The organism is Chryseobacterium lathyri, from assembly GCF_003290185.1.
Taxonomy (GTDB): Bacteria; Bacteroidota; Bacteroidia; order Flavobacteriales; family Weeksellaceae; genus Chryseobacterium; species Chryseobacterium lathyri.
In genome coordinates this window covers 115,344-230,686 of sequence record NZ_QNFY01000009.1, presented here as the reverse complement: position 1 = coordinate 230,686, position 115,343 = coordinate 115,344, and the positions used below count along the sequence as shown (strand labels likewise).

Below are 115,343 nucleotides of genomic sequence, written 5' to 3'. Positions count from 1 at the left end.
TTCCGCTTTCATTCTGTGGCGCGTGAGGGTAGAGGGTTTCATTATGGAGAAGATCTCCTTTTTCATCAATGCAGACTACTTTACAGCCGCTTTTGTATCCCGGATCAATGGCTAAAATTCTTTTTTCGCCTAAAGGAGGGGCAAGAAGAAGCTGGCTCAGGTTTTCAGAAAATATTTCAATCGCTTTTTTGTCTGCCTTTTCTTTAGCCTCCTGTAAAGCTTCGTTAGAAATGGCAGGCTCTAAAAGTCTTTTGTAGCTGTCTTTAATGGCCAGGGCAATCTGATCCGAACTTTCATTATTGGATTTGATGATGGCTTTTTCGATAAAATCAATGGCCTCTTCTTTATCAATACCTGTATTAAGTTTTACAAAACCTTCAGCTTCAGCTCTGAGCATTGCCAAAAGCCTGTGAGAAGGTGTTCTGTTAAGATTTTCTTCCCATTCAAAATACTGTGAGAATTTCTGTGCATCCTCTTCATCTTTTTTAGCCTTCACCACTTTAGAAGTAATCATTGCTTTGCGCTGGAAAAGGCGGCGAAGGTTTTTACGGACATACATATTTTCATTGATCCATTCCGCCATGATATCCCTTGCGCCCTGAAGCGCTTCTTCTTCCGATGGAACCTCAGTGTTCAGGTATTTAGAGGCAAGAAACTGCAGGTCATTGCTTTTCTGACTCATAATAATTTTGGCTAAAGGCTCAAGTCCTTTCTCCTTGGCAGTATCTGCTTTTGTTTTTCTGCGCTTTTTGAAGGGCAAATACAAATCTTCCAGCTCCAGAATATCGAAGCTTTCCTCAATTCTCTGTTTCAATTCTGCTGTCAGGGCATTCTGCTCTTCAATTGATTTTAAAATGCTTTCTTTTCGCTTTACAATTTCTTCAAACTGTTTGCTGATCTTTGAGATCTGTTCGATCTGAACTTCATCCAGGTTTCCGGTTTTATCCTTTCTGTAGCGGGAAATGAATGGAATTGTGCAGTCTTCGGCCAGTAATTGTAGGGTATTGTTGATGCTTTTTTCGGATATATTAAGCTGTTGCTGTATAAATGTTACGGTCGTCATTATTTTGTTTTCGGAAGGCTAAAATAAGGCTTTAGAATGAAAAAAAGGCGAGTTGCCCCACCTTAAATGTTTATTCTTCGTTAAAGAAAATGAACTGGCCAAAATTTAATTGACAATAGCGATTGCCATCCCGTCATATTCTTTTGCACCGACGGTTTGCATAATAGTAGCGGTAACTTTTGGGTTGTTGGCCAGCATTTGATTAAGCCGCTGCACTCCTTTCACTTTTTCATCGGTGGTATTTTCATCCAGGACTTTGCCTTCCCGGATGACATTGTCACAAATAATAATCGTTCCCGGATGTGAAAGCTGCAACGCTAATTCAAAATATTCGGTATAGGGAGGTTTGTCAGCATCAATGAAAATAAAATCAAAAGCTTCTTCGCCTTTGGAAATAAGTTCATTTAATATATCCATCGCTTTGCCGGTTCGCAGATCTATTTTATCTGAATACCCGGCTTTTGCAATATTCTGGCTGGCAACACGGGCATGATGAGGATCAAATTCTACCGTAATTATTTTACCATCTGCAGGAATTGCCCTGGCCATCCAGATCGTGCTGTAGGCTCCTAAAGTACCCAATTCCAGAACTCGTTTGGCTTTACAGCTAAGCAGCATCAACTGCAAAAACTTGCCCTGAGTGGGCGTCACACTGATTTGGGGGATAGAAGCATCATCCAAAGACTGAATAGTTTCCTGAAGAACACTGTCTTCCGGAGCAAACAAATTACCGATGTACTGATCTACTTTTTCAAATAACTGTTGATTCATATTTTTTGATTGATTTAATGATGAGTAATTTCTCTATCAACTCTTTCGATATAGTTCACTGACAAACCTGAGCCGGCTCGAAATTGTAATCTCTTTGTGAGTTATCATGAGAGTTTTACCTGTACAAAGTTAATGAATTTTAAAATCCTGAATCGGTTGTTTCACCTTCATATGCTAGCTGTGAATAGTAAAATCTGAAATTTTTAATTTCTTGATGTATGTTAAGATAATAATTGATATGGTTTTTCTATTTTTGAAAAATTGAAATTTAAGATTTAATTAAATTTTTAAACAAATAAACAATATGAAAAAACTTAGTGTAATTGCATTGGTAGGAATAGGATTACTTGCAGCATCGTGTACAAAAGAAAAATCAGCAGATACTGCAGCAACTGCGACAGAGCAGAAAGTAGCAGAAAGTAAAGGTGAAGTTTTAGCAGTTGATGTTGCTACTTCTGTGGTAAACTGGAAAGCTTTCCACAAAGGAGGTATGGCTCCTCGTTGGGGAACACTTAACGTAAAATCAGGAGATTTAAGCGTTGAAGGAGGTCAACTGACTGCTGGGAACTTCGTAATCGATATGAACTCTATTAAAGTAGATCCTGCTTCAGTAACAGAAAAAGATAAAAAACCAGGAGATCTTGAAGTTCACCTGAAAAACCCTGATTTCTTTGATACAGCAAAGAATCCTACTTCAGATTTCAAAATTACAAGTGTTACAGATCTGAAAGAAGCACCTAAAGATGCTGTTGCAGGAGCAAACAAAACAGTAAGCGGAAACCTTACTTTATCTGGAAAAACAATGAACGTAACTTTCCCTGCTAAAGTAGATGTTGCTGAAGGTTCAGCTTCTGTTCAGGCTAAATTTACAGTAAACAGAGCAGATTGGGGAATTAAATTCGGTACTTCAGAAGCAGATCCGGCAGAATGGATGATCAGCAAAGACATCGAAATCGCTGTTGATGTAAAAGCTAAAAAATAATTTGTTAGATACAAATACTCAGGGCTGCTTTCTTAGGAAGGCAGCTTTTTTTATGGTGAATGATGTTACTGGAAGCCACCGCTTAATTCACTACTTTTGCCCTATGATTATGATATACATTCTGTTGGTAATAAATCTTTTTACTTTCATTATTTTCGGCTGGGACAAAAGGCTTTCAATCAAACATAAAAGAAGAATTCCGGAGAGTACACTGTTGGGAGTGACTTTTGTAGGAGGAACTTTAGGATCGGTTTTAGGGATGCTTATTTTCAGACATAAAATTTCGAAAAAGTCTTTTTTATTGAAATTTGCACTTGTGGTTTTGGTTCAGGCCGGGCTTATTTACTGGCTTTGGAATACTGGCCAGATCCAAAATCCTATCTGATGTAAAATATGAACAGTAGAGCCTGAGGTGATAAATTACAAAACACCTCGATTGAGGTGCTTTGTATTAAACAATAAGTTGTACGTTACCCTGAATAATATAGCCAAGATTGGGTTCGTTAAATCCTGTTATTTTAATCACTAGGAATCCATTTTCGTTTTCAATAGAGGTTACCTGCGAATTCCCAACGTCTTTTGCTGACAGGTTTTTACCAAAGATATCACCAAATAGGTTGCTACGTAGATATGATACTTGACAAAGATCATGTATTCCTGAAGTATTTTATTATTTTGATTTATATTACCGTTCCTGTGCTGTCTTTCCACGTCGAATCCAGACCATCGTACCAAATTGGCTTTCTGTAATTATTATCGTAAAAGAATTGTGCATGCTTTAAGTTTTTGTTTGGACGTACAAATCCATGATCAAAAGAACTGGCTGTCAAAGCTGCTTTGTTTATTGTTTTAAAATCATTTCCATTTCTATAAAAAGAACCGGAAAAGTTGTTTTCAGGCGAGCTGGTATAAGTAGGGTCTTTTACAATGATGGCGTTAGGATAAGAAATGAAATTGCTATCCCAGTTTAAGCTGTCAATACTGGAAACATATGCAGCGTATGGAACAGAGCTTCCACTTGCCACTAAAAACTTGTTGCCGATCACAGATGTTCTTCCCATTGTTTCAGCTACGTAAATATTTGCTCCCTCATCATTAACGGCAATATGATCGCCACAGTTATTGAAGGTATTGTTAAATATTTCCCAATCATAGCAATTACTCCCTTGATATATAACATTTTTATTGATGCCATTAATTACACTTGAGGCAACTGTAATTCTATTGGAATTAATCCCTTTAACAAAATGACTGGTATAATCATTTGCCGTTGAATACAGGCCTTTGCCTAAAACATTGATACCATTCAGAATAATTTCGTCAGCTTTGTCTACATACACGAGTCCGTTTATTGAGTTACCGGCAGCATGAACGAAGAATGAATTGCTGATCTGAACCTGTTGAACTCTTTTAACATCATTACCCCTGATTCGAATAGCATACGCTTCGGTTTGGCCGCTGTCCACTTCACCAATATATAAATTAGTGATAGACGTGTTTTGATGACCTGTATTGGTATTCAAAGGTTCGATATCCAGGCATGAGATCTTTCCGGAATTACACCATACATTGACTAATCTGTTACCTCCGGCAACCAGTCTTAAAGGAATATCTCCGGCAGCGAATTCAGAATTGGAAATACTACTGTCCGAATATATTTGAGCACCAATTTTATTATCCCGGAAATAACAGTTTTCTATTCTTAACATGCCTTTTTCAGAATATAAACCATATTCAGAGAAATTTTTTACCACAACTCTGTCCAGAATTAATCCTCCGCCATCAGTAAAATCCATGGCAATAGTTCCGGATGTGATAGCATGATCATCATGTTTTCCGTTAAAAATAAGATTTGAAATTTTGAAAGTATTTAGCCCTTCCACACCTTTAAAAAGTGTATTTGAAGTTTTCGTTGTAAGAATGGTGCTGTTTTTATCCCATATATCACTTCCGCTTCCTGAAATGCTGAGTCCTGAAAATTCCATTGGAATTTCAATCGTAGAATTGATGATATATTGACCACGGTCGAATCTTACCGAATGAGAAGATTTAATGGCTTTTTTTATCGCTTCTGTGTCATCTGTTTCACCATCGCCCTTAGCTCCAAACCACTTTACATTTACCGTGTCATCAACCAACACTCTTCTGTAATACTTATTATCAATTTTTTTGTAGATAATCCCATCGCAATCATCCGTGGTAATCTCAGGAAGTGGAGTATTCGGGTCGTTATCGTCATCATAGTACTTATGTACAGCTTCTTCAAAAACTGTCCATTCATTGGTAAACTGGTCATTTAATTCAATTGTTGCCATTTTTTTGTTTTTTGATGTTAATAAATTGTGTTTCCTGCAGGAAATCTACTGAAGCAAAGATAAATGCAGCCTGCGACAGAACTTGACGTATATTATTTTACCCGATTTTTTAAAAGATTTTGCATAGATTTCTCATTATGAATTTGTTAATTAATCTATATTCTTGCTCATTATTCATTAAAAAACACTATTTTTGCACCCGTAAAAATCATTCATGCAAAACATTAGAAATATTGCGATTATCGCACACGTTGACCACGGGAAGACGACTTTGGTTGACAAGATTATTCATGCTACAAACATTTTCAGAGAAAATCAGGAAAGTGGAGAATTAATAATGGATAATAACGACCTTGAAAGAGAAAGAGGTATTACCATTCTATCTAAAAATATTTCTGTTACTTATAAAGACGTTAAAATTAACGTAATCGATACTCCCGGTCACGCCGATTTCGGTGGGGAAGTAGAGAGAGTTTTAAAAATGGCGGATGGAGTTATTTTGTTGGTGGATGCCTTTGAAGGGCCGATGCCTCAAACAAGATTCGTACTTCAGAAAGCATTGGAATTAGGACTTAGACCATTAGTGGTAATCAATAAAGTAGATAAGCCAAACTGTCGTCCTGAAGAAGTTCACGACCAGGTATTTGATTTATTCTTCAACCTTGAGGCTACTGAAGAACAGCTTGATTTCCCAACATTCTACGGTTCTTCCAAGCAAGGTTGGTTCAACACTTCATTAGAGCAGACAGAAGATATTTTCCCATTATTGGATGGTATCCTGCAATATGTTCCTGAACCTAAAGTAGAGGAAGGAAACTTACAGATGCAGATCGTTTCTCTTGACTTTTCTTCTTTCTTAGGAAGAATTGCAATCGGGAAAGTGATCAGAGGTGAGATCAAAGAATCTCAGTGGATCGGACTTGCTCAGGCAGACGGTAAAGTTTTAAAAGGAAAAGTAAAAGAACTTTATGTTTTTGAAGGATTAGGAAAGAAAAAAGTTTCAGAAGTAAAAGCAGGAGATATTTGTGCTGTTGTAGGTTTTGATGCTTTCCAGATCGGTGATTCATTCGTAGATCTTGAAAATCCGGAACCATTGCCAAGAACTGCAATTGATGAGCCTACATTGAACATGACGTTCTCTATCAACAACTCACCTTTCTTTGGTAAAGACGGTAAATATGTAACTTCTAACCACCTGAAAGAAAGATTAACAAAAGAATTAGAGAAAAACTTAGCATTAAGAGTTGAACAAACTGATGATGCAAACACTTTCTTGGTATTTGGTAGAGGTATTCTTCACTTGTCAGTTTTAATTGAAACAATGAGAAGAGAAGGTTACGAAATGACGATTGGTCAGCCACAGGTTATCCTTAGAGAAATCGATGGAGAAAAATGTGAGCCTTACGAATCTTTGGTAGTTGATGTTCCGGAAGAATTTGCTTCAAGAGTAATCGACTTGGCTACTCAGAGAAAAGGTGACCTTCACATTATGGAAACTAAAGGAGAAATGCAGCATATGGAATTCGAAATTCCTTCAAGAGGTTTGATCGGATTGCGTTCTCAGATGTTGACTGCTACTGCTGGTGAAGCTATTATGGCGCACCGTTTCACAGAATATAAGCCTTTCAAAGGTGCTATTCCTGGAAGAAACAATGGAGTACTGATCAGCAAAACTCAAGGTCCTGCTACAGAATATTCTATCGCTAAATTACAGGACAGAGGTAAGTTCTTCGTGGATCCGGGTGAGGAAATCTATGCAGGTATGATCATCGGTGAACAAAACAAGCCTGGAGATTTGGTAGTAAACATTGTAGAAGCAAAACAGCTGAACAATATGAGAGCTTCTGGAAAAGATAAAGATACTGGTGTTGCACCGAAAATTTTATTCTCACTGGAAGAATGTATGGAATACATCCAGGGTGATGAAGCGATTGAGGTAACTCCAAACTTCATCAGAATGAGAAAGAAAATCCTTTCCGAAGAAGAAAGAAAAAGAATGGACAGATCAGCGAAAGCATAAGAAATTCTTATATAAACTAGAAAAGCCTCGAATTTTTCGGGGCTTTTTTATTACACTATGTCTTAAAATGTTTATTTTGGCATAATAATCTCTTAGAAGAAATAAATTTAAAGTAGTTTGCAAACGATGAGAATGAATATCATAAAGCTTACTGTTTTAGCCGGAGTTTTTGCGTCATATACCAGTTGCTCCGTCCAGAACAATACAATAAAAGAAGCACCAACAAAAAATACAGCAAAGCCTAACAACAATACCATAAAGCCTAAAGATCCGGTTACGGGAGTAAAACCTGTAACAGCAGTGCCTCCGTCTGATGAGAACTTCAGAACCGCTCTCCCGGAGGTTAAAAGAGAATTCCGCGGAGCCTGGATCGCAAGTGTAGCCAATATCAACTGGCCCTCAAGGAATAATTTAACGGTTGATCAGCAGAAAGCAGAAGCCATAAGCATGCTCGATATGCTGAAAGATAACAATTTCAATGCAGCAATCTTCCAGATCAGACCTTCTGCCGATGCGTTGTATACAAGTAGTATAGAGCCATGGTCATACTTTCTGACCGGAGAAACAGGAGTGGCTCCTTATCCCAATTATGATCCTCTTCAGTTCTGGATTGAGGAGGCACACAAAAGAGGCTTGGAACTGCATGTCTGGCTAAATCCTTACCGTGCCCACCATTCGAACGGAGGTGCTGTAAACAGCCTGTCTATGGTGAATAAGCTTTCTGATATTGTGGTAAGACTAAAGAACGGAATGTATTGGTTCGATCCTGCCAATCCCAAAACACAGGGACATGTTTCCAATGTTGTAAAAGATATTGTGAAAAGATATGACATTGATGCCATCCATTTTGATGATTATTTCTATCCTTATGCCACCTATAACAGGGGTGCGGACTTTCCAGATAACGCATCGTGGAATGAGTACCAGAGAAACGGCGGAACCTTATCCAGAGCAGACTGGAGAAGGGATAATGTCAATAAATTTGTTGAGAGAATTTACAAAGAGATTCATGCAGAGAAAGATCATGTAAGATTCGGGATCAGTCCGTTTGGAATCTGGAAACCCGGATATCCTGCAGGAATTGTGGGTTCTTCTCAATATGACGAATTATATGCTGATGCCAAATTATGGCTGAATAAAGGCTGGGTAGATTATTTCTCTCCGCAGCTGTACTGGCCGATCGATGCCAAAGGTCAGGGCTTTGAAGCATTATTAGACTGGTGGAAATCCGAGAATACAATGAACCGCCATCTTTGGCCGGGTCTTAATACTGTTGAGATCAAAGTATCCGACCGACCAACAGAAATTAAAAATCAGATTGAAATTTCCAGACAGGTTTTAAAGAATGATGCCGGAGAAATTCATTGGAGTATCGCAGGATTAACGAGAAATGTAAACATGATGCCAACTCTGAAAAACGGACCGTACAGCGAAAAAGCTTTAGTTCCGAAAACACCTTGGATAAAAGCAGTCCCATTACAGACCCCAACTTTATTTACAGCAGATAACGGCAGTTTTGTACAGGCCAGCTGGAGTACAAAAAATATCGGAAACGTTTTCCAATGGATTCTTTTCACCCAATACAACGGAGTCTGGGAAACGGAAATCCTTACATTGGACACTCTTTCGAGGGATATACCAAAATCCAAAGGCGGCAGAAAGCTGAATGCAGTTGCAGTAAAAGCAGTTGACAGACTTGGTAATGAAAGCGACTATATGGCAAGGAAAATTAAATAAAAGGCTAATGTGAAGAAAATAAAGAAAACCAGTTCAGAAAAGAACTGGTTTTTATTTTAGAATAACTATAAATTATTAGCTTAAATGAATGGAGATCAGTTCTATGTAAATGAAATTTAAAGTAAATGATTAAAAATAAACTCTGGACGGAACCATTTTTGCATTAATATTTCCATAATCACCAAAAATATATCATTATGAATACCAACAGACTTTCCCCGACCATTGAAAAGGCATTGAGTGATCAGATGAACAAAGAAATTCATGCATCACACGTTTTTCTGTCTTACGGGATCTGGGCAGATGATAAAGGATATCAGGGAATTGCCAATTTCCTTTACAGACATGCGCAGGAAGAAAGAAATCATTCTATCAAGTTTATGGAATATGTGCTGAACAGAGGCGGGAAACCAAAAGTAGACGCTATTCCGGCTCCGCCTGCCGATCCGGAATCTTTAACAGCCTGTTTTGACGGAGTCTTTAAACATGAAGTAGACAATACTACAGCAATTTACAGAATTGTAGATCTCGCATTGGAAGAAAAAGACTGGGCTACATGGAATTTTATGCAATGGTTTGTACAGGAACAGATAGAAGAAGAAACACTGGCCGCCAACCTGATAGATAAATTGAAAATTGCAGGCGGTGACCGCGCTACCGATGAGTCTTTATTTACTTTAGATAAAACATTGCAGGAGACACCGAATGATGTCCCTCTGGCTCAGGAAGCCACGGGAAACAATCCATAAAAAACAATTAATTGACAAAAATTATTAAAAATCTGCCTAAATTCTGGCAGATTTTTTTATTATGAAACTCCCTTTAAAATCACTATCTTTGCAGGCTGAAAGTTGGGTGGTCGGAATATGAATTTAAACATCAGACTTCCAACCTGAACTTATTGAATATTAAACTTTGAATTTTACAATATGAAATGTGGAATTGTAGGCCTTCCGAATGTAGGCAAATCAACTCTCTTTAACTGCTTAAGCAACGCTAAAGCTCAATCTGCGAACTATCCTTTCTGTACGATAGAACCGAACCTTGGTACGGTATCTGTACCGGATCAGAGGCTTTTTGAACTTGAAAAAATAGTTAATCCAGAAAGAGTATTGCCGGCTGTAGTTGAAATTGTTGACATTGCAGGTCTTGTAAAAGGAGCGAGCAAAGGAGAAGGGCTGGGAAACCAGTTTCTTGCCAACATCCGCGAGTGTGAAGCCATTATCCATGTTTTAAGATGCTTTGATAATGGTAATATTATCCACGTTGAAGGTTCTGTAGACCCAATGAGAGATAAAGAAATTATCGACATCGAATTACAGCTTAAAGACCTTGAAACAGTTGGAAAAGCTGTTGAAAAAGCTAAAAAGTTTATCAAATCCGGAAAAAAAGATGATATCCTTGTTTATGAAACACTTCAAAACCTGGAAAAATTCATCGAAGACGGGAAAAATGCAAGAGAGTTTCCGGTCAATGATTTGACGCAGCCAATCATCGACGATATCCAGCTTTTAACCAAAAAGCCTGTGTTATATGTGTGCAACGTAGACGAAAATTCTATCAAAAACGGTAACGAATGGATAGAAAAGATTGATGCGATGGCTAAAAACGAGGGTGCAGAGACCGTTGTTTTAGCAGCACAGATTGAGGCAGATATCAATGAACTGGAAACATTTGAAGAAAGAGAGATCTTCCTTGAAGAATTAGGACTTGAAGAGCCTGGAGTAAACCGTCTGATCAGAAAAGCTTACGATTTATTAAAACTTCAGACCTATTTTACAGCGGGTGTAAAAGAAGTAAGAGCATGGACAATAGGACAGGGATGGACAGCTCCACAGGCTGCCGGAGTGATCCACACAGACTTCGAAAAAGGTTTTATCCGTGCAGAAGTAATCAAGTATAATGATTATATCACTTATGGTTCAGAGGTGAAAATTAAAGAAGCCGGAAAACTTTCTGTTGAAGGTAAAGAATATATCGTTCAGGATGGTGACATCATGCACTTTAGATTCAACGTATAAGAATATATTAAAGTTAGTTATAATAGAAAACGCTTCGGGGATCATCTCTGAAGCGTTTTTTCTTAATAAATAAGTTGAATAAGATTAAAAAAAGCCGTTCAATACTGAACGGCTTTAATTTTTACTAAGGCTCTATTCCGGGTCTGCATTGCAGCTGTGCACAGCCTATTGATATTTTACTGCAGGCTCCGGTCATGGGATCAATGCAGTCCATTAATCCGCCGGTAATACTTCTTAAATGCTTTTTGTTCAGTTTTTTTCCTTTCTGTAAATCTTGATTTTTCATTGTTTTAATTTTTAGTGAGTTAGTTTGAAAACTAAGGTAAGAAAAATATGTATATGTATATCACTTCATGAAGAAAAAAGTAATTTTTTTTTTTCATTTTTCAAATCATGCTAACTTTGTATATTTGAATTTTACAAAAAGTCAGTTATGGAAAAAATCACTCATTCATCCCTTGAAGATTTCTATAAAGAAATGGCCGCCAAACTGGGAAAAGATCTTGAAAGTATTTTTCCGAAAGGACTTCATAAAGATATAGGACATTTCAATGTATTCGATATCAGGCAGACTATCGAAAGAGCGCGAACTACTTCGGAAATGCCTTACAACAGAAGAAAATATTACAAAATAAGCCTGATCAGAGGACAGAATAGGGCAGAATATGCAGACAAAATCATAGCTATCAAAAAGAATGCTTTATTATTTGCTACCCCTAAAGTTCCGTATCACTGGATTCCGGAAGATCCCGACCAGTCGGGAAGCTTCTGCGTATTTACAGAAGATTTCTTCATCAAAGCGCAATCCCGGTTTTCATTGGAAGACCTGCCGATTTTTCAGCCGGGGAATATTCCGTTGTTCGAGATTGATGATGATCTGGCAGACGAAATAGAAACTCTGTTCACAAAAATAAAACAGGAAATAGTTTCCGATTATATTTTCAAATATGACCTGATCAGGAATTATGTACTGGAGCTCATTCATTACGGACAAAAGCTGCAGCCTGCTGCAAAGCTTTCTGCCTCAAATGATGCCTCATTACGTGTAGTGTTGTTATTTATAGAACTTCTGGAAAGACAGTTCCCGATAGAATCTTCAGACCAGAGATTACAGCTTAAAACAGCAAAAGACTATGCTGACAGACTAGCGGTTCATGTGAATTACTTAAATAAAAAATTAAAAGAAAGCACTGGAAAAACAACCACCGAATTTATTGCCGACCGTATGATTCAGGAAGCTAAAATTCTTTTAAGACAAACCAAATGGAATGTTTCTGAGATTTCTTATGCGCTGGGTTTTGAGGAAATAGCTCATTTTTCCAACTTTTTCAAAAGAAAGACTTCATTTACCCCAATGCAGTTTCGAACATGATTTGAATTTTGCAAATTTCAGATTGATTCAGGCAAACGTTTCTTCCGCAGAATTTTCCAACTTTGTATCATTAAATAATAAAATAAATAATATAAAACAATGAATACAAAAACAAAAATCGCATTAATCACGGGCGGAAGCCGTGGCCTTGGAAAAAATGCCGCTCTTAAGATTGCCCAAAAAGGCTTGGATGTTATTATTACTTATAAAAATAGCAGTGAGGAAGCTGAAGCTGTGGTTAAAGAAATAAAAGCATTGGGACAAAACGCTGTGGCTTATCAGCTGGATACCAGAGATGTAAAAAGCTTTGATGCATTTGTGAAAAACATTACAGATCATCTGAAAACTGAAACAGGCAGCCCAAATATCGATTTCCTGATCAATAATGCGGGAACAGCTTTATATGCTCCCATCATGGAAACTACAGAAGAACAGCTTGACGACATCGTAAATGTTCATTTTAAAGGAGTTTTCTTTCTGACACAGAAAATGCTTCCTTTTGTTAATGACGGGGGCGGAATTATTAATATTTCATCAGGACTGGCAAGATTTGCTTTGCCGGGGTCCTCTGTTTACGGTTCTATGAAGGCTGGTGTAGAAATGCTGACAAAATATATGGCAAAAGAACTGGGATCCCGTAAAATCAAAGCAAACGTTATAGCGCCGGGAGCTATTGAAACAGACTTTGGAGGCGGAAGAACAAGAGACGATCAGCAGGTAAATTCAATGATTTCTAGTATTACTGCATTGGGAAGAGCCGGACTTCCGGATGACATCGGAGGGGTAGTGGCATTCTTGTGCACCGAAGATGCAGGCTGGATCAACGGACAGAGAATAGAAGCTTCCGGCGGAATGTTTTTATAAAATATCATTGCAAGGCATTCTTTAAAATTAAAAATAAAACCAGATCTGAAAATGAACTGGTTTATTTTTTTGTAAACAGGATACACAGATTACCGATCCCGTTCTTTTATCTTTTATCTATTTGCCTTTTTACTTACCTTTAGTATCTGCAAAGTTCAAGGTATGATAAAAGAGTTTTTTGATCAATTCCCATATATTCTTGTAGGACTTGAAGTTCTTTATCTTGTTGGGATTATTTTTCTGGCCGGTAAAATTATTATGGATACTAAGAATACGGGCAAAACCCTGGCTTATCTTATGCTGATCATCTTTCTTCCGGTTATAGGAATTATCATCTACTTTGTATTTGGAGTTAACTACCGGAAAAATAAGTTCTATAGTTTTAAAATAGCACGGAACGAACAGATCTATCAGGGTGTAAGTGCTTATATCCGGAAAACACATTATAAAACATTAAAAAATCATACCGAAGAAATAGGACAGTTTTTAACAACAGTCAATTATCTTTATAATGCTTCCTATTCTCCGCTTTCACCGGGAAACCATGCGGAAATACTGATCAATGGGGAAGGTAAATTTGAAAAAGTTTTTAAGGTCATTGAAAAGGCGGTCCATCATATTCATCTGGAATATTATATCTATGATAATGACGGAATAGGGAACAGGCTTGCTGATCTGCTGATCAAAAAGGCAGAAGAGGGTGTTGTTGTCCGTTTCCTCTATGATGATATGGGGAGCGGGAAAATAGGGCGTAAGCTTTTGAGAAGACTAAAGGAAGGAGGCGTTCAGCTATCTCCTGTTAATAAAATTACATTCAGGCTGCTGGCCAACAGGGTCAATTACAGGGACCACAGAAAGATCATTATTGTAGATGGCGCAGAAGTTTTTACAGGCGGAATCAATGTTTCCGATAAATATATTAATCCTAATCCCATACAATACTGGAGAGATGTTCACCTTTATATAAAAGGAGAGGCTGCTTTCTACTTTCAGTTTTTATTCCTCAGCAACTGGATCTTTGCAACAGAAAAGATACCTGAAATCTCTAAGCTTTATTTTGATTATAAGAACAAAGAAGAAGGAAATTCGCTTATTCAGACGGCGGCCAGCGGTCCGGATACCAAGCCTTCCATCATGCTCAGTACAGCTTCTGCGGTACTTTCTGCCAGAAAAAGAATATATATTGTTACTCCATACTTTATTCCGGTAGAAACCGTATTAAATGCCATCAAACAGGCAGCTCTTTCCGGAGTTGATGTAAGGCTCATGGTTCCTAAATCCGGGGATTCCATGGTTGTGAATGCTGCGGCATATTCTTATTACGAAGAGCTTCTGGAAAATAATGTGAGGATTTTCTTTTACAAAAAAGGCTTTATCCACGCTAAAACAATGATCGTTGATGATAACTTTTCTTCCGTGGGGACAGCCAATATGGATGTAAGAAGCCAGGAACTGAATTTTGAGGTCAATGCATTGGTTTTTAATGAAGAAATCAATGATAAGCTTCAGAACCTTTTTCATGAAGACATGAATGACTGTGAAGAAATCTCTCTCGAATCATGGAGGAAAAGACCAAAAACCAAAGTATTCTTTGAACATCTGGCCAGGTTACTTTCTCCGCTTATATAAAGATTTAAAGCCTGGAAAGATTTTCTATGGCTTTTTCTAATGTTTCCTGCTTTTTTGCGAAACATAACCGGATCACATGGTCATTCCTTTTATTTTTATAGAATGACGAAAAAGGAACACTTGCCACTTTATGAGTGATAGTAAGCTCGCTCGCGAAATCAAAATCATTTTTATCCGATATTTTATCATACTTCAATGCCTGGAAATAAGTTCCTTCACAATCCAGCAATTCAAAAGAAGTTCCGGCCAGTCCTTTTCTTAAAAAGTCTCTTTTTTCCTGAAAGAACTGCCCCAAATTATTGTAATGAGCTTCATTTTTCATGTAAGCTGCCAGCGCCAACTGAATAGGAGTGTTAACAGAGAAGACATTGAACTGGTGGATTTTTCTGAATTCATCTGTCAGCGCTTTTGGAGCAGCACAATAACCGATTTTCCAGCCCGTAACATGAAACAGCTTTCCAAATGAAGCTACCAGAAGAGTTCTTTCCTTTAGTTCCGGATATTTGGCGAGGCTCAGATGCTGTTTTCCGTCAAAAACAATATTTTCATAGACTTCATCACTTAAAATAAGGATGGAAGTTCCTTTTACAATGGCAATCAGTTCCTGAATATCCTGCGCTGTTAAAATCTTCCCCGACGGATTATTGGGATTGTTCAGGATGATCATTTTGGTTTTATCGCTGACCAGGTTTCGTACTGCTGTCCAGTCGATCGCATAATCCGGGGCTTTCATTTCAAATCGTTTTACAACTCCGCCGAACAGTTCTACAGTAGGTTCATAGCAATCGTAGGCCGGTTCAAAAATGATCACTTCATCATCTTTTTTAACAAAAGTGGCTACTGCAGTGAAAATAGCCTGAGTTCCCCCCGCAGTTACTGTAATCTCTGAGTCTGGATGGTATATAGCCTGATGGCTGTTTTCAATTTTTCTGGCAATTTCTTCCTTTAAAGTAATCATTCCACCCATTGGAGCATATTGGTTAAACCCTTTTTTAATGAAATAATCTACATGATCCAGCAGCTCAGGATCCGGCATAAAATCCGGAAACCCCTGTGAAAGGTTGATTGCCTCATTTTCGTTTGCGAGCTGTGTCATTTGGCTGAAAATGGTAGTTCCTACATTGGAAAGCTTGGATAATGGAAGTTGTATCATTAAAGGATTTTTTACTTACTTCGAATTTAATTCATTTTTTGTAATCAGAAGCAGAAATTCCATAAAAAAGACTGTCCCATGCAAGGACAGTCTTTGAAGTTATATCATTTTATAAGACTTTATTTTGAAATCAGCAGTTTCTGTGAACTTGTGATATGTTCAGATTTCACTTCAACGATGTAAGCACCCTGTACCAGCTTCTCCGTATTCAGGGTAAGGGTCTGGGGACCGCTGTTGAGGATTTCAGATTTTTCAAGCAATACTTTCCCTGAAAAATCCATCAGTCTTACCGATACCAGTTCTCTTTTAGGAAGGTTGGTCTGTAGGTTCACATGGCTTTTAGCAGGATTAGGAACCATGATAATTCCTTTTTGTTCCTCTGCCTGAAGTTCTGTTTTAGCAATGCTCTCAAGATCGGAAAGTGGAGATTTCAATGCAATTGCTCCGCCTTCTTTTGTTGGTACAGTGTCTCTTTTTGAGTAGCAGAATGTAAAACATCTTGTACATATGATCATTTTATCTTTCTTTTCAGTAACGCAGATCGTATACGTTCCGGGAGTAGTATACGTATGGCTTAGAGTAGATATAATGTAAGGTGAAGAAGTTCCGTCACCCCATGCCACGGTATAAGTACTTCCCGGATTGTTAGGCGTAGAAACCAGAACAGGATTCGTAAGGGTTAAGTTAGCGGTAGCCGTATTGGTTACGGTGCTGAATGAAGTGTCAAGTTTAAAATCCGCAGTACATCCGTCACATGATTTCACACAGATATTATCGTACCATACTCTTTCGCTTGGGCTTGAGGTATAATCCGGAGATATCATAACAGCCGTGGAGTTATTCATAATGTTATTAAAATCAGCAGTCGTTACTGCTGAGCCCAGCGTCCATGTTCCATCCGAATTGCTTGGAAGGGTAGTGCCTGTACCATTAGCGATCGGTGCACGCACACGAACCCATCCGCTTCCCGGAGTTACGGTGACATTGGCTACAAAAGTGATATACTGATTGCCGGACATGATGTAGATGGTAGGATGAATAGGAGCACCATAGCCGCCATCTTTTTCAAGATAGAAATCAAAATAAAGACACTGGCCTAAAAATCTTTGCCCTAGATTTTTAAAATCAGAAGGATTGATATACCATGATCCGCCTGATTTATCATCAAGAATAATATACTGGGAACCATCCAGCGTATTCGGGGTACCGGCAGAAACGCCTACATTTCCGTTGGGATAAGGAGCAGGGGTCCAAAGTCCGGGAGGGTTATTGGGGTCATTAAAATCTGAACATGGTGCCTGGGCATTCACCATAAGACATCCTAAAAGAAGATAAATAGTTAAAAAATACATTCTTACCATAATATTATATTGATTTTATACATCAAAAACCAACAAAAACTTTAAGAATTAATAGTTATTTTGGATATAGGTTAAAATTAAAATAGTTTTTAAAATCTCTTTAATGTGAATTAATAAGTGAATACATTTTTCTAATAAGTGAAGCCTTGCTGCTATTAATTGTAATTAAAAAAAGGAAAGCTGAGATTACTCAGGTCTTTTCTGCAGCAAGCCAGTTATATTTGTTAGAACAGAGCCCAAAACCACTCTAATACCATGAAAATTATAAAAACTGCAATACCGGAAGGATCTGTTTTATTCAAAGAAGAAAATTTTTTTGATTATGCAGACAGTTTTAAAGGAGAATTGAATACTAAACGAACTATCAGTACGAACGAAATAGGCAGGGCCTTTTTCGCCAGTACACCTCAGTGGGGGAAGAACATGTTTGCTTTCAGAAACAGCATTGTTAAAATGTTCGGACTGAAAACCGGAACAGATAAGAGTAAATCGTTATCACCTGATGATTTTAAACTTGAAGTGGGAGATCAGATAGGAATTTTCAAAATATTCGATAAGACGGATCACGAAATTATCATAGGTGAGAATGATAAGCACCTTGATTTCAGGGTTTCAATTTTTTATGATAATGCACAACACAGCACAGAAAATAGTTTTTTAACAATTTCAACTACCGTGAAATACCACAACCGGATGGGAATGGTGTATTTCATTCCCGTGCGTCCTTTCCACCAATTGATTGTTCCGGTAATGCTGAAAAAAATGATTGCAAAACTGGAAGGCAGATAACAAAACGGAAATATATTCCGGCTGCAGTTTTTAATCTAAATTCTCAATCTTGTTTAAAAAATCATTCTTTTTACGCACAGAAACATCCAGGACAGAATGGTCTGCCATCACTACCTGCCCGCCTTTCCCTTTAATGTATTCTTTAAGGTGAAAAAGATTAATCAGATGTTTATGATGGATCCTGAAAAAATTATATTTTGTAAGATGTTCCTCAAATTCATGCAGTGTTTTGGAAACAATGACCTTCGTTTTATCCGTAAGATAAAAGGTGGTATAGCTGGAATCTGCCTCACAACGGATAATATCGCTGATATTGGTCAATTTGAAGCCCTGAAGGGTAGGAAGACTGATCTTGTTCTCGCTGGAAGAAATACCCGGCTGGCTTTTACTTTTTTTAATGGTTTCCAGCACTTTATTGACAGCAATGATAAAGTCTATTTTTTTAATGGGTTTAAGTAAATAATCTGCCGCACCGTTTTTAATAGCCTGAATGGCAAAATTTTCAAATGCGGTAATGAAAATGATCCGGGAGTCTATTTCTCTGAACTTTGAAAGCAGGTCAAAAGCAGTACCGTCTTGCAGCTGCACATCCAGAAAAAGAATATCCGGGGAATTTTTAGTAAGATAAATATAAGCTTCCTCTACGCTTGATGCCTGAAATACCGTCTGGATCTCAGGAAATTCATTCTTCAGTAGAAGAGCGATATAATCTCTTCCGTCCTGTTCATCATCAATGATGCATGCCTGTATTTTGGTTTTCATAAGGTTTTATATAAAGTTTAATCTGCGTTCCCGGTCTTTGCTCTTTTTCGGAGAGATCATAAATTTCCAGTATAATATGAGTCTCAAAAAGTTGCCTGAATGTTTCAATCCTTTTCTGGGATAATCTTACCCCGAAAGAATCAGGGCTGGTTTTCCTTTTGGTGTTAATGCCCGTACCGTTATCTTCTATGGTGACACAAATTGATGTTCCGGTATGCTCAAAAGACACCCGTATATTTCCTTTTCTGTCCTTTAAACCTGCAATTCCGTGTTTTATGGCGTTTTCCACAAAAGGCTGAATCAGCAAGGAAGGAAGCACCCAGCTTTCGTTGATGTTTTCAGATAAAGTAATTTTATAGTCGAACAGATCTTTTAACCTAAGTTTTTCCATATCCAGATATAATGAAAGATAATCTGCTTCATCTTTGATAGACATGAAGGTTTTTTCTGAATAATGCAGGGTCTTTCGGATCATTTGAGCAAATATCTCAAGATAATTTTCTGTTTCTTTATAATCTTCTTTATACAGAAGATATTGGATAGAATTGAGGCAGTTATAAATGAAATGAGGATTAATTTGAGCCTTTATCGCCTGCAGTTCCAGTTCAGCAATTTTTTTTTCATAGTATAACGTTTCCAGTTTTTTATTTCTTTTCTTCTGAAAATAAAAGGTGATAAGGATAAACAGGCCAGCAACACCCAGACTGATGATCATCAGCTTGAACCACCAGGTCTGCCAGAATTGCGGAAGAATCTCAAATTGCAGATTCGTTGAGGCATAAGACTGTTTTCCATTGTAGCCGATCCCCAAGATCTTAAATGTATAATTACCCGGAGGAAGAGAAGAAAAAATGATCTTCTGGGAAGTGCCCGTTTGCCAGCCATTGCTGAGTCCCTCGATTTTGTACCGGTAACTTATCTTTCCCTGGGAAATAAAATCCGGAAAACTTACATTGAAGGTAACGTCATTGTCAGGAGTCTGGCCCGTTAACGGCTGTCTGATATCAAAAATTTCCCTGCCGCCAATGATAATGGAATTGATGATTACTTTTTTGTTGATAAATTTCTTCTGGCTCATTAGATTTTTAACAGAAAGAATTCCCAGCCCTTTTGAAGTTCCCACATAGATGGTATCACCGGAAATAATACATCCGGATACTGAATTTGATGGCAGGCCGTCTGTCTGTGTGAAGTTATTGATGCTGATACCAGTTCCTTTAAGCTCAATCCTGCTGAGTCCATAATTAGTACTTGCCCAAAATACATTGTTGTTTTCTACTTCAATTTTTTTGATCTGGCCTGTAATCAATCCAATTTTTTCCGTAATCTTTCTGAGGACTTTAGAATGATCAAAAATAATGATCCCGTTAACGTTGGTAGCTCCGATATATAGATTGTCACCGAACTTTTTAAGATCTGTAAAGTAATATCCCTGGAGAAATAGTTTTTTCTTTTTAGAAATAGTATTCACTTTATAAAGATCCTTAAAGTTCCCGGCAAACAAGCTATCCCGGGCATAGGGAAGAGCTGTATACATTCTTTCTTTGCTGAGTATTTCAGTATAACTGCCTGTTTTATAATTATAGGCAACAAGTCCGTCTGATGTGCATAATATAATAGATCCTGGTGTATAGGGCACAATATTTTTTAAAAGATAATCCTTTAAAATTTTTTTTCCCCTCGCCTGGATATCATACTGAAAAAGGCTTCTTGTAAGCCCGAATATCACTGTGTTTCCCTCAGAAAATATAGATTTGTGTTCTATTTTAATGTTTTTTTCAAAAACAAGGTCTGTTACATGCCCATTATGGTAAATGCCACTTTTAGCTTCGTTATAGCCCAGGAAAATACCATGGCTGTTTTTGGCAATGGCCTTTATATTGGATGAATTATTTTTGATCGGAAAATGGACATAATTTTTAAAAAACTGGTCAGCAATGAAAAAGATGCCATTATTCCGAGTAGAAAACCAGGTATTGTTGTCTTTATCCACTAAAATATCGTTGAGGATGTAGTTTTCCATCATTCTGACAGGGTCGGAAAGCCTGCTGTTATCAAATAGAGGTTGTTTGAAATAAAGAGCTCCGCCCTCTTCAGGACACAGCCAGAGCCGGTAATTACGATCTATGACGAGCCGGTGAATATTTTCCTTTGCGGTATAGCTTTTAAGTTTTTTGAAGTAAATTTTGTTGTAAAGCTGGTAAACCTCTACCGTTCTTTTGTTTCTGAAAACAAAAATGTCACCCTTCCTTAATGTGACCGTGTTTTTCTTAAGAGAAATATTGCAGATTGTTTTCTTTTTTGTGATGATATTATAAGCCTGAATGTTTTCCGTTTTTTCCTGATTGAACAGATACAGCATTTGATCAGCAATATTCAGACCGAAAGCATAATAAGGATCTGTCAGGCTGCTTTTGATTGCCAAAGGAATCCTGCTCACCCTTTCATTCCCATATACGTAGATATTGTCAGGATTATAGGTAGAAAACAGGTAAAGAGACTCACCATCAACATAATAGTCGGGATTAACGGTGAACTGCATTTTTTGTAATTCGCTGTTAGAATCCGAGTTGATAATTCTGCCGTTTTTCAAATAAGCAAAATCATTCAGAAAAGGGGCAATAAAAATTTCCCCGTTGGATAAAGGGATACATGACAGGGCTTCGATGTTTTTTAAGCCCTGCTTATTGTTAAAATGTTTAAATTCCTTTCCGTCAAACCGGAACAATCCGTTATCACTTCCTATCCATAAAAACCCGGTTTTATCCTGACTGAGCGAGTAGGTATACGAATTGTTCAGACCATCTCCATCATTATAATTGATCATTCCGGGAATCTGGGCAAATAATAATGATGATGATAATATAAAAGAGAATAGATGAAAAAGTATAATTTTTTTCACTAGATATTGAATAATACGGTAAATATATGATTTGATTAATAATAATACAATATTTAAGGTTAAATACTGAAAAAAAACGAATCGAAAAATTCGTATAATTTTGTACAATTTCGTACTTTTGTGTGTTTGCTGAAATCATATATGTCACAAGAAATAAATCCAATCTACTCCGAAGATAATATCAGAACCCTCGACTGGCAGGAACACATCCGTCTGCGCCCCGGAATGTACATCGGGAAGCTAGGAGACGGCTCCTCTGCGGACGACGGCATTTACATTCTGCTCAAAGAAATTCTGGACAACTCTATTGATGAGTTCAGAATGAAATCTGGGAAAAGAATTGAAATAAAAGTGGACGACGGTAAAGTCAGCATCCGTGACTTTGGCCGTGGAATCCCACTGGGAAAGGTCGTAGATGCCGTTTCCAAAATGAATACAGGAGGAAAATACGATAGTAAAGCCTTCAAGAAATCTGTAGGATTGAACGGGGTCGGTACCAAAGCTGTTAATGCCCTTTCAGAGTATTTCCGCGTAAGGTCTTTCCGTGAAGGAAAAATGAAGATGGCGGAATTTTCCAGGGGACTGATTACTGAAAACCATGAAGAAAAAGATACTTCGGACCGAAACGGAACGGAAATATCCTTTATTCCTGATGGTGAGATCTTCCTTCATTTCAAATACAGGAAAGAATATATAGAAAAAATGCTGCGCAACTATGCGTACCTGAACCCCGGTTTGAAGATTATTTTCAACGGTGAGACCTATTATTCTGAAAACGGACTTAAAGATCTTTTGGAAGAAGAGATGGAAAACGAAATTCTGTATTCCATTATTCACCTGAAAGATACCGATATAGAACTGGCTATTACGCATTCTGACAAATCACAGACAGAAACCTATTTTTCTTTCGTGAACGGACAGAATACCACGCAGGGAGGAACGCACCTTAATGCTTTCCGTGAAGCATATGTAAAGACGATCCGTGAATTTTTCAATAAAAACTTTGATGCTTCAGATATCAGAAAATCTATCATTGCAGCCATTTCTATCAACGTAGAAGAACCTGTATTCGAATCCCAGACGAAAACAAAGCTGGGATCCAGTGATATGGGACCCAACGGACCTACCGTAAGGACTTTTATCATTGATTTTCTGAAGAGCAAACTCGATAATTTCCTTCATAAGAACCCTGAAATTGCCGAAGCGATCCAAAGAAAGATTCTTATTTCCGAAAGAGAAAGAAAAGAACTTTCAGGAATCCAGAAGCTGGCAAGAGAAAGAGCCAAAAAAGTATCCCTTCACAATAAGAAGCTCCGTGACTGCAGACAGCATTATAACGACCAGAAGAATGAAAGAAAAGGAGAGACCCAGATTTTCATTACCGAGGGAGATTCCGCATCCGGATCTATCACCAAATCAAGAGACGTTGAGACCCAGGCCGTATTCTCTCTGAAAGGAAAACCTTTGAACTGCTACGGACTGACTAAAAAAGTAGTATACGAGAATGAAGAGTTTAACCTTCTTCAGGCTGCTCTGAATATTGAAGAAAGTCTCGAAGATCTGAGATACAATCAGGTAATTATATCTACCGATGCCGACGTGGATGGTATGCATATCCGTCTTCTGATGATTACATTTTTCCTTCAGTTTTTCCCTGATCTGATTAAAAATGGACATCTTTATATTCTTCAGACCCCATTGTTCAGGGTGAGAAATAAAAAAGAGACAAGATACTGCTACACCGAAATGGAAAGAATAAAAGCTTTGAACGAACTTGGGAAAAACCCTGAAATTACCCGATTTAAAGGACTTGGAGAGATTTCACCCGATGAGTTCAAACATTTTATCGGAAAAGATATCCGTCTGGAGCCTGTAGTAATAGGCAAAGACCAGACAATAGATCAGCTGCTTGAATTTTATATGGGTAAAAATACACCGGACAGGCAGGTGTTTATTCTTGAAAATCTTGTAGTGGAAGATCCGGATATTGATAAAAAAGAAACCTTGGATGAAGTAGCAAACTAAAAATTAAACCAATAAACACAAATATCACAAATGAGACTCAGCAACCGCAACAAAGCTTCGGTTTACAATTTTGTACATACATTACTGATAATGATGGCCATATTTGGAATTGCAGCATTTTTGTTAAATGAATACAGGTTTCATGCTGTAGGAAAAGAAAGTTATATTCTTCTTATTGTTCCAGTCATACTAATGGTGATTTTTCACCTGAACGGCAGACAAATATTTGAATATGACAGTGATGGAGAAGCACTGAATTTTAAGAACAGAAATATCATTCCTTTTTTGGACAGACCTCTTCATGATGAATTTCCAAAATATAAATTGATAACATACGAGATCGTCAGTATTTTTTTTATTAAAAGACTATACGTGACCATCTCAAGCAAGAACAATGGCTCTACCATCCTCAAATATGAAATATCTTATTTGAGTAGAAAAGAAGTAAATGATTTAAAACTCTCTCTGAATAAAGTAGTACAAATTAATAAAGAGAAAAACGATTAAAAACAGATGACGACAGAAGAAAACTCGCACGAAGGTGAGAGCTTGAAAAAAGTCTCAGGACTTTATAAAGACTGGTTTCTGGACTATGCTTCCTATGTAATTCTGGATAGAGCGATTCCTTCCGTTTATGATGGGCTTAAGCCTGTTCAGAGAAGGATCATGCACTCTATGCGGGAACTGGAGGACGGCCGTTACAATAAAGTAGCCAATATCGTAGGAAATACCATGAAATATCATCCTCACGGAGATGCTTCCATTACGGATGCCATGGTACAGATTGGCCAGAAAGAACTTCTGATAGATACTCAGGGAAACTGGGGGAATATCTATACCGGAGACTCAGCAGCAGCGGCAAGATATATCGAGGCCAGGCTGACCCCTTTCGCACTGGAAGTGGTCTTTAACCCTAAGACTACAGAATGGGCAAAATCCTATGACGGCAGAAATAATGAGCCTATTGATCTTCCCGTAAAATTCCCCCTATTGCTTGCACAAGGAGTAGAAGGAATTGGGGTAGGACTTTCTACAAAAATTCTTCCCCATAATTTCAATGAGCTTATCAATGCATCTGTTGCTCATTTAAAAGGAAAGAAATTTGAACTGTTTCCTGACTTTATGACCGCCGGTTACCTTGATGTTTCCGAATATAATGACGGACACAGGGGCGGTAAGGTAAGAGCCAGAGCCAGAATTACCCAGACCGATAAGCATACGCTGGTAATTTCGGAACTTCCTTTCTCAAAAAATACAGGCGACCTGATAGACTCTATCCTGAAGGCCAATGAAAAAGGAAAGATCAAGATCAAAAAGATTGAAGATAATACCTCTGATACGGTAGAGATCCTTGTTCATCTTCACAATGATGTGTCACCGGACAAAACCATAGATGCGCTCTATGCATTTACAGACTGCCAGGTAACCATCTCTCCGAATGCGTGCGTAATCGTAGGAGATAAACCGATGTTCATGAATGTTTCCGATATCCTGAAAATGAATACGGAACATACAGTTTCATTGCTTAAGAAAGAGCTTGAAATTGAACTTCACGAGCTTCAGGAAAGCTGGCATTTCTCTTCACTGGAAAGAATCTTTATTGAAAACAGGATTTATCATGATATTGAAGAGGTAAAGACCTGGGAAGATGTTATTGCAACCATTGATAAAGGATTAAAGCCTCACACAAAGCACCTTTTAAGAGCGGTAACTGAGGAAGATATTTTAAAACTGACGGAGATCAGAATTAAGAGAATTTCAAGATTTGATTTAGATAAATTTAAAGAAAATATAGCTGCTCTAGAGGGCAAAATAGAACAGGTAAAACATCACCTTGCCAACCTGATTGCTTATGCCATTGAGTACTATTTAAATATTCAGAAAAAATACGGAAAAGATAAGCAGAGAAAAACAGAGCTTAGGATTTTTGATACTATTGATGCCACAAAAGTAGCAGTGGCCAATGAAAAGTTCTATGCCAATTTTGAAGAAGGATTTATCGGTACCTCACTGAAAAAAGACCAGTATCTGTTTGACTGCTCTGATATTGACGATATCATCATATTCAGAAAAGACGGAACGATGAAGGTTGTAAAGGTGGATGCCAAAACATTCGTAGGAAAAGATATCCTGCATGTTGCCATATGGAAGAAGAACGATAAAAGAACAGTCTATAATATGATCTACCGTGAAGGCAGAGACGGACCTTATTATATGAAACGTTTTTCTGTAACGGCGGTGACCAGAAACACAGATTATCCGCTGGCTTCTGATAAAAAAGGTTCCGAAACCCTGTATTTCTCGGCTAATCCTAATGGGGAAGCGGAAACAGTAACCGTCCTTTTAAAGCCGAATCCAAGAATCAGGAAAAATAAAATGGAAATTGATTTCTCTGAACTTGCTATCAAAGGAAGAGATTCTAAAGGAAACCTGGTGACCAAATATTCTGTGAAAAAGGTGGATTTGAAGGAAGAAGGCGTTTCTACACTGGCTCCCAGAAAAATCTGGTTTGATGATACGGTAAGAAGACTGAATGCCGATGCGAGAGGGACTCTTTTAGGTAGTTTTAAAGGAGATGATAAAATTCTGACAATCAATACCAATGGTGAGGTGAAGCTGGTGTCTTTCGACCTTGGAAACCGTTTCGATGATGAATATCTGGTGCTGGAAAAATGGAAGCCGCAACAGCCGGTAACCTGCATTTACTACGACGGAGAAAAGGAAATGTATTTTATCAAAAGATTCCTTCTGGAAAATACAGCCAATATACAGACCTTTATGCCTTCTGAACACCCGAAATCATTTATTGAAAACGTAATTGTAGCAGACGGTGCTTTAGCAGAAATCATTTTTGCTAAGGATAAAGGCAAAGACCGTGACCCGGAAACCATACCTATTGACGAGTTCATTGCTGTAAAAGGAATCAAGGCAATTGGAAACCAGTTTACGAAATTTAAAGTAAAAACAATCAATATCACGATTCCTGAACCTGTAGAAGAAGAACCGGAAGTATATGAAGAACCCGAAACAGGAGACGGTATTGTAGATGATGACCGGACTGTCATCGGGGATCTGTTTGAAGGCGGTGAACCAGAAAATTAAGAATTAAAATTATGAATATTCTCATCTTATTTATTATAATTACGGCCATTATCAGTTTTGTTGCCTTCAACAATCCGGGGATCACTGAGAAATATAAATTCAGTGTAGGAGCTATTCTGGGCAGAAAAGAATACATCCGTCTGCTTTCATCTGGGTTTCTGCATGCTGATATCATGCACTTGGTATTTAATATGATGACGCTGTATTTCTTTGGACCGATTATCATTCAGACTTTCGGAAATCTCGGTTTCACAATTGTATATCTGGGGTCCATATTGCTGGGAAATTTTCTCTCGCTTTACATTTACCAAAAACAGCCGTGGTATTCCGCGGTAGGTGCAAGTGGAGGTGTTTCAGGGATATTATTTGCATCTATAGCTATGATGCCTGATATCGGTATCTATATCTTTTTTATTCCGATTCCGGTTAAAGGCTATATTTTCGGACTGCTGTACTTCGGATATTCTGTATATATGATGATGAACCCTAGACAGCATGATAATATCGGGCATGCTGCACATCTTGGAGGCGCATTTTTCGGATTGGTTTATGCAGTGGCTGTAGCTCCGGATGCTGCTATGCATAATGCTCTGTATCTGGGAATCATGTCACTACCGCTGATCTATCTGGGCTATGAAATTTTCGTCAGGAAAAGAATAGGATAAAAAGATTTATCTTTAATCAAAATATCAGGACCAATGAACACATCAGAATTAAACCGTTTCATCGTTGTATTAATCTATGGTTCACTGGTCTTGCTTTCTTTACTGAAACTGTCCAATCCGTTACGGGTAAACAGAAAGGCCAACTTCTGGTTTGGGATATTTCTTTTTTTATGGTCAAGTTTTTGGCTGGATGAGGTTCTTACCCTAGTGAATAATGTTCCGGTAGAGGTACATTCCATCATTTCCGTTCAGATGATCCAGTTTCTGACGCCCATTATGTTCTATTTCAGTGTGTTATTTTACACCAATCCTGCATTTAAATTTAAAATTTCAGACCTGAAATACCTTATTCTGCCTGTTGTTTTTTGGATCAATATTCTGTTACAGCGTTTTGGTGGATTTGATGATCATACTGTTTTTAATTTTGTTTTTATCGGCTTAATCCTTGTACAGGCCTTATTCTATACCGGTCTTTCGTATTTCACTATCCGGAAGCACAAAAAAAGGATCCAGCAGTTTTCTGCGAATACAGAAGGTATCAACCTGAACTGGCTCGAATATATTACTGTCATTATTTTCATTATTAATATTGCTTACATAGTTTATAATTTATCCTATGATTCCACTGCCCTGAATTTTTTCATTAACGGAGCTTTTCTGCTGGTTATTTATTTTGTAGGGTATTATTCCTTAAAGCAGAAAGAGATTTATCCCCTGGAAGAAAAGCAGCGTGATGAATTGATTTCTATTGATGAAAATCCCGAGAGAGAAGAAGTAAAGAAAAAGCTGCTCCCCGATGAAGAACTGCTGAAGATCAAAAGTCAGCTGGAAGAAATCATGGATAAGCAAAAGCCCTATCTGGACAGCGAGCTGAACTTGATCAGGCTTTCCGAACTATTGTCTATTTCTACACACCATCTGTCTTATGTGATTAATACCGGATTTAAGAAGAACTTTTTTCAGTACGTGAATGAATACAGAATTGAGTATGCCAAAAAACTTCTCAAAGACCCTCAGAGCAAACTGTCAATTTTAGGGATCGCCTACGAATCCGGATTCAATTCCAAAACTTCTTTCAATACCACTTTTAAAAAGCTGACGGATCAGACTCCTTCCGAGTATAAAAATGGTTCAGGTTTATAAGTTTTAACGTTCTTTTTTAATTAATTAATTGTTTTTCAATGTGTTATATAGATTTATTTTTAATTTAAAAATAGGTTCACTCAGATAACCCTGAACATTCAAAGATACTTTTCCGGATAGCTTTGTATCATAAAATTGTTTTATGGATACCAAAGAATCATATGCTGTAGTAACGGGAGCGAGCCAGGGACTTGGAAAAGCATTTGCAGAAAACCTAGCCAGTAAGAATATCAATGTCATTTTGGTAAGCCTTCCGGGGCAACATTTAAAAGAATTGTCTCGACGGCTTGAAGAAACCTATCGGATCAGGGCAGAGTATTATGAAGTAGACCTTTCGGTGAATGAAAATGTCATGAAGCTTACAGAATGGCTGAACCGGTCTTTTGAAATTCATATCCTGATCAATAATGCGGGGCTTGGAGGCACGAAGAAATTTGTAGATGCTTCGCCGTCTTATATCAATACCATTTTACAGGTGAATGTAACAGCAACCTCACTAATCACCCATCAGCTGTTACCTAATCTGTTAAGACAGCCTAAAGCCTATATTCTGAATGTATCAAGTATGGCTGCTTTTTCACCCATAGGTTTCAAAACGGTATATCCGGCTTCCAAAACCTTTATCCATTCATTTTCAAGAGGACTTCATGAAGAGCTGAAGGACACTAATGTCTTTGTAAGCGTTGTGAATCCCGGAGCGATGAAAACCAATATTGATGTCTGCAAAAGAATTGAAAAGCAAGGTGTTTTAGGAAAGCTTACCCTCCTGGACCCGAACAAAGTGGCAGCTTACTGCATCAGGCAACTTTTCAAAAAAGATTCCGTTATTATGGTGAATCCCATAAGCTGGCTGATTATGAAGATCCTGCCGATATGGATTAAGCTGCCTCTGATGACCAGTGCCATTAAAAAAGAAATAGAAGCATGAAAAAAGTTTTCGTGACCGGAGCCACAGGGCTTCTGGGAACTAATACCATTATTAAATTATTACAATATGATTATTCTGTTACTGCTCTGGTGCGCAAGAAAAGCAGCTGGATGGGCGAAGAAAATGAAAATCTCAGGCTCATAGAAGGAGACCTGTTCTCGGATATTTCAGAGCATCTGCAGGATGTGGGTACTGTTATTCATATTGCGGCGGAAACCAGTCAGGACCTGTTGCGTTATGAAGATTATAAAAAGACGAATTATGATGCTGTAGTTCATCTGTTTGCTCAAACTGTATCAGTGGGAGTAGAAAAATTCCTGTTCGTAAGTACGGCCAATACATTAGGATATGGAAATTCTGTTGGCTGGGGAAATGAAGAAGCTCCTCAGCTGTATCCTTTTACCCGTTCCTATTATGCCAAAAGCAAACTGGAAACAGAGAATTACCTTTTGCAGCAGAGAAAGGAAACCAACGTAGTTATTGTAAACCCTACCTTTATGATCGGGGCCTACGACCGCAAGCCGAGTTCGGGGAAAATTATCTTTTGGGCCTGGAAAAAGAAGCTTGTTTTCTATCCAAAAGGCGGAAAAAACTTTGTACATGCAGAAGACGTGGCGGAAGGAATTATAAAAGCCACTGAAAATGGTAAAAATGGCGAAAAATACCTGCTGGCCAATGAAAACCTGACTTACAAAGAATTTTTTGGAAAAGTAAATGCCATAACAGGACAGGCTCCCGTTATGATCCCAATACCAAACCCAGGACTTGCCATACTCGGAATAATAGGAGACATACTGAGAAAACTGAAAATAAAAACCAGCCTGAGTTCTCCTAATATGAAAGCTTTAAGAATTAATAATTATTACTCCAACCGGAAATCTTCAGAGGAATTGGGGATCCGGTATCAACCTGTTGATAAGGCGGTTGAAGATGCGATCTGCTTTTTTGAAAAAGAAAAGCGAGGAAGCTAAGATTGGCGCACAGATATAAATAGCTAGAATACTAGAATATATAAGTCCTGTTCATCCATCCGCTTCATCAGATCAACTTGTTGATCGCATCTTTGCTTTCTTTAATAAACACTAACAATGGTAAACCTTTGCGTTAAAATATTCCCACAGACCCATGTTGTTTTTAGATTTATAAAAGAGCAGATGGATATTTTTTAAAATAATTGTCAGTTTCCCAGCCTTTCCAAAGCATTTTCAAGTGTTTCAGAGAAGTTAATATGTTTTGTTTTATTGCTTTCGAAAATGAAATCCCTGATGCTTTTGCTTTGATACTTTTCAAAATCCCCTACAATGGCAAGGCTCATGCGGTAATTAGAGAATTTTTGTAGAATATCTCCTGCTATTTTTGTTTTCAGATCAAAGAATTCAGGGGTGAGATTCTCCTCATAGATAATCAGCTTATCGAAACCCTGATAATAAATATTTCCAAGAAGATCCAGTCCGTCCTGAGCAGACCGGATAATGATGTCAGCAGAAACAATTTCGGCTATTTTAATTTCATTGACAGAGTGTGCGATAATTTCCATGATTCAATTTTTATTTTTTTCCAGCAATAAAGCGGTCATTTCCAGATAAATCTTTGATCAGTTGGGCTTCAGAAAAATATCCGGTATACAATTCAAAGGTTTCAGGACCAAGTTTCTGATTGATTTCCAAAAATAAAAAACCATTGTCTTTCAGGTATTGTTGAGCATCTTCTGCGATTTTCCTGTAGAAGATTAATGCATCCTTCACAGGAGAGAAGAGTGCCATTTTGGGTTCAAATTCCTTGACAGAATCAGCGATCTCAATTTCTTCTTCAATTCCTATATAAGGAGGATTGGAAATAATAATATCATAGCTTTCCGTTAATTCAAAATTCAGATAATCTGCATGAATAAAGTTGATTTCCAGCTGATGATGTTCTGCATTTCGCTTAGCCGTTTTCAAGGCTTTTTCCGATAAATCAATGGATGTAATTTTCGCTCCGGGAAAATGTTTTTTTAAAACCAATGGAATTATACCGCTTCCGGTTCCGATATCCAGAATCTTTAAACCCTGAACATTTAATTCTGAACTTTGAATGGTATGAATTGCCATCTCAAGCAGCTCCTCCGTTTCAGGACGCGGAATAAGGACATGTTCATCCACGAAAAACAACATTCCGTAAAATTCTGTTTCCCCAAGGATCTGTTGATAGGGTCTTCCGGTTTTTAGATCAGAAATAACCTGAACAAGCTTTTTTTCATCATCAATAAGAAGTTCTTGATGAGAAAGTCTTCTTTGCTGAAACGAGTCAAAGCCTGTAATTTTCTGTATAAAAACACTGCATAAAAAAGCACTTTCCGAATCGTTATAAAGTTCGGAAAGCTCAGTTTTAAAATATTTTTTGAATGCTGATATTGTCATTTATCTTGTGAAAACCAGTTTAGTGTCCGTAGATTTTTCCTCATCGATCAGATAGCCTTCATAGTTGAATGCTTTTACATCATCCAGGGTTTTGGCGTTAGTTTCCGCACAGAACCTTACCATAAGACCTCTTGCATGCTTGGTATAAACAACAATAGTTTTCAGTTTTCCGTCTTTTAATTCATAGAAATCAAAATCGATGATCTTATGATTTAATTTTTTCCTGTCAATCACTTTCCCGTACTCATTGCTGGCCAGATGAAGAAGAATTTCACCCTTTTTCATCTCGGAGTTCAGCTGTTCCGTGATCTTTTCTCTCCAGAATTCATATAGGTTTTTGTATTGATCGAATTCAAAATGACGTCCCATTTCCAGCCGGTATAGCATTACTTTATCGGAAGGCTTCAGCAGACCATATAATCCGGAAAGCATCCTGTAATTTTTCTGTAAATAGTCAACAGCATTTTTGTCCAGGGTTTTTGCATCCAGTCCTCTGTAAACCTCTCCTGTAAAAGCAAATAGGGCAGGAGCAGATTCTTTTGCCGTTGGCTTCGCCTTCCATTTCTGGTTTCTTTCCCAGTTCTCATCGGCCAGCTTAGGTGATATTTCCATTAATTCCGAAAGATATTTCGGAGATTTGTGCTTCAAATAAGACTGGATGAATGCAGCTTCTTCGATGAATTTTGGAGTGGTTGATCTTAATAAGTCAGTTGAATTCTCAACGTTCATCAGTTTCGCTGGAGAAGTTATAATTTTCATAATGTTTAGAGTACAGATAAATGTTTAGTATCAATTAAATTCATGATCATCACAGACACAAAGTCGTACATAAAATGACAGATGATTAGAATTTTAATGTTCGAATATTGTTTATAAAACATAGCAAAAACGGTTCCGATAAAGAAAGGTACAACTACCTGTCCGATTGTTCCATAAGTGCTGTGCAAAATTCCAAATAATAGGGCGGAAATGAAAATACCACAATATTGATTATTGTATATTCTTTCAATTCTTGGCTGAATATATCCTCTCATAAGAAGTTCTTCTACCACTCCGGCAGTAAGGCATATAAAGATCATCAGCAGATAATTATTTTTAAAAGCAGAAGAGATCTGAACCATTTTGCTGCTCATGCCTTCCTGAGTCAAAAGCTGGATAATTATACCAATAACGGAAGTTCCTATAAGACAGGTAAAATATAAACGGATTACTGACTTTGTATAGAATGACACAGTATAATTCTTTTCTTTCTGTAGCAGGAAAGGATTTTTTTCTACAAAAAAATTATAAAGAAAAACAAAAAAAAGAACCATCCAAAGAACAATCCTTGTATAAAAAAAATTAACGGATGTAATTCCTTTTATACCTGTAATTAAGTAAATAAGCGGCAATGCATAAAGCATTACTGCAGCAAGAAGCACAAAGGTAAAAAGAATTCCCAGTGCGTATTTACCATACAAACTCATAATCCAAATGATCGGTTGACTGCTTCTGATTAAATGATTCCTTTTCCCTGGCGGATGATTTCCGGTTCTCCCGAAGTAAGATCCACAATGGTAGAGGCTATATTATCACCATATCCGGAATCGATTACAATATCCACCAGATGGTCATACTTTTCTGCAATTAGCTCAGGATCTGTGGAATATTCAATAATCTCGTCGTCATCTTTTATAGACGTTGAAGCAATTGGATGGCCCAATTTTTCCACAATAAGCTGTGGAATCGGATGATCGGGAACACGGATACCAATGGTTTTATGATTTTTATAGGCCAAAGGAAGGCTCTTGTTGGCATCCAGGATAAAGGTAAATGGTCCTGGAAGATGGCTTTTCAGAAATCTGAAGACTGAAGTATCAATAGGTCTTGTAAAATCTGAAAGGTGGCTCAGGTCATTACATATAATTGAGAACTGAGACTTTTCCAGCTTGACTTTTTTAAGCTGGGCCAGCTTTTCCATGGCTTTTATATCAAAAATATTACATCCCAAAGCATAGATCGTGTCAGAAGGATAGATAATAAGCCCGCCGTTTTGTAATGTTTTAATCACCTCATTCACAAGATTTTCCTGAGGGTTATCAGGGTAAATTTTCAGTATTTTTGCCATAAAACAAAGATACAAATAATAAAATAGTTTTCATAAAAGTCCTTTATTTAAAAGAAAAATTAGGATTTTCAAAAAATAGCCGTATCTTTGCACTCACAATATCGCGGGATGGAGCAGTAGGTAGCTCGTCGGGCTCATAACCCGAAGGTCATCGGTTCGAGTCCGGTTCCCGCTACTAAGAAAGTACTTTCGGTAAGTACTCTAAAAATATACCGCGGGATGGAGCAGTAGGTAGCTCGTCGGGCTCATAACCCGAAGGTCATCGGTTCGAGTCCGGTTCCCGCTACTAAGTTAAGTGCTTTCGGTAAGCACTCTAAAGATACACCGCGGGATGGAGCAGTAGGTAGCTCGTCGGGCTCATAACCCGAAGGTCATCGGTTCGAGTCCGGTTCCCGCTACTAAATTAAATAGAAACCTGTATAACCGCAAGTTATACAGGTTTTTTGTGTTATATAGTATATACAAGAATCAACTAAGCTGTAATAGATGCTTCTTTTATCTAATAGGAGGCTGAGTTTCCCATTCAAAAGTTTTTTCTACTCCTAATCTTACGCTTACTGTTTTACTTATACTACCAGGAACTGTTGACTGATTTGATGAATAAACCTTATCTTTCAACTTAACAAAGTCTTCCATATTTATTTTTCTAAACTCAGGAAATTTTGGATTAAAATCAATATTGGTTGCATCATAAAGATCAACTTTGACAGCTTTCCATAAATCATAATTTTTATCATCTACTCTCACATCAAGAATTGCTCCAGGCAGTCCAAAGAATTTGAAAGGACCAACAGAATAAGGAATTTCTTCAGTAAAATATGCTGTTATGGGTGAGCCTCTAAAAATTGAGGTTGCCTTAAAACATTTGTAGCCTAGAATTTTCTTTGTGGTCTCTTTATCAATTAACCATTTAATTTGTGGAACTTTATCATATACAAAATAATCGCCTACATTATCTAATTGTGTTGTAAAGAAAAAATTTCTTTCTTCTGTAGATAGGTTTGAAATGTAATACTGATCCATCCCTTTTTTCTTTTTATCAAAGGCGGGATTTGTCCACATTATATTACCGTCCTGTTTAGATAAAACATTTTTGCCATCTGTGTAAAGGTCTTCATACACATTTGCTACCGTGGACCTAACATTTAAATATTGTATATGTAACTGCTTTTGTGCAACTAAATATCCAAAAATAGTAAGAGAAAAAAGAAAAAGAAACTTTTTCATAATTTTAATTTAGATCAGTACTTGCCCCAGTAGCAGCTTTTTCAACTCTATATCCTTGACTTTGCAAATTGGAAATAACTCCGTCTTGATATGATTGGCAAGCCGATAGAGTAGGTTGATCACTGGTAAACCATTTTTGATCTGTAGGCTCCCCTGCAGCATTAAAATAAGTTACCATTACTCCACATAATTGAAATACAACTTCAGCACTTCCTTTAGTCTCGATTTTGTTTTCAACTGTTTCTTTAGCTCCCATAAGGCCAGCAACTCCGAAAGCTGCTAATAAAATAATTTTTCTCATAATTGTCTAATTTTTAAATTGTTATTTTTTTGGGATTGCAATCTGAAGACAAGTATACAATTTAATTTTTATTCACAGTTATGAGAATCTATATTTTTTTTAACTTTTATATTATGTAAAATAGAATTCTTTTATGGCTTAACTAAATAGTTTTTTTTAACAAAAAGTTAAGTTACTAAAATAAGTTTTGTGCTAGAATAACAACAAGAAAATAAAGTATTCAGATTTTAATCCAGGAAAGTAGTTTGGTTTTTTATACGATCGGTCATCTTTTTAGTGGTTTCATTTCCGTTTTCGTCAAATATTCTCATATTTCCATTGTAGATGGATGGGTTTTCCTGATAGGTTTTTCGTGCTTCCAAGAATTGATTTTTAGATTTTGTCTTGACATTGGTTATATAATGTAAGGGTTCTATTATTTCTTCGGATTTCTTAATATCCGTGGCGTAAATTTCAATGGTTCTGTTTTTATTGTATACTTCCAGTACCAGACCGGATAAGCCTTTGAATCTGAAAGGTCCGTCAGGAATTGCTATTTCGTCCGTAAACCAGGCAAAAAAAGTATCGCCGGTATCAGTTGTGGTTTTTGCGAGCTGGCTTTTAAAACCTTTTATTTCTTTTTTATCATTCAGTATTTCCCATTTCAGCAGAGGTTCCTCGTAAGTGAAAATATATCTGCCAACAGGCATGGATACTATTAAATTTTCTCTGTTCTTGTAAACACTGCTTACCGACTTGGGATATTTGGGAATGGCTCCGTAATTTGTATTGATTGTACCTGTAGTTTTGGTTTCATTAGAATTTCTATTGTAAAAAGCTTTAGCTTCCCGGCTGTAATAGGACGATTCCAGACTATTGCACAATAAAGTGGAGGAATAAATATTAATCTGGCTTTTATTGATGCTGTCCTGAATGATTTTAGTCTCATAATTCACTTCAATCACAGCTGTTTGACCATACATTGAAATAAAACCTAAAACGAGAAATCCAAATGTTTTAATTTTCATGACTGTACATTCTAATAATACAATGGTATTAAAAAAATGTGACGTATCATTACAGGATTCCCGAATTTCTATATATTTTTTATGGATGCAGGCAATTTTCCTTTATTTTCCATTGTTTGTATTTTTCCTTCATGCAGTGTCCACATGGCCGGTAATTATTTTCTAATGCTTCTTTTTCAGATTTAAAAAAGACCCTGTTTTCCTGTTTCATCTTTTTACCAGAGGAGCAGTGGAGTAGCCCGTAAATTTTTAGTTTGCGGTTCCCTCCGAATTTAATTTTCCCGCTTCTGATCTGGCTCCTTAAGGCATTGGGTGAGAGTTCAATATGCTGTTTCATTTGTTAACTGACGGCATCATGAAAAATAATTCCCAATGTACAGCGGTTACCTTCTTTTATCTCACTTACACCATGCTTCATATTTACTCTGTAATATCCTTTAGTTCCTTTTTCAGGTTTAAAATGGGTGGTGAAAATCAACATGTCGCCTTTCTTTGGATTAATAACTATGGCTTTGGACTGTGCTCTGGGAATCTGCTGGGTAAGTACAAACTCTCCGCCTGTGAAATCTTTTTCAGGTTCACTCAACATCAAAACGAGCTGAATTGGAAAGTATATATCTCCATAAAGGTCCTGATGTAGAGTGTTAAAACCTCCTTTCCCGTATTTTAAGATTAATGGAGTCGCTTTCCGCTGGCCGTTATCATAACATTGTTGCAGTAAGGTTGTGTGATCCAATGGAAAATCAATATCTATCTTCAATGCCTTAAACCATGCATTAGCAACAGGAACAAGATGCGGATATATATTTGTTCTTATGGCTTGAATAAGATCAGGCAGCGGATAATTGAAGTATTTATATTCGCCCAGCCCAAACCGGTGACGGGCCATTACAACTGTTTTACGATATAAAGTCGGGTTATCATAGTCTGATTTTAATGCTTCGCATTCATTGTCTGATAGCAAACCGGATATTATGGCATATCCATTTTGATACATATTTTCAGTGATCATTTGCCAGTCTGTATTTTCAATTTTCTGGATGATGTTATTCATTATTTTACATTTATAATGCAAATTTCTGAAGCTGATTGCTTTTATAAAATCCGAAACATGTTGTTTTTATGGGCAGGATAAATCAAATGAATTGTTTAAATAAAATTTGACTTTTCCTTTTATTGTCTCGAAAGTAGTATTACTTCTACAAAATGTTTTATTTAATTCTACAATATATTTTTTACCGGAACAGATCTGAAGCTTACTTTTGTATCGCTCAATAGCCAGAAAACTGGTTAAAGAGTCTATTTATGTTTTTAATGATCTCCGCCTTCATTTTCTACTTTTTTTGAATGTTTTTATGATTAATACATAACAGCCTTCCGGCGGAGATCTTTTTTAATAACGGGCCTTAATTTTTCATTAGGATATAATAATGATTAATGTATATATATTCTAACTAAAAAGAGAACTGCATCTGTAGTTCTCTTTTATCATTTTTAAATAGGTATACTGTTTTTAGATTAACTTGGTACAGTGAAACCTAAAGTTTATTTTTATATTATTTCATTATAAATTCCGGGCCTATGGAAACCATTATTATTACAGAAAAGAAAAAATCAATAGTAACTGATTCCATAATACTCATCATATTCTGCGCAGTCCCCTTATTTTTTCTTATCAAATGGCTGATTTTAGCAGAAGAAGGGAGAATATTTATCATTTTTTTAATCATAGTAACCCTGTTTCTGCCTGTAGTGGTTATTTCCGGCTATATTTGGGATGTAAAGCAGAAAATAATGATATCCAAAGATGGGATAAGGCTTTGCTACGGGCGAAATTTTGTTGACATTATGCATTTTGAAGGAAGTTTTTCCATACCTCCTGATAATGAAATTCTCTGGACAGAAATAACAGGATTTCAGATTGATGCCTACGAACGTAGGGAACCGACTGAAGGTGGCGGTTATACTACTTTAACGAAGTACAGCCTTATGGTTAAGATGAAGAATAAGGAAAGAGGGCCATTTGATTTTGAAAGGTCCAGAAGAAATTATTACTCTATCGGGCTGGGGAAATTTGAAGAACATCCCAATACAATACTTAAAATTTGTGAAGATTATCAACGAAAGATCGAAAATAATGAATTGCATTAAAATAAAAATCCTGCTTAAAAAAGCAGGATTTATTATTATTATTATTATTAGTTAATATTTACTGAGCCAATTGACTGTAAGGAGTAAGCTTGTTATCATCAGACATGGTCTGTTCCAAAAACTCTTTTTTCTGGCCACCTTTCATTCTTCCTGCGGCATCACTGGCACCGAAATAGGCTTCGCTTAGTTTTGTACTGATTTCTGCCGGCTTGAAATCGAATTTTGTATCCCCTTCCACACCAAGATATCCGTTCTTTCTTGTAAGGTTTGAGATATAATTGTTGTAGTTGATGAATGTATTTCTTAAATATTGTGTATGGTATTCCATACATTTTTTAGCTTTTTTGGATGAATTGTTAAGAATACAGTTCTTCATATTATTTCTGTACAGGAACCATTCGGATTCCAAAATACCATATTCTTTTCCTAAAGCAGTCTTTCCGTTGGTAACGATATTGTTATTCCCTTCCTTATCAGCAATAGCCTGCAGGTGCTTGATTACCAATGGAACGGTGTTTTCGATCTTCGTTTTGGTTTCCTTTAAGATACTGAGATCTGCAGCCGGAGAATTTTTCTTTTGAGCTGTAGTAACATTAAAAATAAGCAGTAATAGTACAATCAATAAGTTATATCTTTTCATGAGAAATTTTTAAAGCACTAAAATAAATATATTTTCTCACTTTAAACAAATACATTTTAATTTTATTTAATAAAAATTAACAAGTTTTAAGAATTTGGGGCTTAATATTAAGTTTTTATGCATATTAAACAGGCAATAAATAAGGTATATTAAAAATTTAACATATTTTAATATAAATTACTGTTCTGATTATCAATTGATTACATTGTTTTGTTTTTTATCACTAGAAAATTAGTTGTTAGATTCAATTTTATTTCTACATTTGTATAACTAATTTCTTAGTGATATAGAATTTATAAAAAAGATCTATCACTTAATTGATAAATGAAAAGGATATGAAAATTCAGAATTTGACAAAAGCAGAAGAACAGGTGATGCAGTATTTATGGAAACTCGAGAAAGGATTCCTGAAAGATATTCTGGATCTTTTTCCGGAACCGAAGCCCCATACCAATACTGTTTCTACCATTTTAAAAGTACTGAAGGACAAAGAATTTGTAGATTATCATGTATATGGCAGGCAGCATGAATATTTCCCGTTAATTACCAAAGAACAGTATTCCGGGAAAACTATGAAAAGTCTTGTGAAAAATTATTTCAAAGGCTCTTATAAAAGCGCCGTTTCCTTCCTTGTAGAAAAGAATGAGATGAGCGTGGAAGACCTGGAAATGCTTCTGAACGAACTCAAAAAGAAAAACTAACTGATCATGGAAACTGTGTTTTTATACTTGGGAAAAGTAATTGTATGCTCCGGTGTAATGTTTTTATATTACCAGTTGTCTTTAAAAGACAAGACATTTCATCATTATAACAGATTTTATCTCCTGTTTGCAATGGTCGTATCCCTGTTGCTGCCCCTGATCAGGGTAGATGACTTTACAATAGAAGTGAATAATGATATGTATATGCTTCTTGACAAAATACAGAATTTTAATACTGATAAAAACATAGACAATGGCCACATTTATTTTAGAATTATTTTTTCAGCTTTGGGACTGGTTTCTCTCTATTTTTTAGGGAAGTTAATTTTCGGGGTCCTCAAGATCCAGAAGCTTAAAAATCAGTTTCAAAAAGAAAGTTTTGACGGGATCAATTTTTACCGTACAAACCTGACAGAAGCTCCGTTTTCATATTTTAAAAATCTTTTCTGGAAAAATACCATCACATTGGATTCCGATGTAGGAGAACAGATTTTAAAACATGAAATGGTTCATATTGAGCAGAAACATTCCTTCGATAAAATCTTTATTGAGATTATTACCTCTGTTTTCTGGTTCAATCCGTTTTTTCATATCATTAAAAAAGAGATCAGCCTGATCCACGAATACCTGGCCGATAAAAAGGCCGTAAAACAATCGGATACCAAAGCATTTGCGCAGATGCTTTTAGCAAGCCACTTTTCCGGAACACAGTTGCCTGCTGCCAGTCCGTTTCTAAGTTCAAATCTAAAAAAACGACTCAAAATGTTACAAAAACCAAAAACCAAATTCGGATATGCGCGGAGAATTTTTGCATTACCGGTTTTATTTTCAGTAGCTTTTGCCTATATGGTAAATGCCAAGAACAAAGAGATTAAAGAAACGAATATAGTGATTAAGGAAGCAGTTTCTCAGATTAAAAGAGATACCATTACCCCACAGCAAACTGAAAAAAGAGAAATCATAAGTCCGAAATTCTTCAAAGAATCTTCAAGTAAGAAAGAAATAGCAGAACTCGGAAAGAAAATCGAAGAAAAAAGTAAAGCTTTAAAAAATCTGAAGCCGGAAAGTAAAGAATTTCAGCAGAAGGTGGATGAGATTGGTGAACTTTCAGGAGAAATAGGAAGAATTACCAATTCTGATGATTTTAAAATGGCTTTTACCATTCCTGGTACAGAATCAAAAAGAATAAATGATTTCTTCAAATCTGATGAATGGAAAAACAGGACTAAAGCTCTTGAAGATCTTGGTGTGGAAATGCCTGATCTTTCTGATCTGGATATCGACTTTCCGGATGTTCCGGTACCCCCTTCAGCTCCGAATGCTCCGAGAGTAAGAGTCATGAAGTTTCAGAATTGGGACTCAGGGGATACAAAAGTATCAAGGAAAGCCATCAGAGAAAGAAAAGCGGCCAGCAAAAGAGCAGAAAAAGCGAGAATCGAAGCCATGAAGTTAAGTGAAAAGGCCAGAGAAATGGGAGAGAAAGCCAGAATTGAAGGGATGAAAGCCGGAGAGATGGGAAGAATACAGGGTGAAGCAGTCAGAATAGCTGGAGAGCAGATCAGAATAGCCGGTGAAAGGGCAAGGCTTGAAGGAGAAAAAGCAAGAAAAGCAGGTGAAAAAGTCCGATTGGAGGCATTAAAAAGAATTTCGGAAGGAGCCAAAGGAAATGTCTATTTTTATAAAAGCACGAATACTGATAAGCCAGGTTCAGTAAACAGAACTATGGAGCTGGAAGCAGATTACATTAAGAAAGATGCCAACGGAATGATTGCCATGAATGGCGTGAAAAAGTTCAGGGTGAATGGCTTGGATGATACTAAGATTTTCCTGGATGGGAGAGAGATCACCAAAAGTGAAATGGATGCAATAAAACCTGAAAATATCGCAAGTGTTACCATTAATAAAGAAAATGGAGCGAATATTAGACGTGGCGAAATAAGAATTCAGACAAAGAAATAAGTACCATTAGCTTTGTCAATGCTATATTGGCAGAGCTTTTTTATTATTAAATTCAAATGTATGATGAAAACTAAAATTTTATTTTTTTTACTTCTGGGCATACTATCCCAGGCCCAGACCAACAGGTTTTTTTATGAATACAAATTTATTCCCGATTCCAATAATAAAGAAGATGTGAAAAAGGAAATGATGCTTCTGGATATCAGTAAAACCGGATCGTCCTATTACAGCCACGACAAATTTGTTTCAGATTCTACTTCTGCGGCAGAGGTCCAGAAACAGATAAGCTCAGGCAGCGGTAATATTAGCATCAACAGAAGAGAAAAGCCCGGCCAGGTATCTTATAAAGTAACAAAAAGCTACCCCGATTTCAAAACTTATCTTTTCACAACGGTCAGTACGGACAAATATAAGATATTGGAAGATAAAAAGCCAGAATGGAAAATTCTTCCGGATAAACAAAAAATTGGGGAATATAATACTCAGAAAGCTGTTACAAGCTATGGCGGAAGAGAATGGACCGCATGGTTTTCATCAGATATTCCTTTTCAGGACGGGCCTTATAAATTCTACGGTCTTCCGGGTCTTATCGTAAAGATGGAAGATGCAACAGGTTCACACATCATGACACTGGCAGGAAATAAAACAATACAGAATCCTGCAGAGGAAAAGGAAGCCCAACTGCCTGGTAATGTCAGAATATTGGGAATGGGTGGAAAAGAACTGGAAATCACAAAAGAACAGTACAAAAAAGTATGGAAAGCCTATGTAAATGATCCCACCAAGAATATGAGAGAAATGTTGATGAGAAGTGTGGGTGACTCAAATGCAAAAGTGGCATTTAAAATGAAAACCCCGGACGGAAAAGAGTTGTCAGACCCCAACCAGGTCTTCAAGGAAATGGAAAAAAGAACTAAAGAAACACTTCAGAAAAATAACAACCCGATCGAACCTGATCTGGTGAAGTAATCTACATAATTTTTTAATAGAGAACAGGATAGTTATTAATGACTATTCTGTTTTTTTGTTATTGTCCGTATCTTTAAACCCTAAACCTTGAATCTAAATACTATGACAGAAAAGGAAAAATGCGAGGCCGGACTTCTATATAATGCCAATTATGACGAACAGCTGATCAGTGAACGTATGACATGCAAAGACCTGTGCCTGGAGTATAACCAGCTGAAAAATTCCGACACCCGGAACAGAAACGAACAGATCAAAAGAATTCTAGGAAGTACAAAAGAGCATATTTGTATTGAACCCAATTTCTGGTGCGATTACGGCTATAATATTGAAGTGGGAGAGAATTTTTACGCCAACCATAACCTGACTATTCTGGACTGTGCAAAGGTGAAGTTCGGGAACAATGTTTTTATCGGCCCGAATTGCAGCTTCTACACCGCAGGACACCCGCTGGATGCAAAACAGCGAAATGAAGGCCTGGAATATGCCCATCCGATTACCGTAGGAGATAATGTGTGGCTGGGAGGAAACGTCGTGGTTCTGCCCGGAGTTTCTATCGGAAATAATGCAGTAATAGGTGCGGGAAGTGTTGTGACCAAAAATATTCCTGATTATGCGGTTGCTGTGGGAAATCCATGTAAGGTTATTAAAAATGTTGAAGAAAATTTAAAATCATATTAATCATTATCATGAAAAAAGTAATCACCTTATTCATTCTCCTATTAACCTTTTCAGTCGGTGCTCAGAATCAAAGATTCATTTATGAGTATAAGTTTAGCATTGATTCTACAGCAAAAGATGTCCAGGAGACTGAAATAATGTTTCTGGATGTTATTCCGAAAGGATCTAAGTTTTACAGTAAAGATGTATCTGAATCAGATTCTATCTGGGCAGCTGCTATGGATATACATGTTAAGCGTGGAATAGAAATGGATTTTTCAAAAATTAAGTTCAAAGGTAAAATTCGTTATAGTGTTGAAAAGTCATATCCTGATTATTCGGTAAATTTTTTCAATTCTCTGGGGATTGATATGTATATGGTAGAGGAGGGAAGAAAGCAAGAATGGAAAATTCTTCCTGACAAAGCAAAGATCGGAGAACTGGCTGTTCAAAAAGCTGTTTGCGAATTTGTTGGCAGAAAATGGATTGCATGGTTTACCACAGAGGTACTCATTCAGGACGGACCCTATAAATTCTATGGGCTTCCCGGATTAATTGTAAAGTTAGAGGATTCCAGTCAGACGCATTCATTCGAACTAAAAGGAATTAAAAAGCTTCCGGAAGGAGATGAATGGAAGAGTTCCAGAGAGAATAAGCATGGTCTTGACCCCCTTATTAAATTGAATGAAACAAAATATAAACAAGCTTTTAAAGACTACTGTAAAGATCCAATGAAAAGTGAAAAGCTGATGCAGGCACAAAGCCGTGATGTTTTGGAAATTGATGATTCGGGAAAATTGGTAAAAACTTCTAATGCGAAGAGAAATGATAGAGAAACGCAATTGATTAATCAAATTAAAAAGGAAAATAATATTCTGGAACTTGATCTGTTGAAATAAAAGAAAATCCCGGAACGAAAGTTTCGGGATTTTATATCTGAAAATTGTTGCCAATTATTAAGCTAATTTTTGAGAATCTGCTACAAACTGAGCCAATCCGCTGTCTGTTAAAGGATGCTTCAACAAGCTCAAGATTGGAGGAAGTGGAGACGTGATCACATCTGCTCCGATTTTAGCACAGTCGATGATGTGCATAGAGTGACGGATAGATGCTGCCAGAATTTCAGTGTCATACATATAATTATCAAAAATTAATCTGATTTCCTGGATAAGGTTTAATCCGTCCGTTGAGATATCATCTAATCTTCCCAGGAAAGGAGAAACATAAGTAGCCCCTGCTTTAGCGGCTAAAAGAGCCTGCCCTGCAGAGAAAATAAGCGTACAGTTTGTCTTGATTCCTTTATCGGAAAAATATTTTAAAGCTTTGATTCCGTCCTTGATCATTGGGATCTTTACCACAATATTCGGGTGGATAGCGGCCAACTCATCACCTTCCTTGATCATTTCTTCATACGTAGTAGATAATACTTCAGCAGAAATATCTCCGTCTACAAGTTCACAGATCGTTTTGTAATGATTTTTGATCGCTTCATTCCCCTGGATTCCTTCTTTGGCCATTAATGAAGGATTGGTCGTTACCCCATCTAAAATTCCAAGGTCTCTTGCTTCTTTGATCTGCTCTAAATTGGCTGTGTCAATAAAAAATTTCATTTCGTTCGTTTAGATTTATTCATGCAAAGATAATGATTCCCTTTGTGAGTGGAAAATTTTAATTTTGGTAGAAGTTAGAAGTTAGAAGTTAGAAGTTAGAAGTTAGAAGTTAGAAGTTAGAAGTTAGAATAGAAGAGCTGAAGAATGTTTGTAACTTATAATTTATAAACAACCTGAATCTCAGGACCTCGTATCACATATCCCGCAACTCATTTCATATAAAATATTATCTTTGTTAAACATGAAAAACAGCAGTTTTACAGCCGTACTCGAAATTATCGGTATCAATCCTTTTGTTTTTGTTCCTGAAGAGGTCTTAACTGAAATTTTCAGGGCAGCAGGAAAGGATAAAAGCCCTATTCCTGTGAAAGGAACGATAAACGGAAAAGAATTTAGACAGAACCTGATGAGATATCTGGGGGAATGGAGACTATATGTGAATCTTTTAATGCTTAAAAATTCTCCCAAAAGAATAGGTGAAATGATTGAAGTTTCTATTGAATTTGATGATTCAGACCGAACCGTTTCTATTCATCCTAAACTGGATGCAGCCATTAAAGGAAGTGCTGTAGCAACCCGTAATTTTGAAAGCCTGATCCCATCAAGAAGAAACGAACTGATCCGGTATATCAATAATCTGAAAACTGATGCTAGTATCGAAAGGAATATTGAAAAGATCATCAGGCATCTCCATGGGGAAACGGATTTCTTCGGTAAAAAAATTGATTGAAAATAAACTGTTTGAGATCATAAGACCAATAGGAAAAATAAAATCCGGAAAATTTTCCGGATTTTATTTTTTTATTATGAATTTAAAACTTTGCTAAGCTTTACAGCATCCTGATTGGTAGGATCATATTCTATAGACTTGGCAATATGTTCTTTTGCTTTGTTAGGGTCACTTTTCTGTTCTGTAAAAGCAAGATAAAAATAAGCATAAGCCAGGTTTTTCTTATTTTGCTCTACTTCAGCAGGTTTTACAGAGGCAATATACTTTTCATAAGCAATTTTGGCATTGGCATCATCTTTAGCAGACTGATAGGCATAGGCCTGGCTGTAATAAGACGGGGCCCAGTCCGGTAACAAAACAGATATTTTTTTCCATGTTTCAACTGCATTGGTCCAGTCTGAAGCCTCCTGATAAGCTGTAGCTAATTTTGAGAGAGCTTCTGTATCCTTTGGATTGGTTTCAATTTGTTTCTTAAGACCATCGATAGTGGAATTGCTTCCTGTCTGAGCTGTAGCAGCTGTATTCGATGTGTTATTTGCACTATCCACTTTAGTAGTTTGCGCATTGACAAGACTTGCACTTCCTGCAATTATTAAACCTAAAAACAAATTTTTAATATTAATTTTAGCCATTTTCATAATCTTACATTTTTAAAATTCTATTCTTTAAAATTCAATAATAATTCCACAAAAACTTAAATTTTAGAGCCTTTAAGTTTTTTTAGAGAATATTAACGGATAAAATGTTTTTTTTAGCTTAATTTTTGATTCGTCAGGGATTGAGTTATCTTTGTAACTCAACAATTTTTTTAATAATCAATATAATTTCCCTGTATGAATATCATATTAGCATCCACTTCCACACTTTTTGGAGGAGAGTATTTAGAATATTTAAGAGAAGAATTAATTAAACTATATAAAGGAGTTGATGAAATCATTTTTGTTCCTTTTGCCAGACCCGGCGGAATTTCCCATGAGGATTATACGGCAAAGGCACGTTCTTTCTTTGAAACCATCAACATTAAAGTAAAAGGTCTTCACGAATTTGAAAATAAAGCAGAAGCGTTGAATAATGCACAGGGATATTTTACAGGCGGAGGAAATACCTTCTTACTGGTAAAAACACTGCATGAAGAAGGACTGATGTCTGTTCTGAAGAAAAATGTTGAATCAGGAAAAGCCTATCTGGGCTGCAGTGCCGGGAGCAATATCGGAGGTCAGAATATGAAAACCACGAATGACATGCCTATTGTTTATCCGCCAAGTTTCGACTGTATGGGTCTTGTTCCGTTCAATCTCAATCCGCATTATCTGGACCCAAATCCCGATTTAAAGCATAACGGGGAAACAAGAGAAACCAGGATCAGAGAATTCCTTACCCAAAATGATACAAAAGTAATCGGACTTCGTGAAGGAAACTGGATCAGAAGAACCGGAGATAAGATTACAGTAGAGGGCAGTGAAATGACAAGGATCTTTGAAAAAGGCAAAGAACCTTATGAAATAGAGGCGGGCAGTATCCTTTAAGCCATCAAAACTAGCTGTTATTTTTATTATATTTGATCAGGAATTGAATAGTAGGTGCTTTGTGCAGTCTACTATAAGTTTAGATTTATAAAAGCCTTGCAATGAAGAAAACACTTGCAGTTCTTATACTGTCGGTTCAGGTACTGTCTGCCCAGAATATTGCGCAGAAGCTGGATAAAGCCACCAAAGATCTTATGGATTCTTCGGGAGCAGTGTCATCCGGTTTATCATTTTATGTTACCGATGAAAACGGGACATTTATTTACGAATATCAGGGTAGTAAAGGCCTGTCAACAGCTTCTACGCAGAAAATTTTCACTGCCGGTGCAGCTCTTGAAACATTGGGAAAAAATTACACCTATAAAACAACAGTCGGTTATTCCGGAAATGTATCTGCAGGAATTCTGAACGGGGATTTTGTGATCAGTTCCAATGGCGACCCTACTTTGGGGAGCTGGCGATATGATGCCTACAAACCTGAAAACTTTAAAAAGAAGCTTATTGATGCCTTTAAAAGCTCAGGAATTGCAAAGATCTCCGGTAATCTGGTGATTGATGATTCTTATTTTGACCATCAGACGATTCCAGGCGGATGGCCCTGGGATGACCTCGGCAACTATTACGGAGCCGGAGTTTGGGGAATAAACTGGAGAGAAAACCAGTTTGACATCAATATTAACGGGACAGAGTTTAAAGGCTTTTCCTATCCACTTGAACATGTAAAATGGCTCAATGATCTGAAGGCAGGAGGCAGCTCTGATCAGAGTCTTATCTTTACTGCACCACATTCTGATGTAGCCTTAATCAATGGTACGCTGCCAGCAGGGAAAACAGTCACGGTTTCAGGTGCTGTTCCCAATCCGCCGATGCAGCTTGGAGCGGAAGTACAGCAATGGCTTAAAGAGTCAGGCATTGAACTCTCAGGAAAAATAACCACCAGTTCAGAGCTCGAACTGGAAGGGAAAGCAATACCGGGAGCTCCGAAGAATATAATTCTTACCTATGCATCTCCAACTTTGGATAAAATAGTCTATTGGTTTCTCCGAAAAAGTATCAATCTTTATGGGGAAGCTTTAATTAAAACTTTAGGAAAAGAAAAGAACGGCAATTCCAGTTTTAAGAACGGGGTTGCTTATTTAAAAGAATTCTGGAAATCTAAAGGAATCAATCCGAATATGATCAATTTTGCCGATGGAAGCGGACTTTCCCCGCAAAATTATGTTGCCGCCAAAGCTGAAGTTCAGGCCTTGCTATATGCAAAGAAACAGAGCTGGTTTGATGCTTATTACGATGGCTTTCCTGTTCAGGATAATGGAATGAAGATGAAAAGCGGAACAATGAGGGATACCAAATCTTTTGCAGGATATCATACAGCCAAAGACGGAAAAAAATATGTATTTTCAATCATTATTAATAACTATCAGGGAAGTGGAAATACAGAACTGCAGAAAATTCTGAATGTCTTAAAATAAAAACAGCTTGAGGAAATCCATACTTACCAGACTGAATAACTGGATTATATTTTTACTGATGACTTTAGTAGTTGTCACTATCGTGGTGGCCTCAACAGTTCTTATTAATTTTCTCAGGAAAGAGGAAATCAAGCGTGTAGATATCCTGGTAAGTGCGCTGAAATTCCAGCAGGAAGTAACTCCCAGCCTGGAAGTTCAGGAGCTGATTCTCAAAATATACAGTTCTAATAACACGATTCCAATGATTGTGCTGGATAGGGATGACCGACCTATGGTTCATAAAAATATTCCGCAGGAAATAGAGAATGATCCGGTTCAGATAACTCTTCTGGCCAAAAAAATGGCAAAAAGCTATCCGCCTATTGAAATAAAAATACCTGACGGAAATAATCAGTTTGTTTATTATGATAACTCACGGTTGCTTAATGATTTAAGATATTCTCCTTTTATACTGGGCTTTTTTATTTTATGCTATTTTCTGTTTTCATTCTGGTTCCTCCGAACGATTAAGAAAACAGATGAAGGGTATCTCTGGGCCGGACTGGCCAAAGAAACTGCCCATCAGATCGGAACCCCTTTATCATCTATGATTGGTTGGATGGAAATTATGAAACTGGATAATCCGGAGTCTGAAGGGGTATACGAAATTGAGAAAGATATTGAAAGGCTGAGGACTATTTCCGAGCGTTTTTCTAAAATAGGATCCGTTCCTGAGCTGAATGATATGAATTTCAATGAGACGATTGTGGAGAATTATAATTACCTAAAAACAAGGATCTCTAAGAAAATAAATTTCAGCCTGCATCTTCCGACCTATACTATTCTTATTCCTCACAATAAGATCCTGATGAGCTGGGTCATCGAAAATCTGGTGAAAAATGCAGTAGATGCTATGAAAGGAGAAGGCACATTGGAGATGTACGTTTTTGAAAGAAATAAAAATATCCTGATCGAGGTTAAAGATTCCGGAAGCGGAATGACAAAACAGCAGGCAAGAAACGCTTTTAAACCAGGTTATTCCACTAAAAAAAGAGGTTGGGGGCTGGGACTTTCACTGGCGAGAAGAGTTATTCACGAATATCATAAAGGTGATATTAAAATTTCCCAAACTGAAGTAGGAAAGGGAACTACATTCAGAATAACAATCAGGAAAGCGTAAATCATAAACTTTATTGCTGAAAAATGGCAGTTTTAGCAACAGTCTTTATTTTCGAACTTTCAACCTTTTTCTTTTTCCCAAACAGAATAGAACGAATGTTCAATGGTTTTATAGTATTAAAATGAAGACATGGATTCGCTAAAAAATTTATTACAACAAGATAGTTGAATACTTAGTAATTACAAAACAATAAATGTATTGTTCAGGCATTCCAACATTAAGGTTAATCATTTAAGGCTTTCATCCATATATTAAAGTTTTCTTCTGATGAAATGTTATATTTTTTTCGGATTCTGTATTTTCTTAATTGTACTGCTGCAACAGAAACAAAAGTAAAATGAGAGATTTCTTTCGTGGAAAAATTAAGAAATGCAAGTGCACAGAAGTAGAGTTCCGAATTGCGGATTTTTGGATTTATTTCTTTTAAGTTTTTCACAAAATTGGGATAGAGTTCTTCAAATAATATTAAAAATTCAGGGCTGTTATTTTTAGCTAGAGAAAATAATTCATTGAATTGATTTTCGTTGGCCTTTTTGCTAATACTTATTTTTTCCGATTCTAATCTTTGCTTTTCCTTAATTAAAATATCTTTTTGAAGGACAAGCTTTAACTTCTTTTTCTTCATCTTTTTGTTTCTGGAATAAAAGTAGATCAGAAAAATAAGAAGAATGAGAAAAGTTCCACTAGCAATGAAAGCAACTTTTATAGCCCTTTCTTTTGCAATTCTGTCTTCTCCTTTTTTTTCATCCAATATTAAATCAACTGCTTTTAAAAGCCCCTTATTGTTTACCTTATTATATTGAGCGTAATCTTTTTGATATTCAGTATAATATTTTTCCCTGTTTTTCTCATCGCCTAAGGCTTCGTAAATACGGTAGATATTTTCTTTTATTGACATTGCACATTCAATATCAACTACTTTAAACTTATTCATATCTTCCAAGGATTTTCTATAGCTATCCAAAGCCTTTAAATATTTTCCTGATAGATAGTAATAGTCTCCTAAAGCCCATAGAAGATTGTATTGACTAGATTGATTTTTTTTGCTTTTATATTCATCAAAAGCTTTCTGTAGATAAATGAATGAAGAATCCCATTGTTGGGTTTTCATTAATATATCAGCTTTCTGGATGTAAGTATCTATAGGTTTGGGATCAGAGATTTCGTTATTTAACTTAATTGTTTTATCTATAAATTGATTGGCTTTTTCGTAATCTTCTTTACGTTCATAATAGTTTGCTAAATACGCAAATGTCCTAGCTTTTATTTCTTTTGATTTGTTTGAGTTTTCAGTTAAAAGGATTGATAAATTTTTATTAGCTGTTTCCAATTCAAGTTCTTCCAATCCTAATGCAGCAAAGTTTATTATTTTGATTTCATTTAGTCTAGCTTGTTGCACTTTACTTTTCTTAGGCAATATTTTATCGGCTTTTGAAGCATACTGCAAGCTTTTATCATTTAAGTTTAAAGTGTAAAGATTATCAGCTATTTCAAGGTAGCATTTATAAATAAGCTCATTGTTGTTTATTTTTTCAGCAATACTGACAGCTTGTCTAGTATAAGAAAGAACTTTGAGCATATCTTTAAACTTATACTCTGAAGACAATTGAAGTAAAGAATCTATTTTTTTTACTTCTTTACTCTGAGAATACCCCATAAACGAGAAAAGGAAAAAAAACATAAAAATAGACTTCATAAATTGAAAATATTTGATTAGGCTAACATTTGTGAAACACAAAGGTATAATTTTTTTGGTAATATTCATGTAACATTTGTGTAATGGAATGGTTTTAATGTATTGTATATGAGTGTGTTATAAAATGTAATAACTTTGTAACATGTCTATTTTTTGTAATATAATATCATGAAGGGATATTTGCCCTACAATTTTAAAAAAAACAAATGATGAGAAAAAAAGGCATAAAAACAGGGAATATCTTTCCTCAGAATAGTAAACAATTACTGTTCATGTTTTTGTGTCTTTTCTTTTGTTTTTCTATCTACTCAAATTCAAATTGAAGAAGAATACGAATTTTTTTTATCAGATAGTATACACTTGTATACAAACCCTTTTACTTGCACAACAGGGAATATAGATTCTGTTTACATCTTAAAAGAAACAATTGTTTCAAACATTTTGGAAGTAGAACTTATATACAATGAAAACTGAACTATGTGACAGTATATGAAAATTAAAAAAGTACACAACGTTTACTAACTTAAAATCAAAAATACAATGAAAAAAAATGTATTAACATTAGTTGCCCTGTTGGTTTCAGCAGTGGCTTTTTCTCAAGTGGGTATCAACACTGCCAACCCCCAAGGAGTTTTCAATATTGATGGGGGTAAAGACAACAACACTACAGGAGTTCCAACTGCGACACAACAAGCCAATGATATCGTAGTGACCACTTCAGGACAATTAGGAATAGGTACTACCCAGCCAAGGGCAAAACTCCATGTAGCAGCAGGGACTGCCATACAGATAGATCCGGAAATCCGTTTAGGTGGAACCGCTACCTCCGATGGTAATGCTGGTAATGCTGGAGATGTAATTACTTCACAAGGACCGGGTATGCCAGCAAAATGGGCTACCATTGGAGGTAGCGCTCCTTTGGTTGTTGCTAATAATGGCAATTATATCTTAGATGCTAGCTATAATGCCCTTCTTACTGATGATATTATTTTAATGAAACCTACCGCCGTTGATGTTACTCTAAACTTTCCAGCTGGAGCACCTATAGGAAAAAAATATTACATCTCAAACCAAGGAACTAGAATGGTTTTAACACCTCAAGTAGCTGTAAAAGAAACTGCTACACAACATATAACTGCAGGAGCTGGATATACTATAATGTATTTAGGGCCTATAGGTGGATGGTCAAACCAGTCTGCTTTTTAAGAATAATCCCCCGGACTGAGCCCCGAAGTATTCAACGGAAGAGAGTTTATTATTAGTTTTATGAGAACTATCCATTTTTTCAAACTTCTCTCACTTCCTCCCCAGGCAAAGCCTAAGGAGTATTCTCTTTAAATATAAAACTCACAAATTATTAATTAAATTATTTCAAATGATGAAAAATATAATCTTTCGTGTGTCCATAGGGGCCGCACTATTCACGTTTCATACAGCTACAGCACAAGTTCGGTTTACGAATAGAGATGCTAATAGTTCCTCTATTAATAGCTCCGCATTTATAGATGCCTCATCCGCCGTTAACAACAATGCTACCTCCAATGTAGGGAAAGGATTGCTCTACCCCAGAACAGATCTTAGTACATTTACTGCCTTTGGCGGTAGTCCTGTGGGGATTCCCAATTCCTACCCTACATTCTATGACGGTTTCGTGGTATACAACACCAAAGTTGGTGATACAGCAGGAGTAGGAGCTACTCAAGGTACGCTTACTGCCGGCTTTTGGTATTATGATAACAAATCTAAAACCATTAATGGTGGTACTTGGAAACCTCTTGGAGAAAATCCAGGCAATACTTCTGATACCAGCATTTACAATGCCAATGGGACTTTAAACAGCAACAGAACAGTTGGATTAGGTGGTAAAATTTTAAATTTCGAAGGACCCGATCCAATAATAGGTTTCAGATCTACCAGTGCCAATGCTTCTGAAATATTCCTTCACAGAGATAATAACGGAACTAACATTCCAGCTGGACAATATATAGGTAAACTGAACTTCAGTGGTAAAGTGGAAGGTGTCAATAGATATTTGGCCGGTATTAGTTCGGTATATCAAGGAAATGGAACAACACAAGATTCAGAATTACGTTTTTCTGTGAACGGAGAAAGTAACAATCAACTGTCGCTTGACAATCAAAGATTATTTGCAAATACAAGGATAGGTATAAAAACATCTTCACCTACAGAAGAGCTAGATGTGAACGGTAATGTAAGATTTAGAGGAGTTACAGAAACATCTTCCATTGCAGCTACTGACAGATTTATGTTATTAGGTGAATTTGGAGTAGGAAAAAGATTGAGCTTAGCTGATTTAAAAACAGCGATAGGTCCAGATAATAACACCAATATTTACAATGCCAATGGGACTTTAAACAGCAATCGAACTGTTGGATTAAATGGTAAGATTCTAAATTTCGATGGACCTGATCCAATAATAGGTTTCAGATCTACCAGTGCCAATGCTTCCGAAATATTCCTTCACAGAGATAATAACGGAACTAATATTCCTGCTGGCCAATATATAGGTAAATTGAATTTCAGTGGTAAAGTGGGAGGTGTTAATACATATTTAGCCAGTATTCGTGCTGCCTACCAAGGAAACGGAACTACTACAGCCTCGGAATTGCGGTTTTCTGTAGGCGGAGAAACAAGTACTGAACTTATTTTGAATAAAGATGGAAATTTAGGGGTTGGGAATATTACACCCAGCCAGAAGTTAGATGTAGATGGCAATGCGAGATTACGCAATGTTCCTAATGGCAACCTGAATGTCCCGGACCGCTACGTTGCTATAGATGGCAACGGGAATCTAAAGAAAGTAGATATAGATTTACCTGCATTTGGTCTTTATGCACAATCTAACTCAACTGTAACACGATATGCTGACAATGTGGCTAGACCCTTGGTAATAAATGATTATACCCGAATCAATTCTATCTATGTAACAAGAATAAATGGAAATACTTTTAGAGCGGAAAAAGATGGTATTTATACCATTGAAGTATGGGCGTATTACAGCAATATTCCTCCTGCTGATGGTCCTGGTGGGGACGTAACCAGAGGATGCTCAATGAAATTAGATATCCCAAGTGGAGGGGCTGTACAAAAAGTTGGTGACAGATGGGCTGATAATACAGGAACTAATGGATTTACAAGAACAAAACGTTTACAAAATGGGGAGATATTTTCTGTAAGCACCAGATGTATAAGAAATGGTAGCCAAACATATCAAACAGCACCTGGTTCCAGTATTATGGTAACCTATTTACCCTCTAACTAAATTAACTTGTATAGTGTATTATGAATTTTAAGCATATCCATATTGGCACTCTAATCAACAAAGCTGTTACAGAAAGCGGGATAGAAATATCTCGCATCTGTAATTTTTTTAAATGCACAGAGAAGGAAATTGAAGAAATGTATCAGCAAAAAAGCATGGATACAGAACTCTTACTGAAATGGAGTAAACTATTGGAATATGATTTCTTTAGACTTTTTTGCCAACATCTTATTTTGTATGCTCCACCGTCTGCAATCCAGAAGACCGAACATTCTTTAAACAATAAAAAGCCTACACTTCCGCAATTTAGAAAGAACATTTATACTAAAGAGTTGATTGATTTCATACTAGAATTAATTAATACCGGAGTAAAAACAAAACTTCAGATTATGGAAGATTACAGAATACCAAAAACTACCTTATATAAATGGATAAATAAGTACAAAAAATGAATCAATATATAGGTACAAGGTAGGATGGGGGTGGTAAATACAGATTATGACAAAGAAATATGGAAATATAACATTAAAAATATCTGAATTACAATACCAGCTTGATTTTAATTTTTGAAAATGAAAAAGTAGTTGTTATCTTAATTTAGGATTTCTTATTAATTTTTAATTAGATGAAGATTTATAATATAATATAGTAAAAAAACAATAAATTTTTAAAAATACAAATTATGGATAAACCAAACTATCATAAAATATATTCAGATATCATCACTTATAAATATCCTCACAAATTAGATGAGTGTAAGAAAATACTAAGTAAAGATAAATTTTCTGAGTTGGATGTTTTAGATATTAATCAACGAATTTTTGGTGAAAAAAGTAAAAGTGTTTTGCTTGCAAATGCAAGACATCACTCTTTTAATAAATCTACAATTGTCTATATTTTAGATTACCAAAAAAAATGCAATTTGAATAATAGCCAGTTAGCAGTTCATTTTAAACTTAGTAGAAATACCGTTATCAAATGGAAGAAGACATTCCTGGTTTAGTTGTAAGCTACCAAGAAAAAGGCAACAATATTGATTGGTACGATAACTCTGTATGGTCTGAAGAACGCTTGAGATAGTTCGTGAATTCGTTTAAATTTCCGAGTTGCGGTTAACTCAAAATTTCTTTTACCATTTTCTGTGTCATTTACAGTAGTTTTTACAAGTATTTAAATTTGTCTCAAAAATAGTTGCAAGTTCGCACTCATTAAATAATGCTTTGTATAATATTTGAAATTTAATAAAAAATCAATTAATAACATCAATTAAAAACAAATGAAAAAAAGAAATTTATTTTTATTATTTATTCTTTCTATTCTTTCTTCTTGTAGAAATGAAGAGCAGACAGATATGTCTCAAATTGAAATCAGCTCTTTCAATTTAGAAAGGAAATGCTCAAGTTCTGAGGCACTAGAACAGAGATTGAGGTCGTCTCCTGAATTGAAGAATATGTATACTAAAGATCTCCATGAAGAAGAATTAATAGAGAAAAATTTAGAAAGTGGTAAGTTAATAAATAATGAAACGGTAGTAATTCCTGTAATAGTAAATGTTGTATATAGTAATCCTGTCAATAATGTTAGTATTGATAGAATATTGTCTCAAGAGGAAGTACTAAATAATACATTTGCCTCAACAAATTTTGATATTGGAAAGATTCCTAATTTATTCAAGCCTGTGAAAGCTGGAAATATTAAAATTAGATTTACTGTAGTAGATTTTAAGAGAAGAAAAGTGCCAGCGCAAATCTGGCAGGCAGATAAGGATTTAATGAAAACGGAACAATATGGAATAGCGGCTACAAACCCCAACAAATATTTGAATATTTGGGTTGTTGATAATTTAGATCAAAGTTCTACAGGATATTCATCTTTGCCTTTTGAGCATGGAAGATGGTATGATGGTGTTGTGATTCGTGCTGTAAATTTTGGTGTAACTAACAAAAATGCTATGTATGGACTTGGTAGAACAGCCGTTCATGAGGTTGGACACTATCTAGGTTTGAAACATATTTGGGGAGATACTGCGTGTGGAACAGATAACATCAATGACACACCTCAGCAAAAGAATGCTATTTATGGAAACCCTAATTTTCCTTTTTATACATTATGTGGGGGGACTAGAAGAGTAGCAATGACAATGAACTTTATGAATTATGTAGATGACCGGTCTATGTATATGTTTACAAGGGACCAAGGAAATAGGATGGAATATGTAGTGTCGGCTAGAGGGCGTAGAAGTAGTCTTAGAACGAACTAGCTATTTTGTTTACAAAATATTTATTTTGGGAAATTAAATGATGTTACGTCCATTTACTTAAATGTTTTGTGAGCATCTAAATGAAAGCCAATCATAATGGTGATCATTCAGAATCTGACATTAGAGATGCCGTCTCAAAAGGTAAACTAACGCTCTGAGAATTTCCTAAACAACAAAAGCTGTCAGAAGGAGTCCGAGAGAGAGGGGGTAAAAATGCTTTGTTTTTAAATACAAGACATTGTTCTTTTAATTAAAAAAAGTTAAACCCTTCCGATGTGAACCGGTTTCAATAAATAATAAATAAATTTGTAGTTCTTCAGGGTACAAATTGATTCCAATTATTCACCCCAATCTATATTTTGATTAATAATTAAATACTATAAAAAATTATGAAGAAAAGTGTTAAGGCTTTTGCAGTGTTGTTTTTATTCCTGACTAATTTTTTTTATGCACAGGTACGCGATTTTGTTATTGAACCGCCTCTTAGCTCAAAGCTCTATCTGTATAAGACATTCGGGGTTTTTGGAGGTAAAGAATATTCAACCAACGCTCTTTATCTGATCACCAAAAAAGGAGTCGTTCTGTTTGATGTTCCGTGGCAGAAAACCCAGTACCAGAGCCTTATGGATACTATAAAAAAGAGACATAATTTACCGGTGATTGCTGTATTTGCGACACATTCACATGCTGACAGGGCTGGAGACCTTAGCTTTTACAATAATAAAGGAATCAAAACTTATGCTACTGCTAAAACCAACGAATTATTGAAAAAAGAAGGAAAAGCAACTTCAAATAATTTAATAAAAGTAGGAAAGAAATATAAAATAGGAGGAGAAGAATTTATTGTAGACTTTCTGGGTGAAGGCCACACAGCAGATAATGTAGTGGTTTGGTTTCCAAAATATAATGTTCTGGATGGAGGCTGCCTGGTAAAAAGCAGCTCTGCTGTTGATCTTGGCTACACCGGAGAAGCCAATGTAGAGCAATGGCCACTGACGATGAAAAACCTGCAGACTAAATATCCTTCCGGTGCTAAGGTTATTCCCGGCCATGATGAATGGAAAGGCAACGACCATGTGAAGCATACGCTGGAACTGTTAGAAAAGCAAGGCGGTAAATAAGAAATACTAAAAAAGCGGAGAAAATTTCTCCGCTTTTTTTATAACCATTAATTTCTTACTGTATTATTTCTTTCCCGTCAGCCACTGAGTTTGCAGCTTTAGTTCTGCCGGAGTTGGGTTGGCTTTATACTGTAGACTTTCAATCGTCATTTTGTCTAAAATAGCTTTTCCTTTAAGATCCATCTTATCGGTTTTATCACCATTTTTTCTGAGAATAGTAACAGTAACATCCTGTCCTTCCTTAATTGTTTTGGTATATCCTATAAACTCCTGCACCTTCTGAATATCAATTGTTTTTCCATCCAGAGCAACAATTTCGTCAGTGATCTTAAATCCTACGCTCTTTGCAAAAGGAGATAGTGCAGAACTTTCATCAAATACAAAAGTGTTATTTTTATCATTATAGCCTGTCTGATTCGGGTCTTTAATGAACCAGAAAAGGGGAGGTGTGTCCTTCTTTTTTGCTTCTATGCCTACCATATTCAGATATTCGGCATATGGTGTCGGCTGGTTTCCTGCGATATATTTATTATAGAAATCCTTTACCTGCGGATAACCGGTTACTGTTACCAATTCATCAATCAGCTTGTCGTCTTTGAAAGGTTTGTTTTCCCCAAATCTTTGGGACAGCTTTCTGATCATATCACGATAACCCATCTCTCCGTTAGACAGTTTTCTCAGCTCAATATCCAGACACATAGTCAGTAATGTTCCTTTTTCATAAACGTTTCTGTACTGATCTTTGTATTCATCCTTCAGAACATTTTTACTCATGACCGTAAACGGCATCGTATCATCATAATTCTTTGAATTGGTGATCTTTTCATTGATTCTATGAAGAAATTCGTCCTTATTGATCAGACCTTCCTGAATTTGGAAAAGATTGGCAAAATATTCCGTTCCGCCTTCATACATCCATAAATGCTGAGACATTTTGGGATCTGCATAATCAAAATAATGGATCTCTTCAGAATGTGTTTTCAAAGGATTTACGGTATGGAAAAACTCGTGGGAAACCACATCGGTAATTGTTTTATCGATTGCTTCTTTAGGCATCATCTCAGGAAGCACAACACTGGTAGATTCATGGTGCTCCAATGCCCCGAAACCTTTGATCTGCGGTCCCTCGCCTCCCGAAAGATAAAGCATGATCGCATATTTTTTATTGGTATTCATATCCCCCAGGAATTTCTTCTGAGCCAGTACCATTTTTTCAAGATTATCTTTAAAGTCTGCTGCTTTATACTTTCCGGTTGGTGAATAAACGCCCAGCACCAGATCCATACCTCCTGCATTGAAGGTAATATAATCAGGTTTCGTGTACATCAGCGGAGAATCCGTCACTTTAGCATAATTGGCCAGTGTAAACGTATCTGTAGCATCAGACTTATCCTGATCCACTAAAGCTGTTGTTCCATAGAAGCCCGCAGGTTTCTGAACGATAAGCTGGTACGGAACATCCTGCATATTGTCGATATACCCAATGAAGCCATGGGTATTGATCATGTATATCTTACCTTCCTCGATATCGGTTCCTGATGGGGAAAATACAGCTTTATGTTTTGAATTGTCCATTTCATCATCAAAACTGTCATTTACCAGGTAGGTTACCTTGCTAAGATCTTTAGCATTTTTTAATGAGTATGTATTGTCATTAACTTTTGTGTAGGTTAATTCTTTTCCTTTGTTATCATAAAACTTGATCCCTTCCACAAATCTGCCGTAATCATCTACAGAATACGTACCGGGAACGGTTTTAGGGAAATGGAACTTGATATCTCCGGATTTCATTTTCGGAAACTCCATGGTAACGGCTACCTTGTCGTCTTTTACATTCACAAGGTCAATCGTTGTTTTTATAGATTGGGCATTAGCCAAAAAAGCGGCGAAAAGACCCAGACTGATTGCTGTTTTTCTCATTAGGTTTAAATCTTTATAGTTAAATAGTAGTTTATTTGATCATTTTGTTACGGTGTTCAGTATTAAACTTTTCTTAAAATTTTAAAAGAACTTTACTGATCTTATGATCCGAAGAAAAGCTTCATAGCTGGAATTAAAAAAGGCAAACCTGTACTGTAACGATTTGCCTTTTGATTTTTTTTATTTACTGAACCTGGTTATAATGGATATAATAGTTCTTGTTAAATTCTACCGGTGTAGCCTTTTTAAGTTTTACAGTCTGCCAGTTTTCGGTAGGATTGATGGTCTGGTCACCGTTAATGATTATGGGAAGTTTAAGATCCTTAACCCCATCTGTGTACCGGAACTTTAAGGAATCTCCGTTTTGGGAATACTCAAGATTAGGAATTTTTACTGTTCTTAAATATTGATTAAAGATACTCGACAGATCAATTCCTGATTTAGATGACATATAATCTTCGATCTGTTTTGTGGTAACAGTCTGATGGTAGAAATCTTTACCCAGGCCTCTCAGGATCTGTCTGAATTTTTCATCATTATTGATCATCTGCCGTATGGTATGAAGCATATTGGCCCCTTTCGGATACATATCACCGCTGCCTTCATTTCTCACGCCATACTTTCCAATAATCGGAATATCATTATCGATATTGTTACGGATGCCTACAGCATATATGTCCGCCGATTTTTTATCCATATATTTTTCCACGAAAAGAACCTCTGAATACATGGTGAAACTTTCATGGATCCACATATCCGCCTGATCTTTTGCCGTAATATTATTGGCAAACCATTCGTGGCCGCTTTCATGAATGATGATATAATCCCATTTAAGACCTACGCCTGTTCCGGAAAGGTCCCTGCCTCTGTAACCGTTTTGGTAATCATTCCCATAAGCTACATTGCTCTGGTGCTCCATACCCAGATAGGGAGAATCAACCAGCTTGTAAGAATCTTCATAAAAAGGATACGGCCCGAACCAGTATTCAAATGCAGAAAGCATTGGTTTTACCTGCTGGAACTGTTTTTTTGCTTTTTCAAGATTGTAATCCAGTACCCAGTAATCCAGGTCGAGCTTTCCTTTCTCTCCATTAAATGTATCTTTAAAATTGACATATTTGCCAATATTCGGAATGATAGAATAAGCATTGATCGGATTCTTTACTTCCCAGGTATAAGCTGTTTTGTTACCTTCCGTTTTTTTACTGGTCAGTCTTCCGTTTCCTACACCTACAAGATCATTGGGAGTAATGATCTTCATAACAATACCATTTTCCGGTTCATCACTCCAGATATCTTTTGTCGGAAGCCATATGGAAGCTCCGATTCCTTCATCGGCTACACTCATCCACGGATTTCCTTTCTCGTCTTTAGCGAAGACCCAGCCTCCGTCCCAGGGTGCATTTTTTGCAATCGTTGGTTTTCCGGAATAGGTTACATCAATCGTATATTTTTCACCCTTTTTGAATTTCTTTTTGGCTGTGATGAAAATAAAATCTCCATCCTGCTTATAGTTGGCAATCGGGAAATTACCTTCCACTTTATCTGCCTTCATCGGCTTCTGCAAATCGATCTGGAAAACAGGGTCGGTAATGTCTTTGGTGATCTCAAAGCTGATTTTATTATATCCCTTAATACTTTTCTGTGCAAAATCCGGCTCTACAGAAAGATCATATTTTTTGACATCCCAGAAATTCCTGAACTGGGTATCAGAACCTTTCAGTGTATCTTGTTTTGTGAAAACCTTATCTTTTTCAAAGAATTGCCCAAAAACAAGTCCCGAAGCAAATAAAAGTGTATACGTCAGCTTTTTCATTTAAAATCAAATTAAATTCTATCAAAAATAGAAAAATTAATGGCAATAATTTAGATTTTAAACACAAAATAATTTATTCTACTTCTTGAAACAGATTATCCAGAACAAAACACTTATGTATGTCCAGAATAGGGAAAAAATAATATGGATAACCGTTTCAAAAGTTTTTCCTTTCCATAATTCTGAGGAATATCCAAAAAACTGAATGAATAATCGGACGGTCCAAAAGACGGCTAATCCAAAGGTTATTTTTTTACCCAGGCCTGTATCTGTTAACTCGTGTGGAGAGGTGATGCAGAGTAAACCCATAAGAAATATCGTTAAGGTAATAAATAAAGTATGAACCCACATCATTTGCCGGTTCATCAGGCTCAACGACTGGAGTTCTTTTTCCCAGTTAAAATGTTTAGGAAAAATAATATGTACAAATGCTAAAACAATAAGAAGCATTCCGGTTATTTGTAAATGAAGTTCCATATTAAATAGATGACTAAGGGGTACAGATAAAAATTGACATAAATGGGGTGAATTTTACCTCTCTGAATGATACAAAACCTGCACTGCTGAAGGCATTTTTCCATACAGCTTTTGAGAAAAAATGGGTAAAGCCAACTGAAAAAGCTAAAAAATTAGGAAGATCTCTCAGATGTTCTACCATAATTATTTTCCCATCGGTTTTGCATAAGCGGTGACACTCTTTCAGAAACAGAATTTTTTCCTCGTGTGATCTTATTTCGTGTACAGCAGAAAGCAGAAAAATAATATCAGCCGATTGATCAGGCAAAGGAATAGAATTTGACTGCATCTGTTGAGTATCAGGATATACAAAACTCACTTTCCGGGCCCTTACTATAGCGGGTTCCGTATGTCGTTTCGCATCATAAAAATCAAACACTTTTAAATCCGCCTGTGGAAAGTTGTCTTTAATAATGTAGCTCGTTTCATCAAAGCCGGCATTAATATTTAAGATCTGTCGTACTTTTGATTCGTCAACTGAACAGTTTTTTAGCCATTGAAAATTATAATATCCCGAAAAATCATAAACATAAGCTGATACGATTAACGGCATGATAAGTCCATAAAGAAATGCAGCTATGATAAGCCAATATAAGTAATCTGACCACTCAGATATTTGATGACTGATCATAATTAAAGCTAAAATCCCTATTCCTATGATATAAAAATGGCGGTTAAAACTTAAAATATTTAAAACGCCTTGAAATTTTCTTCTTTTTGTTTCCATGGTTCAATTTTTCCTTTTTTCCAGTAGTATGGAATGTTTTTAATGATAAAAGCATTGGCTAAAATGGGATTTTCCAGTTTCAGCGTACCTAAAAATCCGAAATTATAATCGAGGATCTTCACCGGTGCAGGAATCCAGTTTTGTCTTACGCCTTCTATAATAAGAACTTCCTGAGTTTCTTTATTGTAGGTAAAAGTAAAAGGTAATGGTCCTGCAAACCTTCTTGCTTCCTTCCAGTCTGCAAAGGGAGAATCTGCGGGTAAGGGAATATTTTCCTCTGTTTTGCAGATACTGACCTTAAACTTTGATTTAACAGATTGTATCTCTTTTATGTTTTCTTTTTCTGTCTGCCGAATGTCTGTGGTTGAATAATTATAATGTGTGAATAAATTCCCCATAAATTCCATCTTCCTTTTATCCGTTTCAGATTTAAGAATATACAATCCACGCAATTTTTTTCCGGTATTGTTTCTATATCTTACGAATACCCGGTAGCCGATCAGGAAAAAATCATTTCCCATACACTTTGGAAATCCTTTTGGGCGTAAGTCTTTTGTCTGAACCATTGCTGCTGCTACAAAAGCCCATTGATCTTTGAAGGTATCAAGCTCCAGACACTCCGGAATCAAGTGCTGTAGTTGTTCTTTGGATACTGCAAAGGTCAGAACAAGAGAATTTTCGAAAAAAGCTTCAACAGCAAACGGGTGGTTTTTTAAAAAGTTAAACATGATAATTTATTTTTTTTGGATTCAAATGAAACTCATTGAAATAAATAAGTACAATAAAGAGAAAAGCAAATAATGAATTGAATCTCCCCCAAAGCAGTAAATCAGGAACTAGTATAAACTCAAGCATATTCATGGCTGCAATGATTACAATTTGTGCAATGGCATTGAACCTGGAATTAATTCCCGTTAAAATCCATATAGCCATCAGAATTTCTGAACATCCGATCAGCAGGGTTAGTATTCTTGAATAATTACTGCCTAAAATTCTTGCAACAATCTCTTCATGACGAGGTACTAAATTCAATACTTTACAGAAAAGACCATTGATCATCCAGACTGTGGCAATGCCGTAAATTACTATGTTATAAATGCTTTTCATGGGATTAAGAATTTGTTTATTTAAATCTTATTCAAAGGTAAAAATATTTTTGAACTTTCAGTAATTATTGAAAATAAAATATTTAAAAAAAACAACTCCTTTAGTGTAAGAAGTTGTTTAATAGTATTTTATATTTATAATTTAATCTGTGCTATTGCACGGTTGGCAAATTTCCGGTGTTCTTCTGAACCTTTTTGTAAGTAAAGGAACACATGATAATACTGAATTCATACAGAATAAGGAGTGGAAAAGCAGCCATCAGCATACTTAAAACATCTGCCGGCGTAATAATGGCAGCAACGACCATGATCAGAACAATAGCATGACGGCGATAAGTTTTCATAAACATTGGGGTCAGAATTCCTATGCTTGTCAGGAAATAGATAAGGATAGGGAACAGGAAAATAACTCCCATACCTAAAATTACCTGTAAAAATAATGTGGTATAATCACTTAGGTCATACAATGGAATAATAATGTCGGAAATCTTAAAGATAACCCCGAAATTTACAGCGAATGGAAGGATTAAAAAATAACCGCATAAAACTCCTGTCATAAACAGGATCCATACTGCATTGATAATAAAAATAGAGTTCTTTCTTTCCTTAGGATGAAGGGCAGGGCCTATAAACCTCCATAACTCCCATACGATATAAGGAAAAGCTCCTACCAGACCTCCGAAAACAGAAACAGCCATCATCACATTGAACTGCTGATAAAGCCGTTGTACACGAACCGGAAAATCTTTCGGAAGATGAATACTGTCTTCACCTAAAAGCATTCTTGAAAAATGATTGACTACCCTGAAAGTTGGAAAATCATTTCTGGTCGGACCAAAAAAGATATGGTCCATGATCCAGTTGATATTGAATCCTACAGCCACAGCAACAATTATAATAGCAATAATTGAGCGGACAAGGTGACCTCTTAATTCTCCAATATGTCCCAAAAAGGACATTTCTTTTTTTTCGTCCATATACTAAGTCTCTCTAAAATAGCCAACCCGTAAAAGGTAAGCCGTTTAAGTCTGCGAAATTATGAAATAATAATCAGTATTTAGAATTATTGAATGTGATTTTGTCTAAGTTTATAGGGAAATACTTGTATGTTTGGTTTTCAGAAAAAAGCAGACGGTATTTTGTAGATACCGTCTGCTGATTTATTGTGATTAATAAAATGATTTTAAAAAGAATCAATTGATTCCTTCATCAAGCAATGTATGAAGATCAATGATCCCGAAATATTTTCCATTTTCTGTAACGATAAGCTGGCCGATATTATTTTCTTTCAGGATTTTCATAGCTTCCTTGGCCAGAGTATCTCTTTCAATGGTTTTAGGATTTGCAGACATGATGTTTTTTGCCTGAATTTTAGTGATATCATCACCTTTCATCAGCATTCTTCTCAAGTCCCCGTCGGTGATCACGCCAATTATTTTTTCGTCCTGTGTCACTACTGTAATCCCGTGGCTTGATGCACTGATTGAAATAATGACGTCCCTTACCGGTGCATTTTCCTCAACCTGCGGCTTTTGAGGGGACAAGAACTGATCTACTTTTGAAACCAGATTCTTTCCTAAGCTTCCTCCCGGATGAAATTTAGCAAAATCGTTCTCTCTGAAATCATTCAGCTCCATTAAAGCAACAGCCATAGCATCTCCAAGTGCCATCTGGATGGTGGTAGAGCTGGTCGGGGCTAGTTTATTAGGACAGGCTTCCACATCTACGTGAGTATCCAGAACAATTTCGGAGAATTCGGCGAGTTTACTGTTTTTATTTCCTGTCATCCCGATCAGGGCAGAAGAATAATCTCTTAAATAAGGAACAAGATTAGCTATTTCAGGTGAATTTCCGGAATTTGAGATGCATAAAACCACATCCTGCTTCTGGATTACACCGAGGTCTCCATGGATCGCTTCAGAAGCATGAAGAAATTGCGACGGTGTACCCGTAGAATTTAAAGTAGCAACAATTTTATTACCTACATGGGCAGATTTCCCGATTCCCACAACAATTAATTTTCCTTTTGCTGAATGAATAATTTCCACTGCTCTGGCAAAATCTTCACCTATCCTGTTCTTTAATTTTTCAAGTTCTGAAATTTCTATCTCTAAAGTGCTCTTTGCAATTGAAATAAGGTCGGCTCTTTCCATTTTATAATTTTAAGGTATACAAAAAATCCATTAAAAAACGTTATATTTAAAAAAGAATATTTAATATAAGTTTTATTTTTTATAAATTCGTTCGCTTTTATTTTAAGCAGAATTTTTATAACTTTGGGTTGGATGCAAATTTAGCAATAGAAAATTAGATGAACGCAAAAAAAGCCAATTTATCAGGCGAATTGAAAAAGTATTTCGGGTTTTCTACATTTAAAGGCCAGCAGGAACAAATTATAGAAAACCTACTTAGTGGGAAGGATATATTTGTCTTAATGCCGACAGGAGGAGGTAAATCATTATGTTACCAGCTTCCGGCACTTATTTCAGAAGGTACGGCAATAGTAGTTTCGCCCTTAATAGCGTTAATGAAGAATCAGGTAGATGCGGTAAACGGCCTTTCATCTGATGACGGGGTAGCGCACGTTTTAAATTCATCATTAAATAAGACACAGACAAAACAGGTTTTTGATGACATCAGGAGTGGCAAAACCAAGCTTTTGTATGTAGCTCCGGAATCGTTGATCAAAGACGATTATCTGGATTTCCTTAAAGAAGTTAAGATTTCTTTTGTAGCTATTGATGAAGCACACTGTATTTCAGAATGGGGCCATGATTTCCGGCCGGAATACAGGAACCTGAAATCGATTATTGACAGGATTGCTGAGGTTCCGGTGATCGCTTTGACAGCTACTGCAACACCAAAAGTTCAGGATGACATCCAGAAAACTTTAGGAATGAGCGATGCGTTAGTTTTTAAAGAAAGTTTCAACCGTCCGAACCTTTATTACGAAGTGCGGCCGAAAGTCAATGTAGACAAAGAAATCGTACGATTTATCAATCAGCATAAAGGAAAGTCGGGGATTGTTTACTGTTTAAGCAGAAGGAAAGTGGAAGAGTTTGCCCAGCTGCTGCAGGTAAACGGGATCAATGCGCTTCCGTACCACGCCGGTCTTGACCAGAAAGTGAGAGTGGCTAATCAGGATAAATTTCTGATGGAGGAAGTAGATGTTATTGTCGCTACCATAGCCTTCGGAATGGGAATCGACAAGCCGGATGTACGTTTTGTAATCCATTATGATTTTCCTAAATCTTTGGAAAGCTATTATCAGGAAACAGGAAGAGCAGGAAGAGACGGTGGCGAAGGTCATTGCCTTGCATTTTATGATCCTAAGGATATTGAGAAACTGGAAAAATTCCTTGCACAAAAACCAGTTTCCGAAAGAGAAATCGGGTTACAGCTTTTAAATGAAGTGGTGGGCTACGCTGAAACTTCAATGAGCAGAAGGCAGTATATTCTCTATTATTTCGGAGAAAATTTTGATCCGGTGAAAGGGGATGGAGCCAATATGTGTGACAATTCCTCTAACCCTCCAAAATTAAAAGAAGCAACATCGGACCTTAAAAAAGTTCTGACACTTATTAAAGATACTGGTGAAAAGTTCAAGTCTAAGGATCTGATCTCAGTAATTGTTGGAAAAGAAAATGCAGTTACAAAATCATATAAATTAGAACAGACTTCTCATTTCGGTTTCGGAAAGGACGAAAAAGATAACTACTGGAAAACTATTTTGAGACAGGCAACGGTTCAGGGATTTCTGCAGAAAGATATTGAAACCTACGGTGTTTTGAAAATGTCTGATAAGGCAAGAAACTTCTTAGAAAAACAATCTAAAGAACCATTCTTGATTGCGGAAGACAGAGAGTTTGATCTTTCCCAAACCAAGGCAGAGAGTGAACAGGTACAAATGCAGGCCAGTACAGGTCTGGATCAGAATCTCTTCAGCCAGTTAAAAGATCTTAGAAAAAAAGTAGCCAAAAAACATGGAATTCCACCTTACACGGTTTTCATGGATCCAAGTCTGGAGGATATGACCGTTCAGTATCCTATTTCGTTGGAAGAAATTGCCAAGATTTACGGGGTAGGAGAAGGAAAGGCCAAAAAATATGGTAAAGAATTCGCAGACTTTATTAAAGCTTACGTAGAAGAAAATAATATCGAACGTACCCAGGATATGGTACTGAAACAGGTGGCCAATAAATCCAGCCATAAAGTTTTTATTATCCAGAGTACCGATAAAAAAATTGACCTTGAAGATATTGCAAGGGCGAAGAATCTTTCCATGAATGAACTTTTAAAAGAAATGGAAAGTATTGTCTATCAGGGGACAAAACTGAATATTGACTATTATATTGAAGATAATTTTGATGAAGATATCGTAGACGGCTTCATGGAATTCATGACTGAATCTGAAAGCGACAGCATGAAAGTGCTTCTCGATGAGTTCGGAGATGAACTTTCTGATGAAGAAGTAAGAATGTTGAGGATAAAATTTATCAGCGATGTAGCAAATTAAGAAATCCAATATATTTAATATCTAAGCTCTTCTTTGGAAGGGCTTTTTTTAGATAATAACTTGTGTTTATTAACTTTTAATGAAATGTTCCGGATATCAATATTTGAAACTTAATAAAACTTTTTACTAACTTTAACTGATGAAAAAAATATCTGTCATATTTATTCTGCCGGATCTGGAAACCGGTGGTGCAGAAAGAATTGTTACCACTATCGCCAATCATCTTTCCAGAGACCGGTTTGAACCCAAAATCCTTTTGCTTCGCAAACAGGGCGGATATCTTAATTTTCTGAAAAAAGATGTTGAAATCATTGACATCAACACCGAAAGGATCAGGCATTCCCTAAAGCCTATTTTAGGCGAAATTTACCGCAGAAAACCAGATATTGTCTTTTCAGGTTTTGGCGAAGTAAATGCTTATCTGGCCTTATTCATTAAACTCTTCCCAAGGACGAAATTTATTGCCAGGGAAACGAATGTGGTAACACAGCATGTAACGCGGAAAGAAATCAAATTCTTCTACAACTTTTACAATAATTATCAGAGGATCATTGCCCAAAGTGATGACATGATGCATGATCTTGTTGATAATTTTAATATTAAGAAAAAGAAAATTGTAAAAATAAACAACCCTGTCGATTTTGACTTTATCAATGAAAAATTGGGCGTTTCTGTCAAGCCGGATAGTTTTAAATACAATTATAAAAACGTAGTGGCCATAGGAAATCTATCGGCGAGGAAAGGTTTTGACAATTTGCTAAAAGTATTTTCAAGACTTAAAAACGAAAATATTATGCTTCATATCCTGGGCGACGGTAAAGATAAGGATGTACTGCTTCAGATGAAAGATTTTCTGGGACTGAAAAATGTTATTTTCCATGGCAGACAGGATAATCCTTACCAGTATCTAAAATATGCAGATCTCTTCATTCTCTCTTCTAGGTACGAAGGTTTCCCGAATGTTCTTTTGGAGGCAGGTGCCTGCGGAACTTATTCTTTGGCCAATAACTGTCCGGGAGGCATTAATGAGATCATCCAGCACCAGGTGAACGGAGAAGTTTCAAATATTGAAAATTACGAAGATTTCTCCCAAAAAATAATGAAAGTTCTGCAGGGAAATTATAATCGTGATGGAATAAAAAACTCCATAAGGTCAAGATTTTCGAAGGATATTATTCTGGATAAATATGAGAAGGTGTTGTTGGATCTGATGAAAAAATAATTGCTGAATTTGCGTTATAGATCCATATTTTTTTACATTTGACCTTCATTAATTTTATTTAAAATCAATATTCATCAATGATTAAAATTCCCAAAATTGGATGTGCTTGTGAAAAACCGACTTCGGACTATACTGAATACAGAAGTTCTGAATTAGGTATAGACCATACCAACGGAAGATATGCAGAAGTAACAATTCAGCAGTGCAAACTTTGTCAAAGAATATGGATTCATTATTTTGTTGAATTTGAACATTATTCTAAATCAGGAAGATGGTACAAAGGAATTGTTTCGAAAAAAGACCGCACACAAATAACCCCTGAAAATGCAGTTGACTATTTGGAAAATCTTGAATGGTACGTGTATGGAGGTTCGTTTTTTGAAAGTGCCGGAACTTTTGGCCAAGGAAAACTGAATGTGGATTGATTCATAAGTCTTGAAAGAGTTAGCATATAATTTAAGAATAAATAAAATGGGAAATTTCATAAAGCCATTTATAATTGTTATTTTGATACTGAATTCTGTTGTAATGCTGGCTCAGCAGAAGACCATCTCCAGAAAAGAATTATTGAAAACTGCCATTAACCAGAAAGTTAAGACTACGGAAATTCAGGAAATAACGCTAGTGCCGGGATTGGAAGTTCCAAAGCACCTGCATCCCTGTCCCGTAGTGGGCATAATAAAATCCGGAGAAGCGGTTTTTCAGATAGAAGGTCAGCCAAAAATAATTCTTCATGAAGGAGACGCTTTCTATGAACCTAAAAATGTAAAGATCCTTCACTTTGATAATGCATCAGCAGAAAAACCTCTTGTTTTTACAGCAATCTATCTGAAAGAAGGAAATGAAGAAAATATAAAATTATTGAAATAGAAGTTCCGCAAATCAACCATCTGAATTGTCAATCTTAAAATTGATAAAACTCACTTTGGTGCTTGGTAATTTATATGTAAATTTGTGAGAATTAAGAAAGATAATAATAAACAAATTCATACAATAACATGAGTCAATTCGATGTTACCGTAATAGGTTCCGGTCCTGGAGGTTATGTAGCTGCTATCCGTGCGGCACAGTTAGGTTTCAAAACAGCAATTATTGAAAAATATTCAACTTTAGGCGGAACTTGTCTTAACGTTGGATGTATTCCGTCAAAAGCGCTTTTAGACAGCTCTGAACATTTCGAGAACGCGAAGCACAACTTCGCAGGCCACGGAATCATTATCAATGAGCCGCAGGCTGATATCGCAAGAATGATCGAGCGTAAGAACGAAGTGGTGAAACAGAATACAGATGGAATCAACTACCTGATGAGCAAAAACAAAATCACCGTTTTTGAAGGATTGGGAAGTTTCGAATCTGCTACTCAGATCAAAGTAACGAAAAACGACGGTTCTTCTGAAACCATCGAATCCAAATATACCATCATTGCAACCGGTTCCAAGCCGTCTTCTTTACCTTTCATTACTCTGGATAAAGAAAGAGTGATTACCTCTACAGAAGCATTAAACCTTAAAGAAATTCCTAAGCACCTGGTAGTAATCGGTGGAGGAGTTATCGGTCTTGAATTAGGTTCTGTATACTTAAGATTAGGCGCTCAGGTAACTGTTGTGGAATTCATGGATAAGATCATTCCGGGAATGGATGGAGCTCTAAGCAAGGAACTGACTAAAGTTCTTAAGAAACAGGGAATGAAGTTTATGCTTTCTACGGCTGTTTCTGCTGTTGAAAGAAACGGAGATACTGTAAAGATCACAGCTAAAGATAAAAAAGGAGAAGAAGTAACCGTAGAAGGAGATTACTGTTTGGTATCTGTGGGTAGAAGACCTTATACAGACGGTCTTGCTCTTGAAAAAGCAGGTGTGGAACTTGATGAAAGAGGAAGAGTAAAAACAAACGACCACTTACAGACTAACGTTGCCAACATCTATGCGATCGGTGACGTGATCAAAGGAGCAATGCTTGCTCACAAAGCGGAAGAAGAAGGAGTTTTGGTAGCTGAAATCCTTGCAGGTCAGAAACCTCACATCAACTATAACCTTATTCCTGGTGTTGTATACACATGGCCTGAAGTTGCCGGAGTTGGTAAAACTGAAGAACAGCTGAAAGAAGAAGGAGTAGCTTACAAAGTAGGTTCTTTCCCAATGAGAGCGTTAGGTAGAAGCCGTGCAAGTGGTGATGTTGATGGTCTTGTAAAGATTATTGCAGACGAAAAAACTGACGAAGTTTTAGGAATGCATATCATCGGAGCCAGAGCTGCCGACCTTATCGCAGAAGGAGTAATTGCTATGGAATTCCGTGCAAGTGCTGAAGATATTGCAAGAAGCTCTCACGCCCACCCAACCTATGCAGAAGCTATTAAAGAAGCGGCATTGGATGCAACAGGGAAGAGACCAATTCATATGTAATTTTTGATTGAAAGATTTAAAATTCAAATATTTAAAATTAAAGAGAAGCATTTGCTTCTCTTTTTTTGTGGACTGAAAATTGTATTTCGATAGCAGGATAAAACAGGAAAACAGGATACATAGTTTGAAATCTTCAATTTTCCGTACCTTTGTGGCTAATTCTATTATTCAATGCAACTCGGAAAAACCCAGACTTTAAAAATTTCAGATAAAAACTACTCAGGATGGATCTTAACGGATGAATCAGGCGAAAAAGCTTTTTTGCCCAAAGTTTTCACCAGCGATGATAAGGAAATTGATGATGAGGTTGAAGTTTTTGTCTATCAGGACGACGGAAAATTAAAGGCAACCACTGAAATTCCATTGGCTGAAGTAGGAGAGTATGCGGTAATGAGCTGTGTACAGAGCCTTCCGAGTGGAGCCTTTATGGATTGGGGGATTATAAAAGACCTTTTTATTCCTTACAAACAGCAGAAATCCAAAATTATTGAAGGAAAAAGATACCTGGTTTATTTATATGTGGATGAAGACCTTGATCTGATTACCGGAACTACAAAATTCAAAAGAAATCCACAGTACCAGGACCTTCCTTTCCAAAAAGGAGATAAGGTAGACCTGTTGATGATGAATGAAAGTGAGCTGGGCTGGAATGTGGTGATCAATAAAAAATATATTGGACTTGTTTATGCATCAGATGTATTCAAAAAGCTGTATCCTTTATCGGAAGAAAGCGGTTATATCAAAGCTATCCGTGAAGACGGTAAAATTGATGTTTCCCTACAGCCGGAAGGTTTCGAAAATATAGATGAATTCAAGCAAAAGATTCTTGACAAACTGGAAGAAAACTACGGACTTCTCTATCTGTCAGACAAGTCTTCTCCTGAAGAGATCAAAGATGAGCTTCAGATGAGTAAAAAAAACTTTAAAAAAGCACTCGGCGGACTGTATAAAGATAAGATCGTCGATATTTCAGAAGATAAAATAAAATTATTGTAAAATAAAAAACGGGCAGAATTTTCTGCCCGTTTTGTTTTGGTATCTTGTTCTTTGCCAGAAGCTACAACTATAAGTTCTTCCACCCTGATTTTAGTTGTTTCCCACAGACAAGTTAGTGTATTCCTTTGCTCAATGAATGCCCTTTTTCTTATTATACTTCTCCAAAACTTATTTGTTTTGCCTTTGCCATAAACAAAATTGTTAGGCATTTCTTTCCGAATCATGACCTTATATTGATTTACGCTTATTCTCAAAACATGATGTAAATCATGACAAATTTGTTTAATTATTTTGTTTAACAATTTTGTCAAAAATAAAATTTGATTTACATTTGCACAAAATTGTTTAACAATAATGTCAAATCAAGCAAAAAAAGACCAAACACAGGAATTAATAAAAGAGACAGCGAAGAATTTATTCTTTGTGAAAGGGAAGTTTGATGCTACTACCCAGGAGATTGCAGATGCAGCCGGAGTGAACAGAACACTGATTAATTATTATTTCCGTTCTAGAGATAATCTGATTCAGATCATTTTTGATGAAGCCCAACGGGTGGAACAGGAAAAATCAAAGATTATTCAAAATGCAGATCTTCCTTTTAAAGTGAAGATCAGCAAGTTTATAGAAGGAAGCCTTGCCACCAGTCTTCAATATCCATATCTGGAAACTTATATTGTTTCACAGATTAATAAAGGGAACTGCCATCAGAGAGAGATAGAAGAAGATGTACTGGAAACTCTTTATAAAGACATCGAAAAAGAGATGGAACTGGGAAATATTGAAAAAATGGCTCCCGTTCAGTTTATTCTGAATATGGTTTCATTACTTGTATTTCCAAGTGCTATAAGACCTTTATTTATGGAGAATCTGATGATTAGCGATGAAGAATATGATAAAATCATTTCCGAAAGAAAAGAGATCATTATCAACATGCTTTTCAAAAATTAAAAAAATGTTAAAGTATTTTAAGAAATGATTCGTCCTTTAGAAATAAAAACATTGACGAGAAAAATTACATTAAAAAAATAAACGAAGTATAAAATTATGAAAAGAAAACGTATAACTGCTAAAAAGCTAAAAATTGGGATAGCTGCAGCATTTATGATTTTCGGCTTTTCATCCGTATCTGCCCAGCAGCAGGTTTCTTTACAGGAAGCCATCAAGCAGGCACTGCAAAATAAGGCAGAAGCCAAAAAAGCGGCATTACAGATCAAAAAAGCTGAATATAAAATTGACGAGGCCAGAGCTGGAGCTTTACCGCAGATAAGTGCTACTGCAGGGCTAACTTACAATCCGGTTATTCAGGAATCTTTGCTTGAATTTGGCGGGGAGAGAATCAGAGCACAGCTGGGACAGCCATGGAGCTCAACGGCTTCTGTACAGCTTCAGCAGGCTGTATTTGATCAAAGAGTTTTTACCGGTCTTAAAGCGGCAAAATCTACCAGAGAATTCTATGTTTTAAATGCTCAGTTAACGAACGAACAAATTATTGAAAATGTAGCAACAGCTTATTATCAGGTTTTTGTTCAGGAAGAGAATCTTAAAACGGTTGAAGCCAGCTACGCCAATACGGAAAAAACGAGAAATGTAATCAAGAGCCTGGTTGATAATGGTTTGGCAAAAGCCATCGATTTAGATCGTACCAATGTTCAGTTGACAAATATCGGTTCAAATAAGCAGCAGCTAATCAATTCCGTTGAACTTTCAAAAAATGCTTTGAAGTTTTATATGGGAATTCCAATTTCTACGGATATCGAGCTTGAAGAGAAAACAATCGAGCCAAGACCTGAATTGATAGCAAGCAATGTAAACCTGGACGACCGTACAGAAATCAAAGTCTTAAACAAAAACAGAGAACTTCTGCAGTTTAACAAAAAAGCTACGGAAGCTTATTTATACCCGACAGTGAATCTGGTTGCCAATTACGGCTGGGGAGGACAAGGTAGAAAATTTCCTCTTACCAATGGGATTAACAACGGAGTTCTTTGGAGCGATTATTCAGCGATAGGTTTGAATGTGAACATTCCAATTTTCACCGGGGGAGCTACCAAAGCTAAAATCAATCAGGCAGAAATTGATATCCAGGATTTAGATTTAGATATCCAAAATACCCAGCTGAGCTTAAGTTTAGATTATAAAAATGCAATTACCAATATGGAAAATGCATTAATCAATATCGAGAGTATGAAAGATAATGTAGGATTGGCAGAGAGAGTTCAGAAAAATACTCAGGCCAACTATCAGTATGGTCTGGCAACGCTTACAGAGGTTTTAGATGCTGAAAATGCTCTTACCCAGGCGAAACAGAACTATGCAAATGCTTTATTAGATTACAAACAGGCGGAAATAAAATTAATCAAGGCTAAAGGAGAATTAAACACACTACAAAACCCGTAATAAACTATGAAAAAAACCTTAATATATATCATCGTCGCAGCAGTACTTATAGGTTTAGCCGCATATAAAATCGCTGATAATAAGAAGAAACAGGAAACAGAAGTAAAAGAAGTTGCTAAACAGGTGGATAAAATCAACGTAAATGTTGTCACTGTTGCAAGAGAAAATATTGACACAGACTATACTGCCAACGGAACTTTCATTCCAAAGCAGGAAATGAATCAGTCTTCCGAAATCGCCGGACGTATTGTAAGCGTTTTGGTAAAAGAAGGATCAAGAGTTTCTGCAGGACAGACTTTGGCTGTGATCAAAAAAGACGCAATCGAAGTGGATGTTTCTCAGGCTCAAAATAATTTGCAAAATGCGATTATTGATAACCAACGTTACGAAAATGCTTTCAAAACCGGAGGTGTTACCAAACAGCAGGTTGATAACTCAAGACTGCAGCTGAAAAATGCACAGGCAGCCGTAAGAGCTCAGGGAGTAAGAGTAAATGATACCAGCATTCGTGCAGGGATCAGCGGAACAATCAATAAAAAGATGGTAGAGCCGGGAACAGTGGTTTCCGTGGGAACTTCCATGTTTGAAATCGTTAATATCAACAGCTTGAAACTTTCTGTATTGGTGGATGAAAGCCAGGTTGGAAGAATTCAGTTGGGCCAGGAAGTTCCAATTAATGTAAATGTTTTACCTGGAGAATCTTTCAGCGGAAGAATTACCTTCATTGCTCCTAAAAGTGATGCTTCTTTAAATTTCCCTGTTGAAATTGAAGTTCAGAACAGAGGAAATCTGAAAGCGGGTATGTATGCAACAGCTTTGTTCAAAACCAATCATGGTGCTGAAACCCAGAATATGCTGACCGTTCCTGCAGAAGCTTTTGTGAACGGAGTAAGTTCAGGACAATTATTTATCGTAAGCAACGGAACGGCTAAACTGATCAAAGTACAAACCGGAAAAGTATACGGTGACAAAGTTCAGATCTTAAGCGGACTGAATGGTGGTGAACAGGTAGTTACCAGCGGACAAATCAACCTTGATAACGGTTCAAAAATCAATATCGTAAAGTAACAGAAGATGAAGTTAGCAGAAATATCCATTAAAAGGCCGTCCCTTGTTATCGTATTGTTTACGATACTTACACTGGGTGGTTTATTAAGTTACTCCATGATGGGGTACGAGTTGATTCCAAAGTTTGAAACCAATATGGTAACCATTTCTACGGTATATCCGGGAGCTTCGCCTGCTGAGGTGGAAACTTCGGTAACCCGAAAAATTGAAGATGCTGTGGGTTCCCTGGAAAACGTAAAAAAAGTTGAATCTTCATCTTACGAAAGTTTATCGGTTATTATGGTTCAGCTGAATACCGGTGCCGATGTAAACTATGCTTTGAATGATGCACAGAGAAAGGTAAATGCTATTCTGGCAGACCTTCCGGACGATGCAGATCCACCTTCTTTGCAAAAATTCTCACTGGATGATCTTCCGATCATGACTTTGAGTATTTCCAGTGACAAGCTTAATAATAAAGATCTTTATGACCTTTTAGATAAAAAAATAGAGCCTATTTTTTCCCGTGTAAATGGTGTGGCTCAGGTTGATCTTGTAGGAGGCCAGGAAAGAGAGATTCAGGTCAATTTAGATGAAAAGAAAATGCAGGGTTATGGTATTGCCATTGCAGATGTCCAGCAGGCCATTCTTTCATCCAACCTGGATTTCCCGACGGGAGCTTTGAAGACCAGAACGTCAAGATCTACGATCAGACTTTCCGGGAAGTATAAAAGTGTAGATGAGATGAATAACCTTGTGGTTTCCAATAAAGATGGAGCTCAGGTTCGTTTGTCTGATATTGCAACCGTTTTCGATACCCAAAAAGATGTGGAGAAAGTGGCAAGATACAATCAGAATTCAACGATTTTACTTCAGGTTAAAAAACAGTCTGATGCCAATGCGGTCTCCGTTTCAGAAGCTATTCAGAAAACAATTGCTGATGTTCAGAACAACTATAAAACCCAGGCAATTAAAATCAATATTGTAGATGATACCACAGACTTTACACTTGAAGCTGCAGACCACGTAATTTTCGATTTATTCCTAGCAATTATCCTGGTAGCAGTAGTAATGTTATTGTTCCTTCATAACATCAGAAATGCATTCATTGTAATGGTTTCTATCCCGATGTCATTGATTGCAACGGTAATCGGGATGTATCTGATGGGATATACCTTAAACCTGATGAGTTTACTAGGACTTTCATTGGTGGTTGGTATTCTTGTGGATGATGCGATTGTAGTTTTGGAGAACGTTTACCGTCACATGGAGATGGGTAAAAGCAGAATCCGTGCAGCGTATGATGGTGCTTCAGAAATTGGATTTACCGTAACGGCTATTACCCTGGTAATTGTAGTGGTATTCTTGCCAATCGCGATGAGTTCGGGGCTGGTATCTGATATCCTGGCGCAGTTCTGTGTCACCGTGGTTATTGCAACATTATTCTCATTATTAGCTTCATTCACTATCATTCCTTGGTTATCTTCAAGATATGGTAAGTTGGTACATTTAACGGGTAAAAATCCTTTTGAGAAATTTATCCTTTGGTTTGAAAAGCAATTGGAAAAATTCACGCACTGGATCACAGGAATTTTGGAGTGGGTGCTGAAATCTTCATTAAGAAGAATCATGACCGTGATCGTAACGTTCATTATCTTGATTTCTTCATTCATGTTGGTAGCATTCGGATTTATCGGGGGTGAATTTTTCCCTAAAATGGACAGAGGACAGTTCCTTGTTCAGATGGAATTACCAAAAGATGCTTCCGTAGAAAAAACCAATCAGATTACGTTAGCGGTTGAAAGGTACCTTAGAAATGATAAAGATGTTGTAGATATGATCACCACAGTTGGTCAGCAGTCATCAGGATTTGGTGGAGCGCAGGCTACCTTGTATCAGTCAGAAATTCAGGTGATTCTGGTAGATAAATCTGAGCGTAATGAAAGCACAGATATCAAGTCTGCAAAAATCAAGAGAGCGCTGGAAGAAAAATTCACAGGAGTTGAATTTAAAACGGCACCGATCGGATTAATGGGAGCAGATAATGCACCTATTGAAATGGTGGTAACGGCTCAGGATAACGAAACAGCCAATAAGGAAGCGAACAGAATTCTGGAATTGCTTAAAAAAGTTCCTGGTTCTGTAGATGCAGAATTATCAACTGACTCTGGAAATCCGGAAGTCCAGGTGAATATCGACAGAGATAAAATGTCATCTTTAGGCTTAAATCTTTCCAGCGTAGGACAAACGATGCAGACTGCATTCAGTGGAAATACAGACGGAAAATTCAGAGCCGGAGAATATGAATATGACATCAACATCCGTTTTGGCGATGCCAACAGACAATCCATTGATGATGTAAGAAACCTGATGTTTACAAACCCTCAGGGAGAGCAGATCAGATTGAGTCAGTTTGCTGACGTAAAAATGGGTTCAGGACCGAGTTTATTGGAACGTAGGGATAAATCGCCTTCTGTAAAGGTAAAATCTAAAGTAGTAGGTCGTCCTGTAGGAGATGTGGCCAACGAATGGGCCGCTCAGTTTATGGATAACGAAAAAACCAAACCTGCAGGCGTAAGCTATATCTGGAGTGGTGATATGGAAAACCAGACCGAAGGTTTCGGTACCCTAGGAATTGCATTGATGGCGGCTATCGTATTGGTATACCTGGTAATGGTTTCATTATATGATTCATTTGTATATCCGTTCGTGGTATTATTCTCCATTCCGCTGGCATTGATCGGGGTAATGGTTATTCTTGCCATCACCGGAAATTCATTAAACATCTTTACGATGCTGGGGATGATCATGTTGATTGGTTTGGTAGCGAAGAACGCGATTATGATTGTCGACTTTGCGAATATGAGAAAAGCAGCAGGTGCGAATACGCATGATGCACTGATTCAGGCGAACCATGCACGTCTTCGTCCGATCCTGATGACAACGATTGCGATGATCTTCGGGATGATCCCGATTGCGATTGCAAAAGGAGCAGGAGCAGAGATGAACAACGGATTAGCCTGGGTTATTATCGGTGGTTTGACATCATCATTATTCCTGACGCTGATCATTGTACCGGTAGTATATTCATTATTTGATTCAATTCTCAGAAGAATGGGTAAACATGAAAAAGTAGACTACGAAGCTGAAATGAAAGCTGACTATGTACACAAAGAACTAAGTGAAGACGGATATACTCCTAAACACATAGACTAAGATATTAGCCTTAATTAACCGAAAAGCGCCTCAGATTTCTGAGGCGCTTTTTAATTTTAGGACAATTACCTTATATTAAATTATCTGTTTAGCTTTGTGTTTTTCTATTTGCTCATTTCCCCAGATTCTTAAATAGTCAATGAAAGGGATGAGCTGCTGGCCAACTTCTGTTAAAGAATATTCTACTTTTGGCGGAACTTCGTGATATACTTTCCTGTTGATAAGGCTGTCATCTTCCAGTTCACGTAAAGTCTGGGTAAGCATTTTCGGGGTAATATCGGAGAGCGTCTTCCGCAATTCGCCGTAACGCATAATAGCTTTTACATGCAGATACCATAAGATTCTTCCTTTATATTTTCCGCCAATTCTTCTAAATGCATAGTCTACAGGACAGGAAGGCTCGTCGATTAAATATTTTTTCATGATTTTTATTAAAATTAATATATTGATAATCAGCAATAGTATACTTTTGGTTTGTAGAGTACAAAAAAGTGCATACTTGCCTGTAATATAGCATTAATTTACTTTTGTTTTGACCTTAAAGTAAAAATATAATGAAAACAATTATTTTAAATGAAGCCGGAGGTGTTGATAAGCTTCAGCTGGCTGATACTGAAAAACCCCAAATAAAAAGTAACGAAGTATTAGTAAAAGTAAAAGCAATAGGAATCAACCCGGTTGATGTAAATGCCAGAGCATATGATGGTGTTCTCAATTGGATATATGGTGATATAAGACCGGTGGTTTTAGGTTGGGATATTGCAGGTGAAGTGAGTGAGATAGGAGATAATATAACCGATTTTAAAATTGGGGACAGAGTTTTCGGAATGGTAAACTTTTTCGGAAATGGAAAAGCCTATGCAGAGTATGTGGCTGCTCCTGAAAGTCATTTGGCCCTAATTCCTGACAATCATACATTTGAAGAGGCTGCAGCAGCTACTTTAGCAGCGGTAACAGCTTACCAGGCCTTGGTGGATGTTGCTAAAATTAAGAAAAACGACAGGGTTCTGATCCATGCTGCGTCAGGAGGAGTTGGCCATTTTGCAGTACAGATCGCTAAATATTTTGGAGCTTATGTGATAGGAACTTCCTCCGCAAATAATAAGGAATTTGTTCTGTCAATGGGTGCGGATGAGCATATTGATTATACCCAAAAAGACAGCCTCAATATGGTTAGAGACATCGATATTGCTATAGATACCATCCAGGGAGAAACATTGCTGAAATCAATTGATGCAGTGCGGCCCGGAGGAATTATTGTAACCTTACCTTCGCCTGAAATTCCTCAAAACACTCAGGATAAAACGGAAAAACAGGGTATTAATCTTGAATTCATGATGGTGGCTTCCAAAAAAGAAACGATTCAGTCCATTGCTGGCTTACTTGAGAATAAATCCCTGATTCCTCATATCCATCGAACTTTTTCTTTTGAGGAAATGGCTAAAGCCCATCTGGAAATGGAAACAAAAAGGGTAGTAGGTAAAATAGTGGTCACACTATAAAACTGAAAGTATCTTTTCGGGAGTCCGGATCTCAATTAATTAAAGCGCATTAGATTTCTGATGCGCTTTACGTTTCCTTAATCAAATCAATCTTTGATTGATTCCTTCTTTGCATCCTTCTTATGAAGTATAATAATTAATCCTTTGCGTCAAAAAAATCCTGAAAGTATACATTTCAAAAAGATGATCGTTTAATTTCTTTAATCATAAAAAAAGGCTTCCAGAATGAACTGAAAGCCTTCGCTTATTTATTGTTATACAGAAAATTAATCTGCCATAGCTTCGCCAGCCTTTCTGTAGATAAAACTACCGTAGATATGTCTTCTTGCAAAACGGCTTGGAGAATCGGAATTCACCATTTTAATATATGTATTTTTCGGAACTCCAAGGTATTCATACATGTTTCCATTCAGGTGCTGAACTTTCAAAACTGCTTTTTCAAGGTAAAAATCCTGAATATTGGATTTTGTAATCGTTTCAGTATATTCTTCCTTATATTTTTCCTGTGTTTCCGGGTTGATGCTCACCAGAAAGTGATAGGCTTCAATGATAGACTTGCTTTTTTCCTCTGCTTCCAGCTTTCCGGCTTCGTCATTGGCAAATTTATCAGGATGCGTATCTTTCATTGTATTCCTGTAAATGGTCTTTAATTCCTTTAAAGTAACGGTTTTATCAACTTCAAGAAGCTTTCTGTATTCGCCTAATTTTTTCATAACTGTAGAATCCTTATTTCGGGGTGCAAAATTAAGGTTTTTAATTGAGAAATATGTAAGTTATTCAGTATTAATTTATTTGATGCTTGAGAAATCAGGAAAATTTATCATTTTTGTTTTTTTCTTAGGAGAGGGCTGACCATAAAGATATTGAGCATCGGAAAATATGGAATAAATTGAATTTTAAGCAAGTTTATTTACAGTTTTCACTTATAAGAAAAGAAAGCCTTGTCAAGGTCTTAAACCTTGACAAGGCTCCTTCCTTAAATCTTCGCCTCACGGTTATACTCTAATGTATTCCCTTACTCAGCTCCTTAATATGTTTATTTATAAAAGCTTCTTTATCCTTTTTTACTTCTTTTAACATCAGTTTCTGGTCTTCCGGAATGACAGAATATTTTTCGGCCCATAGATTAACTTCAATCAGGACAGGGAGTAGATCAATACCTTTTTGGGTGAGTTTGTATAACACTTTAGCCTTACTTTCCGGATGGTCCAGTTTGATGATGAGCTTGTTTTCTTCCAGCATGAGAAGGCGGGAAGCCAGAATATTGGTTGCTATTTTTTCTTCGGATTTTAAGAAATCTCCATAAGTGCACTGTTTGGCATACATCAAGTCTCTTATAATAAGCAGTGACCATTTATCTCCCCAGATATCCAGTGAGCAGCTGATAGGACAATCTGATCTCTTTTTTGAAGTTGACATAAAATAAATTTAATAATTAAAAAAATAACTTGCATTTTAAAAGTTATTGTATAAATTTGTACTTGTAAAATGCAAGCGAATTTAACGAATTAATTTTACAATACAATGAAAAATACTCTTTTTAACTCTTATAGAAATATCCATTTAGATCGAACCAATCGGACTTTGAGGGTTCTGATAATAAGAAGAGCAGATCGTCTGACAAAAAGAGGGGTTTCATTTTAAATAGAGTATCATGGAATTAAAAGGAAAAACAATTCTGATAACAGGAGGAGCTTCAGGAATAGGACTGGAAGCAGCGAAGCAGTTTTTAAAAATAGGTGCGAAGGTTATTATTACAGGCAGAAGTAAGGATAAACTTGATGCTGCAAAAAAACAGTTTCCAAATCTCACGGCCATCCAAAGTGATGTATCTGTTGCTGAAGATGCTAAACTACTTTTTGATAAAGTTTCAGAAATGGGTGGGATTGATATTTTGTACAACAATGCCGGCGTTGGTGCGGCGCCCATCAATTTGGGAATTCCCACCGAAAAACATATCGAAAATGCTGTATACGAAATGGAAGTTAATTATTTAGGGGTAATACGTTTAAATAATCTTTTTCTGGAGATGCTGAAATCAAGAAAAGAAAGTGCTATTATCAATACCACTTCCATCCTGAGCTATGTACCGTCACTTCTTGAAGCTACCTATTCGGCTTCTAAAACGGCGCTGGCATTTTACACCCAATCACTCAGAGAACATTTACGGATTATCGATAGCAAAATCAGGATATTTGAATTACTTCCTCCGGTTGTGGATACGGAAATGACTGCCGCAAGGAAAGATAAGAAAATGACACCGGAAGAACTCGTAAAAGGTTTGATTTTAGGATTACAGAAAGATCAATATACAATTCGGATAGGTGACACAAAACTGGTTTATTTTCTGCACAGATTTTTTCCTAAATTCACATTTGGTTTAGTAAACCCTAAGAGATCAGAACAATACCTTAAACCATAAATAAGCTCAAATTATGAAATCATACGGTATCAATCGTTATAAAAAAGACAGTGCGCTGCAACTTATAGATCTGCCTGAACCCGTTGTCAAAGAAAATGAGGTTTTAGTTCAGATCTATGCAGCAAGTGTCAATCTCCTGGATTCTAAAATAAAAAGCGGTGAATTTAAACTCATTTTACCTTATAAAATGCCGTTGATTTTAGGTCATGATGTGGCAGGAGTCATCACAAAAGTAGGTTCAAAAGTAAAAAGCTTTAAAGTAGGGGATGAGATTTATGCAAGGGTAGCAGATTTTCATATAGGTACTTTCGCAGAATTTATTTCTATTAATGAAAAGGATGTGGCTTTAAAACCTAAAAACCTGACAATGGAAGAGGCAGCCTCAATTCCTTTGGTGGGTTTAACGGCTTGGCAGGCTTTGATTACGAAATCTAATATTCAGGCCGGTCAGAAAGTTTTTATTCAGGCCGGATCCGGTGGTGTAGGGACTTTTGCTATACAGCTGGCAAAATATCTAGGGGCAACGGTTGCTACTACTGCCAGTGAAAAAAGCTTCGAACTTTTGAAGAGCCTTGGTGCAGATGTACTGATCGATTATAAAACACAAAATTTTGAAGATATTCTGATGGATTATGATGCAGTGCTGAATAGCCAGGACAACAAAACCCTGGAAAAATCATTCAATATCCTGAAATCAAAAGGAAAAATTATTTCAATTTCCGGTCCGCCGACACCTACATTTGCTAATGAATTTAACCTGCCCTGGTATATAAAATTGGTGACAAAATTGTTGAGCCGTAAAATCAGAAAAAAGGCGGATAAGCAAAATATTAATTATTCTTTTCTTTTCATGAAAGCTGATGGAAAGCAATTAGCAGAAATTACAAAATTGATAGAAGCAGGAGAAATAAAACCTGTCATCGACAAAGTTTTTTCGTTCGAAAATACGAATGAAGCAGTGAAATATGTAGAAAGTGGACGTGCAAAAGGAAAAGTAGTCATAAAGATGCTATAATTTTTTTGACCAAAACAAAAAAAGCAGGAGCTTAAAAACTCCTGCACAAATCCTATTATTTAACTAAATTTCCTTCTTTATCAAAAGTTTCTGCTGCTTCTTTTGAAGCTTCCACCATAGCAATCAACGCCTTTTCTGTTTCATCCCAATGGCGGGTTTTCAAACCACAGTCAGGGTTTACCCAAAGCTGTTGTGCTGGAATAACGGCTTGCGCTTTTTTCAGCAATTCAACCATTTCTTCTTTTGACGGAACCCTGGGTGAATGAATATCGTAAACTCCCGGACCAATCTCATTCGGATATTTGAAATCTGCGAAAGCATTCAACAGTTCCATCTGGCTTCTGGAGCATTCTATAGTAATCACATCGGCATCCATATCGGCAATATTCTCGATGATATCATTAAATTCAGAATAGCACATATGCGTATGAATCTGTGTTGCATTCTCCACACCGGAAGATGAAATCCTGAAAGCTTCTACAGCCCATTCAAGATATTGTTGCCAATCGGATCTCCTGAGCGGAAGCCCTTCTCTGATAGCCGGTTCATCAATCTGTATGATTCTGATCCCTGCTTTTTCCAGATCATTCACCTCATCACGGATTGCCAGTGCAATCTGTTTACAGGTAAGAGAACGAGGCTGGTCATCACGTACAAAAGACCATTGAAGAATCGTTACGGGGCCGGTCAACATTCCTTTTACCCATTTTTGAGTTAAAGATTGGGCATATTGGGACCAGTAAACCGTCATTGGATGCGGACGGTGAACGTCACCATAAATCATCGGAGGTTTTACACATCGGCTGCCGTAGCTCTGAACCCATCCGTTTTGAGTAAAAGCAAATCCGGAAAGCTGTTCCCCGAAATATTCTACCATATCATTTCGCTCAAATTCTCCGTGAACCAGCACATCAATACCTATCTCTTCCTGCCAGCGGATGGTTCTTTCTGTCTCTTTTTTAAGAAGATCATCATATTGTTCAGCGGTCAGTTCCCCTTTTTTAAATTTTGATCTCCATGTCCTTACTTCCTTAGTTTGAGGAAAAGAGCCAATCGTTGTCGTAGGAAATAAGGGAAGCTGTAGAACTTTTTGCTGCTCTTCTTTCCTTATGCTGAACGGGTTGTTTCTCTTTGCATCATCTTCAGTTGTTACATCCGTACGGTCTTTTACTTCCTGATTGTGGATCAAAGCTGAGATTTTACGGGTGTCAATTGCTTTTTTATTTTCGGCATACTGTTGCAGAGCCTGGTAATCTGCCTTTCCGGAAGCAAGCTTTTTCAAGGTAACAATTTCATCAACTTTTTGTTTGGCAAAAGCCATCCATTGCTTAATTTCAGGAGATAATGCTTCTTCATTCGTCTCCAGTTCAAGATCAAAAGGAGAGTGAAGCAGAGAACATGAAGGGGCAATGAAAACCCTGTCTGAACCAATGGTGCTGACCGCTTTTTCTATAAAGCTTAAAGATCTTTCAAAATTATTTTTCCAGATGTTCCGTCCATCTACAATACCTAAGGATAGACTCAATGTTTGAGGAATGGTACGTAAAACTTCATCCAGCTGTTCAGGACATCGTACCAGATCGATATGCAGGACATCTACAGGAAGTGAAGCTGCTAATGAAAGGTTGTCTTTTAAACCTTCAAAATAAGTAGCAATAATAAATGTAAGATTCGGGAACTGTTTTCTGATTTCAGCATAAACAGATGGGTAGATTTCTCTTGCTTTTTCAGTAAGATCCAGACCTAAAAAAGGTTCATCAAGCTGAATCCATGTGGCACCATGGTTTTCCAGTTCTTTTAAAATTTCGATATATACCGGAAGCAGATTTTCTATGAGGTCCAGTTTATCAAACCCGTCTTCTTTCTCTTTTCCCAGAAGAAGATAGGTAAGAGGGCCTAATATCACGGGCTTGGCATTTATTCCGGCTTCTTTTGCACTGATGAATTCACTGATGATCTTTTTGGAAAATAATCCGAACTGCTGGTTCTTCTGAAATTCAGGAACGATGTAATGGTAATTGGTATCAAACCATTTTGTCATTTCCATGGCGGTAATGTCGAGGCCGTCTTTCTGGTAGCCTCTTGCCATGCCAAAATATAGATCAAGCTCAGAATTGGATGCTCTTGAGGCAATTTCTTTATAGCGTTCGGGAATTGCTCCCACAGCTAGAGTCATGTCCAAAACCTGATCATAATAAGAAAAGTCATTGCAGGGAATAAGGTCAATTCCTGCTTCCTGCTGCATTTTCCAGTTCTGCCGGCTAATGGTTTTCCCGGTTTCCAGTAATTCGTTTAATGATGTTTTACCTGACCAATACTGTTCGCAGGCTTTTTTGAGTTCTCTGTGGCGGCCAATACGCGGGCTGCCAAGAATGTGCGTTTGCATGTTTTTAAACTTTAAATTATACAATTAGGATTTTAAAGGCTCTTTTAGATGCTCCGCAATGCTGTTTGGAAAGAATTTTAGGATATAAATGGATACAGTGAGGACGTAATTTCCCGGTAATGTAGGGACGTTCAAAGTATCATCTATATGAGCTGAAGCTTCAGACCGCGAAAGCATTGTCAATTCAGAATAGGCAGGTCTCCTGACTTGTAACAGTTTTTATCATCCTTCCCGCTTCTGGCAGTGGATATACTTGGATAAAAACCATTGTCGTGTTACTTACAGTTGCGCGACAGCTCGTGATTCTCACACGATTCCCTATTAATCTACGTTATGTAAAACCTCTTCTGTTTGATGAAGTATGTTAAAGAACAAAATCTATGTCAAAGGTATTGATAAAAGTGAATTGATTGGTTAATTTGCGAAAATTAGGAATATTATTTTGTTTTGGTCTTATTTTAAAGTTAAAAATTCTGTAAATTTGAAAAACATAACCTCAAAAAGAATATTATTCTGTGGAAAGACTTGACGAAAGGGATCTTCAATTGCTCAGAATCCTGCAAAAGAATGCTAAATTGACTGTAAAAGAGATTGCAAAAGAAGTCAATCTTTCACCTTCACCTGTTTTCGAACGGATGAAAAGACTTGAGCAGGAAGGATATATCAAGCATTATGCAGCTGTACTGGAAGCAGAAAAGCTGAACCGCGGGTTTACTGTTTTTTGCCAGATTAAACTTAAAATCCATGACCGTTCTGTAGGAAATCAGTTTGTTGAAGATATCTTACAGATTGATGAAATTGCTGAATGCTATAATATTTCAGGAGATTTCGATTTTCTCCTGAAAGTTCAGGTAAGAGATATGAAACATTACCAGGACTTTGTGTTCAATACGCTGGGTTCATTAGATTCTATAGGAAGTGCACACAGCACTTTTGTGATGGCAGAGGTTAAAAATATTCACGGAGTAAGTATTTAAAAATAAAAGCAGCACCCATAGGATACTGCCATTATAATTTTTTAAATCATTAATTTTTTCAATCTTTAAATAAAATTAACTGCTCCATTCTCACTACTGCATTTTGTTGATATTCTTCAGTCAGATTAAATATTTTCCCCAGTTTTTGGGAAGCACTGATAAAACTGATAAAGGTGCAGAGCTCCGAAATTTCTTTTTCGGAAAAGAATTCTCTCAACATGCTGAAATGGCTCTTGAGTATGGAACGGTGATCTTTAGAGAATAGCTCTGCGAAGCTTACAGCTACGGAAATTTTAAGATCTGACTGGCTGAAATCGGGTCTTCCGCCTTTTACCATGCAGTATTCACAGCCATTGCCAAATGCAAGTGTTCTTCGGATCTGTTCCAGTAAATCAGAGTCTAAACTTGTATTTTTAAAGAAAGTCTCTTCAAGTCTGTTCCAGTGGTATAGTATTTCAGGGTTATGGCCAATAAGTTTTTCAAATGGTGTATTTCCATTGTCTGAAAATTCAATAGTTGTCATATTTTTTTATGTCAAATTTCTGTCTAATTCATGAAGTTTTAAAATGGATTTAATGGTTAAATTTTATAATTTTGGTTATTTCTACTGATTTAATCTAAAAATGCAATGAAAATAGTTTTAGACGATTTTGATTATAAAATCTTACGGTTACTGACTGAAAATTCCAGATTAAGTTATGCTGAAATAGGGCGTAACATCTCCCTTTCTCAGTCTGCTACAAAAGAGAGAGTACAGAACCTTACCGATACCGGTGTTATCAAAAGTTTTACAACAGATATTAATTATGGCCTTCTCGGGTATAGCCTGAGAGTCATTATTCATCTGAAGTTTAAAAATGATGAGTTTAAAATATTTATTGACCACCTGAAACACTTCCCCGAGATCATCAGCTGTAAAAGAATCACAGGAGAATACTGCCTCATTGCTGAATGTGTGTTAAAAGACAGTGCCCACCTTGAACATATTATTGACAGGCTGTTAAAATTTGGAATTCCTTCCACATCAGTACAGCTGTCTGAAATAAAAGCGAATCATTTTTTTCCAGGCTCAATAAGAGAAATTTCTTACGGAAACAAAAAACAGCACCCGAAAACGAATGCTGACTGATTTTTAAATCATTAAATTTTTCAATCTTTAAATAAAATTATGGCTCATCACAGTCCTGTTTCAGCTTCGTAAAGATCTTATCAAACTTTTCATAAAGCGCTACCTCATCATTAGGATCTGGTCTGAAACTGCCGTTGGCACAATTGTAGAAGCCGAAACCAATTAATTGAATCAGTGCATAATCATCTTTCTTCGGATCGTTGAATTGAGCCTTGAACCTATCTATTACAGATTGTGGATCAGCATTATCTTTGCTTTTGGCTTCAACAAAGTTTTTCCAAACGGTGTACATTTTCTGTTTGTCCGGAGAAGAAACAGCATCAATATATTGTTTGCAGGTATCGTAATATTTGCTATTTTTAAGTGATGCAGGATCAGAGTAGGCGATAAGCTCTTCTTTTTTCAGTTGATATTCATTTTCAAAAGTCTGAATGGTTTCCTGGTGAAGCTTTTTCCACTCGGGAAGATTAATAACTTTAAGGTTATACAGCTGGCTTTTCTTTTCCTGATACTGCTTTTCCAATTGTTGCAGATAAATGTTTTTATTTTTTCGGACATCTTCAAGATCCGAAAGTTTAAAGACCGCATGATTGTCGAACAAACCACTGTTGAACTGATATAGGAGCTTATAAATCCCGTCTATTTCCTCTTTTTTATATTTTCCAGGATCAAAATATCCTTTATTATCGCAGTTGAAAGTCTGGTAAGGGTAGAGTACCAGATTGTTGTTCTTACTACTTGTTTTCTGTCCGAAGACTGCTGCAGAAAGAGCCAATGAAAGTGTAAAAAGTAATTTTTTCATATATTTTGTTATAAGCTTTATTCGGAAATATTCTGAACCTGAGTTTAATCTAGAGATTTTATTATGTTTTTTAATTTTAAAATAATAGTTTTGACATAAATTAATATCTATGGACTCGGGCTTTGTTTTTTTTATTTTTACTTTACTGATCCTGGCTGGATTATCTTATCTGGTGATGCGGTTTTTTAATCGTTGGACATCAAAATCTCAGCACAGAATAGTCTTGAATGGTTTGATCTTCATTGTGTCCTATGCATTGTTGATGTTTATCTCATTTATTATTTTGACGATGAACGTAAGTTTTGAGAGATAATGCTTGGCTTCTGATAATAAAATAAGCTGCTGCAAGATTGAGAATCAGGGAAACCCAGACATTCAGTCCATAAAACAGCTCATAATCATGCAGATTTTCCTGATAGAACAGATTCTTTATAATCCTGAAAGTGATAGCTGTGGTGGTAACTGCATAGCTTAGGATCATATATTTTTTGTGCCCTGCAATATTCCCTTTTTTAATGAAGAGAACGGCAGCAATCGTAAAATAAGCCCAGAGAATATCCTGAAGCATAAACCCTGTAATCCCGATGATTCCACCATTTGAAAATAATCCCAATACAAAACATGCCGGAACATTGATGATCAGAATATTGTAAACATAAATCTTTCCTATCCATCTGTGAAGTGCTGTGTTTTCACTTAAAAACCGGTTTGAAAACTGAGTGAGTCCAGCCAATAAACAAAGCGTGACTGAAAAAATGTGAATGTAAAAAAATGTTATCCAATAGGGATTACTGACCACTTTCTGTTTAAACATGAGAAAACCCACATTTTTATCAAAACCTGTATATTGGGAGATCGTTTTCAGCATCAGAATACTGAAAATAAAGATGGCTACGGCAGCAAATATCCTGATGATCCTAATTGTCATCCTTTTAAAATAGTTTTAGCAATAGGCGGCTAGAAGCATGTTTCACACCGTTTGTTATTTCTATACAATACTTTTGATGCGTAAATGCTGCAGAAGCATGATGGTTTTTGCATCCATGATTTCTCCGCTGTCTATCATGGTAAGGGCATCATTAAAAGGAAGTTCTAAAACTTCAATATGCTCTCCCTCTTCTTCGAGTCCTCCACCGTTTGCGATCTTCATTTCAGAAGAATATTCAGCGATAAAGAAATACAGGATTTCCGTTACGGAGCCAGGAGACATATAGGCTTCGAACACTTTTTCCACCTTAGAAATTTTATAACCGGTTTCCTCTTCCGTTTCTCTTTTTATACAGTCTTCGGGGTTATCATTGTCCAAAAGGCCGGCGCAGGCTTCAATAAGCATTCCTGTGGCATTTCCATTGATGAAAGTAGGAAGCCTGAACTGCCTGGTTAAGATCACAGTACCTGAAATCTTATTATAAAGGAGGATAACCGCTCCGTTTCCTCTGTCGTAAGCTTCTCTGCTATGGGTTTCTGTGGTTCCGTCCTTTTTTATAATGTTGTAAGTGACTTTATTAAGTGTATACCAGTTGTCTGATAAAATTTCTGTTTTAAGAATAGTAATGTTAGGATTCTGCATGGGAATATCTTCTCTATTATATTTAATGATGTGGGTCTGATAGGCCTTATATATAAATGCTAAATTAATATTTCTTTTTCAACAAGCCCTTAAATTTCCCTTAAAATCAGAGAATCTTTATCACAAAATAAACAGTAAGCAGCCATTTCAGCTTCTATTGACCTCGAAGGTGCTTCTTTAAATATACGGAAGTTGCAGAATGCTGTGCTGATAAGAGGTCTTTCACGGTTCCTTCAAATACAATACTGCCGCCCAGTTTTCCGGCTCCAGGACCGATATCAATAATCCAGTCTGCCTTAGCGATGATGTCCAGGTTATGTTCAATAACGATTAAGGTATTCCCATTATGTATCAGTTCATCAAAGAAAGAAAGCAGCTTTTCATTATCAATAGGATGAAGGCCTGTGCTGGGCTCATCCAAAACAATAATCTTATCTGTACGGTTCAGCTCTTTCGTCAGTTTTAAACGCTGTCTTTCACCTCCGGAGAAGCTGTCCAGCCGCTGCCCCAGAGTCAGATAATCCAGTCCTAATTTAATCAGCAGGCTGAGTTCATGCTCAAATCCGGGTCCGGGAAAAAACTGCAGGGCTTCCAGAACGGTCATATTCATGATATCAGCGATATTTTTACCCCTGTATAGATATTGTAAAACTTCAGGTTTATATCCTGATCCGTGACAGACTTCACAGGGCTGTTCAATATCATCCATAAAAGCAAGGTCTATTTTTTCCACGCCCAATCCCCTGCAATTGGAACAGGCGCCTTCACCGTTGCGGCTGAAAAGCTTTTCAGAAACATTATTGGCATTGGAGAAAAGTTTTCTGACAGTATTTGACAGATTGAGATACGTTAACAGATTTGAACGGATACTGGCTGTAAAAACAGATTGATCTACTACGGTTACCGGATAGGATAAGGGTAAAACTTTATTGATCAAAGTGCTTTTCCCTGATCCTGCCACACCGGTTACAACATTCATTATGCCTGTAGGTATTTTTACACTCACATTTTTTAAGTTATGAAGATGAGCATTTTTAATTTCAAGATAGCCTTTTGCTGATCTAGGGACGTTATTATAAGTACGGGCTTTGTTAAAATAATCGGCTGTTTTACCTTTTGCATTTTTTAAATGATTAAAAGTTCCCTGATACATAATTTCACCGCCGTTTTTCCCCGAATCAGGTCCCATATCCACAATAAGATCGGCTATTTTGATGAGATCCGGGTCATGTTCAACAATTAAGACGGTATTGCCTTTATCCCTTATTTTTTTGATGATATCTACAATATGGTCAATATCTTTAGGATGGAGGCCGATACTGGGTTCATCAAAAATATACAGCAGATCCACAAGGCTGTTTCCCAGCTGCTTTACCATTTTTATCCGTTGGGATTCCCCTCCTGATAGCGTGTCAGTTTGTCTGTCCAGGGTCAGATACTGCAAACCTATATCAATTAGGTTCTGAAGCTTTTTTATCAACTCATTAATTATAGAAGAATATATTTCAGATGACAAGCTCTGAATAAAAAGGAGAAGTTCATCAATGGAGAGTGAGGTACAGTCTGCAATGCTTTTACCTTCAATCTTACAGGACAGAACTTTTGAATTGAGCCTTTTCCCCTGGCAAAGCGGACATGGTTTGGTAATGATGACCCTTTTTAAAGTGTCTTTTCGGGTAATATTCTCTTTAGAATCCTTTTTCAGAAATGAACTTTCAATTCTGGGAATTACGCCTTTATACCGGACTGTTTTTCCCCATTCTTTGGTCGGATTTTTGGGAATATGCTCTTTGGCATTCAACAACATTTCCCATTCTTTTTCTGTGAAGTCTTTAAGCTTTTTGTCATTGTCAAAATACCCGGAATAAATATAACGTGTCAGCCGCCAGCCTCCAGGCTGAAATGTGGGAAACTGTATCGCGCCTTCATTCAGTGATTTGTTTCTGTCAAAAAGAGTTTCCGTATTTACGGTCTGTACATAGCCCAAACCTTCACACTCGGGACACATCCCCTGAGGATTGTTGAAAGAAAATACATTGGAATATCCCACAAATGGTTTACCTATCCTGGAAAAAAGTAGCCTGAGGGAGGCATAAATATCCGTTGCTGTTCCCACTGTTGAGCGTGCATTTCCTCCCAGCCTCTTTTGATTGATGATAAAAGGCACATTAAGGTTTTCGATTTTTTCAACATTCGGAACTCCAAAATGCTGTAAACGGTTCCTTATAAAACTGTTTTGGGTCTCATTAATCTGGCGTTGGGCTTCGGCACCTATCGTTTCAAATACCAACGATGATTTTCCGGATCCTGAAACTCCTGTGAAGACCGTTATTTTATTTTTTGGAATGCGTAATGAAATATTTTTCAGATTATTCTGTCTTGCGTGAGTGATGATGATTTCTTTCATAATAATTCATTAACTTTGTTAATAGTTAACTAAGTTAAGTATTTTTATGGAAATAGAAAAGAATCAATTTTTTAATACGTTTACTGATCTTCAGTGTTTTATATTGGCTAATATGAACAAGGGGAACATCAGCGGTGTTACGGCAACGCATTACAATATTATAGAATATATATACCGGAAGGATCAGGTTACCGGAAAACAGATTGCTGCGGCATTTAAGGTCAGTCAGGCAGCCGTATCAAAACAGATCAAATTCCTGATCAGTAATAAGCTGGTCGAACAGAAACAAAGTATTTCCGACAGAAGAATATTTAATCTTTCAGCGACAGAAAAAGGTAAGTTTCTGATCAATAATTCTGAAGATTTCCGAAAAACAGTAGCCGATCAGGCTTCTGCTATCTTGGATAAAACAGAATTAGAAACATTAATAGCTTTGCTTAATAAGGTTCTGGAAAATTTGAAAGTCTGAGTGTGGCTTCACTAGGATATGTATAATACTTTTTTTGTTTCTAAATTACTTCTCTTTCAGAAGATTTTCCAGAGCTCCCTTCAGATCAGGAAATTTAAATTGGAATCCTGTATCCTGTATTTTTTGTGAAGAAGCCCGTGAGCCTTCCAGTAAAGCATCTGCCAGCTCTCCAAACATCAGTTTTAAAACAAATGCAGGTACATTAGGCATAAATAAAGGTTTTTTCAGGACTTCAGCTATTTTTTTCGTTAAATTCTCATTGGTAGTATGCTGAGGAGAAACCGCGTTGTAAGCCCCATCCATATCAGAGTTTTTAAGGGCTGTCAGATAAATAGAGCAAATATCGTCAATATGAATCCACGGCATGTATTGTTTTCCATTCCCTAAAGCAGACCCAATGCCGTATTTTATAGTGGGAACCATTTTCTTCAGTGCCCCGTCTTCTTTAGAAAGAACAACGGCTGTCCGTATTTTCACAACCCTTTCTGCCAGGTTTTGTTCTTTGAAATCATCTGCCGATCTTTCCCACAAAACCACAACCTCACTCAGAAAGTCATTTCCGGGAGGATCTTTTTCAGTATAAACTTTTTCTGTTGTTACCGTTCCGTAATAATTGATTCCAGAAGCGGAAATAAAAGATTTAAGCTGTATTTTTTTCTTTTTTACAGTTTTTAAAAGAAGTCTTGCAGAATCTACACGGCTGGATATCAGTTCACGCTTTCTTTCCTTGGTCCATCGTTTTTCTGAAATATTGGCGCCAGCCAGATGAATAATGTGGGAAACATTTTCAAGAGCAGATTCATCCATTGTTCCGTTTTTGATATCCCATTCAAATTCATTCTCATGCCTTTTCTTTCGCGTCAGAAATCGTACGGTGTATTCGTTTTCTATTTTTTTTGAGAGTTTCTGTGCGATCATTCCGCCGGCACCGGTGATAAGAACAATTTCTTTCATAATTGAATATTTAGGGTAAGTAGGGAATTATGTCTGATTCTTTACAATGAGTACAAAATCATCTTCCAAAAGCTTATAGCCGTAGTCATAAATAAACCTGTATTCAGAGCCATTTTTATAAACTTTCAGATTGGTGAAATAATCGAAATCAAAACCTAAGCCATCCATCCTTGATTTTGCAATTTTCGCTTTGCCATCTGTATTCAGTTCCATAAGGATACGGTAATTTCTGCGGAGCTTGTTGTTCACATTCCGCATCAGATTAGTAGAATCTTTGTTCTGCTTATTATTGTAGGCATTCCGGCAGGCATCATTACAGAATTTCTTATCAGACCTCCCGATAATTTTTTCGCCACATTCGAGACAGTTCATGCTTTTATTTTTTCATTTTGTGTGAATGTTCATGTTTTTTCCTTAATAACCGTTTAAAACTTGTATGAGAAGGATAGCTTCTGTTCGGAGTTATATTGTTGAATAAAAGAGCTGCGAGTAAAAGAATGATGCAGCCTGATAAAACCGGAGAAAGTACATACCAATATCCAAGGTCCGGAATTTTTCCTGTAGAGCTTACTGCAATCAGAGCGGTTGCTCCTCCGGGTGGATGAAGGGTTTTTGTATACTGCATCAAGACAATAGAAAAAGCTACAGCCAGAGGTGCAGCAAGCCATATGATATCAGGAACGATTTTATAAACCGTAACTCCCACAAGCGCTGAAATAACATGTCCACCCACTAAATTTCTGGGCTGGGCAAGAGGACTCTGAATGGCCCCATAGATCAGAACACTTGATGCACCAAAGGAACCGATGAGGAAGATGTTCTCAGTGGCAGCTAAAGAATGGGACTGAATAAATGCAATAATTCCGATCCCGACAAATGCTCCTAAAAAAGACCAGAAATGCTCTTTATAATCAACCAGTGTTTCTCGGTAAATCACATATTTCGAAACCCTGAACGTTCTTTTTATTGTTTTCTTCACAATTTCTTTCTATTAATTAGTATTCAAAAGTTTCATAATGATTGACATTTTCCTCAAATTCCAGTAAAAATCTTTTGTCTTCAGGATAATATTTTGCCTTTTCATAATCATCTCCTGCAAATTTTCTGATACTTTCATAAGAGTCCCATTCGGTAACAGTAAAAAAATGACAAATTTCCTGATCTTTTTTTCTCAATATTTTTGTAGATAGATTTCCTGGGGTATTTTTATAGTGTAAAACACCTGTTTCTTCAACGTATTTAAGGTATTCATCTGCCTTCTCAGCATTGACAACTCCATGCCATATTCTGGTAATCTTTTTCATATTTAATTTTTTTCAGTCGGTTTATTTATAATTTGAATTAAATTTTCAATGAAAGGTTGGGTATAAAGCCCTTCTGTATCATAATCAGGATCCAGTATATGGGATTTATTCCTTTATGAAAACCAAATTTCCTGAGCCATGCAGGAAGTTTTCTTACTCCCGTTTCTATCTCATGCTCCTTTTTAGTGAGCCCAAGATTTAAAGGAAACTCTAAAATAGTGATGTCCTTTTTCATAGCTTGATTTGATCAAAGATACGGAAATACTCGACAACAAACGAATACAAATGAATTTAAATAGTTTATAACCGACTAAGATGTTTTGGTGTAACAATCTTTGCAACAGAGATTTGAGAAAGACAGTGAACGTCTCTTATCTGAATTATTAATCTTAAAAATTTTAAAGTTATGTCACTAAGAAACAAAGTAACATTAATTGGTTACACAGGTAAAGAAGTTGAAACAGTAAACTTCGAAAGCGGAAATGTAAAAGCAAGCGTGTCGCTAGCCACCAGCGATCATTACACGAATGCAAAAGGCGAAAAAGTGGAAGAAACACAATGGCATAATCTGATTGCTTTTGGAAAGACAGCTGAAATCCTTCAGAAGTATGTACCCAAAGGAAAAGAAATTGCAATTGAAGGAAAACTTACCTACAGATCGTATGATGACAAAGACGGCGTTAAGCGTTATATAACCGAGATCAGAATCGATGAGATCCTGCTTTTAGGAGGTAAATAATTTTAAAAACACAAATGATGAATGTAAAAGTTTTTAAAATCAGACTTTCCAAGGAATTTCTTCATAGAGATCAAAAAATGCTTGATGATTTTCTTGACGTGAACGAAATTATAAAAGTGGAAACCGCTTTTGTAAACGATGAATGTTATTGGTCCGTAATCCTGTATTTTGAAGAGCTGAAAACAGCCAAAAATACAGTGAAGGAACCAAAGGCAGTAAAGTACTCTGCAGATAATGATACTTTAAACTCCGATGAAGAGAAAATTTTAGATGCCCTGAAATACTGGAGATCTGAGAAGGCGAAAGAACAGAATCTCCCCACTTATTTTATCGCGAGCAATAAAGAACTGATGTCTGTGGCTAAGTATAAACCTGCTAAAAAAGAAGAGCTGCTTGAGATCAAAGGTTTCGGAAAACATAAGATTGAAAACTATGGTGAAGAGATTTTAGAGATTCTTGAAAGTGTCTGATTTTTGAACTTCTTAATGATGATGTATCAGGAGCTGGGGGAGATTTCTCCCTCAGCTTTTTTATCTTTCGGAAAAGTCCTTTCAATTCCTTATTTTTGCATCTATCAAAATGACATATAGCAAATGAAGCCAAGTTTAGCAAAAGGAACGAGAGATTTTACAGCACAGGAAGTTTCAAGAAGAAAATATATTATTAATATTTTACAGAATAATTTTGAATTGTTCGGTTTTCAGCCACTAGAAACCCCAAGCTTTGAAAATCTTTCTACTTTGACAGGAAAGTACGGAGAAGAAGGTGACCGATTGATCTTTAAAATTTTGAACTCAGGGGAATACGCTTCAAAAGTGAATCAGGAAGACTGGGATAATAAAAATCATCAGAAACTTATTTCTCAAATTTCAGATAAAGCGCTCCGTTATGACCTTACCGTACCTTTTGCAAGGTTCGTGGCTATGAATCATGGTAAGCTGACATTTCCTTACAAACGTTACCAAATTCAGCCGGTATGGAGAGCAGACCGTCCACAGAAGGGCAGATTCAGAGAATTTTACCAATGTGATGCAGATGTGGTAGGAAGCGAAAGCTTATTACAGGAAGTGGATTTGGTTCAGCTATATCTGAAATCATTCTCCGATCTGAAAATTCCTGTTACCATCCATATGAACAACAGAAAGATCCTTTCCGGTCTGGCAGAATATGCAGGTATTACTGATAAACTGATTGAATTTACTGTAGCTCTCGATAAACTGGACAAAATAGGAAAAGAAGGAGTTGTTAAAGAATTACTGGAAAGAGAAATTTCTCAGGAATCTATTGATAAATTGGAGTTCTTATTTAATCAGTCCGATGATGCGCTGGAAAATCTTCTTCAGTTAAAAGAAAAATTTGCTGACAGTGAAATTGGACTGAAAGGAGTGGAAGAACTTGAATTTGTCCTTACTCAATCTCTGAACCTTGGTGTAGATATGCAGAATCTGGTATTCAATATTACGCTGGCCAGAGGTTTAGATTACTATACCGGGGCTATTTTTGAAGTGAAAGCGGATGAGGTGGCAATGGGATCCATCGGAGGTGGTGGTAGATATGACAACCTTACAGAGGTTTTCGGAGTTAAAAATATTCCGGGAATCGGGATCTCGTTTGGTTTGGACAGGGTTTATCTGGTGATGGAAGAGCTTAATCTTTTCCCTGAAGAAGCTTCAATGAAAGTAGAATACCTTTTTGCTAACTTCGGAGGAGAAGAAACAGTAGAAGCTTTAAAACTGATCATGCAACTAAGGGAAAAAGGAATTTCCGCTGAGCTGTACCCTGAAAATGCAAAGCTGAACAAACAATTTACATACGCTGAAAAGAAAGGTATTAAAAATCTTGTTTTTTTAGGAGAAGAAGAAATTAAAAACGGAACAGTTACTTTTAAGGATCTGGGAGCTGGAGAACAGAAAACAGTTTCTTTGGAAGAGTTTTTAGGGTAATATTCTGGAAAATATAAAATTAAAAAGCATTATCAATCGATAATGCTTTTTGCATTTACTGGTATTAATATTTGTGCGAGTTATGTTTTTGTAAGAATGACTGTTAAATTTTATTTTTAAAATAATAGACTTATGTCTTTCCCTATTTTAGAAAAAAATTAAATTTGTAATATCTACCATTTATAAAAGCTAATAATGAGTGAAAAATCAAGACTTGACGAAATAAAAGATGAACTGGAAATATTAGACATCAATCCTACTATTTTTGCAAGGAAAGAAATCCGTGAGTTACCGGAAATTCTTTCTATTGACGAAAAAATAGTTTATCTCGTTGAAGGAAGAAACAAAACAACCAAACACCACATCATTTTGGTCGCTACTGACAGAAGGTTAATTTTTGTTGATAAAGAATTCATGTACGGATTAAAAGTTGAAGATTTTTCATACGATAAAGTCAGTTCAATTCAGTACGAAAAAGAGTTTATGCTGGCTTCCATAGATATTCATATTTCGGATAATGTTCTTGAAATTGATAATGTTGGAAAATATTATGCAGAATTATTTTGTGAAAAAGTAAGGGACTTTATGGCCCGTCCTAAAGAATATTTTCAAAGTAAATCAGAACCTTCAGTTTTAGATCAATTGGAACAGTTGGGGAGACTCAGAGAAAGTGGAGTGTTAAGTGAAGAAGAATTTGCAGAACAGAAAAAGAAACTGCTGAACCAGCCTTTGTAAATATAACGAGCAAACCATGATGGACATCGTGCCTTATAATATTATAGAGAAATGGTTGAGGGCATGGTCATTGTCCAGAAAACTTCCTCTTCCGGTAAGATACAAATCCGGTTTTAAAGTAGAAGTAGGAGAAGAAAAGCAGAAAATAAGATATGTTTTTCCTGAGATCAATGATGATTTCATTGAACTCTCAAAACAGATTGATGAACCCTGGATTTACCTCAAGGTTTGCGCCTCTCCGGATGAGGTAAATAATAGGATATCAGAAAAATGGATAATTCAGCCTCCCGGATACATGATGTTCTGTTCCAGTCCGATGAATATTTCACGGAAAAGCCTGAGCGAAAGCTATCGGCTTGAATATGAAAACTACAATTCCACAACAGCGGTTAAGATTATTGATGAAAATGGAGAGTTGGCTTGCATAGGCAGAATTGTGCTTGCAGGTGATATGGCAGTTTATGACAGAATTGTAACAGCAGAAAACCATCAAAGAAATGGACTCGCTACTTTTCTGATGCATGAACTCGAGAAAATTGCAGTATCAAATGGTATTCACAACAATTTTTTAGTGGCAACAGAGCAGGGAAAATCACTTTATGAAACAATGGGGTGGGAGCTTTACAGTTCTTATACATCCATTGTTATTCCCGGAATTTGATTGTTTGTACATAAGTATTAAGTAAAATAATCTCAAAACATTTTCTAAATTAGCATTAAACAAACACCATGGAAAATTACCTGGAAATCAATAAAAACTCATGGAATGCCAAAGTAGATCCTCACCTGAAATCGGATTTCTATTTTGTAGATGAATTCCTGAAAGGAAGAAACTCACTCAATCCGATAGAGCTGGAGCTTCTAGGAGATATAAAAGGTAAAAGTATTCTGCATCTTCAATGTCATTTCGGACAGGATTCTATTTCCTTGTCAAGAATGGGAGCTCAGGTTATTGGTATAGACCTGTCTGATAAAGCTATTGAAGCAGGAAAAGAGCTTGCACAGCAATGTGGTACCGATACAGAATTTATCTGTTCGGATGTATACAGCCTTCCGGAGATTCTTGATCAGAAATTTGATATCGTCTATACAAGTTACGGAGTAATAGGCTGGCTTCCTGACCTAGATAAATGGGCAGAGGTCATCAGCCATTATTTAAAACCAGGTGGAAAATTTATAATGGCGGAATTTCATCCTGCCGTCTGGATGTTTGATGATGATTTTACGAAAGTTGCCTACAATTATTTTAATGAAAAACCTATTGTAGAAACCTACGAAGGAACCTATGCTGATCAATCTGCAGATATTGTTCAGCAGTATGTGATGTGGAACCATTCTTTAGCTGAAGTGTTGCAGAATCTAATAAATCATGATATACAACTGGAAAAATTCCAGGAATTTGACTGGTCACCTTATCCGTGTTTCAACCATGTGGAAGAATTTGAAAAAGGGAAATGGCGGATTTCAAAGTTTGATAATAAATTGCCGTTGGTTTATGCTTTGAAAGGATATAAAAATTAATTTTACAGTATCATTTAAAATAAAAAGTCATCATAATCCTGAGATTACGATGACTTTTCATATATGAATGTTAAAAAAACTAATCTGCTTTTAGCTTAAAGAATCTTCAGCTTTTGTTTTAGCTTCGTCTACTTTATTCTGAACCTGGGATGCAACATCATTGGCTTTGTTCTTCACGTCATTTCCCCATTTGTTCAGGTTGTCTTTTGCAGTATTGATTTTATCTTTTACAGCCTGCTTTTCTTCAGGTGTAGAGTTCTTGTATTTCCAATATGCTAAAGCACCTACCCCTAGTAAGGCCAATAGCCCTTTTGTTTTATTTCCCATGATTTTTATTTTTAATGATTTATATTAAAACTTGTTACTAGTAAACATGTAAAATACGTGCCAAAAAATTAAATAGGATAATAAAAAAATGTTAAAATTATTGAAAGACCTGAAAATCTTCTCCGTCAAAACTTGCAAAGACCATCGTAGGATAAGAATCCTGATGATAGATATTTCCGTCTTTATCAATAGCGATAGCCCCTGCAAAGCCATCTATGGTCTGAAGTTCCTCAAATGTCTTATTAAAAGCCTGTTTCAGACTCATTCCGTCAGTAGTTCTCGTTACAATCTTTGCAGCAGTGGCATTGCTTACAATATCTTCTCCTACACCTGTACAGCTTACTGCACAGACTGAATTGGCATAATTTCCTGCTACCGTCGCCGAATCTGAAATCCTTCCAGGAATCTCAAAGCCTTTCCCGCCTGTAGAGGTTGCTACTGCCAGCTTTCCGTCTTTATCAAGAACAACACAGCCTACCGTTCCTTTACCGCCATTATTAAGTTTAGCTTCATATTCACTTCTTCTTTGGGGAATCTCCGTTGAGAAATTTTCGAAACCATGTTCAGAGGCATAAATCTTAGCACCATTACCACCCAGAACCCTGTCATCCTCTTTGATTAGCTCTTTTGCGACGAAAATCGGATTCTTTACATTCTGAAGATTGATTACACCGCTTAACTTCTGCGTTTCTCCATCCATAATTGCTGCGCTCATACGGATCACACCGTCACTTTGTATCTGAGAGCCGATGCCTGCATTGTACAATGGATCATCTTCCAGAAGAGAAACGGCATAAGCTGCCGTATCAAAAGCAGAATGCGTCTGAAGATATTCAAAAGCCTTTTGGACAATCTGTTTTAAAGAATTTTGTTTTGCCGTCTTTACTTCATGACTTTGATCGCTTTCAGAGAAAAAACCGCCGTGGATAATGATTTTCATAAGATTGTATTTGCCAATTGTGAAAAGTCAATGGTCAATTTTAAAGATAACGATAAAATTTTAACCGGTGAAATTCACTATTCACGATTGACCGTTAACTTTTATTTATCCTGTGGGATAGGGTTGAACTGTGAATTTTCGATCGTAAGTTTTTTTGTGGTAAGGTCGTAATGATCATTCATAGACATAACATGTACCGTAAGATTATCGATTGAAATAGGTTCACCCAGGTTGATATTCGTAAGGTTGGTATCCTTAATAAATCTTCCATCTACCAGGATCACCAGCCCTGAACCTACAGCTGTCATAATATCATTATGGATAAAAAGTCCGGTGTCTTCACCCAGTCCTATTCCCAATGTTCTCGGATTGTTGACTACAGCCTGAAAAAGACGCCCGATTCTGCCACGCTGTACGAAGTGTGTATCAATAATTACATTATCTATAAGACCCAGCCCCTGCGTTGTTTTAATTTCTCCCTTTAAAAGAGATTCAGAGCTGCTTCCCTGGTAGATCATATTTTCAGAAGCCGCCGCCGCACCGGCAGAAGTCCCTGAATAGATAAAATCCTGCTCCTGGTATTTCAGTAAGATAGTATCGTGAAATCTTGTTCCACCAAGAATAGAAGTCAGCCTGAGCTGATCTCCCCCGGTGAACATCACAACATCTGCTGCATTAGCTCTGGCTGCCATAGCATCAGAATTGGCCTCTTCACGGTTGTGGATATCGAGAATATTTACATTTTTGGCGCCAAGAAATTCAAAAGCTTTTTTGTATTCTGTGCCTACAATTTGAGGGATCTGGGAGGCTGTGGTTACAATTTCGATGACAGAATTTTCCTTAAGCTTAGATTCGTTAATGATCTTTCTTAAGATTCCTCTTTCAAAAAAGTTAAGGTTTTTTTCAATGTTCTGGTCGAAATCGGTTTCTGCAAAGCTTCCTTTGTTTACAGCTCCTCCGATAATAATTAATTTTCCAACGGGTCTCATCATAGTGTGCAAATTTAAAAAATAATTAACATTTGGCGAAATTCATGCCACATTTTAATGATTTTTAATGTTTTAGAATTGTTAATTTTTTTTAATTTTTTTTTGGGAATCTTTAAATGTGGTATAGTTTGGTTTAGGGTTTTACATTATCTTTGATTTTTGAAGGAGTTATTGTTAACTGATAAAATGCAAATAGATTATGAAAATTGAGAAGATACAGGCACTGCGAGGCCCAAACATCTGGAGTATCAGAAGAAAGAAGCTGATACAGATGAGGTTGGATCTTGAAGAAATGGAGAATTATCCTACCAATAAAATCGACGGTTTCAGAGAAAGAATTGAAAAGCTGATCCCTTCTCTGTTTACCCACAGGTGTTCAGAAGGAGTAGAAGGTGGATTCTTTCACAGAATAGAAACGGGAACCTGGATGGGGCATGTCATAGAACACATAGCGTTGGAAATACAGACGCTGGCAGGTATGGATGTAGGCTTCGGAAGAACCCGCGAAACAAAATCACCGGGAATATACAATGTTGTTTTTAATTATATTGAAGAAAATGCAGGCATTTATGCTGCTGAAGAAGCTGTAAATATAGCCCAGGCTTTAATAGATAATAAAGAATACGATATTAATGCCTGTATACAGAAATTGAAGGAGATCAGAGAACGTGTCCGCCTGGGACCTTCTACGGGAAGTATCGTGGAAGAGGCTGTTTCCAGAAAAATTCCATGGATAAGATTGGGAACAAATTCTTTGGTGCAGCTTGGATATGGGGTAAACCAACAGCGTTTCCAGGCTACCATTACAGGAAAAACAAGCTCAATTGCGGTAGATATTGCATGTAATAAAGAACTGACGAAAAAAATGCTCCATGATGCTGCTATACCTGTTCCTATCGGAGATCTGGTGATGGATGAAGAAGGTCTGGACAGCGTTATAAAAAGAATAGGCTATCCCATTGTACTAAAACCATTGGATGGAAATCACGGAAAGGGTTCTTCTATTAATGTAAACGATTGGGAAGCAGCAAAAATAGGATTGGAACATGCCCAGAAATATTCCAGAAAAGTCATTGTAGAAAAATATATTACAGGATATGATTTCAGGGTTCTGGTCATTAACAATAAAATGGTTGCTGCGGCAAGGAGAGTTCCCGCGCATGTAGTAGGCGATGGGGAACTGAATCTTCAGGAGCTGATCGATAAAGAAAACAGAGATCCGAGAAGAGGTTATGGCCATGAAAATGTGCTTACCGAAATAGAAGTAGACAAAGATACATTGGAACTTCTTGAAAAGCTTCAGTACACCCTTGAAACCGTCCCTCAGAAGGGAGAAGTGGTTTATTTGAAATCAACGGCTAATCTTTCTACAGGGGGCACTTCCATAGATGTTACTGATATGGTGCATCCGGAGAATATCACCATGGCTGAAAGAGTTTCCAAAATTATAGGTCTGGACGTCTGCGGCATCGATATTATGGCAGAAAACCTGACTCAGCCTCTTAAAGAAAGCGGTGCAGCCATTATTGAAGTAAATGCTGCTCCCGGATTCAGAATGCACCTGGCGCCAAGCGAAGGTTTACCGAGAAATGTAGCAGCTCCGGTAGTTGATATGCTGTATCCTCCGGGGAAACCGTTCACCATTCCCATTATCGCCGTGACAGGAACCAATGGAAAAACAACAACAACAAGACTGATTTCCCATATTGTAAAAAGCAATGGTTACAGAGTAGGCTTTACTACTTCTGACGGGATTTACATACAAAATACAATGCTTTCCAAAGGAGATACTACAGGACCGCTTTCTGCTGAGTTTGTTCTGAAAGATCCTACGGTAGAATTTGCTGTTCTGGAAACAGCAAGAGGCGGAATCCTGCGTTCAGGCTTAGGATTTTCACAATGTGATATCGGGGTTTTGACGAATATCGAAGAGGATCATTTAGGAATGAATGATATTCACAATCTAAAAGACCTGACGAAAGTAAAAAGAGTTGTTCTGGACAGTGTAAAGAAAAATGGCTGGAGCGTCCTGAATGCTGATAATGAATATTCCATGAAGATCATTAATGATCTGGACAGCAATGTCGCGATATTCAGTATGGATGAAAGTAATCCCCATATCGTAAAATTTGCCAAAGAAGGGAAAATTACCTGCATTTATGAAGAAGGTTTCGTGACGATTAAAAAAGGCGACTGGAAGATCAGAATAGGAAAGGCTAAAGATTTCCCGATCACCATGGAAGGAAAGGCCAGATTTATGATCGAAAATGTTTTAGCTGCTAGTTTGGCAAGCTATCTCTACGGTTTCGGAATCGAAGACATTTCCAATTCCTTAAGAACTTTTATTCCGAGTGCGCAGCTTACACCGGGAAGACTGAATATTTTTAAATTTAAGAATTTTAAGGTTCTTATTGATTTTGCACATAATCCTTCAGGCTACCAGGCAATAGAAGATTACCTTAAAAATGTAGAATCTACCAAGAAAATAGGCATTATTTCAGGAGTAGGAGACAGACGGGATGGTGATATCAGAGAATGCGGAAAAATTGCCGGAAGGATGTTTGATTATATCATCATCAGAAACGAAAAACACCTGAGAGGAAGAACGGAAGAAGAAATCAACGGATTGATCATCGATGGTATTAATGAAGCCGGAAGAGATGTGAGCTATGAGATTATACCTAAAGAAATTGAAGCTTTAAAACATGCCATGGGAATGGCTGAAGAAGGAACCTTTATCACTGCTTTAAGTGACGTTATTTCCAATGCAATCGATCTGGTACAGGATTACCAGGCACGCGAGCTTATGGAAGACGATAAAAATTCATAAAATAAATGATTTATACAAAAACGGCTGAATTTTCAGCCGTTTTTTATTTTAAACAAATTTTCATTCACTTTTTTTATCTATTAGATCTGCAAAATCTGTTTAATCTGCAAAAGGTTTCTTTAACACAAAGCTTTTATGAAAAGCGGGTTTTACCTTACGGAATGTAAACGAGGCGGCGAACCCGCTGATGAAGCTTTTTTGCAACTCTAAAATGTAGATAGCTAGTGCAAAATTTTGCGTTAGAAAAATATACAGATTAACTATTTTTCAAATCAAATAGTAGTTTTGCTTTTTTAAGATACAATTCCGTATCCTGTGAAAGATCAAGAAAGTATTCTACTTGCCATTTTTGAGTGGCTTTTGCCTGCTTATTTTCCGTGAGATCCCAGTTTGGATATACTCTGATTCCTCTTTTACCAATCTTTTGATCATGGGACAAAATTCCTTTTTCTATCAGAACTTCTTTAGGAAATATGAAAATTCCTTTATCATTGTCCGTGGAAGCTGAAATTAAATAAAAATCAAACAGATCATTGGAATCAAACGGAGCTGTTTCTCCCTTTTCATTACGTTTCCAGATAGTCACAAACTGGCCTGTTTTAGTTGGTGTTATCTTTGCTGTTCGGAATTTAATATTCAGTTGGTTTAGACCTAAACTGCAACCTGAATACTCTTGGGTTTCTATATCTTCTTCTACATTTAAAAGTTTCAGTCCAAGCAGCTGAAAAATCAGTTCATCGACATTTTTAAGATTCATGAATATCATTTTTTATCGCTCCATAAGCTTTTCTGTAGGCTAACATAGAGACTAATCATTGCAAAAATAGCAAATCCTCCTGAAGGCAGAAGGATTTGTTGTATTAATTGGGTTTTGTTTACTATCCTGTTTTTTGATTTGTCAAATTACTCCTCTCCAAAAAACGCATTAGAACTCCCGATCCATATGGCATCCTTCTTGTTAAAATCCACATTTACCATCGCAGCTTTAGTCATTCTTCCCAAGTTTTCCAGGAGAATAGGACGTTCGTCATTTTCGTGCCAGATGTAAAGCAATCTGATTTCAGCTTTTGAAAACTCTCCGTTGATATCTTCAAAAATTGGTTCATAAGTTACTTTTCTTTGTAAGATATAATTTTCCTTATCCTCAATAGCCTCAGTAATTTCTTTCGTAGGATTTAAATTCACTCCGCTTCCTGCAAATGAAAATAAAGGTTTCAATACAAAATTATCCAGACTTTCGGATTCGGGGAATTCGTGAAGAAAATAGCTCTTCGGAACGAATTGATGCTTCAGAATCGGAAGAAGAAACTTTGAAATCTTAAAGAACCAGTTAGGGTGTGTGATCCATTTAACATCAATATCATCACGGAAATCGAACCCGGTTTTCAGATCCGGAATTCTATCCAGTTCATCAAAAATGACACGGTTATAGATCCTTTTAATCTCAACAGTTTTTCCGTTGTTTTCATAAAACAGCTTTCTGCCTTCTTTTTTTACTTTAGTCAGGCAAACTGTTTTTATTCCCAGTAATTGTTCTGTTAGAGCAAAATCAATGGCTGTTTTCTGTTTCTCTGGAAATATTTCAAGGAGAATAACATTTTCAGGGTCCTCATCACCTATAATCAGCTCTTTTAAATGACTTTTGAACTCAGAATGCGGCATTGTATTTCTGATCTCAGAAAGAAAAGGGTAAACCTCACAAAATGTGTCCTCAAATACTTTTTGAAAAGCATATAAAGAAGGAAATGCCTGCAGTTCTATGAGTTGAGGTTCTATTTTTCCGTTTTCGCTTCGGCAGATCCCAAAATCAATGGTAAAAAAGTGAGGCTGAAGCGTGTCATTCGGCACTCTGCAGTTATCCGGAACAGCCTTGTAAAGCACTTCGGCAGGAAGTGCTTTTATCTGGTCAATAATACTTTCGCTTGCGTCAAGAAGTTTGTCTTTAAATTCATTTGTAAGAAAAAGCGGGCTTTCTGAAATTCTGAATGCCGGTGCAATATTTCCTTTCTGGGCAAGGCTTTCTTTAAGCTGATTATATTTTTCCTGCGAAAATTCCTGGTTGAACTGTTTTCTGTATTTTGGGATCATATTTTTTCTTTGTGGTTTTTATTTTAAAAAATCGAACATTTCTGTCCGATTTAATCTGTTATGGTTATTGCCATATCTTATTAATAATGCTTCGACTTCGCTCAGCATAACATCTCTAATACTGACTGTTATTTGTTCAGCATTGCCATGCTGAGCAAAGTCGAAGCATCTATTATATAAGCTTAAGCCAAAGCTTCACTTTCCTTTAAAATGTTTTTTTTTGCAGACTGAAGGAATCTCGGAAGGATTTGGCTTCTGGTAAGGATAATCTTGTCTTCATCATCTATTCTGTCTACAGTTTCAAGGTATTTCTCCATGCCGAAGTTCTCAATCATTGCCGTTTTATTCTTTTCGTCTTTCAGATTTTCTATCATGCCTTTGGGATCAGCTTCCGGATGAAACTGCGTTCCGAATATTTCATCTGAAAAACGTACAGCCATTATAGCTCTTTCCAGGTTAATATGTGGTCTGAATTTCTCGATAGCCGTGATTTTCATTCCCAACTCATCAAAACGGTCCATATCCGGCTCAATAAACTGGTACGCTCTGGAATCTACAGCATAAAAAGGATCCTGAAGATTTTTGAACAAAAACTCCTGCTTGCCTTCGTCTGTTTTATGAACCGGCATTACCCCGAAAGAATAAGATTTTCTTTTGCAGATATTTCCCAGCTTCCAGTGAATACTTGCCAATTGGAATGAATGGCAGATCAGGAACAGATATTTTTTATCTTCATTATGTTTATTATGTTTTAAAATACCATCCAGAAAAGCGGCATACTTGTCCTCCCATTCCAAACCTTCTCTGTGTGGGTTTCCAGGTCCGCCAGAAGAAATAAAGATGTCAAAATCTTCAATGTTGGGCATTTCATTCTTAAACCTTACATCAAATGTTTTGATCGTTACATTTTCTTCAGAACTTTGCTGGAATGCTTCTGAAATCTCTTTAATATTTCTAAAGCCTTGATTGACATGGTTGTTGTTCATATCAACCAGAGCGATTCGAATATCTTTCATACTACTTCATATTTTTTGCAAAGTTACCAAAAATATTACGAAGCCGTTTCGCCATGTGTTATGCCATACTCTGTTTCAGAGATCATATAATCTACTACTTTGGTAAGATCTCCGGTTTCATTAAATACTTTAAGCTGTCTGTCGGCTCCTGTTCCGTTTTCCAGGATGGTCCAGGCATATTCAACCTCTTTTCTGCAGTCTAGGTCATCTACTACATCATCAATGAATTCCAGGAGTTCTTTCAGCAGATGTGGATAAGGAACGGATTCTTCTTTTCCGAAATCAATCAGATGGGCTTCAATACCGCTTTTAGATGCTCTCCATTTGTTTTCGTTTAGCAATAATCTTCTGTAGCTTCTGAAACTTAAATTTTGCTGGTGAAGTTTATAGATTTTTGCTACTAAACTTTGCATAATGGCAGCCATACAAACTGTTTCCTCTATCCTTAAAGGCATGTCACAGATTCTGAATTCAATGGTAGGGTAGAATGGGTGGACACGCAGGTCCCACCAGATTTTCTTGGCATTATCTATAGTTCCGGTTTTTACAAGAAGTTCTACATAGCTGTCAAATTCAGCCAGTGAATTGAAGTAGCTGGGAATACCGGTTCTTGGGAATTTTACAAAAATTTCCTGTCTGTAAGACTTGAATCCTGTATTTCTTCCGATCCAGAAAGGTGAGTTGGTAGAAAGTGCATAGACGTGTGGAAGAAAATAACGCATCACATTCTGAATCCTTACCCCTTCTTCACGGTTAGGGATCCCAATATGGACATGGAGCCCGAAAATTAAATTTCCGCGGGCAACATCTCCCATATCATCCACGATCTTGTTATACCGCTCACCGTTGGTGATGGTGTTATGTTCCCAGTTAGAAAAAGGATGGGTTCCACCTCCGGAAACCCGAAGTCCCTGTTCATGAGCTGTATTGATTAAATGTCTTCTCAGGTTAGTCAGCTCCGTTCTGGCTTCCTTGATATTCTGGCAGATTCCGGTTTCCATTTCGATCATTGATTCATGCATTTCATGTTTTAGATTTTCACTTAAAACAGCTTTGCCCCCTTCAATGATCTTTGAAACATGAGATATTAAGTCTCTGCTCTCAACATCAATGATCTGATATTCTTCCTCGATTCCTATAGTAAACTGATGCATTTTTTTTTCGTGTTTTTTTATTTTTTTAATGTTTATTTTACGGAGTCTTTTACAAACGTACCCCAAGAGATGTTAGGTTTTCCAGGAACATATTCTTTTGCTTTTTCAATAGCCAGTTTAGCAGAATGCTCTACAATCCATGCAAAGTTTTCTTCACCTACCGAGTTTTTATCTGCATCAGGAGCCGGATTGCAGAAATCTATCGCATATGGAATTCCGTCTCTGATGGCAAACTCTACCGTATTGAAGTCGTAGCCTAGAGCTTCATTCATGGTAATAGTGTAATCATGAATTGTTTTTAACAGTTTTTCAAGTTCCTCTCCTTTGGTCTGATGTGTCGTGGCATACCTTAAGTGATGTGGATTACGTGGTTCGTAAGGCATAATGTGAACATATTTTTTGCCCAGACAGTAAACCCTGTAATAATCATCGAAAACAATTTCCTCCTGTACCATCATCACAAGCTGTTCTGTTTCGCTTAATTTTTCCCATAGATCTTCAGGATTTTCCACCCTGTATACACTTTTCCATCCGCCGCCGTCATGAGGTTTCATATAGGCAGGAAACCCTACATAATTGAAAATATATTCCCAGTCGTGAGGAAATTTCAGGTTTCTGAATGATGTTTCCGAAGTATCTGTAGGTCTTTCGTGCGAAGGAAGGAGTACTGTTTTAGGAAGCGGAATTCCAAGTTTTGTCATCAGCGCATTATTGAAGAACTTTTCGTCGGCGCTCCACCAGAATGGATTATTGATTACATAAGTTCCGTTAAGTGCTGCATTTTTCAAATAAGCCCTGTAAAAAGGAACATCCTGCGAAATTCTGTCGATAATGACTGCATAGCCGTAATCAGCTCCCTGCTCAAGTTTATCGATATTTACTGCTTCAGCAATGATTTCTCCGCCGCCCAGCTCATTCACTTTGTCGATAAACGCCCAAGGAAATGTGTCTTCCATACCGAATAGAATTCCCACTTTTTTTGCCATAATTTCTGTTTTTAAATTGGTATATGTTTTATTATTTTATCTTATTAAATGTACGGTTTCATGAGAAAAAAGTTCCTATAAAAGTAGGAAATACCATCCTCCATAACGGCCAGTCGTGATTGATCCATTTTCTCTCATCGTACCAGAAATCGATTCCCTTCGAGCTTAAGATCTCTGCCATTTCAATATTTTTATCCCTGCAGATGTCCTGGTCAGAAGTGCTCAGTACAATGTGCATATGTTTGTATTTCCATGCCTCGTCATTCTTTACAAATTCTCTCGGGCAGTTAAAATATACGAGTTCATCTGAATATCCGTCCATGAAATTCCTGATGCTGAATGCTCCGGAAAGACAGAACAGATGGGAAACCACGTCCGGAAACCTGAAAGCAAAATTAGCGGCATGATAACCTCCGAAACTTGCTCCTGCCACTGCAACACGGTGTGTTTTATGAATTTTCTGGATATAGGGGATAAATTCCTGAATCAGAAACTGTACATACAGCTCATAATTCTTTATCCTTTTCTGAGGCGAAATTTTTTCATCATAAAAGCTCCAGCTGTCAATCGTCTGGATATTATAAAGCTTTACTTTTCCCTGTTCTATAAACCAGTTGATACTTCCGTTGAGATGAAAGTCGTGATTTTGGGTGTATTGTCCCTGGGAAGTTGGAAACATAACGATGGGATACCCGTAATGTCCTGTAACCTCCACTTTAAGACTTGTTCCTAATATGTTTGAATAATAATCTGTATGTTCTATATGCGGCATTGATCAGTTTCTTTTATTATATATTGTGTTTAGCTTGTCAGTTTACTTTTGGGTGGCAGAATATTCAGCATTTCCGCCTGGATTTTTTCGGCAGCACTGTCTAGTCTTTGCTGTATAATATCCGGATCGCTGGATTTGTAAACAATTCCTACATGATGATCGATCGGAAGGAATTTCACAGCTTCCTCGCTGCTGAAAACACTGTAATCAGGCTCTTTATCTTTGATCAGGGCAATAATGAGACCTGAATAGTAACCTGTAGGTTTCGAAGCCTGATAGCTTTTTCCACGCAGAAGGGCATCTTCAATCTTGGCCCATTCCCGCCAGATATTAATATTACTGGAGGCTTCAACAAGATCAGGAATGTGTGCGCCTCCAACTCTGGAGGATGTTTCAAGGAAATACCATTTTCCATCGGATTTTCCACGGATAAATTCAGTATGGGTAGCTCCGTTCATTAATCCGAAACTGGAAAGAACTTTGGCATTGACTTCTTCAAGGGCTTTAAATTCATCGGAATATCTTCCCAGGGTTTTGGATCTGAATACACCGCCTTCATGAGAAACCTGCATAGGTGGTGCAAGGTATTTGGAAGCAGATGTAAATACAATTTCTTTATTAAAAGTCAGACTGTCCACATGATAGACATCTCCGGGTTTAAAACTTTCCAGCAAAAAAAGATGTCGCTCTTCACCAAGGGCATTCAGTTCGTTCCAGAGCTCATCTTTGGACGAAAATTTTTTAATCCCTGATGCTGACGCTTCTGAGCGGGGTTTTAATACCCAGGGAGCCGGAACTTTCTCTACAAAGCTGTTCACTTCATCATTATTAAAAACTGCTGTAAATTCCGGAACATTGATACCCGAATCTTTCGCTTTCTGACGCATAGCCAGCTTATCCCTAAAATAGCGGTGTGTAGTTTGTCCCATTCCCGGAATACGGAATGTTTCTCTGATCAATGCAGCCTTCTCCACATCATAATCGTCGAGGGCCACTACAGCATCTACTTTCCTGGTTTTCATCAGATGTGAAAATCCCTGGACCAGATGATCCAGATTCCAGACAGAAGGCTTTAATTCAGACATATAAAATACCTCATCAATAGCATGCCATGGCCAGTTTTTTTCTTTAAGGCCTTCTGATGTTATCAAGATAATTTTATTACCGAGCTTCTTCATTTCGTCCATGAAGTCATAGCCCTTGTAATAGCACGAAATACATACTATTGTTTTCTCCTCCATATAATGTTTTTTAGTTTTTAGTAAATTATCAAAAATAAAAGCAATTTTTTATTGATTAATTAATGTTAAAAACCACAATAAACTGCGTTTTTGAAAATACATACTCAAGTATACAGAGAAATTTTGAAAAAAACTAATTTTTAGTGATAATTTTCAATTAAATCGGCCAGCAGCTGTACTCCAAAGCCGGTTGCTGCTTTTTCTTTTGAATATCCCGTACTTCCGAAAGCAACTCCTGCAATATCCAGATGTGCCCATTTAGGATGGTTTTCAATAAACTGCTCCAGAAATTTAGCGGCTATGATGCAATCACCGATAGGTTTCATAGAGATGTTTTTCAGATCTGCAACGTCAGACTGTATATCATCTTTCCATACATCCCATAAAGGAAGATTCCATACTCTTTGGTTGGTATTGTCTCCGGTTTTTACCAGAAGGCTTTTCAGCTCATCATGATTGGAGAACATGGCTCCGCAGGTATCGCCGAACATTCTTACAGAGCTTCCTGTTAAGGTAGCAAGGTCAATCAGAAAATCCGTTTTATAGTTTCTGGCAAGATAAGAAAGTCCGTCAGCGAGAATCATTCTGCCTTCTGCATCCGTATTGAGTACTTCAATGGTTTTTCCGTTGTAGGCCGTAATAACGTCGCTTGGAAGAAAAGCCTT

Annotated in this window: 110 protein-coding genes, 3 tRNA genes and 1 riboswitch (2 of these 114 cut by a window edge); of the genes, 59 read left to right on the top strand and 54 right to left on the bottom strand. The window is 36.8% G+C overall.

The genetic code is table 11. The features are described 5' to 3' along the window. Both DRF61_RS14735 and DRF61_RS14730 read right to left on the bottom strand, forming a co-directional pair. Window positions 1–1,063, bottom strand: the 5' portion of a protein-coding gene (locus tag DRF61_RS14735) for a Tex family protein (RefSeq protein ID WP_111958348.1). The gene continues 1,061 nt to the left of window position 1, outside the view; the window shows 1,063 of its 2,124 coding nt (coding positions 1–1,063); the start codon lies at window positions 1,061–1,063; the stop codon falls past the left edge of the window. 105 nt (window positions 1,064–1,168) lie between these two features. Then, entirely contained in the window at window positions 1,169–1,834 is a 666-nt protein-coding gene (locus DRF61_RS14730; RefSeq protein ID WP_111958346.1) for an O-methyltransferase, read from the bottom strand. Between the two features lie 304 nt (window positions 1,835–2,138). Here DRF61_RS14730 and DRF61_RS14725 point away from each other — a divergent pair, with 304 nt between their 5' ends. Beyond that, window positions 2,139–2,816, top strand: coding sequence for a YceI family protein (locus tag DRF61_RS14725; protein WP_111958344.1), 678 nt, complete (start codon window positions 2,139–2,141; stop codon window positions 2,814–2,816). A gap of 103 nt (window positions 2,817–2,919) precedes the next feature. Continuing rightward, the gene (locus DRF61_RS14720) at window positions 2,920–3,201 is read left to right on the top strand and encodes a DUF1294 domain-containing protein (RefSeq protein ID WP_228452609.1); all 282 of its coding nucleotides are present in this window, start codon (window positions 2,920–2,922) and stop codon (window positions 3,199–3,201) included. A gap of 295 nt (window positions 3,202–3,496) precedes the next feature. Here the strand turns inward: DRF61_RS14720 and DRF61_RS14715 are convergent, their stop codons facing one another. Next, on the bottom strand, window positions 3,497–5,131 hold the full coding sequence (locus DRF61_RS14715; RefSeq protein ID WP_111958342.1) for a glycosyl hydrolase family 28-related protein: 1,635 nt from the start codon (window positions 5,129–5,131) through the stop codon (window positions 3,497–3,499). Window positions 5,132–5,345: 214 nt separating this feature from the next. On the opposite strand from DRF61_RS14715, the gene typA reads away from it, so the two are divergent. The 4 genes from typA to ychF all read left to right on the top strand — a co-directional run bounded on the left by typA (window position 5,346) and on the right by ychF (window position 10,909). Further along, window positions 5,346–7,151, top strand: a complete 1,806-nt coding sequence (gene typA / locus DRF61_RS14710) for a translational GTPase TypA (protein ID WP_111958340.1) — start codon at window positions 5,346–5,348, stop codon at window positions 7,149–7,151. A gap of 132 nt (window positions 7,152–7,283) precedes the next feature. Further along, window positions 7,284–8,888: a glycoside hydrolase family 10-like protein gene (locus DRF61_RS14705; RefSeq protein ID WP_307724883.1), complete on the top strand. Its 1,605-nt coding sequence runs from the start codon at window positions 7,284–7,286 to the stop codon at window positions 8,886–8,888. 197 nt (window positions 8,889–9,085) lie between these two features. Next, a complete protein-coding gene (locus DRF61_RS14700) occupies window positions 9,086–9,637 on the top strand; it encodes a ferritin (protein WP_111958336.1) in 552 nt (183 codons plus the stop codon). A gap of 180 nt (window positions 9,638–9,817) precedes the next feature. Further along, window positions 9,818–10,909, top strand: a complete 1,092-nt coding sequence (ychF, locus tag DRF61_RS14695) for a redox-regulated ATPase YchF (protein ID WP_111958334.1) — start codon at window positions 9,818–9,820, stop codon at window positions 10,907–10,909. A gap of 124 nt (window positions 10,910–11,033) precedes the next feature. Here ychF and DRF61_RS22810 read toward each other — a convergent pair whose 3' ends face one another. Continuing rightward, on the bottom strand, window positions 11,034–11,195 hold the full coding sequence (locus DRF61_RS22810) for a hypothetical protein (protein WP_167409432.1): 162 nt from the start codon (window positions 11,193–11,195) through the stop codon (window positions 11,034–11,036). A gap of 147 nt (window positions 11,196–11,342) precedes the next feature. Here DRF61_RS22810 and DRF61_RS14690 point away from each other — a divergent pair, with 147 nt between their 5' ends. The 3 genes from DRF61_RS14690 to cls all read left to right on the top strand — a co-directional run bounded on the left by DRF61_RS14690 (window position 11,343) and on the right by cls (window position 14,774). Further along, complete coding sequence (locus DRF61_RS14690) at window positions 11,343–12,281, top strand: helix-turn-helix domain-containing protein (RefSeq protein WP_111958332.1); 939 nt, start codon at window positions 11,343–11,345, stop codon at window positions 12,279–12,281. Between the two features lie 99 nt (window positions 12,282–12,380). Beyond that, a complete protein-coding gene (locus DRF61_RS14685; protein WP_111958330.1) occupies window positions 12,381–13,145 on the top strand; it encodes an SDR family NAD(P)-dependent oxidoreductase in 765 nt (254 codons plus the stop codon). A gap of 162 nt (window positions 13,146–13,307) precedes the next feature. Further along, window positions 13,308–14,774 carry a cardiolipin synthase gene (gene cls / locus DRF61_RS14680; protein ID WP_111958328.1) on the top strand — a complete coding sequence of 489 codons (1,467 nt, stop codon included), beginning with the start codon at window positions 13,308–13,310 and terminating at the stop codon, window positions 14,772–14,774. A gap of 4 nt (window positions 14,775–14,778) precedes the next feature. Here cls and DRF61_RS14675 read toward each other — a convergent pair whose 3' ends face one another. Both DRF61_RS14675 and DRF61_RS14670 read right to left on the bottom strand, forming a co-directional pair. Further along, on the bottom strand, window positions 14,779–15,927 hold the full coding sequence (locus DRF61_RS14675; protein ID WP_111958326.1) for a methionine aminotransferase: 1,149 nt from the start codon (window positions 15,925–15,927) through the stop codon (window positions 14,779–14,781). 119 nt (window positions 15,928–16,046) lie between these two features. Continuing rightward, on the bottom strand, window positions 16,047–17,279 hold the full coding sequence (locus DRF61_RS14670; RefSeq protein ID WP_157963388.1) for a T9SS type A sorting domain-containing protein: 1,233 nt from the start codon (window positions 17,277–17,279) through the stop codon (window positions 16,047–16,049). A gap of 264 nt (window positions 17,280–17,543) precedes the next feature. Here DRF61_RS14670 and DRF61_RS14665 point away from each other — a divergent pair, with 264 nt between their 5' ends. Continuing rightward, entirely contained in the window at window positions 17,544–18,077 is a 534-nt protein-coding gene (locus DRF61_RS14665) for a DUF2867 domain-containing protein (RefSeq protein WP_111958322.1), read from the top strand. Between the two features lie 30 nt (window positions 18,078–18,107). Here the strand turns inward: DRF61_RS14665 and DRF61_RS14660 are convergent, their stop codons facing one another. Continuing rightward, complete coding sequence (locus DRF61_RS14660; RefSeq protein ID WP_111958320.1) at window positions 18,108–18,839, bottom strand: LytR/AlgR family response regulator transcription factor; 732 nt, start codon at window positions 18,837–18,839, stop codon at window positions 18,108–18,110. Further along, window positions 18,808–21,741, bottom strand: coding sequence for a sensor histidine kinase (locus DRF61_RS14655; RefSeq protein WP_146897023.1), 2,934 nt, complete (start codon window positions 21,739–21,741; stop codon window positions 18,808–18,810). Before DRF61_RS14655 ends, DRF61_RS14660 begins: the two co-directional genes overlap by 32 nt. Before the next feature lie 141 nt (window positions 21,742–21,882). Between DRF61_RS14655 and DRF61_RS14650 the strand changes: the two genes are divergently transcribed. The 7 genes from DRF61_RS14650 (at window position 21,883) to DRF61_RS14620 (ending at window position 30,575) form a co-directional block, all read left to right on the top strand. After that, on the top strand, window positions 21,883–23,766 hold the full coding sequence (locus tag DRF61_RS14650; RefSeq protein ID WP_111958316.1) for a DNA topoisomerase IV subunit B: 1,884 nt from the start codon (window positions 21,883–21,885) through the stop codon (window positions 23,764–23,766). A 90-nt stretch (window positions 23,767–23,856) separates the two neighbouring features. Further along, complete coding sequence (locus DRF61_RS14645) at window positions 23,857–24,273, top strand: hypothetical protein (RefSeq protein ID WP_223559282.1); 417 nt, start codon at window positions 23,857–23,859, stop codon at window positions 24,271–24,273. Between the two features lie 6 nt (window positions 24,274–24,279). Then, window positions 24,280–26,868 carry a DNA gyrase/topoisomerase IV subunit A gene (locus DRF61_RS14640; RefSeq protein ID WP_111958312.1) on the top strand — a complete coding sequence of 863 codons (2,589 nt, stop codon included), beginning with the start codon at window positions 24,280–24,282 and terminating at the stop codon, window positions 26,866–26,868. An 11-nt stretch (window positions 26,869–26,879) separates the two neighbouring features. Then, complete coding sequence (locus tag DRF61_RS14635) at window positions 26,880–27,533, top strand: rhomboid family intramembrane serine protease (protein ID WP_111958310.1); 654 nt, start codon at window positions 26,880–26,882, stop codon at window positions 27,531–27,533. Between the two features lie 33 nt (window positions 27,534–27,566). Continuing rightward, complete coding sequence (locus DRF61_RS14630) at window positions 27,567–28,676, top strand: helix-turn-helix domain-containing protein (RefSeq protein WP_111958308.1); 1,110 nt, start codon at window positions 27,567–27,569, stop codon at window positions 28,674–28,676. Between the two features lie 142 nt (window positions 28,677–28,818). Beyond that, window positions 28,819–29,604, top strand: a complete 786-nt coding sequence (locus DRF61_RS14625) for an SDR family NAD(P)-dependent oxidoreductase (protein WP_111958306.1) — start codon at window positions 28,819–28,821, stop codon at window positions 29,602–29,604. After that, window positions 29,601–30,575 carry an NAD-dependent epimerase/dehydratase family protein gene (locus DRF61_RS14620; RefSeq protein WP_111958304.1) on the top strand — a complete coding sequence of 325 codons (975 nt, stop codon included), beginning with the start codon at window positions 29,601–29,603 and terminating at the stop codon, window positions 30,573–30,575. Before DRF61_RS14625 ends, DRF61_RS14620 begins: the two co-directional genes overlap by 4 nt. Window positions 30,576–30,781: 206 nt before the next feature. On the opposite strand, the gene DRF61_RS14615 is transcribed toward DRF61_RS14620, so the two are convergent. Genes DRF61_RS14615 through DRF61_RS14595 form a run of 5 tightly spaced genes read right to left on the bottom strand, consistent with a single transcriptional unit; the run spans window position 30,782 to window position 34,110 of the window. Next, window positions 30,782–31,141, bottom strand: a complete 360-nt coding sequence (locus DRF61_RS14615; protein WP_111958302.1) for a DUF4180 domain-containing protein — start codon at window positions 31,139–31,141, stop codon at window positions 30,782–30,784. A gap of 10 nt (window positions 31,142–31,151) precedes the next feature. After that, window positions 31,152–32,003, bottom strand: a complete 852-nt coding sequence (gene prmC, locus DRF61_RS14610; protein WP_111958300.1) for a peptide chain release factor N(5)-glutamine methyltransferase — start codon at window positions 32,001–32,003, stop codon at window positions 31,152–31,154. Next, window positions 32,004–32,762, bottom strand: coding sequence for a peroxide stress protein YaaA (gene yaaA / locus DRF61_RS14605; RefSeq protein ID WP_111958298.1), 759 nt, complete (start codon window positions 32,760–32,762; stop codon window positions 32,004–32,006). It abuts the gene before it with no gap. 5 nt (window positions 32,763–32,767) lie between these two features. Continuing rightward, on the bottom strand, window positions 32,768–33,469 hold the full coding sequence (locus DRF61_RS14600) for a CPBP family intramembrane glutamic endopeptidase (protein WP_111958296.1): 702 nt from the start codon (window positions 33,467–33,469) through the stop codon (window positions 32,768–32,770). A 29-nt stretch (window positions 33,470–33,498) separates the two neighbouring features. Next, entirely contained in the window at window positions 33,499–34,110 is a 612-nt protein-coding gene (locus DRF61_RS14595) for an L-threonylcarbamoyladenylate synthase (RefSeq protein WP_111958294.1), read from the bottom strand. A 102-nt stretch (window positions 34,111–34,212) separates the two neighbouring features. Between DRF61_RS14595 and DRF61_RS14590 the strand changes: the two genes are divergently transcribed. From DRF61_RS14590 to DRF61_RS14580, 3 genes are all read left to right on the top strand, one after another. After that, window positions 34,213–34,285, top strand: a tRNA-Met gene (locus tag DRF61_RS14590). Window positions 34,286–34,323: 38 nt separating this feature from the next. Then, window positions 34,324–34,396: transfer RNA gene (locus tag DRF61_RS14585), tRNA-Met, on the top strand. Window positions 34,397–34,435: 39 nt separating this feature from the next. Further along, window positions 34,436–34,508 (top strand) — tRNA-Met (locus DRF61_RS14580). A gap of 97 nt (window positions 34,509–34,605) precedes the next feature. On the opposite strand, the gene DRF61_RS14575 is transcribed toward DRF61_RS14580, so the two are convergent. The 5 genes from DRF61_RS14575 to DRF61_RS14555 form a co-directional block, all read right to left on the bottom strand. Further along, a complete protein-coding gene (locus DRF61_RS14575; RefSeq protein ID WP_111958292.1) occupies window positions 34,606–35,337 on the bottom strand; it encodes a GLPGLI family protein in 732 nt (243 codons plus the stop codon). Window positions 35,338–35,341: 4 nt separating this feature from the next. Continuing rightward, window positions 35,342–35,638, bottom strand: coding sequence for a hypothetical protein (locus DRF61_RS14570; protein ID WP_228452656.1), 297 nt, complete (start codon window positions 35,636–35,638; stop codon window positions 35,342–35,344). A gap of 227 nt (window positions 35,639–35,865) precedes the next feature. Continuing rightward, entirely contained in the window at window positions 35,866–36,645 is a 780-nt protein-coding gene (locus DRF61_RS14565; protein ID WP_111958290.1) for a GLPGLI family protein, read from the bottom strand. A 79-nt stretch (window positions 36,646–36,724) separates the two neighbouring features. Further along, the gene (locus tag DRF61_RS14560) at window positions 36,725–36,982 is read right to left on the bottom strand and encodes an Ada metal-binding domain-containing protein (RefSeq protein WP_111958288.1); all 258 of its coding nucleotides are present in this window, start codon (window positions 36,980–36,982) and stop codon (window positions 36,725–36,727) included. A 3-nt stretch (window positions 36,983–36,985) separates the two neighbouring features. Then, a complete protein-coding gene (locus tag DRF61_RS14555; protein ID WP_111958286.1) occupies window positions 36,986–37,699 on the bottom strand; it encodes a 2OG-Fe(II) oxygenase in 714 nt (237 codons plus the stop codon). 527 nt (window positions 37,700–38,226) lie between these two features. Here DRF61_RS14555 and DRF61_RS14550 point away from each other — a divergent pair. Continuing rightward, entirely contained in the window at window positions 38,227–38,796 is a 570-nt protein-coding gene (locus tag DRF61_RS14550; protein WP_111958284.1) for a hypothetical protein, read from the top strand. A gap of 58 nt (window positions 38,797–38,854) precedes the next feature. Here the strand turns inward: DRF61_RS14550 and DRF61_RS14545 are convergent, their stop codons facing one another. Then, on the bottom strand, window positions 38,855–39,436 hold the full coding sequence (locus DRF61_RS14545) for a hypothetical protein (RefSeq protein ID WP_111958282.1): 582 nt from the start codon (window positions 39,434–39,436) through the stop codon (window positions 38,855–38,857). Window positions 39,437–39,771: 335 nt separating this feature from the next. Between DRF61_RS14545 and DRF61_RS14540 the strand changes: the two genes are divergently transcribed. The 5 genes from DRF61_RS14540 (at window position 39,772) to DRF61_RS14520 (ending at window position 44,621) form a co-directional block, all read left to right on the top strand. Beyond that, complete coding sequence (locus DRF61_RS14540; protein ID WP_111958406.1) at window positions 39,772–40,137, top strand: BlaI/MecI/CopY family transcriptional regulator; 366 nt, start codon at window positions 39,772–39,774, stop codon at window positions 40,135–40,137. A 6-nt stretch (window positions 40,138–40,143) separates the two neighbouring features. Then, entirely contained in the window at window positions 40,144–42,096 is a 1,953-nt protein-coding gene (locus tag DRF61_RS14535) for a M56 family metallopeptidase (protein ID WP_111958280.1), read from the top strand. 60 nt (window positions 42,097–42,156) lie between these two features. Continuing rightward, window positions 42,157–43,065 carry a GLPGLI family protein gene (locus DRF61_RS14530; RefSeq protein WP_228452658.1) on the top strand — a complete coding sequence of 303 codons (909 nt, stop codon included), beginning with the start codon at window positions 42,157–42,159 and terminating at the stop codon, window positions 43,063–43,065. A 102-nt stretch (window positions 43,066–43,167) separates the two neighbouring features. After that, the gene (locus DRF61_RS14525) at window positions 43,168–43,743 is read left to right on the top strand and encodes a sugar O-acetyltransferase (protein ID WP_111958278.1); all 576 of its coding nucleotides are present in this window, start codon (window positions 43,168–43,170) and stop codon (window positions 43,741–43,743) included. Window positions 43,744–43,751: 8 nt separating this feature from the next. Continuing rightward, a complete protein-coding gene (locus tag DRF61_RS14520; protein WP_111958276.1) occupies window positions 43,752–44,621 on the top strand; it encodes a GLPGLI family protein in 870 nt (289 codons plus the stop codon). Window positions 44,622–44,678: 57 nt separating this feature from the next. Here DRF61_RS14520 and fsa read toward each other — a convergent pair whose 3' ends face one another. After that, complete coding sequence (gene fsa / locus DRF61_RS14515) at window positions 44,679–45,332, bottom strand: fructose-6-phosphate aldolase (RefSeq protein ID WP_111958274.1); 654 nt, start codon at window positions 45,330–45,332, stop codon at window positions 44,679–44,681. Window positions 45,333–45,573: 241 nt separating this feature from the next. Here fsa and DRF61_RS14510 point away from each other — a divergent pair, with 241 nt between their 5' ends. Next, window positions 45,574–46,062, top strand: coding sequence for a YdeI/OmpD-associated family protein (locus tag DRF61_RS14510; RefSeq protein WP_111958272.1), 489 nt, complete (start codon window positions 45,574–45,576; stop codon window positions 46,060–46,062). A 74-nt stretch (window positions 46,063–46,136) separates the two neighbouring features. On the opposite strand, the gene DRF61_RS14505 is transcribed toward DRF61_RS14510, so the two are convergent. Next, window positions 46,137–46,700, bottom strand: a complete 564-nt coding sequence (locus DRF61_RS14505; protein WP_111958270.1) for a tetratricopeptide repeat protein — start codon at window positions 46,698–46,700, stop codon at window positions 46,137–46,139. A gap of 195 nt (window positions 46,701–46,895) precedes the next feature. On the opposite strand from DRF61_RS14505, the gene pepE reads away from it, so the two are divergent. The 3 genes from pepE to DRF61_RS14490 all read left to right on the top strand — a co-directional run bounded on the left by pepE (window position 46,896) and on the right by DRF61_RS14490 (window position 50,219). After that, complete coding sequence (gene pepE / locus DRF61_RS14500; RefSeq protein ID WP_111958268.1) at window positions 46,896–47,588, top strand: dipeptidase PepE; 693 nt, start codon at window positions 46,896–46,898, stop codon at window positions 47,586–47,588. Window positions 47,589–47,689: 101 nt separating this feature from the next. Beyond that, window positions 47,690–49,060, top strand: coding sequence for a D-alanyl-D-alanine carboxypeptidase/D-alanyl-D-alanine endopeptidase (dacB, locus tag DRF61_RS14495; protein ID WP_111958266.1), 1,371 nt, complete (start codon window positions 47,690–47,692; stop codon window positions 49,058–49,060). Window positions 49,061–49,067: 7 nt separating this feature from the next. After that, window positions 49,068–50,219, top strand: coding sequence for a sensor histidine kinase (locus DRF61_RS14490; protein ID WP_111958264.1), 1,152 nt, complete (start codon window positions 49,068–49,070; stop codon window positions 50,217–50,219). A gap of 223 nt (window positions 50,220–50,442) precedes the next feature. Here DRF61_RS14490 and DRF61_RS14485 read toward each other — a convergent pair whose 3' ends face one another. Then, a complete protein-coding gene (locus DRF61_RS14485; RefSeq protein ID WP_157963387.1) occupies window positions 50,443–51,915 on the bottom strand; it encodes a tetratricopeptide repeat protein in 1,473 nt (490 codons plus the stop codon). A 585-nt stretch (window positions 51,916–52,500) separates the two neighbouring features. Here DRF61_RS14485 and DRF61_RS14480 point away from each other — a divergent pair. The 6 genes from DRF61_RS14480 to blaIND all read left to right on the top strand — a co-directional run bounded on the left by DRF61_RS14480 (window position 52,501) and on the right by blaIND (window position 58,579). Continuing rightward, the gene (locus DRF61_RS14480) at window positions 52,501–53,121 is read left to right on the top strand and encodes a hypothetical protein (protein WP_146897105.1); all 621 of its coding nucleotides are present in this window, start codon (window positions 52,501–52,503) and stop codon (window positions 53,119–53,121) included. A gap of 169 nt (window positions 53,122–53,290) precedes the next feature. Continuing rightward, window positions 53,291–55,198, top strand: a complete 1,908-nt coding sequence (locus tag DRF61_RS14475; RefSeq protein ID WP_146897108.1) for a hypothetical protein — start codon at window positions 53,291–53,293, stop codon at window positions 55,196–55,198. A 155-nt stretch (window positions 55,199–55,353) separates the two neighbouring features. Beyond that, window positions 55,354–55,650 (top strand): hypothetical protein, encoded by a 297-nt coding sequence (locus DRF61_RS14470; protein WP_307724884.1) that lies wholly within the window; start codon window positions 55,354–55,356, stop codon window positions 55,648–55,650. A 230-nt stretch (window positions 55,651–55,880) separates the two neighbouring features. Beyond that, window positions 55,881–56,201, top strand: coding sequence for a helix-turn-helix domain-containing protein (locus DRF61_RS14465; RefSeq protein ID WP_111958257.1), 321 nt, complete (start codon window positions 55,881–55,883; stop codon window positions 56,199–56,201). A gap of 273 nt (window positions 56,202–56,474) precedes the next feature. Beyond that, window positions 56,475–57,458 (top strand): M43 family zinc metalloprotease, encoded by a 984-nt coding sequence (locus tag DRF61_RS14460; RefSeq protein ID WP_111958255.1) that lies wholly within the window; start codon window positions 56,475–56,477, stop codon window positions 57,456–57,458. A 389-nt stretch (window positions 57,459–57,847) separates the two neighbouring features. Next, complete coding sequence (gene blaIND, locus DRF61_RS14455; protein ID WP_111958253.1) at window positions 57,848–58,579, top strand: IND family subclass B1 metallo-beta-lactamase; 732 nt, start codon at window positions 57,848–57,850, stop codon at window positions 58,577–58,579. A gap of 63 nt (window positions 58,580–58,642) precedes the next feature. Here blaIND and DRF61_RS14450 read toward each other — a convergent pair whose 3' ends face one another. From DRF61_RS14450 to DRF61_RS14415, 7 genes are all read right to left on the bottom strand, one after another. Further along, window positions 58,643–60,499, bottom strand: a complete 1,857-nt coding sequence (locus DRF61_RS14450; RefSeq protein ID WP_111958251.1) for a M61 family metallopeptidase — start codon at window positions 60,497–60,499, stop codon at window positions 58,643–58,645. A 184-nt stretch (window positions 60,500–60,683) separates the two neighbouring features. After that, window positions 60,684–62,315, bottom strand: coding sequence for a M1 family metallopeptidase (locus DRF61_RS14445; protein WP_111958249.1), 1,632 nt, complete (start codon window positions 62,313–62,315; stop codon window positions 60,684–60,686). 490 nt (window positions 62,316–62,805) lie between these two features. Then, entirely contained in the window at window positions 62,806–63,384 is a 579-nt protein-coding gene (locus DRF61_RS14435) for a methyltransferase (protein ID WP_238601921.1), read from the bottom strand. Between the two features lie 137 nt (window positions 63,385–63,521). Beyond that, on the bottom strand, window positions 63,522–64,286 hold the full coding sequence (locus tag DRF61_RS14430; protein ID WP_111958243.1) for a DUF2071 domain-containing protein: 765 nt from the start codon (window positions 64,284–64,286) through the stop codon (window positions 63,522–63,524). Then, entirely contained in the window at window positions 64,279–64,665 is a 387-nt protein-coding gene (locus DRF61_RS14425; RefSeq protein ID WP_111958241.1) for a DoxX-like family protein, read from the bottom strand. The genes DRF61_RS14430 and DRF61_RS14425 overlap by 8 nt, the downstream gene beginning before the upstream one ends. 151 nt (window positions 64,666–64,816) lie before the next feature. Continuing rightward, window positions 64,817–65,641 (bottom strand): twin-arginine translocase subunit TatC, encoded by an 825-nt coding sequence (tatC, locus tag DRF61_RS14420; protein ID WP_111958239.1) that lies wholly within the window; start codon window positions 65,639–65,641, stop codon window positions 64,817–64,819. A gap of 216 nt (window positions 65,642–65,857) precedes the next feature. Continuing rightward, on the bottom strand, window positions 65,858–66,817 hold the full coding sequence (locus DRF61_RS14415) for a KpsF/GutQ family sugar-phosphate isomerase (protein WP_111958237.1): 960 nt from the start codon (window positions 66,815–66,817) through the stop codon (window positions 65,858–65,860). Between the two features lie 158 nt (window positions 66,818–66,975). On the opposite strand from DRF61_RS14415, the gene recQ reads away from it, so the two are divergent. The 10 genes from recQ (at window position 66,976) to DRF61_RS14365 (ending at window position 80,460) form a co-directional block, all read left to right on the top strand. After that, the gene (gene recQ, locus DRF61_RS14410) at window positions 66,976–69,180 is read left to right on the top strand and encodes a DNA helicase RecQ (protein WP_111958235.1); all 2,205 of its coding nucleotides are present in this window, start codon (window positions 66,976–66,978) and stop codon (window positions 69,178–69,180) included. A 139-nt stretch (window positions 69,181–69,319) separates the two neighbouring features. After that, on the top strand, window positions 69,320–70,402 hold the full coding sequence (locus DRF61_RS14405) for a glycosyltransferase (protein ID WP_111958233.1): 1,083 nt from the start codon (window positions 69,320–69,322) through the stop codon (window positions 70,400–70,402). A 77-nt stretch (window positions 70,403–70,479) separates the two neighbouring features. After that, on the top strand, window positions 70,480–70,827 hold the full coding sequence (locus DRF61_RS14400) for a hypothetical protein (RefSeq protein ID WP_111958231.1): 348 nt from the start codon (window positions 70,480–70,482) through the stop codon (window positions 70,825–70,827). A 46-nt stretch (window positions 70,828–70,873) separates the two neighbouring features. Then, window positions 70,874–71,272 (top strand): cupin domain-containing protein, encoded by a 399-nt coding sequence (locus DRF61_RS14395; protein ID WP_111958229.1) that lies wholly within the window; start codon window positions 70,874–70,876, stop codon window positions 71,270–71,272. 128 nt (window positions 71,273–71,400) lie between these two features. After that, window positions 71,401–72,804: a dihydrolipoyl dehydrogenase gene (gene lpdA / locus DRF61_RS14390; RefSeq protein WP_111958227.1), complete on the top strand. Its 1,404-nt coding sequence runs from the start codon at window positions 71,401–71,403 to the stop codon at window positions 72,802–72,804. Between the two features lie 171 nt (window positions 72,805–72,975). Continuing rightward, on the top strand, window positions 72,976–73,800 hold the full coding sequence (locus DRF61_RS14385) for a CvfB family protein (RefSeq protein ID WP_111958225.1): 825 nt from the start codon (window positions 72,976–72,978) through the stop codon (window positions 73,798–73,800). A gap of 354 nt (window positions 73,801–74,154) precedes the next feature. After that, window positions 74,155–74,748, top strand: a complete 594-nt coding sequence (locus tag DRF61_RS14380) for a TetR/AcrR family transcriptional regulator (protein WP_111958223.1) — start codon at window positions 74,155–74,157, stop codon at window positions 74,746–74,748. Between the two features lie 96 nt (window positions 74,749–74,844). Next, window positions 74,845–76,197 carry a TolC family protein gene (locus DRF61_RS14375; RefSeq protein ID WP_111958221.1) on the top strand — a complete coding sequence of 451 codons (1,353 nt, stop codon included), beginning with the start codon at window positions 74,845–74,847 and terminating at the stop codon, window positions 76,195–76,197. 6 nt (window positions 76,198–76,203) lie between these two features. Then, window positions 76,204–77,265: an efflux RND transporter periplasmic adaptor subunit gene (locus DRF61_RS14370; RefSeq protein ID WP_111958219.1), complete on the top strand. Its 1,062-nt coding sequence runs from the start codon at window positions 76,204–76,206 to the stop codon at window positions 77,263–77,265. A 6-nt stretch (window positions 77,266–77,271) separates the two neighbouring features. Then, entirely contained in the window at window positions 77,272–80,460 is a 3,189-nt protein-coding gene (locus DRF61_RS14365; protein WP_111958217.1) for an efflux RND transporter permease subunit, read from the top strand. A gap of 75 nt (window positions 80,461–80,535) precedes the next feature. On the opposite strand, the gene DRF61_RS14360 is transcribed toward DRF61_RS14365, so the two are convergent. Continuing rightward, window positions 80,536–80,883, bottom strand: a complete 348-nt coding sequence (locus DRF61_RS14360; protein WP_111958402.1) for a winged helix-turn-helix transcriptional regulator — start codon at window positions 80,881–80,883, stop codon at window positions 80,536–80,538. Between the two features lie 131 nt (window positions 80,884–81,014). Here DRF61_RS14360 and DRF61_RS14355 point away from each other — a divergent pair, with 131 nt between their 5' ends. Further along, the gene (locus tag DRF61_RS14355; protein WP_111958215.1) at window positions 81,015–81,962 is read left to right on the top strand and encodes an NADP-dependent oxidoreductase; all 948 of its coding nucleotides are present in this window, start codon (window positions 81,015–81,017) and stop codon (window positions 81,960–81,962) included. 266 nt (window positions 81,963–82,228) lie between these two features. Here DRF61_RS14355 and DRF61_RS14350 read toward each other — a convergent pair whose 3' ends face one another. Together DRF61_RS14350 and DRF61_RS14345 are read right to left on the bottom strand one after the other, a co-directional pair. Further along, a complete protein-coding gene (locus DRF61_RS14350) occupies window positions 82,229–82,675 on the bottom strand; it encodes a KTSC domain-containing protein (protein WP_111958213.1) in 447 nt (148 codons plus the stop codon). A 289-nt stretch (window positions 82,676–82,964) separates the two neighbouring features. After that, window positions 82,965–83,381: a winged helix-turn-helix transcriptional regulator gene (locus DRF61_RS14345; RefSeq protein WP_111958211.1), complete on the bottom strand. Its 417-nt coding sequence runs from the start codon at window positions 83,379–83,381 to the stop codon at window positions 82,965–82,967. Between the two features lie 235 nt (window positions 83,382–83,616). On the opposite strand from DRF61_RS14345, the gene DRF61_RS14340 reads away from it, so the two are divergent. Continuing rightward, window positions 83,617–84,384, top strand: coding sequence for an SDR family oxidoreductase (locus DRF61_RS14340; protein ID WP_111958209.1), 768 nt, complete (start codon window positions 83,617–83,619; stop codon window positions 84,382–84,384). A gap of 13 nt (window positions 84,385–84,397) precedes the next feature. Beyond that, the gene (locus tag DRF61_RS14335) at window positions 84,398–85,399 is read left to right on the top strand and encodes an NADP-dependent oxidoreductase (protein WP_111958207.1); all 1,002 of its coding nucleotides are present in this window, start codon (window positions 84,398–84,400) and stop codon (window positions 85,397–85,399) included. Window positions 85,400–85,454: 55 nt separating this feature from the next. Here the strand turns inward: DRF61_RS14335 and metE are convergent, their stop codons facing one another. Further along, a complete protein-coding gene (gene metE, locus DRF61_RS14330) occupies window positions 85,455–87,785 on the bottom strand; it encodes a 5-methyltetrahydropteroyltriglutamate--homocysteine S-methyltransferase (RefSeq protein ID WP_111958205.1) in 2,331 nt (776 codons plus the stop codon). A gap of 175 nt (window positions 87,786–87,960) precedes the next feature. Beyond that, window positions 87,961–88,146: riboswitch (cobalamin riboswitch) on the bottom strand. 154 nt (window positions 88,147–88,300) lie between these two features. Between metE and DRF61_RS14325 the strand changes: the two genes are divergently transcribed. Continuing rightward, the gene (locus DRF61_RS14325) at window positions 88,301–88,762 is read left to right on the top strand and encodes an Lrp/AsnC family transcriptional regulator (RefSeq protein ID WP_111958203.1); all 462 of its coding nucleotides are present in this window, start codon (window positions 88,301–88,303) and stop codon (window positions 88,760–88,762) included. 58 nt (window positions 88,763–88,820) lie between these two features. On the opposite strand, the gene DRF61_RS14320 is transcribed toward DRF61_RS14325, so the two are convergent. Beyond that, a complete protein-coding gene (locus DRF61_RS14320) occupies window positions 88,821–89,285 on the bottom strand; it encodes a carboxymuconolactone decarboxylase family protein (protein WP_111958201.1) in 465 nt (154 codons plus the stop codon). A 105-nt stretch (window positions 89,286–89,390) separates the two neighbouring features. Here DRF61_RS14320 and DRF61_RS14315 point away from each other — a divergent pair, with 105 nt between their 5' ends. Continuing rightward, window positions 89,391–89,891 (top strand): Lrp/AsnC family transcriptional regulator, encoded by a 501-nt coding sequence (locus tag DRF61_RS14315; protein WP_111958199.1) that lies wholly within the window; start codon window positions 89,391–89,393, stop codon window positions 89,889–89,891. A gap of 37 nt (window positions 89,892–89,928) precedes the next feature. Here the strand turns inward: DRF61_RS14315 and DRF61_RS14310 are convergent, their stop codons facing one another. The 4 genes from DRF61_RS14310 to DRF61_RS14295 form a co-directional block, all read right to left on the bottom strand. Then, window positions 89,929–90,693, bottom strand: coding sequence for a hypothetical protein (locus DRF61_RS14310; protein ID WP_111958197.1), 765 nt, complete (start codon window positions 90,691–90,693; stop codon window positions 89,929–89,931). Between the two features lie 271 nt (window positions 90,694–90,964). After that, window positions 90,965–91,621: a DUF2306 domain-containing protein gene (locus tag DRF61_RS14305; RefSeq protein ID WP_111958195.1), complete on the bottom strand. Its 657-nt coding sequence runs from the start codon at window positions 91,619–91,621 to the stop codon at window positions 90,965–90,967. Between the two features lie 60 nt (window positions 91,622–91,681). Then, window positions 91,682–92,263 carry a GDP-mannose pyrophosphatase NudK gene (nudK, locus tag DRF61_RS14300; protein ID WP_111958193.1) on the bottom strand — a complete coding sequence of 194 codons (582 nt, stop codon included), beginning with the start codon at window positions 92,261–92,263 and terminating at the stop codon, window positions 91,682–91,684. Window positions 92,264–92,417: 154 nt separating this feature from the next. After that, window positions 92,418–94,670, bottom strand: coding sequence for an ATP-binding cassette domain-containing protein (locus tag DRF61_RS14295; RefSeq protein ID WP_111958191.1), 2,253 nt, complete (start codon window positions 94,668–94,670; stop codon window positions 92,418–92,420). A 112-nt stretch (window positions 94,671–94,782) separates the two neighbouring features. Here DRF61_RS14295 and DRF61_RS14290 point away from each other — a divergent pair, with 112 nt between their 5' ends. Continuing rightward, window positions 94,783–95,139 carry a MarR family winged helix-turn-helix transcriptional regulator gene (locus DRF61_RS14290; protein ID WP_228452660.1) on the top strand — a complete coding sequence of 119 codons (357 nt, stop codon included), beginning with the start codon at window positions 94,783–94,785 and terminating at the stop codon, window positions 95,137–95,139. A 45-nt stretch (window positions 95,140–95,184) separates the two neighbouring features. On the opposite strand, the gene DRF61_RS14285 is transcribed toward DRF61_RS14290, so the two are convergent. Genes DRF61_RS14285 through DRF61_RS14265 form a run of 5 tightly spaced genes read right to left on the bottom strand, consistent with a single transcriptional unit; the run spans window position 95,185 to window position 97,632 of the window. Further along, complete coding sequence (locus DRF61_RS14285; RefSeq protein ID WP_111958187.1) at window positions 95,185–96,093, bottom strand: TIGR01777 family oxidoreductase; 909 nt, start codon at window positions 96,091–96,093, stop codon at window positions 95,185–95,187. Window positions 96,094–96,120: 27 nt separating this feature from the next. Then, window positions 96,121–96,465 (bottom strand): hypothetical protein, encoded by a 345-nt coding sequence (locus DRF61_RS14280; protein WP_111958185.1) that lies wholly within the window; start codon window positions 96,463–96,465, stop codon window positions 96,121–96,123. A gap of 4 nt (window positions 96,466–96,469) precedes the next feature. Beyond that, the gene (locus tag DRF61_RS14275; protein ID WP_111958183.1) at window positions 96,470–97,072 is read right to left on the bottom strand and encodes an HPP family protein; all 603 of its coding nucleotides are present in this window, start codon (window positions 97,070–97,072) and stop codon (window positions 96,470–96,472) included. Window positions 97,073–97,088: 16 nt separating this feature from the next. Next, window positions 97,089–97,397 (bottom strand): antibiotic biosynthesis monooxygenase, encoded by a 309-nt coding sequence (locus tag DRF61_RS14270; protein WP_111958181.1) that lies wholly within the window; start codon window positions 97,395–97,397, stop codon window positions 97,089–97,091. A gap of 37 nt (window positions 97,398–97,434) precedes the next feature. Continuing rightward, the gene (locus tag DRF61_RS14265; RefSeq protein ID WP_174772315.1) at window positions 97,435–97,632 is read right to left on the bottom strand and encodes a hypothetical protein; all 198 of its coding nucleotides are present in this window, start codon (window positions 97,630–97,632) and stop codon (window positions 97,435–97,437) included. A gap of 171 nt (window positions 97,633–97,803) precedes the next feature. On the opposite strand from DRF61_RS14265, the gene DRF61_RS14260 reads away from it, so the two are divergent. The 6 genes from DRF61_RS14260 (at window position 97,804) to DRF61_RS14235 (ending at window position 102,335) form a co-directional block, all read left to right on the top strand. Continuing rightward, window positions 97,804–98,136: a single-stranded DNA-binding protein gene (locus tag DRF61_RS14260; RefSeq protein ID WP_048504355.1), complete on the top strand. Its 333-nt coding sequence runs from the start codon at window positions 97,804–97,806 to the stop codon at window positions 98,134–98,136. Between the two features lie 14 nt (window positions 98,137–98,150). Then, complete coding sequence (locus DRF61_RS14255; RefSeq protein WP_223559328.1) at window positions 98,151–98,606, top strand: HRDC domain-containing protein; 456 nt, start codon at window positions 98,151–98,153, stop codon at window positions 98,604–98,606. Between the two features lie 123 nt (window positions 98,607–98,729). Next, window positions 98,730–100,079, top strand: a complete 1,350-nt coding sequence (hisS, locus tag DRF61_RS14250; RefSeq protein WP_111958177.1) for a histidine--tRNA ligase — start codon at window positions 98,730–98,732, stop codon at window positions 100,077–100,079. Between the two features lie 195 nt (window positions 100,080–100,274). Next, a complete protein-coding gene (locus DRF61_RS14245; protein ID WP_111958400.1) occupies window positions 100,275–100,814 on the top strand; it encodes a PH domain-containing protein in 540 nt (179 codons plus the stop codon). Window positions 100,815–100,830: 16 nt separating this feature from the next. Further along, window positions 100,831–101,475 (top strand): GNAT family N-acetyltransferase, encoded by a 645-nt coding sequence (locus tag DRF61_RS14240; protein WP_111958175.1) that lies wholly within the window; start codon window positions 100,831–100,833, stop codon window positions 101,473–101,475. A 68-nt stretch (window positions 101,476–101,543) separates the two neighbouring features. Further along, on the top strand, window positions 101,544–102,335 hold the full coding sequence (locus tag DRF61_RS14235; RefSeq protein ID WP_111958173.1) for a class I SAM-dependent methyltransferase: 792 nt from the start codon (window positions 101,544–101,546) through the stop codon (window positions 102,333–102,335). Between the two features lie 90 nt (window positions 102,336–102,425). On the opposite strand, the gene DRF61_RS14230 is transcribed toward DRF61_RS14235, so the two are convergent. From DRF61_RS14230 to DRF61_RS14220, 3 genes are all read right to left on the bottom strand, one after another. Then, window positions 102,426–102,662 carry a YtxH domain-containing protein gene (locus tag DRF61_RS14230; protein WP_111958171.1) on the bottom strand — a complete coding sequence of 79 codons (237 nt, stop codon included), beginning with the start codon at window positions 102,660–102,662 and terminating at the stop codon, window positions 102,426–102,428. Window positions 102,663–102,759: 97 nt separating this feature from the next. Further along, window positions 102,760–103,602, bottom strand: a complete 843-nt coding sequence (locus tag DRF61_RS14225; RefSeq protein ID WP_111958169.1) for an isoaspartyl peptidase/L-asparaginase — start codon at window positions 103,600–103,602, stop codon at window positions 102,760–102,762. Between the two features lie 101 nt (window positions 103,603–103,703). Beyond that, window positions 103,704–104,594 (bottom strand): cyanophycinase, encoded by an 891-nt coding sequence (locus DRF61_RS14220; protein ID WP_373426874.1) that lies wholly within the window; start codon window positions 104,592–104,594, stop codon window positions 103,704–103,706. 196 nt (window positions 104,595–104,790) lie between these two features. On the opposite strand from DRF61_RS14220, the gene cphA reads away from it, so the two are divergent. After that, a complete protein-coding gene (cphA, locus tag DRF61_RS14215; RefSeq protein ID WP_111958167.1) occupies window positions 104,791–107,421 on the top strand; it encodes a cyanophycin synthetase in 2,631 nt (876 codons plus the stop codon). 256 nt (window positions 107,422–107,677) lie between these two features. Here cphA and DRF61_RS14210 read toward each other — a convergent pair whose 3' ends face one another. From DRF61_RS14210 to DRF61_RS14175, 8 genes are all read right to left on the bottom strand, one after another. Beyond that, window positions 107,678–108,178 carry a MepB family protein gene (locus tag DRF61_RS14210; RefSeq protein ID WP_228452662.1) on the bottom strand — a complete coding sequence of 167 codons (501 nt, stop codon included), beginning with the start codon at window positions 108,176–108,178 and terminating at the stop codon, window positions 107,678–107,680. A gap of 146 nt (window positions 108,179–108,324) precedes the next feature. Continuing rightward, on the bottom strand, window positions 108,325–109,509 hold the full coding sequence (locus DRF61_RS14205; RefSeq protein WP_111958163.1) for a hypothetical protein: 1,185 nt from the start codon (window positions 109,507–109,509) through the stop codon (window positions 108,325–108,327). A gap of 182 nt (window positions 109,510–109,691) precedes the next feature. After that, window positions 109,692–110,525, bottom strand: a complete 834-nt coding sequence (locus tag DRF61_RS14200) for a type 1 glutamine amidotransferase (RefSeq protein WP_111958161.1) — start codon at window positions 110,523–110,525, stop codon at window positions 109,692–109,694. Window positions 110,526–110,560: 35 nt separating this feature from the next. Continuing rightward, window positions 110,561–111,679 (bottom strand): carboxylate-amine ligase, encoded by a 1,119-nt coding sequence (locus DRF61_RS14195; protein ID WP_111958159.1) that lies wholly within the window; start codon window positions 111,677–111,679, stop codon window positions 110,561–110,563. A 32-nt stretch (window positions 111,680–111,711) separates the two neighbouring features. Continuing rightward, the gene (locus DRF61_RS14190) at window positions 111,712–112,665 is read right to left on the bottom strand and encodes an ATP-grasp domain-containing protein (protein ID WP_111958157.1); all 954 of its coding nucleotides are present in this window, start codon (window positions 112,663–112,665) and stop codon (window positions 111,712–111,714) included. A gap of 58 nt (window positions 112,666–112,723) precedes the next feature. Next, complete coding sequence (locus DRF61_RS14185; RefSeq protein WP_111958155.1) at window positions 112,724–113,437, bottom strand: alpha/beta hydrolase-fold protein; 714 nt, start codon at window positions 113,435–113,437, stop codon at window positions 112,724–112,726. A gap of 29 nt (window positions 113,438–113,466) precedes the next feature. Then, entirely contained in the window at window positions 113,467–114,678 is a 1,212-nt protein-coding gene (locus DRF61_RS14180) for an ATP-grasp domain-containing protein (RefSeq protein ID WP_111958153.1), read from the bottom strand. Between the two features lie 140 nt (window positions 114,679–114,818). Beyond that, window positions 114,819–115,343: the final stretch of a leucyl aminopeptidase family protein gene (locus DRF61_RS14175; RefSeq protein ID WP_111958151.1), read on the bottom strand. 891 nt of this gene lie beyond the right edge of the window; 525 of the gene's 1,416 nt are visible here — the last part of the coding sequence; its start codon lies off the right edge, out of view — the gene reads right to left on this strand; the stop codon is at window positions 114,819–114,821.

Bases quoted from the DNA above. Each gene is read 5' to 3' on its own strand.
- DRF61_RS14650 (WP_111958316.1), top strand. From the start codon at position 21,883: ATGTCACAAGAAATAAATCCAATCTACTCCGAAGATAATATCAGAACC.
- DRF61_RS14690 (WP_111958332.1), top strand. From the start codon at position 11,343: ATGGAAAAAATCACTCATTCATCCCTTGAAGATTTCTATAAAGAAATG.
- DRF61_RS14615 (WP_111958302.1), bottom strand. From the start codon at position 31,141: ATGGAAATTATCGCACACTCTGTCAATGAAATTAAAATAGCCGAAATT.
- DRF61_RS14235 (WP_111958173.1), top strand. From the start codon at position 101,544: ATGGAAAATTACCTGGAAATCAATAAAAACTCATGGAATGCCAAAGTA.
- DRF61_RS14540 (WP_111958406.1), top strand. From the start codon at position 39,772: ATGAAAATTCAGAATTTGACAAAAGCAGAAGAACAGGTGATGCAGTAT.
- DRF61_RS14400 (WP_111958231.1), top strand. From the start codon at position 70,480: ATGATTAAAATTCCCAAAATTGGATGTGCTTGTGAAAAACCGACTTCG.
- DRF61_RS14700 (WP_111958336.1), top strand. From the start codon at position 9,086: ATGAATACCAACAGACTTTCCCCGACCATTGAAAAGGCATTGAGTGAT.
- DRF61_RS14315 (WP_111958199.1), top strand. From the start codon at position 89,391: ATGAAAATAGTTTTAGACGATTTTGATTATAAAATCTTACGGTTACTG.
- DRF61_RS14220 (WP_373426874.1), bottom strand. From the start codon at position 104,594: ATGATGAGACCCGTTGGAAAATTAATTATTATCGGAGGAGCTGTAAAC.
- DRF61_RS14230 (WP_111958171.1), bottom strand. From the start codon at position 102,662: ATGGGAAATAAAACAAAAGGGCTATTGGCCTTACTAGGGGTAGGTGCT.
- DRF61_RS14575 (WP_111958292.1), bottom strand. From the start codon at position 35,337: ATGAAAAAGTTTCTTTTTCTTTTTTCTCTTACTATTTTTGGATATTTA.
- DRF61_RS14620 (WP_111958304.1), top strand. From the start codon at position 29,601: ATGAAAAAAGTTTTCGTGACCGGAGCCACAGGGCTTCTGGGAACTAAT.
- DRF61_RS14560 (WP_111958288.1), bottom strand. From the start codon at position 36,982: ATGAAACAGCATATTGAACTCTCACCCAATGCCTTAAGGAGCCAGATC.
- DRF61_RS14545 (WP_111958282.1), bottom strand. From the start codon at position 39,436: ATGAAAAGATATAACTTATTGATTGTACTATTACTGCTTATTTTTAAT.
- DRF61_RS14255 (WP_223559328.1), top strand. From the start codon at position 98,151: ATGATGAATGTAAAAGTTTTTAAAATCAGACTTTCCAAGGAATTTCTT.
- DRF61_RS14520 (WP_111958276.1), top strand. From the start codon at position 43,752: ATGAAAAAAGTAATCACCTTATTCATTCTCCTATTAACCTTTTCAGTC.
- DRF61_RS14600 (WP_111958296.1), bottom strand. From the start codon at position 33,469: ATGAGTTTGTATGGTAAATACGCACTGGGAATTCTTTTTACCTTTGTG.
- DRF61_RS14375 (WP_111958221.1), top strand. From the start codon at position 74,845: ATGAAAAGAAAACGTATAACTGCTAAAAAGCTAAAAATTGGGATAGCT.
- DRF61_RS14295 (WP_111958191.1), bottom strand. From the start codon at position 94,670: ATGAAAGAAATCATCATCACTCACGCAAGACAGAATAATCTGAAAAAT.
- DRF61_RS14265 (WP_174772315.1), bottom strand. From the start codon at position 97,632: ATGAAAAAGGACATCACTATTTTAGAGTTTCCTTTAAATCTTGGGCTC.
- blaIND (WP_111958253.1), top strand. From the start codon at position 57,848: ATGAAGAAAAGTGTTAAGGCTTTTGCAGTGTTGTTTTTATTCCTGACT.
- DRF61_RS14675 (WP_111958326.1), bottom strand. From the start codon at position 15,927: ATGATACAACTTCCATTATCCAAGCTTTCCAATGTAGGAACTACCATT.
- hisS (WP_111958177.1), top strand. From the start codon at position 98,730: ATGAAGCCAAGTTTAGCAAAAGGAACGAGAGATTTTACAGCACAGGAA.
- DRF61_RS14425 (WP_111958241.1), bottom strand. From the start codon at position 64,665: ATGAAAAGCATTTATAACATAGTAATTTACGGCATTGCCACAGTCTGG.
- DRF61_RS14355 (WP_111958215.1), top strand. From the start codon at position 81,015: ATGAAAACAATTATTTTAAATGAAGCCGGAGGTGTTGATAAGCTTCAG.
- dacB (WP_111958266.1), top strand. From the start codon at position 47,690: ATGAAGAAAACACTTGCAGTTCTTATACTGTCGGTTCAGGTACTGTCT.
- DRF61_RS14665 (WP_111958322.1), top strand. From the start codon at position 17,544: ATGAAAATTATAAAAACTGCAATACCGGAAGGATCTGTTTTATTCAAA.
- DRF61_RS14320 (WP_111958201.1), bottom strand. From the start codon at position 89,285: ATGACAACTATTGAATTTTCAGACAATGGAAATACACCATTTGAAAAA.
- DRF61_RS14630 (WP_111958308.1), top strand. From the start codon at position 27,567: ATGAACACATCAGAATTAAACCGTTTCATCGTTGTATTAATCTATGGT.
- prmC (WP_111958300.1), bottom strand. From the start codon at position 32,003: ATGACAATATCAGCATTCAAAAAATATTTTAAAACTGAGCTTTCCGAA.
- DRF61_RS14200 (WP_111958161.1), bottom strand. From the start codon at position 110,525: ATGAAAGATATTCGAATCGCTCTGGTTGATATGAACAACAACCATGTC.
- DRF61_RS14415 (WP_111958237.1), bottom strand. From the start codon at position 66,817: ATGGAAAGAGCCGACCTTATTTCAATTGCAAAGAGCACTTTAGAGATA.
- yaaA (WP_111958298.1), bottom strand. From the start codon at position 32,762: ATGAAAATTATAACTTCTCCAGCGAAACTGATGAACGTTGAGAATTCA.
- DRF61_RS14190 (WP_111958157.1), bottom strand. From the start codon at position 112,665: ATGGCAAAAAAAGTGGGAATTCTATTCGGTATGGAAGACACATTTCCT.
- DRF61_RS14660 (WP_111958320.1), bottom strand. From the start codon at position 18,839: ATGAAAACCAAAATACAGGCATGCATCATTGATGATGAACAGGACGGA.
- DRF61_RS14345 (WP_111958211.1), bottom strand. From the start codon at position 83,381: ATGTCAACTTCAAAAAAGAGATCAGATTGTCCTATCAGCTGCTCACTG.
- DRF61_RS14445 (WP_111958249.1), bottom strand. From the start codon at position 62,315: ATGAAAAAGCTGACGTATACACTTTTATTTGCTTCGGGACTTGTTTTT.
- DRF61_RS14260 (WP_048504355.1), top strand. From the start codon at position 97,804: ATGTCACTAAGAAACAAAGTAACATTAATTGGTTACACAGGTAAAGAA.
- DRF61_RS14550 (WP_111958284.1), top strand. From the start codon at position 38,227: ATGGAAACCATTATTATTACAGAAAAGAAAAAATCAATAGTAACTGAT.
- DRF61_RS14635 (WP_111958310.1), top strand. From the start codon at position 26,880: ATGAATATTCTCATCTTATTTATTATAATTACGGCCATTATCAGTTTT.
- DRF61_RS14640 (WP_111958312.1), top strand. From the start codon at position 24,280: ATGACGACAGAAGAAAACTCGCACGAAGGTGAGAGCTTGAAAAAAGTC.
- DRF61_RS14180 (WP_111958153.1), bottom strand. From the start codon at position 114,678: ATGGAGGAGAAAACAATAGTATGTATTTCGTGCTATTACAAGGGCTAT.
- DRF61_RS14475 (WP_146897108.1), top strand. From the start codon at position 53,291: ATGATGAAAAATATAATCTTTCGTGTGTCCATAGGGGCCGCACTATTC.
- DRF61_RS14365 (WP_111958217.1), top strand. From the start codon at position 77,272: ATGAAGTTAGCAGAAATATCCATTAAAAGGCCGTCCCTTGTTATCGTA.
- DRF61_RS14715 (WP_111958342.1), bottom strand. From the start codon at position 5,131: ATGGCAACAATTGAATTAAATGACCAGTTTACCAATGAATGGACAGTT.
- DRF61_RS14240 (WP_111958175.1), top strand. From the start codon at position 100,831: ATGATGGACATCGTGCCTTATAATATTATAGAGAAATGGTTGAGGGCA.
- DRF61_RS14685 (WP_111958330.1), top strand. From the start codon at position 12,381: ATGAATACAAAAACAAAAATCGCATTAATCACGGGCGGAAGCCGTGGC.
- metE (WP_111958205.1), bottom strand. From the start codon at position 87,785: ATGCAAACGCACATTCTTGGCAGCCCGCGTATTGGCCGCCACAGAGAA.
- DRF61_RS14360 (WP_111958402.1), bottom strand. From the start codon at position 80,883: ATGAAAAAATATTTAATCGACGAGCCTTCCTGTCCTGTAGACTATGCA.
- cls (WP_111958328.1), top strand. From the start codon at position 13,308: ATGATAAAAGAGTTTTTTGATCAATTCCCATATATTCTTGTAGGACTT.
- DRF61_RS14720 (WP_228452609.1), top strand. From the start codon at position 2,920: ATGATTATGATATACATTCTGTTGGTAATAAATCTTTTTACTTTCATT.
- DRF61_RS14485 (WP_157963387.1), bottom strand. From the start codon at position 51,915: ATGAAGTCTATTTTTATGTTTTTTTTCCTTTTCTCGTTTATGGGGTAT.
- DRF61_RS14195 (WP_111958159.1), bottom strand. From the start codon at position 111,679: ATGCATCAGTTTACTATAGGAATCGAGGAAGAATATCAGATCATTGAT.
- fsa (WP_111958274.1), bottom strand. From the start codon at position 45,332: ATGAAATTTTTTATTGACACAGCCAATTTAGAGCAGATCAAAGAAGCA.
- DRF61_RS14185 (WP_111958155.1), bottom strand. From the start codon at position 113,437: ATGCCGCATATAGAACATACAGATTATTATTCAAACATATTAGGAACA.
- DRF61_RS14210 (WP_228452662.1), bottom strand. From the start codon at position 108,178: ATGAATCTTAAAAATGTCGATGAACTGATTTTTCAGCTGCTTGGACTG.
- DRF61_RS14205 (WP_111958163.1), bottom strand. From the start codon at position 109,509: ATGATCCCAAAATACAGAAAACAGTTCAACCAGGAATTTTCGCAGGAA.
- DRF61_RS14290 (WP_228452660.1), top strand. From the start codon at position 94,783: ATGAACAAGGGGAACATCAGCGGTGTTACGGCAACGCATTACAATATT.
- DRF61_RS14335 (WP_111958207.1), top strand. From the start codon at position 84,398: ATGAAATCATACGGTATCAATCGTTATAAAAAAGACAGTGCGCTGCAA.
- DRF61_RS14565 (WP_111958290.1), bottom strand. From the start codon at position 36,645: ATGAAAATTAAAACATTTGGATTTCTCGTTTTAGGTTTTATTTCAATG.
- DRF61_RS14280 (WP_111958185.1), bottom strand. From the start codon at position 96,465: ATGAACTGTCTCGAATGTGGCGAAAAAATTATCGGGAGGTCTGATAAG.
- DRF61_RS14595 (WP_111958294.1), bottom strand. From the start codon at position 34,110: ATGGCAAAAATACTGAAAATTTACCCTGATAACCCTCAGGAAAATCTT.
- DRF61_RS14555 (WP_111958286.1), bottom strand. From the start codon at position 37,699: ATGAATAACATCATCCAGAAAATTGAAAATACAGACTGGCAAATGATC.
- DRF61_RS14310 (WP_111958197.1), bottom strand. From the start codon at position 90,693: ATGAAAAAATTACTTTTTACACTTTCATTGGCTCTTTCTGCAGCAGTC.
- DRF61_RS14530 (WP_228452658.1), top strand. From the start codon at position 42,157: ATGATGAAAACTAAAATTTTATTTTTTTTACTTCTGGGCATACTATCC.
- DRF61_RS14670 (WP_157963388.1), bottom strand. From the start codon at position 17,279: ATGTATTTTTTAACTATTTATCTTCTTTTAGGATGTCTTATGGTGAAT.
- DRF61_RS14395 (WP_111958229.1), top strand. From the start codon at position 70,874: ATGGGAAATTTCATAAAGCCATTTATAATTGTTATTTTGATACTGAAT.
- lpdA (WP_111958227.1), top strand. From the start codon at position 71,401: ATGAGTCAATTCGATGTTACCGTAATAGGTTCCGGTCCTGGAGGTTAT.
- DRF61_RS14430 (WP_111958243.1), bottom strand. From the start codon at position 64,286: ATGTTTAACTTTTTAAAAAACCACCCGTTTGCTGTTGAAGCTTTTTTC.
- DRF61_RS14470 (WP_307724884.1), top strand. From the start codon at position 55,354: ATGGATACAGAACTCTTACTGAAATGGAGTAAACTATTGGAATATGAT.
- DRF61_RS14225 (WP_111958169.1), bottom strand. From the start codon at position 103,602: ATGAAAATCATTATCCACGGCGGTTTTTTCTCTGAAAGCGATCAAAGT.
- DRF61_RS14270 (WP_111958181.1), bottom strand. From the start codon at position 97,397: ATGAAAAAGATTACCAGAATATGGCATGGAGTTGTCAATGCTGAGAAG.
- recQ (WP_111958235.1), top strand. From the start codon at position 66,976: ATGAACGCAAAAAAAGCCAATTTATCAGGCGAATTGAAAAAGTATTTC.
- DRF61_RS14380 (WP_111958223.1), top strand. From the start codon at position 74,155: ATGTCAAATCAAGCAAAAAAAGACCAAACACAGGAATTAATAAAAGAG.
- DRF61_RS14625 (WP_111958306.1), top strand. From the start codon at position 28,819: ATGGATACCAAAGAATCATATGCTGTAGTAACGGGAGCGAGCCAGGGA.
- DRF61_RS14730 (WP_111958346.1), bottom strand. From the start codon at position 1,834: ATGAATCAACAGTTATTTGAAAAAGTAGATCAGTACATCGGTAATTTG.
- DRF61_RS14450 (WP_111958251.1), bottom strand. From the start codon at position 60,499: ATGAGAAAAACAGCAATCAGTCTGGGTCTTTTCGCCGCTTTTTTGGCT.
- DRF61_RS14725 (WP_111958344.1), top strand. From the start codon at position 2,139: ATGAAAAAACTTAGTGTAATTGCATTGGTAGGAATAGGATTACTTGCA.
- DRF61_RS14285 (WP_111958187.1), bottom strand. From the start codon at position 96,093: ATGAAAGAAATTGTTCTTATCACCGGTGCCGGCGGAATGATCGCACAG.
- DRF61_RS22810 (WP_167409432.1), bottom strand. From the start codon at position 11,195: ATGAAAAATCAAGATTTACAGAAAGGAAAAAAACTGAACAAAAAGCAT.
- DRF61_RS14535 (WP_111958280.1), top strand. From the start codon at position 40,144: ATGGAAACTGTGTTTTTATACTTGGGAAAAGTAATTGTATGCTCCGGT.
- DRF61_RS14705 (WP_307724883.1), top strand. From the start codon at position 7,284: ATGAATATCATAAAGCTTACTGTTTTAGCCGGAGTTTTTGCGTCATAT.
- DRF61_RS14460 (WP_111958255.1), top strand. From the start codon at position 56,475: ATGAAAAAAAGAAATTTATTTTTATTATTTATTCTTTCTATTCTTTCT.
- nudK (WP_111958193.1), bottom strand. From the start codon at position 92,263: ATGCAGAATCCTAACATTACTATTCTTAAAACAGAAATTTTATCAGAC.
- DRF61_RS14340 (WP_111958209.1), top strand. From the start codon at position 83,617: ATGGAATTAAAAGGAAAAACAATTCTGATAACAGGAGGAGCTTCAGGA.
- DRF61_RS14305 (WP_111958195.1), bottom strand. From the start codon at position 91,621: ATGACAATTAGGATCATCAGGATATTTGCTGCCGTAGCCATCTTTATT.
- DRF61_RS14385 (WP_111958225.1), top strand. From the start codon at position 72,976: ATGCAACTCGGAAAAACCCAGACTTTAAAAATTTCAGATAAAAACTAC.
- DRF61_RS14405 (WP_111958233.1), top strand. From the start codon at position 69,320: ATGAAAAAAATATCTGTCATATTTATTCTGCCGGATCTGGAAACCGGT.
- ychF (WP_111958334.1), top strand. From the start codon at position 9,818: ATGAAATGTGGAATTGTAGGCCTTCCGAATGTAGGCAAATCAACTCTC.
- tatC (WP_111958239.1), bottom strand. From the start codon at position 65,641: ATGGACGAAAAAAAAGAAATGTCCTTTTTGGGACATATTGGAGAATTA.
- DRF61_RS14435 (WP_238601921.1), bottom strand. From the start codon at position 63,384: ATGCCGTTAATCGTATCAGCTTATGTTTATGATTTTTCGGGATATTAT.
- pepE (WP_111958268.1), top strand. From the start codon at position 46,896: ATGAATATCATATTAGCATCCACTTCCACACTTTTTGGAGGAGAGTAT.
- DRF61_RS14645 (WP_223559282.1), top strand. From the start codon at position 23,857: ATGATGGCCATATTTGGAATTGCAGCATTTTTGTTAAATGAATACAGG.
- DRF61_RS14370 (WP_111958219.1), top strand. From the start codon at position 76,204: ATGAAAAAAACCTTAATATATATCATCGTCGCAGCAGTACTTATAGGT.
- DRF61_RS14350 (WP_111958213.1), bottom strand. From the start codon at position 82,675: ATGAAAAAATTAGGCGAATACAGAAAGCTTCTTGAAGTTGATAAAACC.
- DRF61_RS14525 (WP_111958278.1), top strand. From the start codon at position 43,168: ATGACAGAAAAGGAAAAATGCGAGGCCGGACTTCTATATAATGCCAAT.
- cphA (WP_111958167.1), top strand. From the start codon at position 104,791: ATGAAAATTGAGAAGATACAGGCACTGCGAGGCCCAAACATCTGGAGT.
- typA (WP_111958340.1), top strand. From the start codon at position 5,346: ATGCAAAACATTAGAAATATTGCGATTATCGCACACGTTGACCACGGG.
- DRF61_RS14505 (WP_111958270.1), bottom strand. From the start codon at position 46,700: ATGAAAATGGCTAAAATTAATATTAAAAATTTGTTTTTAGGTTTAATA.
- DRF61_RS14465 (WP_111958257.1), top strand. From the start codon at position 55,881: ATGGATAAACCAAACTATCATAAAATATATTCAGATATCATCACTTAT.
- DRF61_RS14570 (WP_228452656.1), bottom strand. From the start codon at position 35,638: ATGAGAAAAATTATTTTATTAGCAGCTTTCGGAGTTGCTGGCCTTATG.
- DRF61_RS14510 (WP_111958272.1), top strand. From the start codon at position 45,574: ATGAAAAACAGCAGTTTTACAGCCGTACTCGAAATTATCGGTATCAAT.
- DRF61_RS14245 (WP_111958400.1), top strand. From the start codon at position 100,275: ATGAGTGAAAAATCAAGACTTGACGAAATAAAAGATGAACTGGAAATA.